This is a genomic window from Klebsiella sp. JB_Kp042, assembly GCF_040065275.1.
Taxonomy (GTDB): domain Bacteria; phylum Pseudomonadota; class Gammaproteobacteria; order Enterobacterales; family Enterobacteriaceae; genus Klebsiella; species Klebsiella quasipneumoniae.
Window position 1 is genome coordinate 1 of sequence record NZ_JBEAJL010000014.1, and the last position, 81,435, is coordinate 81,435.

Below are 81,435 nucleotides of genomic sequence, written 5' to 3' on the forward strand. Positions count from 1 at the left end.
GGTTTCCTTGACGATTTTACCAATCGGCATTTTCCAGAAGTTTGAGGCAGTTTTGCTGTAAAAGTCAGTCGGAGTGCCAAACCATAAATTCATGGCTCCCGTGTTGTAACGCTCCACCGTTAATAAAATAAACTGACCATTAATACGGCGAATAGCCATCGGGCTGTATTGCACGGATTCTGGCGCATCAAACCGGGTAAACCCGGTTAAATCTGGATTCATAAAGTACAGCTGCGAGGGATAAGCATTCGTTTGTGTGCGAATGCCACCATAAACTGTGCCAGTCTGGTTGCGGGAATATTCGACCGCAATTGTTGGCTCACAATAAACCGTGGTTGAATACTCACCGTGAGCGATAACATCCTGCGTTACGATAGTGTTTAACGGGTCGCTGATATCAAACGACATAAATCCGACGCGCGACGAGTTCGCAAAATGGTACCCCGTAATCATCCGCCCGGTGGTCGGCACAAAACACATATCGTGAAACAGTTCCGGCACATATTCGATATCGTTAATGGTCTGGGTAACTGCCGAAATTTCGCCGACTTTTACCCACGACGCCCCGCCGTCCGTCGATTTATACAGGTTGTAAAACGTCACGCCGACCTGATTAGTTGCGCCACGGCTGCGAACAATGCCCCACAGATGATTGTCACTATCCACACCCAGTGACCACCAGTCAGTCCCGCGCGCGTAGTTTTCCCCGGTAACGACATATACCGGCGCTGACCAGCTCACACCATCGTCATCACTGTAGGTAATCACCGGCACGGTACCTTTTCCGCCGTGGGCTGGCGCACTGTTATAGCCACAATAAATCCGCCCGTTACCATCAATGCACAGCTTGCCCTGGGGCCAGGAATTCAGGTTATACCCGGTTTTCTGGCGGCGGGTTACACGCCCGATACGCACCGCCTGGCTGACCAGTTCCCCGTCACGGTTCATTCCGTAAAACAGGCGGTCGATAAGAACCGGCTTCATTGCCTCAAAGGATTTCTGCACAGAACCGATACCCGCAATTCCGGCTTTAATTTCCCCCTCACTGCTCACAGCATAAATATCCTGTAGCGCTTTCGTCATCCCTGGCAAATACACGCCACCATCGGGCGCGACGGACAGAAACGGATTGCCGCTGGCGTCATGAAAAACAGACAGCATTGACGAGTTGTCAGCGCCTACGACTTCTGCGATACCTTCAACGCTTTCAATGCCGCTCCTGACTTTACCGGCGTATTTAATCGCGTACTGGTCCTGTAATGAGCCGCTCATCCCGACAAGGTGGAATGAACCATCGGAAAGAAACACGCCGAAATTATTCCCTGCCGCATCAGACAAAAATGCCAACGGCGTTAACGCGGATTCAGTAAACAATAATTCATTGATAGCGTTGACCTGCGCCTGTCCCGTCGTCTGCGTAATGAGCGTGGCGATGCCATTATCATTGCGATACAGGCACTCTTTTTCATCTTCGCCGCTGAAGGCTACACGGAACGTCTGACCGGTAAAGGTAGCCTCCAGCCCGGCAAGGGTGCCGTCCGGGTCACCCTCTCCTGGAAAAACGGTCACAGAAACCGAACGACCATCAAGGATTTTTTTTCCGGTGGCGACAGGGTTGCCGCCGGTATTAGTGAACTCTTCCACCCACACGCGGGAATCCTGCGAACGAACCGAAAAACGAGCCCCTTCTGGTATTTTCCCGGCGGTAATTGCGGCCTTTGCTTCGTCCTCTGTCGAAAATGGGATTTCACCGGTTTTAATCAGCTGGTTATAGGATTCAAGCTGGTCCTTCAGGTACTGCGTCCTGTTCGCCAACTGCTGCGCTTGTTCGTTGGCTTTCCCCCCGACGCCACCCTCAACCTTATCTGAGCGACGCAGCAAAGAAACGCCGTTTTCCCACTGTTTTTTTTCAATGATGTTTGTCACGCTCAGCCCTCTGCATAATTAAAATTACTGTCGTAGTGCGTTTCACCGTCGTAGTAAATACCGTTGCCCGGGTCATATCCTGGCGGATATACCGTAACCATCTCACCATCCAAAAAAGAGGCGCCCACATTGGCAATCCCCTCAATTCCAACAGATATTGTCAGTTGCGATATTTGACGGCTGACTGGTTTCGCTTCCCCAATCAGACGATTAAGCTCGTCCAGTGTTTTCGGGGTAATGCCGATATCGTTTACATCTACCTCAAGCCGAAACGTTCCTGGTTCGTCGCCGACGTCGAACCATTCCGCAAACGTCGCGGAAAACCCCATATCCTCGATCACTCGACGCACAGCTGCGCGCGTACCCTTCCTGCGATGAAGCCAGTAGGATTGCTGGATTGACGCTATTTTTTTCTCTGCCGGCCAGTTCTTATCCCACCGATCAACCGACAGCGCCCACGCCAGATACGGCAATAAATCAACCGGACATGTCGTCGGCGTCCACAGCGTGCGAATAGCTACCGTGATTCCGGACAGCTTCGCCGTAGCAGCTTCGGCGCAACGCATCCACGCGCTGGCAGAAGGAGGAAGAAGCGTGTTATTCATCCGTTCCGCCGCTTTCCAGGTTGTAGCCGATATTCCTGGCCGCCTGGATATCGCTGATCCTGATATCGTCTGGCGGAGCATTCAGCACGACACGCTGTACGCCCTGGACATGGAGCGCCGCTGAAATGGCAGAGCGCGCCACGTCTCTGCTGATTTTTTTATCGTTCTGTTTCAGGAACTTTTGCAACGATGCATCAGCCGCATTGATGATCGGCTCTGACTCCGGCCCCGGATACAGGTACAGCGTGGCGTCAATCTCGTAATCGACAACCTCAGCGCTGCGCACCGTCACGCGATCACCCAGCGGGCGAACCTCTTCATCATTTACCGCTTCGGCAACTGCGGCGAGCAGTTCTGGCGACGCGGTACCGTCACCCTCCGTGGAGAGCACCGCAACGACCACCACTGCCGGTGCCGGGCTGGAAGCCCTGGCATCGGCAACTTTTCCGCTGGCGCTGCGGGCAAAATATTCATAGGCCGCCGATGGCCCGGCAACGCTCATTCCCTCAAAAGCAGCCTGTGCTCGCAGGCGTAACGCCTCGTCACTTTCCATTTCGGCATCGGTTGTCTCGGTTGCTTCGGTCTTGATCAGGCGTTCGGTATCGAGGTTCGCCGCGATATTATCCAGATCGTCGCCGGTCGAATGACTCAGCATGCAGGCGGCCGCCCCCTCGTTAATGCGCTGGCGCAGTAACATCTCGCGATATGCCAGCGCCTGGGCAAGCACGTTCAATGGTTCGGACTCCAGCGCCAGGGCGGCAATAACAGCGGCCTGCTGATCTGCCGGATAAGCAGCTACCATCACTGCTTTCACCTCGATCAGAATTTCTTCAAAATCCAGTTCCTCGATAATGGTCGGCTGCGGCAGCTGCGAGAGGTCAATTGTCGGCATTTTTAGCACTCCTTAACGTTACCGATCTGGTGCTCTTTTCCATGCTTTCAGTCAGCATTCCGGATAACTCCGCCGTTACTGCGCCCGAAGCAGAATAGTGAATATTGATAGCGTCAAGCGCGAGCCGCGGCTCCCATGCCGCAAGCGCGATAACTGCTGCGCTCATCAGTTGCAGGCGCGTGACGTCGTTCTGCGGGCTGTCGATCAAATCGGGGCATAGCGAGCCGTAATTGCGGCGCATAATGCGCGTATTAACCGGCGTCAGCAGAATATCGCCCACGGACTGCCACACATGATCTTCATCCGTCAGCGTCCCGGTTCCGTTCGCATTCATACCGCGATAGCGCTCACTCATCGGGTGCCCTCCGTCCAGTTATCACCGCGTTCAACTTTGCCGTGATTGTGGTTATCCACCTGCACGCCGTTAGAGATAAACGCCCCGCCGGTATGATTAAAATCACCGCGCATTTCCCCGCCTTCGGTGATATCAAGATTTTTCGCGCGCAACAGGTTGGTGCAGTTCACCTCCGGCGTATCCAGAGTGACAATCACCGACGCCTCGATCGCCGCCGATTTAATACCTGTCACCTGTAAGGCGCCCGCCTCGGCGTCATAACGAAAACGCGCACCATCAGGAGCCGTGACTACCATTTCATTACGCGTCGCGCCCGGTGCCGGATTGTCATTGCTGTACAGGCTACCGCCAATGATGGCGGTATCCGTGTTACCGCCGAGACACAAGAGCCAGACCTGCTCGCCAATGGACGGCGGCACCCAGACCTTAAATGCCCCGGCCCGCTGCGCGTTCCAGCGCAACCAGGTCGTTTCCAGTCCGCCGCTTTGTACCCGTACTCGCCAGTTTTCCTCGTCGATCTCCGTCACCGTACCGGTGCGGCCGATGTTCTCCAGCAGGCGAATCAGTTCGGCAATATCCATCAGCGCACTCCCAGAGAATCAATCACCTGCCGGGCAATCATCATGCGATCCGTCTTACTCAGGCCCAGCAGTTCACGGCGGGGATAGCTCGCCATCGCGCCGCTGTCATTCACCCGGTCACGCAATCCATACTGGTGAACGCGGGCAATACGGGCCGCCACGCCAGTGAATCCCACGCTTGCCCCTTCAGAGGTGGCGCGAGCTTTCAGAAAACGCGAGGTGCGCAGGCGGCGGAACATGGGATCGGCTTTCGTCGTATCGCGGCGAGTCTCGTTGAAGCTGATATCGAGATAACGCTCGATATCAGCACGGTAAAACGACCGCACCGCGCCTCGTCCTTCATCAAATCCGGTCAACATGCGGCCACGACTACCACGCGTCGCCCGCCAGTTACGCAAGCGGCGCTCTTCCCCCTGCCAGATAAACCCGATCCCGGCCTGCGAGCGCAGTACCCGGCGGTGCCGCTTCTGGTACGGTGTGCCGTCCGGCGAAACCTGCTTACCGATCCGCTGGCTCTGAGTACGGCGCAGCGTGGTGGCAATGCCTCTTGCCGTGCGCAGGCGACGTGCTGGCGTCATAGCGGAAAGGATTTCTGCGAAGACCTGATCAAGCTGTTGAAACAGCGCAGCATCGTTGCTCACGTCATCTCTTCCTCAAAGCCCGGATCAAAGACCACTTCCCACTCGCCGCCATTAATGCGGGGTCGGTCTTCCGCCAGGTGCGTAGCAACGGGTTTTCCGTTGACGTTCTCCACCATGACGCGCTCCCAGACCGGCACCTTAAACAGCACATCGGCCATGTCATCGCTGATAATGTCCGCGTCAAACTCAACTTTGCGGTTATTGTCCGGGTTGAGCAGTAAATCAGGCTGGTAATGCCATACCCACGCCATGATCGGCAGCATGAGATCATCCACCTGCCCCGGAAAGTCCACGGCCAGCACCTGGATGGTGTAGCGATACATAAACGAGGGTTCGCCGGTCGCCTGCGTCTCAATGCTCCCCTTATCCACCCAGACGGTGATCAGTTCAGGGTTGGCCTTACACCAGGTGTTTGCGGCGATCAGCGCCTCGCGTAACAATTCGGCTTTTTTCACTTCATCCCCCTGGCTATTCTCCGCAGTTCCAGCTCCCGAATGCCCGCCTTATCCGCGTTGCAGGTATCCAGCGCATCAAGTAGCGCATCAGACCAGATCGCAAGGCTCCCGTAGCGCATTGGTCTGGTCGGTGGCACTGGCGTTTCAGTTTTTGCCGTCAGGCTTTCTGGCAAAGGCTCCTGAATGATCACCGGCGGCGACTTCGGCGGCGCGCTGGTACAGGCTGTCAGCGACAGCGTCAGGCACAAGAGCAGCAGCGCAGGGATCGCCGGCCAGTTCAGTTTTGATATTTTCACGACGTTTCTCCCCGGCTTCGTTACGCTTTTGCCCCAGCGCTTTCACACTGGCTTCAATCTCGCTGACGTCCTGGCGCAGCGCCCGCACTTCGGCCAGCACATCGCCGGTCTGGTTCAGTTTTTGAGTAGCGTCTGCCAGCGCTCTTTCTGCGGCTTCGCGCTTGTTGGTTTCCGTGGTTAACCGGATGCAGGCCACCACCAGGAGGACACAGATCACCGTGATAACGGCAAGCAACCCTTTCATTTCGCCCCCTTAAACACAGGATCTGACAAGCACCACTCCCGGAACTCTTCCCGGCGGTTGACCAGCCCCTGCAAGCGCCTGCCGCCTGAGTTAACAAAATCCGTTACCCGCTCGCAGACGCTGCGCCAGTCAGCCGACTGCGCGTTACGCCAGATTGTCGTTCTGACCTTCTTCCCCTGCCTGTTGGTGTACCAGGCAAGCCCGCTACAGCCGACATTAAATGCGCTATCGGTAAGCGCTTCAAAAACGCGCTGCGGTGCAGCTGCGCCGTTAAACTCGCGGCTAACGCAATGCTCTGCGCGCATTAGATCATTCACCCAGCGCTCTGCGATCTCCTGTTCGGCATACTCCCGGTTCTGCACTTTCCCGGTGGAGCCGATCCCCACGGTTAATACGCCTGCCGGGCAGTAATACGGGGTCTTGCGACAATCCTCATATTTCGCCATCTTCAGTTGCGCTTCCGGGCTGGTACGCAGTGACTGCGGCCAGAGCGCTGCGGCCAGCGAGATAATCGCGGCGACAGAGCAGGCAATAACGCCCTTTTTCATCGTGGCGCCTCCCTGATAGTGCGGATCAGCTCTTTCACGTCCTGCCGGTTTTCGGTGTCGTCGCGAATGGCGTCGATCAAATCGTTCAGCAGCACGTTATTAGTTTCATGGATCCGGGCCATCCGGCGGCGATGCATTTCACCTAACACCGCCACCACAACCCCTGTTACTGCCGCAATAGCCGTCAGCCAGTCCTTTTGCGTCATCATGCCGACGCTGCCGAGGAACACCGACCAGAGGTATGCGGCCCAATTCCAGGCGCGGTTTATTAACTCCATAGCTGCACCGTCTCCTTTGTCGCCGAGGCGCTCACCTCCGGCAGTTCCACCACCTGCCCGGCCTCCATGAAGATCTGATCGGCCAGTGACTTGTTCGCAGCAAGCACAATCTCGGTGACACCCTGGGTGGTGCCGTAATAACGCTGGCAAAGCAAATCCACCGTATCGCCCTGTAAGGCCTTCACTTTCATCAGAATGCCTCCGCAGAATTGCGAACTTCGCCGCGAATATCGGAGATAGCCCAGCGCGCATCACGCCAGTGATCGTTTGCCTGGCTTGCCAGCGCAGCGGCTTTCTTCTCCCCGGCGTCGCCGGTCGTGTCCACATCACGGAACGTTTCGATCAGCAGGGCGCGGGCTATGCTGTAAACCGCGCGGCGCCAGCGGTAAACCTTTGCGCTCTGCCCGTTAATTTCCATTGCTGGCACGGTATCCAGTGATGCAAATCCGGCGTTCTGCTGTTCGATCCGCCAGGTATCGAGCTGGTCAGCGGCATGGCCTACCGCCTCGATAACAACATGCTTCAGCCGCGAAGTTGTCACCGTGCCGTTAATGCGCATCTCCTTACGAGCATCGCTCAACACAATTTCGGGCCAGAACGCACCGGCGGTGACTTTCTCTCCGCCGTCGTCCACATCCGGCACATCCTCTGCTGAGGGGGTTATTGTGCGGGGGGCTACAAGGCTCATGGTGTAGTCTCCAGAAAAGGTGGCGGTGAGCGGACGGAGAAAAGAAAACGCAGTGCGTTGCAGATCTCCGACCGCGCCGCCAGCGCACGGGGCGCAAGTCGGTTATTTTTTGGCGGCAGGCGCTTTTTTCGTTGTGGTTTTGCGCGCCGCTGGTTTTTTGGTTGTGCTTTTACGGGCGGCTTTAGGCGCAGGCTTTCCGGCCGCCACCGCCGGAACCGGTGGTGCTGCAGGGCTATCACTCTGCCCCTCTTCGCCATCGTCGCCAGTAGACTCATCCTCGGAAATAGTCGCAGCAGCGGTTTTCTTCAGCTGACTGGCGAGTTTGTCGATCAGCTTTTTCACGCCTGCGCCAGGATCCATGATCAGCGCAGTGCGCAGCAGCCCTAATGCGGTTTCCTGCTCGGCAGGCGTGCCGTTGCGCAGTGCAAAAGCGCGTGCTTTGTGGAGTTTGGCGCGCACCATGTCTGGCATATCGCTGGCTGCGGTAAACTCGGCTACTTCATCGAGCACCGCCAGATATGGCGATACGTCGGTGCTGTCGTCAGCCTTAACCTGAACCAGGATCGGATCACAAATTTCATCGACCAGAGCTGTCGCCGCCGTGCGGTTAAATCGGTCTGGCATCGCCAGGTTATGCGCGATGACGTAACGCCCGATTCTCGCCGCCAGTGGATAATCACGAACATCTATCGCCCAAATCATCAGGCGCGTGATCACTTCATCCTGGCGGCCGCTATTACCTTCGAGCGTTCCCTCAATCCACCCCTCGTAATTGGGTAGCATCTGGCGCTTAAGCGCGGCTTTCGCCTGCTCGCCCTGAATTTTTTTAAGCGCGGCCATATCCATGCGCATGCGGTGCAGGATCTGCTCATGCGCAGTGCGCGCCGTATCGGACAAATCCTCAGCCTTGCCATGACGTTCAGCCATGACGCGTTGAAAATGTCGTTGTGCCGGTGTCAGCATTGTTTCTTCCCCGATGAACGGCGGGCCGAAGCCCGCCAGTGTGCGGTTACGCGCCGCCTTCCGGCGCCTCGGCAAAGGTGATGCCGTCGATAAATGCGACGTTGCCGTAATCCTCGATCACAAAGTCATCGTTTGAGGACTGGTATGTCGCGATGCGGTTGTACTCCGGCTCTTCCTTGATCGTCCGGCGCAGTCCGCCGCGTTGGTAGTACACCGACAGGTTTTTAAACGGCGTGATCAGTACGCCATTTACCGGGAAGTAAGGCGCGATGAAGGTCGGCATGTTGCCAACGCGTTCCTGCGCAACAATCAGCTGACCGGCCAGCATTTCGGTGTTCGGGTTGGTCTGGCTCATGGCATTAATGGCCGGGAAATTGCCGGTAGTCAGCAGGTCGCCCGCCAGGATCACTACGTTATCCGGATTGCGTTTGTGCCATTCATCCATAAGGCTGTTTTTCGCGTCATAGACCGCGGCGCCGAGGTTGCCGTAGGTACCTTTCGCAATGACTTTGTTATCTTCATCGCGTGAGGTGATGGTGACGCCGGAAATCACGCGGTGTGAGGCTTCAGTGCGGATTTTCTCCAGCCAGCCAATGCCGCAATCCTGCAACAGCGGGTTAGCGGCACGATCTGACGGGTCGCTGTATTTGGTGCCGTTAAAGCCAATCATGATGCGATCCAGCGACATCTGACGCGCCATCGCCTTACTAATCAACGGCTGGAAGTCCGGCATGTGCGCCCAGGCATCAAGCTGTTCGTAGCTGATCCCGTAGTCGTAATTGACCTTACGGCACATATAATCAAACGGCTCCATCGCATGATTTGCGCCCGGGTTACGGCGGGTAGTGATGCTGTTGTTGACGCCAGCCATCGGGCCTTTGCTACCAATCAACACTTTCTGACCGATCTGCTGATTAACGCCAAACACGTTAATTTTGCTCAGGAAAGAATCGCTCTCCTGCGCTGCCTGCTCCAGCTTTTGCTGACGGGTTGGATCAACCGCAAATTTCGCAGCAACTGCCGCAGGCGATACGCCGTTTAACTGCGCCTGGCGCAAAATGTACTGGTCAAACAGCTGGCGGGTATTGTTTTCCATGTTCTCTGCTCTCGTTGTGAATATCAGTAATCAGCCAGCTGCGCGTTCGCGCCGCCGCCCGCCGGTGGTCGCTGGCTAAAGCTGGCATCGGTGGTGCTCAACTTTTGCCGCAGTTCGGCCAGCTCACTGGTGAGTTTCTCAATGGCGACTTTGTCCTGCTGGCGCTCCTGCTCGGCGGTGTTAAAGCGATCAATCTGCTCTGACTGCGATTGCGCCACGGCCTCAACGACCTGGTGCATCTGGCTGAAGCGCTGATCGTCGGTTTTCTGGCCTTTGCCGATGATGCCCATCACCCGGTTAAACCACTTAACCCCTTCATCACTGCGCTGGGCGGCCAGTTCGATCACCTCTGCCTCCAGGGCTTCGGTAAACATTGGCGCTTCGCCCTGCTGGTTGTTAAAGGCCATCACCGAGGCGCGTTGCTGCGCGGCAAACTTCAGGCGATCGGTACCCAGGCTCGCCGGGGTGTCGGTCATCGCCAGCCCCACCACATAGGCTTTTCCGTTGAGGGCAAACTGAGGATGTAGCTCAATGCTTGAGTAGACTTTCTGGCCTTTGTCGGTCATCTGCACCATGCGATCTGATGGCTCGATCTCGGCATAAAGGGCGGTTCGTCCTGCTAACGGGCCGTCGGTAATGTCTTCAGTGCTGAGTGCCACCACATCCCCCATCGCGCCAAAATCGCTGTTCGGGAACATAGAGAGATAGTGCTCAATGTTGACGCGTGCGCCGTACACCTCCGGGTTGTAATTCGCTGCTGCATCGCGAAGGTGCTGCGGTTGAATTTCACGGCCATCAACGGTGTTTCCGGAGACGGCAACGCGGAATTTCTTACGTGGTTTTGCTGTGCCTGCCATGTTCGTTTACTCGCTCGGTTTCTGAGTTCCCGGAGATGATGGCAGGGGGTGGCGTGCGCTCTCAACGCGTTGTTGTTGTGAGGGAATCGCCACAACCAAAAGCGAGCGAAAGGGTACGCGCGCGCGGGTTAATCTCCCCGGCAGGAAGCGAGGAGGACAAATGGCGATTGAAGAAGCATTCATCATGCAGCGGGCGCGGCAGCTTTACTGGCAGGGGTACCCGCCAGCGGAGATTGCACGCCTGATGGGTATTAATCAGAACACGGTTTACTCATGGAAAAAGCGTGATGAATGGGACGCCACGCCACCGATCCAGCGCGTGACGACGTCCATTGATGCACGGTTGATACAACTCACCACCAAAGACAAAAAGACCGGCGGCGACTTCAAAGAAATTGATCTGCTTACGCGCCAGCTGAAAAAGCTGGACAACGGTACAGCAGCCACCCAGCCGAAGAAGAAGATCCGCAAGAAACAAAACTATTTCTCAGAGTCGCAGATTGCAGCACTGCGCGAGAATATTCTCGGCTCTCTGCACTGGCATCAAAGAGGCTGGTACGACAACCACCACTGGCGCAACCGCATGATCCTGAAAAGCCGTCAGGTTGGCGCGACATGGTACTTTGCGCGCGAAGCCCTGGTGCGCGCCCTTTCCGACGATGTGAAGTACAAGCATCAACGTAACCAGATCTTTCTGTCGGCGAGCCGCCGCCAGGCGTATCAGTTCCGCAGTTTTATTCGCTCTGCTGCCGCTGAGGTTGATGTTGAGCTGAAAGGCGGCGACATGATCCAGCTGTTTAACGGCGCCGAGCTGCATTTCCTCGGCACGTCCGCTGCAACGGCGCAGTCGTACACCGGCAATCTGTATTTTGATGAGTTTTTTTGGGTCGGCCAGTTTGCCAACCTGAAGAAAGTGGCCGGTGCGATGGCGACGTTAAAAGGGCTGACGCGTACCTATTTCTCCACCCCGTCAGCAGAAAGCCATGAGGCTTACCCTTTCTGGACAGGTGAAGCATTCAACAAAGGGCGCAGCCACGGAAAGCGGGTTGAGTTCGATACGTCCTGGAAGACGCTAAACAGCGGGCTGATGTGCCCGGACAAAATCTGGCGCCAGATCGTCACATTGCAGGACGCTATCGATCACGGCTGGGATCTGACCGACATTGACGAAATCCGCGACGAAAACAGCCCGGAGGAATACGACAACCTGTACGGGTGCCAGTTCATCAAAAGCGGTGAAAGCGCCTTTGACTATAACCGGTTGCTGGCATGCGGCGCAGACGGCTACGACGACTGGCCCGACTGGCGCCCGTATGCCTCCCGCCCGATGGCCGATCGCCCGGTCTGGATTGGCTACGATCCCAACGGTGCCAGCGGTAAAGGCGACAGCGGCGCCATTTCAGTCAATGCCGTGCCGATGGTCGCCGGTGGCAAGTTCCGCACCGTCGAGACGCTACGCATACGCGGGATGGAGTTCGAAGAGCAGGCCAATCTCATTATCGGCATGCTGAGTCGCTATAACGTGCAACACATCGGGATTGATGGTACCGGCATCGGTGAAGCCGTTTATCAGCTGGTTAAAAAGCCCTTCCCGGCAGCAGTCTGTTACCAGTTCTCACCAGCCAGCAAACGCATGCTTGTGCTGAAGATGCAGCAGCTCGTTCGCGGCGGCCGCTGGGAATATGACCGGGGAGAGCTTGATCTCGTTGGCGCGTTCAACTCTGTTCGCAAGATTGTCACCCCCGGCGGCGTTATCACTTACGACACTGACCGCTCACGCGGCGTCAGTCATGGCGATCTCGCCTGGGCGACGATGCTTGCCACCATTAACGAGCCGCTGGGACAGGAAGGCGGCAGCAGTATGACAGTTACGGAGTATTAACCTTGAGCAAACGAAAATCCATGCGCGGCAGGCAGTATGCCAGGGAGCAGGCCGATCTCGCCGTCTCGCTAAAAGCTGCACCCGAGCTGAACTCGTTCACATTCGACGGCCCCTGGCCGGTGAGTGGCGCGTATGACCTGCTCGATAACATGTACTGCGCCGATAACGGGCGATACTACGAAACGCCGGTTGACTGGTACGGGCTGGCCCGCCAGTTTGGTTATGCCAGCTGGCACCAGTCGGCGCTGTACTTCAAACGCAACGTGCTGGCCGGGTGCTTTATCCCGCACAAACTGCTGTCCCGCCAGGTATTCTCATCCTTCGCGCTTGACTGGTTCGTGTTCGGGAACGGCTATCTTGAAATGAGGAAAAACCGGCTTGGCGGTTCTCTCGGCTTCCGTAACTCACTGGCTAAATATACCCGTCGTGGCTCCGACCTGGACACCTACTGGTTTATTCAATCCGGTCTACAGGATCACCAGTTTACAACTGGCTCGGTCTGCCACGTCCTCAGCCCGGACATTCACCAGGAAATCTACGGTATGCCGGAGTATTTCGCCGGGTTGCTGTCTGCGAACCTGGCACACTCTGCCGACAAGTTCCGCAAACTCTATTACGACAATGGCTCGCATGCCGGGTGTATCGTCTACGTGAACAGCGCAATGGCCGATCAGGAGAGTCTCGATAAGCTGAAGAAGACGCTAACAGATACCCGACGCGGCGGGGCATTCAAAAACATTCTCCTTCATGCCCCTAACGGCGGCAAAGACTCCGTGCAGATCCTGCCGTTCAGCCAGATATCGGCAAAGGATGAATTCGTAGGGGTGAAGTCTTCCACCCGCGATGACATGTTAGCCGCACATCGGGTGCCGCCTCAGTTAATGGGCGCCATTCCGGAAGGCAACGGATCATTTGGCGATATCGAGAAGGCGGCTCGCGTCTTCGCCGTCAACGAGCTGACGCCATACATGGAAGCAATGAAGCATGTTAACGACTGGCTGGGTGAAGAGGTGATCCGCTTCAATCCTTACGCACTGCTCGAAGGCACGAAGTAACACCAGGCCGCATCGTCATTTCTGGCGGTGCGGTACCCGCCAACCCGTACCACCGCCCTGATCACACTGACCGCTCACTCACTTTCGAATCCCTACACCTCACCAGAAGCCGCCAGCGCCATTCTGGCGCATTCACTCGTTCGCTTTCTCCAGATCCGCACCAGAAGTCAGCGCGCGACAGGACGCGATTGGCGAACGATACGACCCCCTCCCTTACCCCCTTTACGCGCGCTTGCTCCCCCGCCTCGCCTGCGCGCTAAACCGACCTCTTTTTGTGCACTTTGTGCAGACCGCCCAGGCCCCGCCAGTGCTGGCGCTGCGTAGCAAAAACATCGTTTCAAAAATTGTGCAAATTTGTGCAATTTCTTGCGTTCACGAAAAGCAAAAAAAAGAGGCCTACCAGGCCTCTTCTTGTGTACCGCTCAACGAAGGGTTAACTCCCGTTTTTTCTGGGAACAAACGCCGGGGATAACATAGTGGAACCGATTTTGTCCGCCTCTTCTTTTGCTTTGAATTGCGAGTAAGTATCGGTATCGAAGAATGATATCCCTTCTATCTCATCTTTAGGAACCAGCGTCCTGAAGTCTGCGAGTGTAATCTGACCATCCCCGGCGCCGCCGAGAATACCGCTATCCATATAGTGCCGCTTGTAGTTCGTTGTTACGTTCACTGTCAGAGTATCTTTATCACGATAACCACTAAGCAGCGGTAACATCTGCAAGTAATCAGTTTTACCATGCTCAAATTGAGGGCAATCAACTATCCCAACATAGAATTTCCGCGAACCTAAGGTGATGATTACTGGCATTTTTCTAACGGCTGCTTCAATGAGAAGGCTTTCCAAAGGGTCGTGATGTACGGCTTTAACCAGCGCATCAATCCTTCTGTCAGCATTACGGCAGACATGCCACCTCATGCCACGCCCTGCCGCCCAAGCTAACAACATTGACGTCACGCCAAAAACTGCAAATTTCAGATCTGCGAATTTAAATTGCTCTGCGGGGGATAGGGGAAAAACACGCTTGATAGTGCTTTCCGCGATGAAGTCATGCGACAGCAGGAAGCCATAAATCCAGCGAAAGATACCTAGCACACTGATAAACGAGCACAAAAGCCAAGCAACGAGGGTAAACAAGACGCCCCACGCTGCAACATAAAAATAAGCGTCCCAACCTTCGGAACGCTTAAATTTATATCGAGCTGAAACAGATCTAGTTACGTAGAGGTAGCCACTAATCAAAACGACGGCGAGAATGATTGTATTCATTCACCTTTCTTTCCAGACTCTTCCTTGATATCGCCGAGCTTCTCAATCTGGCGAGTGATTGCATCTACAACCTCTTTTTTGTTGAGGTCAAGAGATACATAGCCATCACGACTAATGGTGTAACTGTTTTTGTTGTCCTTCAGAGCCTTGGTCAGTCGCTCTTTCGAACTGAACATAGCCCCGGATAATGACAATCCGAATGCAAATGACATATCCGCCTCCTTTGTCCGGTTGCTATCCAGAAATTAGAATAAAATCATAAATATAAAAACAATCGCTATGCGCGACTGCTTAGAGGTATGCGCAGTACGCGCTCATTTGATATTGCTATTGGTTACGTTATGTATAGTAAAGCATGAACCATAGCAACAGTTTTTGCTGTGTGTGCGTACAATATTTCGGATTATCACTACATATTGTGTATCGGTTAGTTTTACGCCACTACTAACCGATTATCTGCCCGCTTTTAGTCCTCGACTTCGCAAAGCGCCTGCATTATCGCCAAACGTTCGGCATGCGGGAGGGCCAAAAACTTCATTTTCCAACGGTTTGCTTTCCGCTTTATACGGTAACGATCATTGTAGTCTTTACCCGCGAAAGTGTGAGAGTACGCGCGCCCCTCTGCAAAGTTCATCCAGATTTTCTCCGTTCGCACGCCGCCTCGCGTCATGGCCTGAAACTCTCGCGAGCGCCAGCCCTGCAAGGCGTTGTCATAAACAGAAGAAGGATACCCGGATACGATTACGCTCACGTTTTCCGGCGTCGAGCAGAGGCACTGAAGCAGGCGGTGATGATCGCTAACGGTGTATTCATGTCGATAACGCGCGGAACTGGAACGTGTTTCATGAAGGTATGGCGGATCGGAATAAATCAATACCCGACCGGCAGAGGAGAAATCGAAACGACGTAAAAACTCAACGGCATCGCCAACATCAATAAACAACGTATCTGCCAGCCTATCCAGAAAATCAGGGTTGCCCTGGTTAAATGCTTCGACGGTTTGCGGGTCGATATCGATCCCCCAATTCACTTTTGCCGGAGGTTTACGCAGCATGATCGCGCCGCCGCCTAAATGCGTTTCAATGTAGGTATCGTGCGGCGGCATTTCAGCGATGATTTTTTGATAAACACCGCTGGCCGCCTTACTTCCCAGATAACTCATCGCTTTCTTATCCTCAAAAAAACCAAGCTGCAGCACCGCCAAAAATGACGGTGCTCGATAGAATGGCCAGCACGGTCAAAAGCGACCATGACCGGCCGCCAAATCACAATTTCATAAGGTTTTTGATAACAATCCGGGAAACAAGATTGTTGGTTTCTCTGGCTTTTTTCAGCAGGAAGGTGCAATGCTGATCTTTAAGCTCTGACGGGTCGATGCATTCACCATCGCTGTGCTCTACGGTTGCAGCGCCGTTCCCGTTGTAGATCAGATTCCCTTTTGCGTCGTACCCTTCGAAATAACTGATATATGCTGATTTCATTTTTTCCCCTTAACTTCAGTTTTGGCCTTTTGTTTGGCCGCCTTCTTCCAGCGCGTGACCAAGTCACACACCGCCATATATTCGGAAGTTGGTTTATCTTTTTCGCCTGCACGCCACACCTTCACCTCACGCAACCGGCCACCGTCCGCCGCCAACATCCCGCCACCGTGGCGAACGCGAGCACCGGCGGCGATTGACCGCACAACGTCATCACTGACGAAAACCCGACAGCTACGCAGCTGCGCGCCGATACAGTCGATCACCTCTTCTGGAATGCCGTTCTTCTGTAATGCTTCTTTTTGCTGCGCCTGGCGCAGTGCGGCTTCGGCCTTTTTCCTCTGGTATTCCGCAACTGCTGCGGCATAGTTATTCGCGCGCCGCTCGGCCTCGATCCGCAACTGCTCCCGCCAGCGCTGCTCTGCCTCTTCCGGCGTCAGGCTCATATCTTTCGCGGCGGTAACTTTTGGCCCCCATGTCAGCGCGGTTTCATCATCAACAGACGTGCGAAGACCTCGCGCAGTGCGCACGAAGGCTTGATCTGAGCTTTCGCTACCGGTTTTTTTCAGCCTGGAAGTGATCTCCTGCCTTTGCTGGCGTGAATATCGCCTTAAGTCTTCGATATTCAGCGGAAGTTCTGTCACTGAACTGTCGTCTGGCGCAGTTTTATCAGCTGTCACCGCCATTTCTGACGGTGGTTTTCCATCCGAAGCAGAGCGCCCCGTACAGTTATTGACAGAACTCCGAGGGGCCGCTGCGCGGCCTTCTAAGGTCAAATTCTCGACCGGCGACGGCTTACGCTTCGGCACAATCTTGTAATCGGTGGTGCGGGTGAAAATGACAGAATCACCGCCCGAATACGGGCAATAGATACCAGTGATTTTGGCGACCGTGTCACCATAATCATTGCCATCCTCGGTGTATTCATAGTTGAGGCGAACGCGCAGGCAATCTCGCGGAACAAATGGGCCGCCCTGGGCGTTGGTGTATCCCGGCCAGTCCGGCGCATCAGCTGCCGCGCGGGCCGCTTCAAGTTCCGGATGCAATACCAGCTCACGGCTACCCAACCGGCGCAGCTCGCGCCAGGTAGTAACGGGAGCGCCACCAATCTGCTGAAACTGGCGAATGCTCCAACGAGAAGCCCACGCCCTAACGCGCTTTGCCATCTCTTTGACTGGCTGGCCGGACTCGTCGTCTAACTCGCCATCCATGCCGTAACCGTCGATATTCTTTGAGATGTATTTCGCGATGTATCCCGTCGCTGAGCCAAATTTTTCATCAATCGGCGTGACGGTAAAACGGTGCTCTTGAGCGCCTGGCTCGCCACCGTCTTCACGCAGCGCATGTTTGCGGAAAATAGCAGTGGCGTACTCAGCCTCTTCTGGTCGCAGGAATAACAACAGGTGCCAGTGTGGGGTTCCATCATGATGCGGTTCGGCAACACGAAAACCAAAGGTGCGAATTTTTTCGCGTCCCCATTTGGCACGGACGCGCGACCATACTTTGCAGAGGTATTTCTGAGTTTTGCGCGGGCTGGCGTCGCGGTATTTATCGTTTCGCTTCCCGGATTGCACATGCGTTGAGTGATAACGCGACGGCGCAGTCAGGGTGTAGAACATGCCGACCAGCCCCATTTCGTTAGCCATATCTTCAAACCCGCGCATGCGTACCATCAGCTCATGGCGCGCAATCTTCGGGTTAGATACGCTACCCATGACCTTATCCAGCAAAGAACTACGCTCGCCGGTGTCCTGGTCTTCCAGCTCCATCGCATTAAGAAATTCAAGGTTTGCTTTCTTCTGGGCTACCCACTCCCTGAAGCAGGGATCGGAGCAATACGGCGATGCCACCTTGCTGACATAACCCGTTGCGATCATGAGGTGTTCGCGCCAGCGATCGTGGATACGGCGGATTTTACTCAGCCACCATTTTTCTTTCTGAAGGCGCGCAATAGCACGCAGTGCATCTTCGGCCTGAAGTGATTCATCGCAATATTTATCCCAACCCGGGATCGCAATATTGAGCGCTGTCGCCTTGCTGGCGATAAAGCCGTATGCGTAAAGTGTGGAAAACTCAACATCGGCGGTTTTCTCATACTGAAAATCAAACTCGCGCATAAACTCGCTTTTCATCAGGTTGGCGAGCTTATAGGCCAGTCGTTTCAGGCGCTTTTTGTCGGCCCACGGCAGCAGAAGGAATTCATCGCGCAGCGGGATAAGAATTGCTGGTAGGTTGCTTTGAGGTAGGTATTGCGCATTCACCGCATCAATACGGCGTAAAACATGACGCTCGAAGGTACCGAACAACCAACGCACCGCATCTTTTGGCTTGTTGCGTTCTAGGTTTTCAAGGTGCTGGGCGAAACGCTTACGGATAAATGCCGGGAGCGTTTGCACCCGGCGGCGGAGGTAGCTGGCGCGGCCTTTAAGGTCAAATGCTTCTCGCGCCTCCCCTTCGCGTGGGCGCATGGGGTAACGGTAAACCGCATCAACGAGATCACCATAGGCGAGCGTCTTCCGCTCGCCTTTTGGGGTGAGATACTCAATTTCAGGATCTGCGGCGTGATTTGGGTTAATGGCCTGCCGTTTAGCATTCCATTCCCAGGCTACAGCGGGGGAGTCAGACATAATCCACCGCCGCCATATATGCCTTTATGAACGCTGTCGCCGCTTCAATGTTGATGGCGTTTCCGTAGGCGCGCAGCCTTCCCACTCTGAGCGGATCAGTAACACCATCGACCGTTGCTTTTACCGCATCCCCGGTTTCTTTCCCGTGAAGGATCCCCGCGTGCATGGCTGTGGCTAACCCAATGGCCTTAACTTCGTTAAGCGCAGCAATGGCGCCCTTTATGTAGTCCTGTGAATGACTCATTTTCGATATTCCTGGTTGTAGGTTTCGTGGGTCATGAGTCGCCACTGCTGGCCGCCGTTCTTACTGAGCAAGCGCCAGCGGCGGCCAATGCGGATCACGAGATAGGCATGCGGTTTAACGCGGGAAAAATTGCGCTGACCGCGGGCGAAGCATTTCAGGGCGGCTAGCGCCCTGGTGCAGACAGGCAGCGGTGCGCTGCATATAACGGAGAGACGCGGATGCATGGCGGCCCTCACAGCGATTCAAGGTGCGGGGAGGTCAGGCGCTGCCAGATCTCACATGCCTGCTCGGTGCGATAAACGGCATCGGTCAACAAGCCGCCAGTGAAAGAGCGGCGCGGGTGCGGGGCGTACCCGGTAACGCCTGCGATATGAATGAGCGTTGAAAGGTTTCTGACTTCAAATGCCGGTAAGAATGGACTCAAATCATACCGGGAAACAGCATGCGCCAGCGCCGCAACACTAAGAGAATCACCCGCAGACCAGCAATAGAGCTTCTCGTGCTTTGAAGCTGTTGAGGCTATAAAACGACAGGCTCCTGCAACAGCATCGATCGCGCTGCACGTTGCGTTGATGACCTCTGCCCGTTGCGCAGAGTCCGCCCTCATGAGCTGCAAAACCGCCTCAGGATAAATACCGCCGACCGTTGTGATATCAACAGCGCGATAGTATCCGGGGCCGATCTTCCCGGTGGACGGCTCAAAGAAAGCACACTCGATGGCAAAAATTGGGGAGTCAGGGGATTTTCCCAGCACGCGAACATCTAACATGAAGTTATTCATTGCTTGTTACCCTCGTTATTGGTTAATTCGCGGTTGACGATCCACCGCTCGACTGATGAATAAATCTCTTCCGGGGTGAGGCTTTCCTTTTTCAGTAAGCCCATGTAGATGCGAAGCAGCCCCAACAATTGGGCGCGCTCACTTATGCGCGCATCGGTGTTTATTTGCATAAACTCCGGATCACTTATTCCGCTTTCCAACTTTATTGACTTGATCGACATGGCGACCTCCTGAAAAAGGCAAAACGAAGCCCCGGCAAAATGAATGCCGTTATTTTTAACGCTGGTTAATTAATGATTGGGGCGTGGTTTTCTTTTAGCCAGTTTGAATAACCTTTCGTGCCAAAAATACAGATAATCAATAAAGGTCATTCGTGCACGCTCATGATTACCGCGAATTGTTTTCTCCAGACCGTAAATAATTAAGTCAATCGACGGGCTGTCAGCGGTGACGTTAACGCGAGCGCCGTTCTTCAGGTGTACAGTGAAGCCCTGCTCTGCGCTTTCCACCGCTTCGCGTATCAGCATTTCACGTTCCCACGATGTTTTCTCTTCGGTAAACATAATGGCCCCTTTGACTACAGGATTTTTTTAATCGCGCTAGCAAGCGCGGCGACAATTCCTTTATTTATTTTCTGCGTATAAATAAAAGGTCTGTTCATTTCTTTAATAAAGCGAACCTTATTAGGTTCCGGCTTAAAGAAACGCCCGTCTGGAGTTTCAATCCAACCGCGTGTATTCCTGAAATGTGTGACCTGGCATCCATGCTTCAGCAGGCTGGCAATTGAAGGGATGTTTTCAGTGCTCATCGCTACACCTTGTAATTAATGAGTAATAAATCGGTTTTTATTAATAATTCGGTCTATCGTTTTGCATGCTTCAGCTAATGCAAAGTCAATCCCGAAGTAATGGCCGCTATGCGTGATCTGATAACGCTGGCGGCTGTATGGTTTTTTGCGTGGGAGCTTAAGAATAGTAAAGCCACGGTAAAGGCTGGTTTTACTATTCAGCTGCGAGACCGCTCCGCTAATTCCACTTTTCATGTACCCACTCCCTGAAGCAGTTCGCATCAAAGCCCCATCCACAGCAACCAGGCATCACGCTGTTCTACCGGGCGGTTGTAATACGCCTCACGCACTGCCCGGTTGAACTCAGGGATATACACCCAGCGTTCACCCGCGCGGGCGTTCGGTTTGGTTGGGTCGCGCAGCTCAATCACCGGCAGCTTTCTTGCCTTGATCATTTCTTCCACGGCGGACTTTGGCTTGCCGATCAGCTCGGCGAACTTCTCCACATGGACAGCATCAAGCGGATATTTGATCGCGTAATCGCTCGCTTCCATCGTTCACGCTCCTGTTAGCTCGTGTTAATCTCGTAAGATCCAGCCCTTTCTAAACCGTTCGAAAACGTTCTAGCGGCTGGTTTTCATGCCTGAAAAGGTCACTAATCACAAACCTTTTGCGAGAATATAGTCACTAACATGCAACCAAGTCAAATGAAAATGGGCCAGAAGCTTAGAGCAATCAGAAAAGCTGAGGGTATAACCCAAGCAAAATTCTGCGAAATCACTGGCATAGCACTAGGCACCGTAAAAAATTATGAAGGGGGGCACTCAGATCCTGGGATTCAAATCGTTTTGCAGGTAACTAACGCACCGCAACTACAGAAATACACGCTATGGCTGATGACTGACAAAACCGCCCCGCAGGCTGGTCAGATCGCACCGGCCCTCGCGCACATTGGTCTAGAATCAACGGAATCAGACCAATCCGGGAAACAGACTGGCTAACACTTTATAAGCATTACATTTTCACTATTTGTTACCAAGATAGTGATAACTGCGCCGGAGGGCTTTCTTATGTCGATTAAGAAGCTCGATGATGGTCGCTATATGGTGGACATTAGACCGCGCGGGGCAGCAGGACGCCGCATCCGCAGGACGTTTGACAGAAAGGCAGAAGCTACCGCGTTTGAGCAATACACGATAGCGAACGCCAGCCAAAAAGAATGGGCTGGTAAGCGCGCCGACCGGCGGCCTTTAAGTGAGTTGCTCGATGCCTGGTGGCGGTACCACGGGCAAAACCATGAAAACGGTAAAAAGGAATTCAATCACCTTTTGAAGACAATAAACGGCCTCGGCGATCCCGCCGTTAGTCGGTTAAGCAAAAGGGATTTAATGGATTACCGCTCAAGCCGTTTGAATGCAGGGATCAAGGCATCAACGATTAATCGTGAGATGTACCGATTATCCGGCATGTTTACGAAGTTAATACAGATAGAGGAATTTAGCGGGCAGCACCCCGTTAACGGGCTTCCACCACTGGCGGAAGAAAACCCGGAAATGACATTTCTGGAGCGGGAAGAGATCAGCAGTTTGTTGAACGTTCTGGAGGGGGATTATCTGTTAGTTGCCCTGTTATGCCTGAGCACTGGCGGGAGATGGTCAGAGGTCGCCACGTTGAAGCGGTCGAATATCGTCAACTGCCGCGTTACTTTCCTGAAGACAAAAAATGGGAAAAAACGGACGGTGCCAATCTCTGAAGAACTGGAAAAAAAGGTGAAAAAAGAGGCCAGCGGAAAGCTGTTCAAAGTGGATTATGAGAGGTTCTGCAAGATACTGCGGGAGGAGAAGCCGGATATCCCGGAAAACCAGGCAACGCATATTCTACGCCACACCTTTGCAAGCCACTTCATGATGAACGGCGGGAATATCATCGCACTGCAACAGATCCTGGGGCATGCGAATATTCAGCAAACGATGGTCTATGCGCACCTGTCGCCTGACTACCTGCAAAACGCGGTGACGTTGAACCCGTTACAGGGGGGAATTGCGGCATAAAGTGCGCCCCGGAGTGTCCATATACTGTCCACACTCCGGGAAATTTGAAAGCGTTCCAAACCTTCACAACTCTTTTTAAGTCGTTGTTTTGATTTGAATACAGAGGTAAGTGATTGATAAAAAAAACCCCCACATCATGTGGGGGAAGACAGGGATGGTGTCTATGGCAAGGAAAACAGGGTTTGTTACTGGGGTTGCAGGGTGTTGCTACTACTCGAAAGCATCATCGCTGAGCCTTTCTGCGTCCTTGCAACCTCACGCAACTGATCCATACGTTGCTGGTGCTTAGCATTTAAAACCGCTTGCTGCTCTGGCGTAAGCAGGTGGTACATCTGGTTGCGGACCTTAGCCATCTCGACCTGGCGAGCAACCTGTTCCTGCGCCATCTTTTCTGCCTGAGCGCGCACAGCGTTTTCATCAAAATTTTCTGCGGTGACAAGGCGATGCATTGTCTCCATTTCGCTAACATTAACGGGGAGCCTGTCGTGGCGTGCCCGTTGCATAAGATCCCGTAACTGCTGACGTTGCTGCTCGGTTAAACTTATGCCGTCAAACATATGGCTCTGGCTACCGCGCTGTCCCCCTTCGTCTCCGGGGAGCCAGTTAACGCTGGTAACGACTTCAGCGGCCTGGCTATATGCACTTAGCGCCAGCGTTGAGGCCATGACGGCAGCGATAACATTGCGCATCACATACTCCCAAAACGTTTGTGTCGCGATTCAACGAGAGACAGTCTACGATTCAGGCTGCAAACATGCGTCAGGGGGTGTAAAACAACGTAAAGTCATGGATTAGCGGGCCTTGATGACGTAATTTCTGCCTCGGAGGTATTTAAACAATGAATAAAATCCTGTTAGTTGATGATGACCGGGAGCTCACCTCCCTGTTAAAAGAGCTGCTCGATATGGAAGGTTTTAACGTGCTGGTGGCCCATGATGGGGAACAGGCGCTGGCCCTTCTGGACGACAGCATTGATTTATTGCTGCTCGACGTAATGATGCCGAAGAAAAACGGTATCGATACGCTTAAAGAGCTGCGTCAGACACACCAGACTCCGGTTATCATGCTAACAGCGCGCGGGAGCGAGCTGGATCGCGTTCTCGGCCTCGAACTGGGCGCAGATGACTATTTGCCTAAGCCGTTCAACGATCGCGAACTGGTGGCGCGTATACGCGCGATTCTGCGCCGTTCCCACTGGAGCGAACAGCAGCAGACGACCGAAGCCGGCTCGCCGACCCTGGAAGTGGATGCCTTAAGCCTCAATCCGGGCCGTCAGGAAGCCAATTTCGATGGCCAGACGCTGGAGCTCACCGGCACCGAGTTCACCCTGCTCTATCTGTTAGCGCAGCATCTCGGCCAGGTGGTGTCACGCGAACATTTAAGCCAGGAAGTGTTAGGCAAGCGCCTGACGCCGTTCGACCGCGCCATCGATATGCATATTTCCAACCTGCGGCGTAAGCTGCCGGAGCGCAAAGATGGCCATCCGTGGTTTAAAACGCTGCGTGGCCGCGGGTATCTGATGGTTTCCGCTTCATGATTGGAAGTTTGACTGCACGCATCTTCGCCATCTTCTGGCTCACGCTGGCGCTGGTGTTGATGCTGGTGCTGATGCTGCCCAAACTGGACTCCCGGCAGATGACCGAGCTGCTGGAAAGCGAGCAGCGTCAAGGCATCATGATCGAGCAGCACGTCGAGGCCGAGCTGGCCAACGATCCGCCAAACGACCTGATGTGGTGGCGTCGTCTGTTTCGCGCCATCGATAAATGGGCGCCTCCGGGTCAGCGCCTGCTGCTGGTCACCAGTGAAGGCCGCGTGATCGGCGCAGAACGCAACGAGATGCAGATCATTCGCAACTTTATCGGCCAGGCCGATAACGCCGATCATCCGCAGAAAAAACGCTATGGCCGCCTGGAAATGGTGGGCCCGTTCTCCGTCAGGGATGGGGAGGATAACTATCAGCTGTATCTGATCCGTCCCGCCAGCACCTCACAATCCGACTTTATCAACCTGCTGTTTGACCGGCCGCTGCTGCTGCTGATCGTCACAATGCTGGTTAGCGCCCCGCTGCTGCTGTGGCTGGCGTGGAGCCTGGCGAAACCGGCGCGTAAGCTGAAAAATGCCGCTGACGAGGTCGCCCAGGGCAACCTGCGGCAGCATCCAGAGCTGGAAGCCGGACCGCAGGAGTTTTTAGCCGCTGGCGCCAGCTTTAACCAGATGGTGACGGCCCTGGAGCGGATGATGACCAGCCAGCAACGGCTGCTGTCCGATATCTCGCACGAGCTGCGCACGCCACTCACGCGCCTGCAGCTGGGCACCGCCCTGCTGCGCCGCCGCAGCGGTGAGAGCAAAGAGCTGGAGCGTATCGAAACTGAAGCGCACCGGCTGGACAGCATGATCAACGACCTGCTGGTGATGTCGCGCAATCAGGCGAAAAACGCCCTGGTGAGCGAGACGGTCAAAGCCAATCAGCTGTGGGGCGAAGTGCTGGACAACGCGGCGTTTGAAGCCGAGCAGATGGGTAAATCGTTCACCGTTGAGTATCCGCCGGGTCCGTGGCCGCTGTACGGTAACCCCAATGCGCTGGAAAGCGCGCTGGAGAATATCGTCCGCAACGCCCTGCGCTACTCGCACACCAAGATTTCCGTCAGCTTCTCAGTGGATAAAGACGGGATTACGGTTAACGTCGATGACGACGGCCCGGGAGTCAGCCCGGAGGATCGCGAGCAGATTTTCCGGCCATTCTACCGGACCGACGAGGCGCGCGACCGCGAGTCCGGCGGCACCGGCCTGGGGCTGGCGATTGTCGAAACCGCTATTCAGCAGCACCGTGGCTGGGTGAAGGCCGACGACAGCCCGCTGGGCGGTCTGCGCTTAACCCTCTGGCTGCCGCTGTATAAGCGGACCTGACGCTGACCCGGCCTGCGCTGCGCCGGGTTACCACCAGGAACGGTCAGGTCGCCCGGGTAAGGCGCTTGCGCCGCTACCCGGGCGACGCTGCGGAAAGCGCCAATATGGGGGAATTATTTCCCCCACAATCGCCGTGAATTATCCTCGATCTTGCCGCTTAAACGGCGCTTCTGCATGGTTCGACTCCAGCTTACCGACAGGCCCGCTGCCGACAATAAGCGGTGGTACTGATCGTCATCAAACGGCATCTGCCAGGCAATCGCCCCGGCCTCATGGACGCTGACATCGCTCAGGCGAGAGACCAGTTCGAGCGGCGCATCGCTGGAGACTTGCCCCCCGGCGATCACCCGGTACAACCAGCCGGTCTTCCCGCTGTTTTGCATCAGCTGCGCCATATCACCGATCGCAAAATGAAAGTTGAGCTTGAAGCAAGGAGAGCGCGGCTGGGTGACCTGGATCAGCGCCTCGCCCCAGCGAAAGATATCGCCAATGTAGACGTTTTGTTCGGTGAGGCCGGTAGTGGAGAGGTTTTCGCCGAACGCCGGGGCGCAGAACCGATCGGCCTGCTGGGGGAATTCACGGATCCAGTCGGCATAGTGTTCGCGCGGATAGTGACACAGCGCGCGGTCCGGCCCGCCGTGTATTTTCTTCTCCGCCTGCTCATCCCCTTCGAGACCGAGATCGCCGAGCTGCAACTCGCCGTCAACCTGGATTTTGCCGATCGCGCTGGGACGACTGCCCGTGTAGTCCCTGATTTTGCCGACAAAGACATTCACCGGATAATGCATGTCTGCTCTCCTTGCTACCGATATAAAAAAAGCGAGCCATCAGACTCGCTTCTCTCTTAGCACATTGCAACCTTATTTTTTGGCGGCAAAACGCGCTGCAGCTTCGTCCCAGTTCACCACGTCCCAGAAGGCTTTGATGTAGTCCGGGCGACGGTTCTGGAATTTCAGGTAGTAAGCGTGTTCCCACACGTCCAGACCCAGGATCGGGAAGCCGGAAGCGCCGGAAATGGCTTCGCCCATCAGCGGGGAATCCTGGTTTGCGGTGGAGACAACGGCCAGTTTGTCACCTTTCAGGACCAGCCACGCCCAGCCGGAACCGAAACGGGTCGCAGCGGCTTTTTCGAATTCCGCTTTGAAGTTGTCCACAGAGCCGAAATCGCGCTCGATAGCCGCTTTCAGGTCGCCCTGCAGGGTGGTACCGGTTTTCAGGCCTTTCCAGAACAGGCTGTGGTTCGCGTGGCCGCCGGCGTTGTTACGCAGTACGGTTTTTTTGTCAGCCGGCAGCTGATCCAGCTTGGTGATCAGCTCTTCAGCGGACAGGTTAGCGAACTCCGGCAGGCTTTCCAGCGCGGCGTTGGCATTGTTCACGTAGGTCTGGTGGTGTTTGGTGTGATGGATCTCCATCGTCTGCTTGTCGAAGTGCGGTTCCAGAGCATCGTAAGCGTACGGCAGGGATGGCAGGGTATAGCTCATAATCATCTCCATTATTGTCGAGCGGCTCAAGTGTTAACGCCGCGTAAGCAGTTTGTCCATTATAGTTAATTAAATGGTATTGAAAATGCTTATCAATGCCGTATTTTTCATATGGATATAACCAGAAGAAATACCCGTCGTTTTGTGATGTAGAACAACTAATTAAGCCCATGGTTGCCAGAGTTCGCCATCCTGTGGCAACGTCCTGAAGGCGGCCAAAGCGGCTAATTTTTACACTCATCGCATCGGAAGCCGCCGTCTCCGATAAAAAAAGATGAGGATAAAATCAATGAACCACGCGATTACGATGGGTATTTTTTGGCATTTGATAGGGGCCGCCAGTGCCGCCTGTTTCTATGCCCCGTTCAAGAAAGTAAAACACTGGTCGTGGGAAACCATGTGGTCGGTCGGGGGGATCGTCTCCTGGCTGATCCTGCCCTGGGCCATCAGCGCCACCCTGTTACCCGATTTCTGGGCCTACTACCGCTCCTTTAACGCCTCCACGCTGCTGCCGGTCTTTCTGTTCGGCGCCATGTGGGGCATCGGTAATATCAACTATGGCCTGACCATGCGCTATCTCGGCATGTCGATGGGGATTGGCATCGCCATTGGCATCACGCTGATTGTCGGTACGCTGATGACGCCGATTATTAACGGTCAGTTTTCGGTGCTGATGCACACCCAGGGCGGTCAAATGACGCTGCTCGGCGTGCTGGTGGCGGTGGTTGGCGTTGGCATCGTCACCCGTGCGGGCCAGCTGAAAGAGCGCAAAATGGGCATCAAAGCCGAAGAGTTCAATCTGAAGAAAGGGCTTCTGCTGGCGGTGATGTGCGGTATCTTCTCGGCAGGGATGTCGTTCGCGATGAACGCCGCCAAACCGATGCATGATGCCGCCGCGGCGCTCGGCGTCGACCCGTTATATGCGGCGCTGCCAAGCTACGTGGTGATTATGGGCGGCGGGGCGCTGGTCAACCTTGGCTTCTGCTTTATTCGTCTGGCGAAAGTGAAGACCCTGTCCGTCAAAGCCGATTTCTCACTGGCCAAACCGCTCATCATCAGCAACCTGCTGCTTTCCGCCCTCGGCGGCCTGATGTGGTATCTCCAGTTCTTCTTCTATGCCTGGGGCCACGCCAGCATTCCGGCGCAGTATGACTATATGAGCTGGATGCTGCACATGAGTTTCTACGTACTGTGCGGCGGTCTGGTGGGTCTGGTGCTGAAAGAGTGGAACAACGCCGGTCGTCGTCCGGTGAGCGTCCTGAGCCTCGGCTGCGTGGTGATCATCATCGCCGCCAACATCGTCGGTCTGGGAATGGCCAGTTAAGCACCGGATCATCTGCCTGACAAAGACGCTCTTCAGGCGGCGGCGCGACTGCGCTGCCGCCACTGCCCCGGCGACATGCCGATTTCCCGGCTGAACACCACCGAAAAGTAGTTGCTGTCCTCAAAGCCGCACTGCATGGCGATATCGCCGATTAAGCGCTCGGTATGCTGCAACAGATACTGCGCATGGCAGATCCGTAGCTGGCGTAAATAGTGATTGATGGTCATGCCGGTTTGCTGGCGAAATTGCTGCCGTAGCGCCCGCTCGCTGCCGCCCTCCTGCTCGCAGAAACGCTCCAGGACAAAGGGTCGGCTCAGGCTGGCCGCCAGCGCGGCCAGCAGTTTGTCCAACAGCGCTTCGCGCTGCGTTGCCGCCAGATTATCCGTTGCGTAGCGATGGCGCTGGAGGGTCAGCGCCAGCTGAGCAAACAGCAGCTCGGCCATCGCATTCCCCTGCGCATCGTGCCGGGAACACTCATGCTCAAGCTGGCTAATTACCTGGCGCGCCTGCGCCATACCGGTGCTGCCCATGCGCCAGTGGGGCTTCCACGGCGTGCCGAAGAGGCCAGGGATCGCCCCCGCCCAGTCGAAATTGAGCTGCAGCCGCTCCGGGCAATAGATGATGTTCTGCAGAACCAGATCGTTAACGGAAGCATAGGAGTGTTTATCTTCGGCGCGAATATAGAACAGATCGCCACGGGTAATGCGCCAGGGACGGTCGTTGAGAACGTGCAGCCCGTTGCCCCGCCACACCAGCACCAGCTCGCAGAACTCATGAGTGTGTTCAGCGAAGACGTTTTGCGGGTAGCGGTCGGCCACCGCCACCGCCTGCGTGGCGGAAGGGAAAAACTCCTCTTTACGTAGAATCAGACCGGCCACGGCTCACACTCCCAACGCGGATAACGGCGCATTATTCGCGTTTTTGGTCCGCAATACGTTGACTCCTCTCGCGTTACTGAAGAATAGCGTCGCGCCCCTGGCGGATATCGCGCGGCGACCAGGAAAACTCGCGGCGAAAAAGCGTCGAAAAGTGGTTACTGTCGCCGAATCCGCAGCGATAGGCGATATCAGTCACGCTTTCATCGCTGTGGCGCAGCAGGTGGCGGGCTTTCATCAGGCGCACCCGGTTGAGATAGCGCTGCGGCGTCAGGCCGGTCTGCTGCTTCAGCTGGCGGTGTAGAGTACGCAGCGACAGCGAAAACTGCGCCGCCACCTCCTCCCAGCAGATCTCCTGCGCAAAATGGTCTTCCAGCCAGGCCAGCAGCTGATTCAGCCGCGCATCGTTGTTGGTGGCCTCTTCCGCAAGGCTGCTTTTCCGCAGCAGCACCAGCAGCTGCATAAACAGGATCTCACGGCTGGCGACGGCATGGGTATCCGTTTCGCTCCCCATGGCCTCCATCTGCGCCACGATATGCCGCACCTGCTGCAGGACCGTCTGGTTCACTCGCCAGTGCGACGGGTAGTTGCCCTCCTGCTCCTGGGGCAGCAGCTGGCTGACCCCGGCGAGAAAACGAAACGCATCCGGCGCGCGATAGAGCACGTTGGTCAGACACAGATTGTCCGTGTGCTCGTAAAGATGCCGGTCGTGATCGCGAATAAAGCAGACCGATCCGCCGCCAATGGTATAGGGCTGGCCATTGAAGACGTGAATGCCCGTGCCCTGCTCCACGATGACAATTTCATGGAAATCATGGTGATGCTCCGGAAAGGCCGACTGAGGGAGGCGGGGTTCAATAGCCACCGTCGAGATCCCGGCCTTAAAGAAATCCGTACTGTGCAATATGGTCATGATGCCACCCTCGTAATGAGAAAAATTATCAGTCACCGGCTGATAGTAATGAAGGGTTGGCTATCCGGCCTTCAATTTTTGACCGCGAAATTCGTAAATCCTGCCGCTTTTTCAAGAATCAGCCGGAAAGATGCGGAACTGCGGACCCCATCACATCCTCCTCACCACCGCCCAAAACCGCAATTTGTGATTTTCCTCACGGTCACCTTTGCTTTCTTGCCAGCGGCCAGTTTCGGCTGTCCGTAGCGAGAAGGTGTTAGTCAGCGCCCTTTTTTAGACTGTGGACAATGATTTTAAGAAGGGTCGTTCCATGAGTATTCGTCATTGTGTCGCCGTCGATTTAGGCGCCTCCAGCGGGCGGGTCATGCTCGCCAGCTATCAGTCCGGGCCGCGCGCCCTGACGCTGCGTGAAATTCATCGCTTCACCAACAGCCTGCAGAAGGTGGATGGCTTCGACTGCTGGGATCTCGATAGCCTCGAAGGCGAGATCCGCCGCGGGCTGGAGAAAGTGTGTGAGCAGGGCATCCTGATCGACAGCATCGGCATCGATACCTGGGGCGTGGATTATGTCCTGCTGGATAAGCAGGGTCAGCGCGTCGGGCTGCCGGTCTCCTATCGTGACGACCGCACCCAGGGCCTGCTACGTCACGCTGAAGAACAGCTGGGCCGGGCGGAGATCTATCGCCGCAGCGGCATTCAGTTTCTGCCGTTTAATACCCTTTATCAGCTGCGCGCCCTGGTGGAGCAGCAGCCGGAGCTGGTCAGTCAGGCCGCCCATGCCCTGCTGATCCCCGACTATTTCAGCTTCCGCCTGACCGGCAATCTGAACTGGGAATATACCAACGCCACCACCACCCAGCTGGTCAACATCCACAGCGATAGCTGGGATGAGACGCTGCTGAACTGGACCGGCGCGCCGCGCGAATGGTTCGGTGCGCCGACGCATCCCGGCAACGTTATCGGCCACTGGATTTGTCCGCAGGGCAATAACATCCCGGTGGTCGCCGTCGCCAGTCACGACACCGCCAGCGCGGTGATCGCCTCCCCGCTGGCCGACCGCCACGCCGCCTATCTCTCCTCCGGGACCTGGTCGCTGATGGGGTTTGAAAGCCTGACCCCGTACACCTGCGACGCGGCGCTGCAGGCCAATATCACCAACGAAGGCGGGGCCGAAGGCCGCTATCGGGTGCTGAAAAATATTATGGGGCTGTGGCTGCTGCAGCGGGTGCTGAAAGAGCAAAACGTCAGCGACCTGCAGGGGCTAATCGCCCGCACCGCCGCGCTGCCGGCGTGCCGCTTCATCATTGACTGCAATGACGACCGCTTTATCAACCCGGCCAGTATGAGCGCCGAGATCCAGGCCGCCTGCCGCGGATCCGGTCAGCCGGTGCCTGACAGCGACGCCGAACTGGCGCGCTGCATTTTCGACAGCCTGGCGCTGCTCTACGCCCGGGTGCTTAACGAGCTGGCGGCGCTGCGCGGCCAGCCCTTCAGCCAGCTGCATATCGTCGGCGGCGGCTGCCAGAACGAACTGCTCAACCAGCTGTGCGCCGACGCCTGCGGGATCGTCGTCGTGGCCGGCCCGACAGAGGCCTCCACCCTCGGCAATATCGGCATCCAGCTAATGACCCTCGACGAGCTGGCCAGCGTCGATGAGTTTCGTCAGGTGGTGCGCGGCAACGCGTCCCTCACCACCTTTACCCCCAATCCTGATAGTGAAATTGCCCGTTTCGTGGCGCAGTTTCAGCCACAACAGACCAAGGAGCTTTGCGCATGACCACTCAACTTGAACAAGCCTGGGAAATTGCTAAGCAGCGCTACGCCGCCGTCGGCGTGGATGTCGAGGAGGCCCTGCGCCAGCTGGACCGTCTGCCCGTATCCATGCACTGCTGGCAGGGTGACGACGTCGCCGGGTTCGAAAATCCGGCGGGAAGCCTGACCGGCGGCATCCAGGCCACCGGCAACTACCCGGGCAAAGCGCGCAATGCTCAGGAGCTGCGCGCCGACCTTGAGCAGGCGCTGAGCCTGATCCCGGGGCCAAAGCGTCTCAACCTGCACGCTATTTATCTGGAATCCGACGCGCCGGTGGCGCGCAATGAGATTAAGCCGGAGCACTTTAAAAACTGGGTTGAGTGGGCGAAAGCCAACAAACTGGGGCTGGATTTCAACCCCTCCTGCTTCTCGCATCCGCTGAGCGCCGACGGCTTTACCCTGTCGCATGCCAATGATGAGATCCGCCAGTTCTGGATCGACCACTGCAAAGCCAGCCGCCGCGTATCCGCTTATTTTGGCGAACAGCTGGGCACCCCGTCGGTGATGAATATCTGGGTGCCGGACGGCATGAAGGATATTACCGTTGACCGCTTCGCGCCGCGCCAGCGGCTGCTGAACGCGCTGGATGAAGTCATCAGCGAAAAATTCGACCCGGCGCATCACATTGACGCTGTGGAGAGCAAGCTGTTCGGTATCGGCGCCGAAAGCTACACCGTCGGCTCCAACGAGTTCTATATGGGCTACGCCACCAGCCGCCAGACGGCGCTGTGCCTGGATGCCGGCCACTTCCACCCGACGGAGGTCATCTCCGACAAGATCTCCGCCGCCATGCTCTACATCCCGCGTCTGCTACTGCACGTCAGCCGCCCGGTGCGCTGGGACAGCGACCACGTGGTGCTGCTGGATGATGAGACCCAGGCCATCGCCAGCGAAATCATTCGCCATAACCTGTTTGACCGCGTGCACATCGGCCTCGACTTCTTCGATGCCTCCATCAACCGCATCGCGGCCTGGGTGATTGGTACCCGCAATATGAAAAAAGCGCTGCTGCGCGCCCTGCTGGAACCGACCGATCAGCTGCGCCAGCTGGAGAACGACGGCGATTACACCGCCCGCCTGGCGCTGCTCGAAGAGCAAAAATCCCTGCCGTGGCAGGCCATCTGGGAGATGTACTGCCAGCGTCACGACACGCCGGCGGGCAGCCAGTGGCTGGACAACGTGCGGGCTTATGAGAATGCGGTTCTGAGCCAGCGCGGGTAATGCACGGGCTTCCCCGGGTCGCGGCTGACGCCTTACCCGGGCGACGAACCGGTAGCCCGGATAAGCCGTTTACGGCGCAATCCGGGGGCACGCACATATTTAGGGTGAGGGGGTCAACCCCTCACCGAATCAACAGGAAAGACAAGACTATGCAGACCATTATCGACGCCTGGTTCGTCCAGGGCATGATCAAAGCCACCTCCGACGCCTGGCTGAAGGGCTGGGACGAGCGCAACGGCGGCAACCTGACGCTGCGTCTGGATGAGGCGGATATCGAACCTTACGTGGCGGATTTCCACGCTAAACCACGCTATATCGCCCTCAGCCAGCCGATGCCAACCCTGGCTAACCAGCCGTTTATCGTCACCGGCTCCGGCAAATTCTTCCGTAATGTCCAGCTCGACCCGGCCGCTAACCTTGGCGTGGTGAAAGTCGACAGCGACGGCGCGGGATACCATATCCTGTGGGGTCTGACGGAGGATGCAGTGCCGACCTCCGAGCTGCCGGCACACTTCCTGTCGCACAGCGAGCGCATCAAACTGACCGACGGCAAGGACCGGGTGATCATGCACTGTCATGCCACCAACCTGATCGCCCTGACCTACGTCCTGGAGAACCACAGCGATCTATTCACCCGCAAGCTGTGGGAAGGCAGCACCGAATGTCTGGTGGTCTTCCCGGACGGCGTCGGCATTCTGCCGTGGATGGTGCCAGGCACCGATGAAATCGGCCAGGCCACTGCGGAAACCATGCAAAAACACTCGCTGGTGCTGTGGCCGTTCCACGGCGTCTTCGGCAGCGGCCCAACCCTGGATGAGACCTTCGGCCTGATCGACACCGCCGAGAAGTCCGCCGAAGTGCTGGTGAAAGTCTTGTCCATGGGCGGTATGAAGCAGACCATCACTCGCGAAGAGCTTATCGCCCTTGGCAAACGCTTCAACGTGCAGCCGCTGCAGTCCGCGTTAGATCTTTATCCATAACAACATCGCGCCCCGCTCACCGAGACGGGGCGAAGCCTCACCTGCAAACCCTACAAAACTGACTCATGTGGAGTAAAAGCAATGAAAACAAAGACAAGCTTGATCCTCACCGTTGCCGCCCTGGCGTTGTCCGGTTCCGCCTTAGCAGAAGTCAAAATCGCCCTCGTGGCGAAATCGCTGGGAAATGGCTTCTTCGAAGCCGCCAACGTTGGCGCCCAACAGGCAGCCAAAGAGTTAGGTGATGTCAAAGTGATCTACACCGGCCCGACCACCACTACCGCCGAAGCGCAGATCGACGTGCTGAACGGGTTGATCGCCCAGGGGGTGGATGCGATCGCCATTTCCGCTAACGATCCGGACGCGGTGGTGCCGGTGCTGAAAAAAGCGATGCAGCGCGGCATCAAGGTGGTCTCGTGGGACTCCGGCGTGGCGCCGGCAGGCCGCCAAATCCATCTTAATCCCTCCAATAACGCCTTAATTGGCGAAACCAACGTCAAGCTCGCCGCCGATGCGCTGAAGGGGCTGAACGTTGAGAAAGGCGAAGTGGCCGTGTTAAGCGCCACCCCAACCTCCACTAACCAGAACATCTGGATTGAGGAGATGAAAAAGGTGCTGCCGCAGTATCCGTCCGTACACCTTGTCACGGTCGCCTACGGTGACGATCTGTCGGATAAAAGCTACCGCGAAGCGGTGGGCCTGCTGAAATCATATCCGGACCTGAAAGTCATTGTTTCGCCTTCGTCGGTGGGGATCGTTGCCGCCGCGCAGGCGGTGAAGGACCAGGGCAAAATCGGCAAAGTGTATGTCACCGGGCTGGGGCTGCCGTCGGAAATGGCCGGCGCGATCAAGTCTGGCGCCAGCAAAAGTTTCGCCATCTGGAACCCGATTGACCTGGGCTACGCCGCCACCTATCTGGCCGACGATTTAGTCAAAGGCACCGCGACCAAAACCGAAGCCAGTATGGGCAAGCTGGGCAAAGTGAAGCTGGATGCCGAGGGGAACGGCGCGATGGCCGAGCCGTTTGTCTACGATGCGAGCAACATCGATAAGTTCTCGAAGATTTTCTAACCCTTGTTCCCTCACCCCGGCCCTCTGCGCGATGCGGCCAGCGGGCGCCGGACCGTTCCCTCTCCCCTTTGGGGAGAGAGTTAGGGTGAGGGGCGATTTTACGGAGAACTATCATGTCAGCATCAACGCCACTGCTGTCGCTGAAGGGCATCACCAAGATTTTTCCCGGTGTGCGTGCCCTTGAGAACGTACAGCTTGATCTCTGGCCCGGCAAAGTGACCGCCCTCATCGGCGAAAACGGCGCGGGGAAATCCACGCTGGTCAAAGTCATGACCGGTATTTATCAGCCCGAAGAGGGGGAGATCCTCTATAAAGCGATCCCCATTCATCTGCCGACGCCGGAATCGGCGCACAAGGTGGGGATCACCGCCATTCACCAGGAAACCGTGCTGTTTGACGAACTCTCGGTCAGCGAAAACATTTTCGTCGGCCAGTATCTGTATAAGGGGCTGCTCAAAACGCTCGACTGGCCTGCGATGCATCGCCGGGCTGGCGAGATCCTCGCCCGGCTTGAAGTTCTGATCGACCCGCGCGCCACGCTGAAAACGCTCAGCATCGCCCAACGGCACATGGTGGCGATTGCCCGGGCGCTGGCTTTCGACGCCCAGGTGGTGATCCTGGATGAGCCGACCGCCGCGCTCTCGCAACATGAAATTCTGGAGTTTTATCAGATCGTTGAGCGTCTGAAGCAGGATGGCAAAGCGATCCTGTTTATCTCGCATAAGTTTGATGAGATTTTCGAGCTGGCGGACTACTACACCATTCTGCGCGACGGCGTGTACGTGAGCTCCGGGGCGATGAGCGATATCACCGAAGAGCGGATGGTGTCGATGATGGTGGGCCGGGCGATCGACCAAACCTACCCGAAAGTCGACTGCACGCCCGGAGAAACTGTGCTGGAGGTAAACGATCTTTGTCATCCTACCGAGTTTGCCCATATCAGCTTCAGCCTGCGCAAGGGAGAAATTCTCGGCTTTTACGGCCTGGTGGGCGCCGGACGCACCGAGCTGATGCAGGCGCTCTCCGGCGTAACGCATCCCTCCTCCGGCGAGATCCGGCTGAACGGCAGCCCCATGCGCTTTCGCCAGCCCGCCGACGCCATCCGCGCGGGCATCGTCTGCGTACCGGAAGAGCGGCAGAAACAGGGGGCGATCATCGCCCTGCCCATCGCCCAAAACATCAGTCTGCCGCAGCTCAGTAAGCTCAACCCTAACGGCGTCCTGAACGACGCCCGGGAATGGCGGCTGGCGGACGAGTACGCCTCGCGCCTGCAGGTTAAAGCCTTCAGCTGGCGGCAGCCGGTGGAGACCCTCTCCGGCGGCAACCAGCAGAAAGTGGTGATCGGCAAATGGCTGGCGACCCATCCCGAGGTGATTATCCTCGACGAGCCGACCAAAGGCATCGATATCGGCTCTAAAGCCGCCGTGCATCAGTTTATGTCCGAGCTGGTCAGCCAGGGGCTGGCGGTGATTATGGTCTCGTCAGAGTTGCCCGAAGTGATGGGCATGGCCGACCGGATTATCGTGATGCACGAAGGGCTGATGGTCGCCGAGTACCGGGCCGGGGAAGCGACGGCGGAAACCATCGTTAGCGCCGCCAGCGGCATTGGCCAGGAGGCAGCATGATGGGACACGCATGGCTGAAGCATCGCGAAGCGCTGCTGGCGGTGGTCATCATTTTGATGATCGGCGCCATTGGCAGCCGGGCGCCATCGTTCGTTTCACCGGGCAATCTGGTGGAGATGTTTAACGATACCGCCATCCTTATCATCCTCGCCCTCGGGCAGATGATGGTGCTGCTCACCAAAGGCATCGATCTGTCGATGGCCGCCAACCTGGCGCTGACCGGGATGATCGTCGCCCTGCTTAACGCCCACTATCCGGGTATTCCGGTGGTGGCGCTGCTGGCGCTGGCAACCCTGCTGGGCCTGCTGATGGGGGTGATTAACGGCCTGCTGGTCTGGCGCCTCGGCATTCCCGCCATCGTGGTGACCCTGGGCACCATGAGCATTTATCGCGGCATTATCTTTCTGCTGACCGACGGCGGCTGGGTTAACTCACATCAGATGAGCGCTGATTTCCTCAGTCTGCCGCGCAGCGCCCTCCTGGGATTGCCGCTGCTGAGCTGGTGCGCCATCGCCGCGCTGCTGCTGGTGGGTTATTTCCTGCGCTACAGCCGCACCGGCCGGGCTTTATACACCGCAGGCGGCAACGCGACGGCGGCGTACTACACCGGTATTAACGCCGGGAAAATGCAGTTCGTCAGCTTCTGTCTCTCCGGCGCGCTGGCCGGCTTCTGCGGCTATCTGTGGATCTCGCGCTTCGCCGTCGCCTATGTCGACGTAGCGAACGGCTTTGAGCTGCAGGTGGTCGCCGCCTGCGTGATCGGCGGTATCAGCACCATGGGCGGAAGCGGACGGGTGCTGGGCTGCCTGTGCGGCGCGCTGTTCCTCGGCGTCATCAATAATGCCCTGCCGGTGATCGGCATCTCACCGTTCTGGCAAATGGCGATTTCCGGGGCGGTGATCGTCATGGCGGTGCTGCTTAACGAGCGCGGCAATCGCGGTCACGGGCGGTTAATCCTGCGTAACGCGGCGCTAGCCCGGCAGAAACAGGGGGTGAAATCATGAGCAAGATGATGGTATCTGAAGAGATGAAAAACGCCCCGGCCGCGCCGTCGCCGCTGCGCCGCCTGCTGTGCTGGGAAGGGTTTTTACTGGCGGTCACCCTGGCGGTATTTATCGGCAACGCCCTGGCTTCCCCTTATTTCCTTAATATCTGGAACCTGTCGGACGCCACCTTCACCTTTACCGAGAAAGCGATCGTCGTCCTGCCGATGGCGATGCTGATTATCGCCCGGGAAATCGATCTGTCGGTAGCCTCGACGATGGCGCTCAGCTCAACGGTGATGGGCTTCTGCGCGGCGGCGGGGATGGATACGCCGCTGCTGGTATTGGTCGGGTTGGGCGTAGGTCTGCTGTGCGGCCTGTTCAACGGTATCCTGGTGACGCGTTTTAACCTGTCGTCGATCGTGATCACCATCGGCACCATGAGCCTGTATCGCGGCATCACCTATATCCTGCTGGGCGATCAGGCGCTCAACCACTACCCGGAGAGCTTTGCCTGGTTCGGCCAGGGGTACGTGTGGGGCGCGCTCTCTTTTGAGTTTGCGCTGTTTATCCTCCTCGCGGCCGCCTTCACCTTCCTGCTGCATAAAACCAACTTTGGTCGCCGGACCTACGCCATCGGCAATAATCCGACCGGCGCCTGGTACTCCGGGATCAACGTGAAGCGCCATAACCTGGCGCTGTTCGCGCTGGTCGGGCTGATGGCCGGACTGGCGGCGGTCCTGCTGACCTCACGGCTCGGCAGTACCCGCCCTACCCTGGCGATGGGCTGGGAGCTGGCGGTTGTCACCATGGCGGTGCTCGGCGGCGTCAATATTCTCGGCGGCTCCGGCAGCATGCCCGGGGTGATCATCGCCACCTTTCTGATGGGGCTGGTGACCTTCGGCCTGAGCCTGCTCAACGTCCCCGGCATCGTGATGTCGGTGATTATCGGCGCGATGCTGATCGTGGTTATCTCCCTGCCGATTATGACCCGGCGGATGCTGCAGCGAAGACGATGTTAATTTCCCCTTCACCCTAAATCCCGGAGGCGGTGCTACGCACCTGTCCTGGCTACCGGCCTGCAGACGCCAGTGAACCTGTAGCCCGGGTAAGGCGCCAGCCGCGACCCGGGAGCGGGTGAAGGGAAACGGATTTCCCAAAATCAACATTAAGGAGAATTATCATGAGTTTTATGTTGGCACTACCTAAAATCAGCCTCCACGGCGCAGGCGCTATCGGCGATATGGTCAAGCTGGTAGCGGGTAAACAGTGGGGCAAGGCGCTGATCGTCACCGACGGGCAGCTGGTGAAGCTGGGCCTGCTGGACAGTCTGTTTTCCGCGCTGGATGAACAGCAGATGGCATATCAGCTGTTTGACGACGTGTTCCCCAACCCTACCGAAGCGTTGGTGCAACAAGGCTATGCGGCGTACCAGGCGGCCCGCTGCGATTACCTGATCGCCTTCGGCGGCGGCAGCCCGATTGATACCGCCAAGGCGATAAAAATCCTCACCGCCAACCCTGGCCCCTCCACAGCCTATTCCGGCGTCGGCAAAGTGAAAAACGCTGGCGTGCCGCTGGTGGCCATCAACACCACTGCCGGCACGGCGGCGGAGATGACCAGCAACGCAGTGATTATCGATAGCGAGCGTCAGGTAAAAGAGGTGATTATCGACCCGAACCTGATCCCGGATATCGCCGTCGACGACGCCAGCGTGATGCTCGACATCCCGCCAGCCGTTACCGCCGCCACCGGCATGGACGCCCTGACCCACGCCATCGAGGCCTTTGTCTCCGTTGGTGCCCATCCCCTGACCGACGCCAACGCCCTCGAGGCCATCCGCCTGATCAACCTGTGGCTGCCGAAAGCGGTAGACGATGGACACGATCTGCAGGCCCGCGAGCAGATGGCGTTTGGCCAGTATCTGGCGGGCATGGCGTTTAACAGCGCCGGCCTCGGGCTGGTACACGCCCTGGCCCATCAGCCTGGCGCCACCCACAACCTGCCGCACGGGGTGTGCAACGCCATCCTGCTGCCGATCATCGAAAACTTTAACCGCCCGAACGCCGTGGCGCGCTTCGCCCGCGTGGCGCAGGCGATGGGTGTCGATACCCGCGGCATGAGCGATGAAGCCGCCAGCATGGAGGCCATCAACGCCATTCGCGCGCTGAGCAAACGCGTGGGGATCCCCCAGGGCTTCAGCCAGCTTGGCGTCAGCAAAGCCGATATCGAAGGCTGGCTGGACAAAGCGCTGGCCGACCCATGCGCGCCATGTAACCCGCGCCCCGCCAGCCGCGATGAGGTCCGCGAGCTCTATCTGGAGGCATTATGATCCGTAAAGCCTTTGTCATGCAGGTGAACCCCGACGCGCACGAGGAGTACCAGCGCCGTCATAACCCCATCTGGCCGGAGCTGGAGGCTACGCTGAAAGCCCACGGCGCGCACCACTACGCCATCTATCTCGATAAAGAACGCCACCTGCTGTTCGCCACGGTGGAGATTGAGTCTGAAGCCCGCTGGGAGGCGGTCGCCAGCACGGAAGTGTGCCAGCGCTGGTGGAAATACATGCGCGAGGTGATGCCCAGCAACCCGGACAACAGCCCGCTGAGCGCGGAGCTCAAAGAAGTGTTTTATCTGGCGTGAACCCCCACGACGCCGGAGAGTACCTTCCCCGGCCTCCCGCCATGCGTGCTGGAGGCCGTTTCAACGGCGGTAATGCAAAACAGGGGACACGACCCTTTGCGCTCCCCTGTTTCTCTCGCCCATCATCCGGGAAAAAGTACGTATTTGTCTTTATCCGCATCGGTAATTTCTCTTAATACCCGGCAAGGTACGCCTGCGGCAACCACATTCGCCGGTATGGAGCGATTGACCACACTGCCCGCGCCTATGACTGAATTCTGGCCAATCGTTACCCCGGGATTAATAATCACCCCCGTGCCTAACCAGACCCCATCTTCAATCACCACCGGTAATGAAAACTGTTGATGCGTATGGCGCAGCGCGGGGTGGATGGGATGCCCGGCGGTGGAGATAGTGACATTTGGCGCAAACATGACGTTATTGCCGATGATAATGTCCGCATCGTCGACCAGCGTGAGGTTAAAATTGGCATAAAAATTATCACCAATCGTCGTATGGATCCCATAGGCAATATTGATCGGCGGCTCTATCCAGCATTGTTCGCCGACTTTCGCGAACATGCGCTGAATAATATCGTTGCGCAATTCCTGATTAAACGGATGCGAATGATTATATTCATAGGCCCGAGCTTTACCCATCAGCCGCTGCTCCGGCAAGCCATATCCTGCATCCAGGTAAAGCTCACCGCTGTTCATACGTTTTTTCATATCCATCATGACCTCTTCCTTCTCTGTCAGGCACCACCCTGTGCCACGGAATGTTGATAATTAAACCGTCATCGCATTATCGCGCAGCGGCTCAGTTTTCGTCTTACCCGCTAACGTAAACGCCGATATTAAAGTGATGGTGAGGGCAATACCGCCGAGGATCATATAGGTCTCCTGGAAACCGATCCGATCATACATATTCCCGGCGAAGGCGGAGAGGAAGATCGCCGCCACCTGCTTGGCGAACTGGAAGCCCACCAGGTAAATGGTCGCCGACAGCCGGACGTCAAACACGCCGGTAATATATTTAAAGGCGCCCACCAGCAGGAACGGCACCTCCAGCGCATGGAGCATTTTCAGCGCCACCACTTCCGCGGCGGTGGTGGCGAAGGAAGAGCCAATCATTCTTGCCGCCATCACCATCCCGGCAATCAGCAAGGTATTCTTCGCCCCGATGCGGTTAATAATCCACGGCGAGCTGAACATAATGATGGCGTTACAAATTTCTCCCGCGGTGGTGGCGAAACCAAAGGCACGGGTGCCTGCTTCCGGGGTCGCGAAGAACGATTTGAAGAAGGTGGCGAACTGCTGATCGAAAACGTCATACACGCAGGCTACGCCGATGACGTACAGAATAAACATCCACATCTTCCGCTGGCGGAACATGCGCACCGCCGTTTTTAAATCGATCGCCGGGCGATTGGCGCCGAGCGAGTCCATTACCTGCGCGGACTGACTGGCCTGCGGTTTGGCGATAGCCACCAGCACCACCAGCAGCAGCGCGGCGGCCGAGCCCATCCAGAACACCCACTCCGGGTTAACGCTGAACAGCATCCCCGCCGTGGTGGCGCACAGCGCCCAGCCCAGGCAACCAAAGGTGCGCGCCTTGCCGTATTCAAACCCGCTGTTGCGGCTTACCCGTTCGATATAGGCCTCCATCGCGCCGGCGCCAGCGGAGAACACAAAGCCAATGTAAGCGCCGCCGCTCAGCGCCCCGAGCCAGATATTGGTTTTCAGCAGCGGAGCGAAAACATAGAGGAAGAAGGGAGCAATCAGCACCAGCAGAACGGTCACGATCCACATCAGGTGTTTTTTCAGCCCCAGCTTGTCAGAGATCACCCCGAGGATCGGCTGGAAACAGATGGCGAACAGCGACAGGCTGGAGAAAACGAGGCCGGTTTCGGTTTTATTCAGGCCGATGACGTCCGACAGCCAGATCGGCAGAAACGGAAAGCAGGTGGCCATGATGAAGAAGTAGAGAAAGAAGAACAGCCCGAAAATCCAGAAGTTGGGGTTGTTTTTGTGGGTACAGACGGTCGGGTTCATTATATTTTCCTCAAGAAGGGCCGCGGCGCGGCCCGGTACCATCACACGCGTTGCAGGCCAATCAGAATGGCGCTTTCCGGGTCGAGGATGGGCAGCGCCAACCCCGCCTGCTGTAGCCACTCACCGCTTACGGTCTGCGGCGTCGTCATCCATGCCGGCAGCTTCCGCATGGTGTGGCCGCCCTCGCCGGTGATCTGTATGTTCGGATGATCGAGGAGCGTCACCTGATAGCGGGCGCTCGCCTCCAGCCCCGCCAGGCGCAGCGGCGCCATCAGGGTGTAGTCCGGCATCGCCAGCTGGCTGACGAGGAAAATCGCCTGCGCTTTATCCGGGCTGACGACGCCATGGGCAAGGGTGGTGGCGTCCGGCATATCCATCCGCCACTGCACGCCGTGATGTATCACGTCGCGCCATTGCTTATGCAGGGCCGCGTATTTCCGGTACCCGGCGCGTTCTTCTTCATCGGCGCTCACCGGATCCAGCTCAAGCCCCATATGACCGAACAGCGCCGTCAGGCCGCGGAAGGCGATACTGTGCTGGCGGAAGGTGGCATGACAGTGGCGATTACCGATGTGCGCGCCCATCACCTCCGGCGGGAAGAAGTAGCTCATGCCGCGCTGGATGGTATTGCGTTCAAGGGCGTCATTGTTGTCAGAAGCCCAGAAGCGATGGCTGCGCTTGAGGACTTCATAATCGATACGACCGCCGCCGGAGGAGCAGGATTCAAATTCAATATGCGGGAAGCGGGCCACCAGCGTATCGAGCAGGCGATAGAACTGGCGGGTTTGCGCATCGGCGGCAGCTTTACCGTTATGCCCGGGCTGTACCAGCTCGCGGTTCATATCCCACTTCACATAATCCACCGCGTGCGAGCCCAGCAACCAGCTCATCCGCTCCAGCAGATAATCAAAGGCTTCCGGAATATTCAGGTTCAGGACAAACTGATGACGCCCGGGAAGCGGCGTATAGCCCGGCAGCGCCAGCACCCAGTCGGGATGGGCGCGGTAGAGATCGGAGTTCGGGTTAATCATCTCAGGCTCCACCCAGATGCCGAACTCCATCCCCAGCGATTTCACGTGGTCGATAACCGGCGTCAGACCGTGGGGATATTTGTCCTCATCGAGATACCAGTCGCCGAGCGCCGCCCAGTCGTCGTTGCGTCCTTTAAACCAGCCGTCGTCAATGATAAAACGCTCCACGCCCAGCGCCGCTGCTTCATCCGCCATGCGCATGATGTAGTCCGGATCGTGGTCGAAATAGATCCCCTCCCAGGTGTTGAGATGCACCGGGCGCGGCTTGTTGCCCGGGAAGCGAATAATCCGTTCGCGCAGATAACGATGGAACTGCTGGCTCATACCGTTCAGCCCGTTCGCCGAGTAGCTGGCATACAGGTACGGCGTCCATAAGGTTTCCCCTTCCGCCAGCGCCATTTCGCCAGGCAGATAGAGCGCCTCGGCCTGCAGATAGCGGCGGCCATCGGTTTTCACCTCCGCCCGCAGGCGATGGTTGCCGCTCCAGCCCAGATGCACACCCCAGACTTCACCCTGCATCTCGCTAAAGGCGTGGCTGCCGGTGATCAAGGCCGGGAAATGTTCGTGAGAGGTGCGCCCGCGGCGGTTCTCCAGCACAAAGCTGTCGTGTTCAAGGAGCAGACGATGGGGCTGAAACTCGCGGATCCAGCGGCCATGGAAAGCCATTACCTCGCGAGCGCGCTCGGCGACCGGCAGCGTGACCGCCAGGCGATCCACCTGCCATGGGCTGGCGCGCAGATTGGTCACGCCATGGCGCACGCTCAGCACGCCGCTGCTATCAAGCTGGATTTCACTGCACAACCGCAGGCCGGCCTGCGGGTCTTTGCTAACCAGGGTCAGCGTCTGGCCCTCGTGCCGCACTTCGCTGGTGGCGAAAATCGGCGAGGCATCCAGCCCCTGGCGATGGCCTTCAATGCCCGGAGCGCCAAACAGACCGTGACCCAGCTCCGCCATTAAGGTGACCGGGGAATCGACGTCGAGGCGGCCATTGGCGACCGGCCGCGTCAGGCTGTCGGCATCCTGCGGCGAAAAGTGGCTTAAATGCGGCCCCCAGTAGATAATTTCGGCGAAAGGGTGGGTTTTGATCACCACGTCAGCCGCTGCGCTTTGCAGGCGTATAATCGAATCAGACATTAGACATCTCCACTTCAAGGAATGCCTTACTGTTGATCCGAAACGTTTCGGACGCCAACCAAAACGTTTTGGATCCGTGATCGAGTTCAGGAAATTAATCTGTGGAGAGCGGTATCAGGCGGTTTCGCCGGGGATGAATTCGGGCTGCCAGAGCACCTGGAGCGAGGCCAGATCCTCGCCGGCGATTAAGCGGCGGACCATCGTGGCTATCTGGCGTCCAACCCCCTGTCGGGTGGACTGAACCACTGCGCCTACCGGGGTGTCGATGATGCTGTCCTGCGGCAAACCGTCGTAGACCACCAGTGAGACGCGCTCGGCGCCGGTAAGACGCCCAAGCTGAGCCAGGGCCATCGCCGCGCCGTCGCCATGGGTGTTGCAGTCGGTGACAATCGCCGTTGGCGGTTCAGGCAAGCGCAGCAGCTCCATCGTTGCCTGAAACCCGCCGCGGCGGGTGGGCGGCACGCTGCGCAGCCAGGTTTCCGCCAGGCCCGCTTCGCGCAGGGCTTCCAGGTATCCGTTGCGCCGTTGGGTAATAAACGCCTGATTATTATTTTCACTCAGCAGCGCGATGCGCCGATGCCCCTGTCTAATCAGATGGCGGGTGGCGCGGTAGGTGCCCGCCTGGTTATCGAAATCAAACCAGGCGTAGGGCTGCGGCAGGCGGCTACGGCCCAGCGCGAGGAAAGGAAAGCCGGAAGAGAGCAGCTGAATCAGGCGCGGGTCGTCGTCCAGGGTATGCGCGACGATCAGCGCATCGACGCGACGGCTCTGCACCATGCGCATATACCCGTGCTTATCGGCCTGTTCATCATCGGCGATCAGCAGTAAATCAATCTCATAGCGCGCCAGTTCGTGGCTGATTTCTCCCACCATTTCGAGAAAGACGTTGTTATTCAGCGGCGCGGGGCGCACGGGGAACACGAGGCCAACGGCGTCGATTTTGCCCATTTTCAGGCGACGCGCGAACGTGTTTGGCCGATATCCGCGACGCTGCGCTTCAGCCTCGACGCGAGCACGGGTCTCCTGCGACACATCATCATAGCCGTTTAACGCGCGGCTGACGGTCGTAACCGAGATCCCAAGTTCTTTAGCAATGGCTTTCAGCGACATAGGTATGCCTGTCTTCGCGGAAGAATGCGGCTAGTGTCCCGCAATACGGCTATGGCGTCCAGCGAGAGCGCGACGCCCGCCGGTGCGATGTCAGTTTTGCTCAGCGATCAGCAGCGCCTGCGTATCCGGCTCCAGGGCCTGAAACACATGCTCCTGATCCGCCGGGTAGCAGATATAGTCGCCCTCGCCGAGCTCTTCCGGCGCCGACGTCAATCCTACCCGCGCGCGCCCCTGAGTGACGATAATATGTTCCACTGACCCTGGCGGATGCGGATGCGAAATGCGGTCGGCGCCGGGCTGGGTGAGCAGCAAATAGATGTCCCTACGCGCGCCGGGCGGGCAGGCGGCCAGCAAAATAGCCTGATAGTTCGCCTGCTCCGCCACCACTTTTGTCCCCTCGCCGCGGCGGATCACCTGCGTTTTGTTCACCTGCGGCTCAAGCAGCCGGGCAAATGGAATATCCAGCGCCACGCAGAGCGACCACAGCGTTTCCAGACTAGGATTACCGTTGCCGGACTCCAGTTGCGATAGCGTGGATTTGGCGATACCCGCCCGACGCGCGACTTCCGCCAGCGAAAGCCCGGTCCGCGCCCGCTCCCGCACCAGACTTTTGGCGATAACGCTGATTGGCTGTGTCATACCCGCCCCTTTGTTTTTTATATCGAACGATTCGTTCGCCTTGAAAAACGATCATTATGTGTTCATTATAATGGAAATTCGTTCGATATGGCTAAGTGATATGAAACAAACTCTCTCCAGTCTCAGCGGAGACACGATAAAAGCGATTGCTTTAGTTTGCCTCGCCGTCGGGGTGGTGGGCATGTCCTATGGGTCGCTGGCGGTGGCTTACGGCTTCCCCTTATGGGTGCCGCTCGTGCTTTCGGTGTCCGTGCTGGCGGGCGCCTCTGAATTTATGTTTATCGGCATTGTCGCCAGCGGCGGTAGCCCACTGGCCGCCGCCGCCGCTGGCCTGTTAGTCAACGCGCGTCATATCCCTTTCGGGGTGACCGTGCGCGAACTGGTGGGTCGGCGCGCCTTAAGCTTTATCGGGTGCCACATTATGAACGACGAGAGCGTGGTCTTTGGCTTGTCGCAGCCCACCCCCGTGCAGCGCAAAGCGGCCTACTGGCTGTGCGGCGCCGGCGTGGCGCTGATCTGGCCTTTGGGTACGCTCACCGGCGCGGCCGTCGGCAAACTGCTGCCGGCGCCGGAGACCATCGGGCTTGATGCGGTCTTCCCGGCAATCCTGCTGGCGCTGGTGATCCCGGCCTTTAAAAACCGTACCACGCTGATCCGCGCCGCCAGCGGCGCCGCGCTGGCGCTTGCCGCCGTGCCGTTTGCGCCTACCGGGCTGCCGGTGCTGCTCTCGCTGTTTGGTTTACTGTCGAGGAAAAAATAATGGGCAATATGACGCTGTTTATCGCCGGTATCGCCATCCTGTCGCTGGGAACCTATCTGATGCGTCTTGGCGGCGCGAAGCTTGGTAATCGGCTGGCCTTTTCCGAGCGCTCGCAGGCGCTGCTTTCCGATGCGGCGACGGTGCTGCTTTTTTCCGTCGCCCTGGCCACCACTTTTTATGAAGGCGCGCATTTCGCCGGCATGGCGCGCGTTCTGGGCGTTGTCGTCGCCGTGTTCCTCGCCTGGCGCAAGGTGCCGCTGATCGGCGTAATTATCGCCGCGGCGGTGGTGACGGCGCTGCTGCGGCTGGCGGGTATGCCCTAGGACGGGTATGCGAAATTCGCCAGACCGGTGCGTTGTCCGCTAATTGTGCCTTCAAGCCAGTGAATAACCGGCGTTATCTCCAGCGGGCGCCGCTGGTCTATCGTCAGAAGGGGCCCTAAAGACATGGGCTGCGCACGCCCGGCCAGCTGGGCCAGCTCCGGCAGATACTCTTCGCCGGGGTGACCCGGCGACCGCGTCGCCAGCCGCGAGGCATAGCGCGCGACCGCCAGCTCGGGGGAGATATGGTTCCAGATCTCAATCACCTGCTCCACGCCCGCCTGCTGCAGCAATTTTTGCAAGGTCTCCCGGGGCTGGAAGCCGAACCAGGCGTCGATCAACCAGACCATGCTGGCAGGCGATGCGCCGACAATCGACCAGATCACCTCATACGCCGCACAGCCCAGTTGGCGATTCATTGGCCGGTCGACCGGGGCCAGACGCGCCATAAACGGCTCTTTGATGCCGTCGATCGTCAATACCGGCAGGCTGAAGGTCTCCGCCAGCAAACGGGTGATGGTACTCTTCCCCGAAGCCGGAATGCCGTTGATTAAAATAGCCGTTTTGCAGACTGGGGTCAGATGTCTGTTCATAGTAATGCGACAACCTCCTCCCGGCTGCGGGCCATCCGCAGTTTGGCCATCGTGTCATTGTTATCCAGCAGCGCGACGATGGAGCGGATCCCCTCCTCGATATGCGCATTGCTATCCCGGGCGCCAAACATAATGACAATGTCGGCCTTTTCACTGTCTGCAAAGGGAATCGGCTTTTCCAACAGCACCAGGCTAAAGCAGTTGCGTCTGACGCCGCACTCGGGTCGGGCATGGGGGATAGCAATACCTTCATCGAAAACGTAATAGGCGCCATGGTTCAGGGTATTGTCGATCACCGCCTGGCTATATTCGGTCGAAATAAAGCCTTTTGCCTCCAGCGGGCGGGCAGCCAGCTTTATTACCCGCTGCCAGTCGGACTCCACAACGCCAACCTGAATAGCATCGGCCTCAATAAGCAGTTCTTTTATGGTCATTCTGTATTCCTAAATATTGCGGCGAATAATATTGCGTAAATTATCAATCTGCAGAAACAGCGTATCAATATCCTGCCGGTGAGTGGTGCTTTTGGCATATATGGATAGCGCCCGGTTGTAAGTCAGCATCAATGTTTTTTGCACCTCGCTATTGCCAGGCTGGCGCTGTAGTGCGCCTTCCAGCCTGGCAATCTCCTCCGCCAACTGACGGGACTGTTGATCATAATCCTGCAGCGGGGTTTGCTCTTTTTTCCACAACGTTTTCAATGATTCAAACATAGCAAGTTCCCTCCCTGGCGGAAGACAGGGCAACGAAATAGAGAGTGACGGAGAAAACGTTATTTAAATAACGCCATTTTTTCCATTAAGACATCAGTGACAGCCTGGTTGGCGGGAATTAAGAATTTCCGTACGCTGTCATTCACTTTCCCTTTCTCAAACGTCGTTTTACAGCGGTCAACCCACTGCACGTTCATTTCCGTCCCGACGTTCACTTTATTAATCCCTTCGGTGACGGCCAGCCGCATATCCTCATCGCTGACGCCGGTACCGCCGTGCAGTACCAGCGGCACGCCGGTCGCCGCGCTAATCTGTTTCAGCCGCTGGTGCTGTATCTGCGCTTTACCGGTGTAGAGGCCATGCACAGTGCCCACCGAGACGGCCAGCATATCGACCTGGGTCTCCTCCACAAAGCGTTTCGCGTCTTCGACGGTGGTAAAGCAGATATCTTCCGCCGCCACCGCTTTTCCATCCTCTGACCCGCCGATCGCCCCCAGTTCGCCTTCTACCGTAATATTGCGCGGGCGGGCCATCTCCACCACTATTCGCGTATTACCGATATTTTCCTCAAGGCTTAAATGTGAGCCGTCGTACATCACCGACGAAAAGCCCGCGTTCATTGCCGTCTCGATGGCCTTAATATCTGAGCAGTGGTCAAGATGCAGACAGGTTGGAATATTTTCACTGTCCGCTAATGAACGCACGGCGTCGACCAGCAAACGATAGCCGAGGTACTCCGCGGTCCCGGTTGAAATTTGGATCATTAACGGGCTGTGGCTGTTTTGCGCGGCTTTGAAAAATGCCGGTAGCATCTCAATACAGTGCAAGTTAAACGAGCCAATCGCTTTAAAATTTCTCTCTTGGGCGATTTTTAAAATCTCATTGAAATTATACAGACTCATGAACATTTTCCCCTTTCGGCTTAGCGGATTTCCCGTTGACAAACCATGCCAGTGCGGCGACAAACACAATAAATAAGGCGACAAAGAGCCAGTTATTCTGGAAGGCGTGGCCTAATACCAGACCCGAGCTGATGACGTCAGAGTCGCTGAAGGTGACGCCCGTAAAGCCGTAACTCTCCAGCATGGGCACCAGAATGGCCGGCAGAAACGTGATAAACAGACCGTGAATAACCCCGCCGATCATCGCCCCGCGGCGTCCGCCCAGCGCGTTGCCAAATACCCCTGCCGTGCCGCCGGCGAAAAAGTTGGTTAACAGCCCGGGGAGGATCATCGCCAGACCGAACATAGGGAAGATCAGCATGCCGATAATCGAGCCGGCGGTCGTCGCCAGAAATCCGACAATCACCGCATTCGGCGCATAAGGAAACAGTACCGGGCAATCGAGAGCCGGCTTCGCATCCGGAACAATACGCATCGCGATACCGCGAAAGGCCGGCACCAGCTCATTGAGCAATAAACGCACGCCGCTATAGAGGACAAAAACCCCGGCGACAAACTGAATGGACTGCATAAAGGCATACATCAGGTAGTTAATCCCGCCGGAGAACTGCGCGATGTACTGCGGGCCCGCCGCGATAGCCGGGATGAGATACATCGGCACCATCACCACCGCCATGGCCAGATAGGTATCCTGCAGAAACTTAAAGTTATCAGGCAGCTCGAGATCTTCCGTGGAGCGGGAACCTTTGCCGACGACCTTCGCGACGGCGGCCTGCACCAGATAACCGATGGTACAGAAGTGCCCCAGGGCTACGTCGTCAGACCCGGTTATGCGCCTGACCACCGGCTGCGCCAGGGCCGGCATTAACACCGCCATCACGCCGCCGAAGATGCCCCCGGTTAAAATCAGCGGTACGCCGGTGAGCCCGGATTTATAGCCAATCACGGCGCCGATCGTCGCCATCCACAGCAGCGCCTGACCGGTCAGGAAAATATATTTTAGCGGCGTCAGACGGGCGATAATTATATTGACGGCAAAGATCACCAGCAGCGTCAGCGCCACTTCCGAACCTAATTCCCGATTCGCTAACCCGGCGATGGCGGCCACATCGGTAATGTAGCCCTTCATGCCAAACCCCTGGGTGAAGATATCGTTGAGGAAGGTTAGCGTGGCGACAATGATGTTGATCCCGGCCATCATAATTAAGAAGCCGAGCAGCGTTTTAAACGTCCCTTCCGCGGTTTTGCCCGGGGATTTCTTTTGCAGGATCAGGCCAAGCATGGCAATAAAAGCAATAAGAATAGATGCCTGACCAAGTAAATCCTTAACGATAAACGTAACGAAGCTATTCATAATCAGCCACCTTCAGATGACGTTCTTTTAAGAATGCGACGATTTTGGTTTCAATTTCCTCTTTATCCGTAAGTTTATTGAGCACCACGACGCGTTTAATTTCCTCTTCAGTGGCATCGGCGGTTAAGATGTCGGCAAAGGTTTTTTGCGTCAAAATCATATCCGATTTAAAGGCTCCGGCTTCGGATACGGTGGTGTGTTCAATATGAGCGGGAATTTCCAGCTTTTTTAAAACTGCCTTCGCCGTCATTTCAATGGCAAAGCTTGAACCGAGGCCGCAGCCACATACGCATAAAATTTTCAGCATGGAGGGTCTCCTCAAATAATATTGAGTTGCTTGGCAAGTTTATAATGATGTCCTTCAGTATCGACCAGACGTTTTTTCATACTGACTAAATCAATCGGAATAGGTTTATTACTGGAATTAATTATTATGGCTTTATTTTTCATACCTGACTGAATACAGCGAACCACCTCACTGGCCATAATGGTGCCCTGATAAATCTCTTCACAGGTCGGTTCACCGCTGCGTAAGCCATAGCCGACAATCGTTTTACGGATACGGACGCCAATTTGCGGTTCCAGCTGTTTGATCATGGTATCAATCGCTCCCTGAAAGCCGGGAGAGTACTCTTTGGTGTAGCCTTCTGAGCAGAGGATAACGACGCTGTTCTGCATGCTCAGCTTCCGGGTAATCCGTTCCGCAAGCATGGCCAGCGGCATCTGCGCCTCCGGGATCAGGGCAATATCCGCATTGCATTTAATGGCGGACTGTAACGTTAGTTCTCCACAATAACCTCCTAATATCTCAACCATAAAAACCCGCCCCGGCAGCGCTCTTCCGGTATTTCTTAAACGGGAGACTTCTTTAATAATCTGCTCGCAGGCCGTGGAAAAACCAATCGTATAATCACTGCCATACACATCATTATCGATAGTCATTCCCACGCCAAAGCAATTAATATCAAATTCACTTAGGGTATTGAGAAACTGCAGGCTGCCATCCCCCCCGGCCATAATAAGCACATCAATACGCAACGATTTAAGTTTTTTAGCAATCATTTCATATTCGCTGCGCTGCAGTTTGCGACTGGTGCGTCCGGAGGTAATGATCGGCACAGCGGTAATAGAGAAATCAACCAGATCGCGCCAGGCGATATCCTGATGATTTTTCTCCAGCAGGCCAGGAATACCGCCATTAAACAGCGTGATCTCGGCATCAGCCTGCCTGGCAATCTGGAATATAAAATTATTCATTCCCGAAACATCCCCGCCGCTAATAACGATGCCAATTTTCATGACGCTTCCTCGCTCATTTGCCTGACAACATTTTTCCCTGACTGCAAGACTTCTATTTGCAATGGAGATCACATAATGCGTATTAAATTAGGTCCGTGAATAGTTGACAGGAGTGATATCACGCTTATTTTTGTGATAAACATCTCATTAAAAGAGAGTGATCTTCATCGCTTTCTGGTTTTAATATCTTTATATTTCATAGCGTTAAAACATCGAGATATTCAGCATTGAAGATGTTTCATTTGCGGTAATAATGGGGATTTAAGAAAAGAACGGAAACGTGAGTACTGCCACATTTTTTTCGCGGCGGTGGGAAATAGTGACTGTTTTTTGCCAAAGCGGAAACAAAAAAAGCGCCCTGAGGCGCTCTTTCGACAGTAGCGTTACGCTTATTTGTTCAGCTCCGCAGTCATATGCACGCGGTTGCCGGTAAACGCTTCGGTAATTTTGTAAGACGAAGCGCCTGCTGCCTGGGCCTGTGCGGCGATTTTCGCTTCCGCGCCGTCCATCGTTGTCGCGGTAGCGGTGACGGTTTCAGCAGCGAAGGAAGCAAAAGAGGCGGCCATAGCGATTACTGCGACAAAAGTTTTGATGCTTTTCATGAGATAAACCCTTTCATTTAGTTGTTTAGATAAGGCGTTGTGCCTTGATGTGTTAAATAGTAGCCCGCACATCACCAAACAAAAAGCGGAAGGATTTGCTGTCATTGTTCAAATTTACTGATCAACTTTTAACCCGCATTCAAACGCTGCGGGTGGGTGTAGATCGTCGCCCTGCCCGGCTTGCAAAAGCCCACCAGCGTCAGGTTGCAGCGCTCGGCGACTTCCACCGCTAAGGTGGTAGCTGCTGATACCGCGAACAGGATCTCGACGCCGCACATCGCGGCTTTCTGCACCATTTCATAGCTGGCGCGGCTGGATACCAGCGCGGCGCCAGGCAGCCAGCCCTCGCCGATTTCCGCCCGCCGGCCGAGCAGTTTATCCAGCGCCACATGCCGGCCGACGTCTTCAAAACCGCCCGCCAGTTCGCCCGTCGACCGGACCCAGGCGGCCGCGTGGGTGCAGCCGGTGAGTCGGCCGATCGGTTGAAAGTCGTTAAGATGCGCCAGAGCCTGGTCGAGGTTGGCGAGATCGAACGTCTGGGTGAACGGCAGCGGCTGGACCGGCTTACCAATATCATTGAGCTGCTCGACGCCGCATACCCCGCAGCCGGTGCGCCCGGCCAGCGCGCGTCGCCGGGCTTTGAGCCCCATAAAACGCCGGCTGGAGAGTTCAATCTGCACCTCAAGGCCGTTGCACATCGACACCACGTCCATGCCGAAAATCTCCCGCCGATGCTCAATAATCCCTTCGGATAAGGAGAAGCCGACGGCGAATTGCTCGAGGTCTTTCGGCGTGGCCATCATCACTACGTGGGAGATACCGTTGTAGACCAGCGCGACGGGGACCTCTTCCGCTAACTCATCTGGCTGAGGGTGTTGCAGATCCTCGCGCTTCCAGAGGGAGACCTGGCGATATCCTGTGATATTCGTCACATTTTCGATTTGTTCGAGAGGCTTCTTGTTCACTTTGCTTTAACCGTATTGGAACAGGCATACACACAATGTGGTATTCTGTTTTTATCCCTTCAGGAATGAGGGAAATATGCCCTAATTCTGAACCTTTGCGGCTTTCACCGCAAAGCAAATAACTACATGTGACAATGTCGAAACAAGGAGCGAACCATGCAGGTCAGCAGAAGGCAGTTCTTTAAGATCTGCGCTGGCGGTATGGCGGGAACCACGGCAGCAGCGCTGGGCTTTGCCCCGGCAACTGCGCTCGCGGAGACACGGCAGTACAAATTGCTGCGCACACGCGAAACCCGTAACACCTGCACATACTGTTCTGTCGGCTGTGGGCTGTTGATGTATAGCCTCGGCGACGGCGCAAAAAACGCCAAAGCATCCATATTCCATATCGAAGGCGATCCGGATCATCCGGTTAACCGTGGTGCGCTCTGTCCGAAAGGGGCCGGTCTGGTGGACTTTATCCATTCTGAAAGCCGCCTGAAATTCCCGGAATATCGCGCGCCAGGCTCCGATAAATGGCAGCAAATCAGCTGGGACGAAGCCTTCGATCGCATCGCGAAGCTGATGAAAGAGGACCGCGACGCCAACTTTATCGCGCAAAACGACGCCGGCACCACCGTCAACCGCTGGTTGACCACCGGGATGCTGTGCGCCTCCGCTTCCAGTAACGAAACCGGCTATTTAACGCAAAAATTCACCCGCGCCCTCGGGATGCTGGCGGTGGATAACCAGGCGCGTGTCTGACACGGACCAACGGTAGCAAGTCTTGCTCCAACATTTGGTCGCGGTGCGATGACCAACCACTGGGTGGATATTAAGAACGCCAACCTGGTCGTGGTGATGGGCGGTAACGCCGCTGAAGCGCATCCGGTGGGATTCCGCTGGGCGATGGAAGCCAAAATCCATAACGGTGCCAAACTCATCGTTATCGATCCGCGCTTCACGCGTACAGCGTCGGTGGCTGATTTCTATACCCCGATTCGTTCCGGTACCGACATTACCTTCCTGTCGGGCGTGATCCTGTACCTGCTGAATAACGAAAAATTCAACCGCGAATACACCGAAGCCTACACCAACGCCAGCCTGATCGTGCGTGAGGACTACAGCTTCGACGACGGGCTGTTCAGCGGCTATAACGCAGAAAAACGCCAGTACGACAAAACCAGCTGGAACTATGAGCTGGACGAAAACGGCTTCGCCAAACGCGATACCACGCTGCAACATCCGCGCTGCGTCTGGAACCTGCTGAAGCAGCACGTTTCCCGTTATACCCCGGATGTGGTCGAAAATATCTGCGGTACGCCGAAGGCCGACTTCCTCAAAGTCTGTGAATACATTGCCGAAACCAGCGCGCCGGATAAAACCGCGTCGTTCCTGTACGCTCTCGGCTGGACCCAGCACTCCATCGGCACGCAGAACATCCGCACCATGGCGATGATCCAGCTGCTGCTCGGCAACATGGGGATGGCAGGCGGCGGCGTCAACGCCCTGCGCGGCCACTCCAATATCCAGGGTCTGACCGACCTCGGCCTGCTCTCTACCAGCCTGCCGGGCTACATGTCGCTGCCTAACGAAAAACAGGCCGACCTGCAGAGCTACCTGACGGCTAACACGCCGAAGCCGCTGCTGAAAGACCAGGTCAACTACTGGGGCAACTATCCGAAGTTCTTCGTCTCCATGATGAAAGCCTTCTTCGGCGATAAAGCGACAGCAGAAAACAGCTGGGGCTTTGACTGGCTGCCGAAGTGGGATAAGAGCTACGACGTTCTGCAGTACTTCGAGATGATGAATCAGGGCAAAGTGAATGGCTATATTTGCCAGGGCTTTAACCCGGTCGCCTCGTTCCCGAACAAAAACAAGGTCGTCGCTTCCCTGTCGAAGCTGAAGTTCCTCGTGACCATCGACCCGCTCAATACCGAAACGTCCACCTTCTGGCAAAACCACGGTGAGTCGAACGATGTTGAACCGTCGAAAATCCAGACCGAAGTGTTCCGTCTGCCGTCCACCTGCTTCGCCGAAGAGAACGGGTCTATCGTCAACTCCGGCCGCTGGCTGCAGTGGCACTGGAAAGGCGCGGACGCCCCGGGGATCGCTGTCACCGATGGCGAAATCCTCGCCGGTATCTTCACTCGCCTGCGTAAGATGTATGCCGAAGAGGGTGGCCCGGCGCCAGAGCCAGTGCTCAACATGACGTGGAATTACTCCACACCGCATGAGCCGGCGTCGGAAGAAGTGGCGATGGAAAGCAACGGTAAAGCGCTGGCGGATATTACCGACCCGGCGACCGGCGCGGTGATCGTCAAGAAAGGGCAGCAGCTGAGCTCCTTCGCACAGCTACGCGACGACGGCACGACCTCCAGCGGCTGCTGGATCTTCGCCGGCAGCTGGACGCCGGAAGGCAACCAGATGGCGCGCCGCGATAACGCCGATCCGTCCGGTCTGGGCAATACGCTGGGCTGGGCCTGGGCATGGCCGCTCAACCGCCGCATCCTGTATAACCGCGCCTCCGCAGACCCGCAGGGTAAACCGTGGGATCCTAAACGTCAGTTGCTGAAGTGGGACGGCGCGAAATGGGGCGGCGTGGATATTCCGGACTACAGCGCCGCCGCGCCTGGCAGCGACGTCGGTCCGTTTATCATGCAGCCGGAAGGGATGGGCCGTCTGTTCGCTATCGATAAGATGGCGGAAGGACCGTTCCCGGAACACTACGAGCCGTTTGAAACGCCGCTCGGGACTAACCCGCTGCACCCGAACGTGGTCTCTAACCCGGCCGCTCGCGTCTTCAAAGGCGATCTCGAGCAGATGGGCAAAGCGGAGAAATTCCCGTACGTCGGCACCACTTACCGCCTGACCGAACACTTCCACTACTGGACCAAGCACGCGCTGCTTAACGCCATCGCGCAGCCGGAGCAGTTTGTGGAGATCGGTGAAAAACTGGCGAATAAGCTTGGCATCAGCCATGGCGATACCGTCAAGGTCTCCTCCAACCGCGGCTACATCAAGGCCAAGGCGGTGGTGACCAAACGTATTCGCACGCTGAAAGTGGACGGTAAGGATATCGATACCATCGGCATTCCTATTCACTGGGGCTATGAGGGCGTGGCGAAAAAAGGCTTTATAGCCAATACCCTGACGCCGTTCGTCGGTGATGCGAACACGCAGACGCCGGAGTTCAAAGCTTTCCTCGTGAACGTGGAAAAGGTGTAACGGAGACGACTTATGGCTTATCAATCGCAAGATATTATTCGTCGTTCCGCGACTAACGGCTTCACTCCCGCGCCTCAGGCGCGGGACCACCAGCAGGAGGTGGCGAAGCTTATCGACGTCACCACCTGTATCGGCTGCAAAGCCTGTCAGGTGGCCTGCTCCGAATGGAACGATATTCGTGATGAAGTCGGTCACAACGTCGGGGTGTATGACAACCCGGCGGACCTGACCGCCAAGTCATGGACGGTAATGCGCTTCTCGGAAGTGGAGCAAAACGACAAGCTGGAATGGCTCATCCGCAAAGATGGCTGCATGCACTGCGCCGATCCGGGCTGCCTGAAGGCCTGCCCGTCAGAAGGCGCGATCATTCAGTACGCCAACGGCATCGTCGATTTCCAGTCCGAGCAGTGCATCGGCTGCGGTTACTGTATCGCCGGCTGTCCTTTCGATGTGCCGCGTCTGAACCCGGAAGACAACCGCGTCTACAAATGTACCCTGTGCGTAGACCGCGTCACCGTCGGCCAGGAACCGGCCTGCGTGAAAACCTGCCCAACCGGCGCCATCCACTTTGGCTCCAAAGAGGATATGAAAACGCTGGCCGGCGAGCGCGTGGCTGAGCTGAAAACCCGCGGTTACGACAATGCGGGCCTGTACGATCCGGCCGGCGTCGGCGGCACCCACGTCATGTACGTGCTGCACCATGCCGACAAGCCGAATCTGTACCACGGCCTGCCGGAAAACCCGGAGATCAGCCAGACCGTCAAGTTCTGGAAAGGCATCTGGAAACCGCTGGCGGCCGTCGGCTTCGCCGCGACCTTCGCAGCCAGTATCTTCCACTACGTCGGCGTCGGTCCGAACCGCGCGGAAGAGGAAGAGGACAACCTGCATGAAGAGAAAGACGAGGTGCGCAAATGAAACGACGTGACACCATCGTGCGCTACACGGCGCCGGAACGCATCAACCACTGGGTCACCGCCTTCTGCTTCATCCTGGCGGCGGTAAGCGGGTTAGGCTTTTTCTTCCCGTCCTTTAACTGGCTGATGCATATCCTCGGCACGCCGCAGCTGGCGCGAATTCTCCACCCATTCGTCGGGGTGGTGATGTTCGCGTCGTTCATCATCATGTTTTTCCGTTACTGGCACCACAACCTAATCAATCGGGATGATATCTTTTGGGCGAAGAATATTCGTAAGATCGTCGTCAACGAGGAGGTGGGCGATACCGGGCGCTATAACTTCGGCCAGAAATGCGTATTCTGGGCGGCGATTATCTTCCTGGTACTGCTGCTGGTGAGCGGTGTGATCATCTGGCGTCCGTATTTTGCGCCGGCTTTCTCAATCCCGGTGATCCGATTTGCGCTGATGCTGCATTCATTTGCCGCAGTGGCGTTAATTGTGGTTATCATGGTGCATATCTACGCCGCCCTCTGGGTGAAAGGCACCATTACCGCGATGGTGGAAGGCTGGGTCACCAGTACGTGGGCGAAGAAACATCACCCGCGCTGGTACCGAGAGGTCCGCCAGAAACAGGAAAAGTCATCTGAATGAGTATTCGCATAATCCCGCAAGACGAGCTGGGTTCGAGCGAGAAACGCACGGCGGAAGCCATTCCGCCGCTACTGTTCCCCAGACTGAAAAATTTGTATAACCGCCGTGCAGAACGCCTGCGCGAGCTGGCCGCCAACAACCCGCTGGGCGATTATCTGCGCTTTGCCGCGCTGATCGCCCATGCCCAGGAAGTGGTGCTGTACGACCATCCGCTGCAGATGGATCTCACCGCCCGCATTAAAGCGGCCAGCGAACAGGGCAAGCCGCCGCTGGATATCCACGTCCTGCCGCGCGACAAACACTGGCATAAGCTGCTGCACTCGCTGATTGCCGAGCTGAAGCCGGAGATGAGCGGCCCGGCGCTGGCGGTGATTGAGAATCTGGAAAAAGCCTCTGAGCAGGAGCTGGAGCAGATGGCCAGCGCGCTGTTTGCTTCCGACTTCGCCTCGGTCAGCAGCGATAAAGCGCCGTTCATCTGGGCCGCGCTGTCGCTCTACTGGGCGCAGATGGCCAGTCTGATCCCCGGGAAAGCGCGCGCCGAATACGGCGAACAGCGCCAGTTCTGCCCGGTGTGCGGCTCGATGCCGGTCTCCAGCATCGTGCAGATCGGTACCACCCAGGGGCTGCGCTATCTGCACTGCAATCTGTGCGAAACCGAGTGGCACGTGGTACGCGTCAAATGTAGCAATTGCGAACAGAGCCGCGATCTGCACTACTGGTCACTGGACAACGAGCAGGCTGCGGTGAAAGCTGAAAGCTGTGGCGACTGCGGAACCTACCTGAAGATTATGTATCAGGAGAAGGATCCAAAAGTCGAAGCCGTCGCCGACGATTTGGCATCCCTGGTACTCGACGCCCGCATGGAGCAGGAAGGCTTCGCCAGAAGCTCAATAAACCCGTTCATGTTCCCCGGCGAAGGGGAGTAAGTTCTCATCAAACCGGGAAGCACTTGCGACCCGGTCTTTCAATGCGTTTCTATAAAGATCATCTTGCTACGCCATTGGCTTACAGTAATCGAATCAGGCTCGTACAGCTACCAGTCACACATTACAAGTGCCAAACCGCAGTATCCAGCACCTCGGCCGGCGTTCACGCATTTTTGCGAGCCGCTTTCCAGAACGTAAAGGCGATCTCATCAAGTCTGTCTTTTCGCCATAATCCAGGCTATAACACTGGATATTAAAACAGTATAAGGAACTTCACATGGCGCTGGAAAAAGGGATTGCTTCGCTGGTTGAGGCGTTTATTGCGGCAGAGCGTCCGTCATCACGCGTTCAACATATTGATGATCGGAGAGCCGGCTATATCGCCAGCGCGGTGCTCGCCGGGGAGATGGAAACCAGAGTGCGGGTGGAGGATATCACGCTGGAGGGGATGAACTTCCGCATCGTTTCACCACCCACCGCTAGCGGCTTGTTGCCGACACTTATCTACTACCACGGCGGCTGTTTTGTCAGCGGCGGCTTTGCCACCCACGACAATCAGCTCCGTCAGCTAGCCTGGTTCAGCGGCTGCCGGGTGATCGCCGTGCAGTACCGCCTGGCGCCGGAGCATACCTTTCCGGCAGCGCACGATGACGCAGAACAAGGTGTCATGATTATCCACCGACACGCGGAGCAGCTTGGCGTTGACGCATCACGCATCACCCTGGCTGGCGACAGCGCCGGCGGGCACCTCGCTCTGGTAACGGCCCTGCGCCTGAAAGCGAATACGGCGTGGCAACCCGCGCAACTGATTCTGATTTATCCCATGCTTGACCCCACCGCCAGCATGGCGAGCTACGTCAGCAACGGCGCTGACTATGTGATTACCCGGGACACACTGCTGAGCGGCTATGAAATGTACCTCGCCTCGACGCCGGCGAACCATCCGGATGCCAGTCCGCTCTGGCGCGACGATTTTCACGGTCTGCCGCCGGTGCATATTCTGACGGCGGAGTTCGATCCTTTACGCGACGAGGGCGAAGCGCTGCATCGAAGGCTGATGGCGCAAGGGGTGGAGAGTTCCTGTCAGCGCTATCTGGGGGTGATCCACGGCTTCTTTCAGCTGGGGGGGATCAGCCGCGCCGCGCGAGAGGCCATGCGGGATATCGCCTGGCGCGTAGCATCGCCAGGACGATAACCGCCCGGGGCTACTCTTCCTCGTTGCCGCCCTCTTCGTAAGAGCCAAAGGGCTTCGCCGGCAGCACGATGTAGATCCCCTCGAATACGGCGCCCTGTTTATCGTCGCCAAAAAGCTCCACCTGCATTTGCACGCGGGCTTTACGCCCACGCGCCAGACGGTCAAGATCGCCGCTCAGAGAACCGAGGTCGGCAATGGCGCTGGGGCGGCCGCTAATGGGCTGACTGTAGCGGATGTGCGCATCCGCCAGAATGATGGTGCCCCCCAGGTGCCGCTCGCGCAGCATCAGCCAGATAAGCCCCCATCCGGTTAAGGTGGCGAGCGAGAACAAGCTGCCGGCAAACAGCGTGTGGTGCGGATTCTGATTCCCCGCTTCCGGCATGGTAGTAATAAATTTCTGCCCGGTGTACTGCTGAATGCGCACGCCCATCTTTTCACTCAGCGGGATATGCTGATACCACGCCTGCTGTAGCTGCGCGCACCAGTCGCCGCGGTGGAGAATATCGTCCAGCGACGCGACCGGTTTAATCATCAGGAAATGACGGATCGGCGTGGTGGTCGGGGTAGTAATCTCCCCCTGATTGACAAAGCCGAGCTTGGCGAAAAACTCCACCGCATCTTCGCGAGCGCTACAGGTGACCCGCTTAACCCCTTCCTGACGCGCGACGGACTCGAGGGTCATCGCCATCAGCGTACCCAGCCCTTTATCCTGCACCGAGGGATGAACGGCCATAAAGCGAATGGAAGCTTCATTCTCCGCATTGATATATAGCCGGCCGACGGCCACCAGGTTGCCCTCTTCATCCACCACCATCTGATGATGCGCCATCGCATCCCAGGCGTCACGTTCCGAACCCTTAGGCTGATGCAGCGGCTTACGCAGCATTTCCCAACGGAACTGATAGTAGCTCTCTAACTCTTCTGCTGTTTGCGGTACACGAAGGTGATACATAGTCGTACTCTCTTTTGTTACCCGCAGCCTGCCCGGAAGCTGGGTCATACCTGCAACCAAAAGGTCACGGGACCATCATTGACCAAAGAAACCTGCATATCCGCAGCGAATCTTCCGGTCTGGGTGTTCATTTCCTGCTGGCGACAGCGGGCGACAAAATACTCATACAGCGCCTCAGCGCGGTCCGGAGCAGCGCCTTTCGAGAAGCTCGGCCGCATCCCCCGCTCGGTATCGGCCGCCAGCGTAAATTGCGAAACCACCAGCACGCTGCCGCCCGCCTGCTGAACATTCAGGTTCATTTTCCCCTCCGCATCGCTGAAGATGCGGTAGCCCAGCACGCGCTCGCAGAGGCGATTCGCTTTTTGTTCATCATCGTCTTTTTCGACCCCCAGCAGCACCAGAAGCCCCGGGCCAATTTCGCCCGTCACTTCGTCCGCCACGGTAACGCTTGCACGGGATACGCGTTGAATTAATGCAATCATGGTTGTTCTGTTTCTTCTGTTTTAAGTTTGCGGTATTCACCGAGAGTGACAGTAATTTCAGCGCCAAGCAAGACGATACACCAGGTCCAGTACACCCAGACGAACAAAATCGGCACCACCGAAATCACGCCATAAATGAGCTGATAGGACGGAAAGGTGGTGATATAGAGGGCAAACGCTTTTTTACCTGCCTCGAACAGCAGCGCCGCCACCAGCGCCCCGATCACCGCGTCGCGGTTACGCACCTGGGTGGTGGGTACAATACTGTAGAGCAGCCAGAATGCTGCCCAGGAGAGGATCAGCGGGAAAAGGCGGAGCAGATTATCAATTACGCCGTCCAGGTCGCTTGCCCAGCGCAGCGACAGCAGATAGGAACTGATCGCCAGGCTGGCGCCCGCCAGCAGCGGGCCAAGGGTCAGGATCATCCAGTAGACGGCAAAGGAGTAAACTTTGGGCCGGCTGCGCGTGCTGCGCCAGATGGTGTTTAGCGCGCTGTCGATCGAGTACATCAGCAGCAGCGAGGTCACGATCAGGCCAAAGGCGCCTACGGCGGTCATGCGGCTGGAATTGGCGACGAACTGCTCGATATATCCCTGGATCACATCCCCGGTCGCCGGAATAAAATTGGCGAAGATAAAATGGCGGATCTGCACGCTGACTTCGGAGAACATGGGGAAGGCCGCAAACAGCGCGAACACGACGGCAATCAGCGGCACCAGGGACAGTAATGACACATAGGCGAGGTTCCCCGCCAGGGTGGTCATATGGTCTTCATCAATACGCCGCCACAGCAGCTTAAGCCACGCCAGCAGCGGCCGGGTATGGTGGAGTAATTTTTGATGAACGGTTCTTAGCATAGCTGTTTCGCGAAATAGTCAGGGATGGTCTTCTTCCCGGTCACCAGAATACTGGTGATCCCCAACCGGTTAGCCCCTGCTATATTATCGACGTTATCATCAAAAAAGACCGTATCTGCGGCGGAAAAACCCTCATCTTCCAGTACTCGCTGATAAATTTGCGCTTCAGGCTTACGCATTCCCATCTCCTGAGACAGATAGATGCGATCGGCGGCAGCGCGCACTTCCGGGTATTCATCCGGCCAGAACGTGGTGTGAAGACGATTGGTATTGGAGAGCACCACCACGCGATGGCCCTGGGCACGCAGTTTTTGCATGATCGCAATCACTTCCGGACGCAGCGCGACAAACACCGCCTGCCAGCCGTGAGCAAACTGCTCATAGCTGAGGGACATATTCATTTCATGGCACATGGCGGCGGCAAAATCTTCATCGCTGAGCTCGCCGCGCTCATGCTGATGGAAAGCCTCTCCCATGGTGAAATGCTGCTTCAGCGTCGCCAGCGGGATGCGGGTTAAATCGCTCCAGGCCCCCAATACCCGGTTGAAGTCAATGTCGACAATCACATTACCTAAATCAAAGATATAGAGCATTTTCGTCTCCTTCCGCGCCGTGGAAAATTAACTTTAGCGGGAAAGGCAGGATTTGACTATTGGCGTGTGATGCAGGAATCAAAAAAAGAAACCCCGCCGGAGAGGCGGGGTTTTACGAACAAAAAGAAGAATAAATTACTCTTCTTTTGCACCGCGCATCGCGCGTTTACGGTCGTTCTCGGTCAGGTGACGTTTACGGATACGGATAGAGGTCGGAGTGACTTCTACCAGTTCGTCGTCATCGATGAACTCCAGAGCCTGCTCCAGGGTCATCTTAACCGGCGGAACCAGAACCGTGGCTTCGTCAGTGCCGGACGCACGCATGTTGGTCAGTTTCTTACCGGTCAGGCAGTTTACCGTCAGGTCGTTAGAACGGCTGTGAATACCGATGATCTGGCCTTCGTAAACTTCCGCACCGTGACCGAGGAACAGCTTACCGCGATCCTGCAGACCGAACAGGGCGAACGCTACCGCTTTACCCTGACCGTTGGAGATCAGCACGCCGTTGTTACGCTGGCCCACTTCGCCCGGACGGACGTCGTCGTAGTGGCTGAAGGTGGAGTACAGCAGACCGGTACCGGAGGTCATGGTCATGAACTCTGAACGGAAGCCGATCAGACCGCGGCTTGGGATCACGTAGTCGAGACGTACGCGGCCTTTTCCGTCCGGATTCATGTTTTTCAGGTCGCCTTTACGCTCGCCCAGCGCCTGCATAACAGAACCCTGGTGCTGCTCTTCGACGTCCAGCGTCACGTTCTCGAACGGCTCTTGTTTACGGCCGTCGATTTCACGGAAGATAACTTTCGGACGGGAAACCGCCATCTCGAAACCTTCACGACGCATGTTTTCAATCAGAACGGACAGGTGCAGTTCACCACGGCCGGAAACGCGGAACGCATCAGCGTCTTCGGTTTCTTCAACGCGCAGCGCCACGTTGTGCACCAGCTCTTTGTTCAGTCGGTCCAGAATCTGGCGAGAGGTAACGAACTTACCTTCTTTACCGCAGAACGGAGAGGTGTTGACGTTGAAGAACATGGAAACGGTCGGTTCATCGACGGACAGGGCCGGCAGCGCTTCGACATTCTGCGGGTCGCAGATGGTGTCGGAGATGTTCAGCTCGCCCAGACCGGTGATCGCGATGATGTCGCCAGCTTCAGCTACGTCGCTCTCGATACGCTCAAGACCCAGGTGGGTCAGCACTTTACCGACTTTACCGTTACGGGTTTTGCCTTCGCTATCGATGATGGTGACCTGCTGGTTCGGCTTCACTTTACCGCGTTTGATGCGGCCGATGCCGATGACGCCAACGTAGTTGTTGTAGTCCAGCTGGGAGATCTGCATCTGCAGCGGACCATCAAGGTCAACGTCCGGCGCCGGCACGCGATCGACAATCGCCTGGTACAGCGGGGTCATGTCTTCAGCCATGTCTTCGTGGTCCAGACCCGCGATACCGTTCAGCGCGGACGCGTAAACGATCGGGAAGTCCAGCTGTTCGTCGGTCGCGTCGAGGTTAACGAACAGGTCGAACACCTGATCGACAACCCAGTCCGGACGCGCGCCCGGGCGGTCAACTTTGTTGATGACCACGATCGGCTTCAGACCGTGGGCAAAAGCTTTTTTGGTCACGAAGCGCGTTTGCGGCATCGGGCCATCAAAGGCATCTACCACCAGCAGCACAGAGTCAACCATGGACATAACACGCTCAACTTCACCTCCGAAGTCGGCGTGCCCTGGGGTATCAACGATGTTGATACGGTAATCATTCCATTTGATTGCGGTGTTTTTCGCGAGGATGGTAATCCCACGCTCTTTCTCCAAATCGTTGGAGTCCATCACACGTTCTTGTGCTTCAGTACGTGCGTCGAACGTACCGGATTGCTGTAGCAGCTTGTCAACCAGGGTAGTTTTACCATGGTCAACGTGCGCGATGATGGCGATATTACGCAGATTTTCGATCACAACTTTGCCTCAGGCATTAGAAATAGCGCGTTATTGTACACGTATTAAGCGAAGGACTGAACAGGATCACAAACATCCTCCGCAAACAAGTATTGCAGAGTTTCTTTGTGACCGCTTTCACGGAGCGATAAAAGGGCACCGTAACAAAAATTGCACCAAAATGGTGCTCAATGTTCACACTGAGGCACTATTTTGGTGCATTATCTCCATCATGGTGCAGTCCTTTTGCACTATGGTGCGCATGATACAGCGTTTTATAGGGCATTTAAAAGTTGGCACAGATTTCGCTTTATATTTTTTAAGGCAACAACGCCACTTTTAAGCAGTATGAAGTTTTCGTTACCACGACGACAATGACCAATCCGGGAGAGTTTAAGTATGTCCGCTGAACACGTTTTGACGATGCTGAACGAGCACGAAGTGAAGTTTGTCGATCTGCGCTTCACCGATACCAAAGGTAAAGAACAGCACGTCACGATTCCGTCTCATCAGGTAAATGCCGAATTCTTCGAAGAAGGCAAAATGTTTGATGGCTCCTCGATTGGTGGCTGGAAAGGTATCAACGAATCTGACATGGTCCTGATGCCGGACGCTTCCACCGCGGTCATTGACCCGTTCTACGAAGAACCGACCCTGATCATCCGCTGCGATATCCTCGAGCCAGGCACCCTGCAGGGCTATGACCGTGACCCGCGCTCCATCGCGAAACGCGCTGAAGAGTACCTGCGCGCCACCGGCATCGCTGACACCGTCCTGTTTGGGCCAGAACCAGAATTCTTCCTGTTCGACGACATCCGTTTCGGCGCCTCTATCTCCGGCTCCCATGTCGCGATCGATGACATCGAAGGTGCGTGGAACTCCTCCACCAAATACGAAGGCGGTAACAAAGGTCACCGTCCGGGCGTGAAAGGGGGTTACTTCCCGGTTCCGCCAGTAGACTCTTCTCAGGATATCCGTTCCACCATGTGTATGATCATGGAAGAGATGGGCCTGGTTGTTGAAGCTCACCACCACGAAGTGGCTACCGCAGGTCAGAACGAAGTGGCAACCCGCTTCAACACCATGACCAAAAAAGCGGACGAAATTCAGATTTACAAATACGTTGTTCACAACGTCGCTCACCGCTTCGGTAAAACCGCGACCTTTATGCCGAAACCGATGTTCGGCGACAACGGTTCCGGTATGCACTGCCATATGTCTCTGGCGAAGAACGGCACCAACCTGTTCTCCGGCGACAAATACGCAGGTCTGTCTGAGCAGGCGCTGTTCTACATCGGCGGCGTAATCAAACACGCTAAAGCCATCAACGCCCTGGCGAACCCGACCACCAACTCCTACAAGCGTCTGGTCCCGGGTTACGAAGCGCCGGTTATGCTGGCTTACTCTGCCCGTAACCGCTCTGCCTCCATCCGTATTCCGGTGGTGACCTCTCCGAAAGCGCGTCGTATCGAAGTGCGCTTCCCGGACCCGGCTGCCAACCCGTACCTGTGCTTTGCGGCGCTGCTGATGGCTGGCCTCGATGGTATCAAGAACAAAATCCATCCGGGCGAAGCAATGGACAAAAACCTGTACGACCTGCCGCCGGAAGAAGCGAAAGAGATCCCGCAGGTTGCCGGTTCTCTGGAAGAAGCCCTGCAGGCCCTGGATGCTGACCGCGAGTTCCTGACAGCTGGCGGCGTCTTCACTAATGACGCTATCGATGCTTACATCGCCCTGCGTCTGGAAGAGAACGACCGCGTACGCATGACTCCGCATCCGGTTGAGTTCGAACTGTACTACAGCGTCTAATTTTGCTGTAAATCCAGGGTATGTCGTGTTGTGGCGCGGGATACCCGGGATATTTTGTTGCCGTGGAAACTTTCAGCCCATCTCAGGATGGGCTTTTTTCTCCACCAACACGCTGATCTCGCGAGCTTTTTACCGATAAAAAGCTATACTGCACTAAATTGGTGCACTCTTTTTCAGGAGACTGTCGAATGGCAACAGGCACACTGCCCGATGCTGGGCAGATCCTTAACTCTCTTATCAACAGTATCTTACTGGTCGATGACGACCTGGCGGTGCACTTTGCCAATCCTGCGGCCCAGCAGCTGCTGGCGCAGAGTTCGCGCAAACTGTTTGGCACCCCGTTACCTGAGCTGTTGAGCTATTTCTCATTGAATATCGGGCTGATGCAGGAGAGTCTGCAGGCGGGCCAGGGTTTTACCGATAACGAAGTGACGCTGGTTATCGATGGCCGCTCGCATATCCTGTCGCTGACCGCCCAGCGGCTGCCGGAAGGCTTTATTCTGCTGGAAATGGCGCCGATGGATAACCAGCGCCGCCTGAGCCAGGAGCAGCTGCAGCACGCGCAGCAGGTCGCCGCCCGCGATCTGGTCCGCGGCCTGGCGCACGAGATTAAAAACCCGTTAGGCGGCCTGCGCGGCGCGGCACAGCTGCTCAGCAAAGCCCTGCCCGACCCGGCGCTAACGGAATATACCAAAGTGATCATCGAGCAGGCCGACCGGCTGAGAAATCTGGTCGATCGCCTGCTCGGGCCACAGCATCCGGGCATGCACGTTACCGAAAGCATCCACAAGGTCGCCGAACGGGTAGTGAAACTGGTCTCGATGGAGTTGCCGGACAACGTGAAGTTGATCCGTGATTACGACCCCAGCCTGCCGGAACTCCCCCACGACCCGGATCAAATTGAACAGGTGTTGCTGAACATCGTCCGTAATGCGCTGCAGGCGCTGGGGCCGGAAGGGGGCGAAATTGTTCTCCGTACCCGGACCGCTTTCCAGCTGACGCTGCACGGGGTGCGTTATCGCCTCGCCGCCCGTATTGACGTCGAAGATAATGGCCCGGGTATTCCGCCCCAGCTCCAGGATACGTTGTTTTATCCGATGGTCAGCGGCCGCGAAGGCGGTACCGGCCTGGGCTTATCTATCGCCCGCAGCCTTATCGATCAGCACTCCGGCAAAATTGAATTCACCAGCTGGCCGGGTCATACCGAATTTTCGGTATACCTGCCTATTCGGAAGTAGAGGTGTTTATGCAACGAGGGATAGCCTGGATCGTTGATGACGATAGCTCCATCCGCTGGGTGCTTGAACGCGCGCTCACCGGAGCCGGCTTGAGCTGCACAACGTTCGAAAGCGGCAATGAGGTGCTAGATGCCCTCACCACCAAAACCCCGGATGTACTGCTGTCAGATATCCGTATGCCGGGAATGGATGGCCTGGCGCTGCTCAAACAGATTAAGCAGCGTCATCCAATGCTTCCGGTCATCATAATGACCGCGCATTCCGATCTGGACGCCGCGGTCAGCGCTTATCAACAAGGCGCGTTTGATTATCTGCCCAAACCTTTTGATATCGATGAAGCCGTCGCCCTCGTCGACCGGGCGATTAGCCACTATCAGGAGCAGCAGCAGCCGCGAAATGCGCCGATAAGCAGCCCCACCGCCGATATCATTGGCGAGGCGCCGGCCATGCAGGATGTCTTTCGCATTATTGGCCGTCTGTCGCGCTCATCCATCAGCGTGCTGATCAATGGCGAATCCGGTACCGGTAAAGAGCTTGTCGCTCATGCCCTGCATCGTCATAGCCCGCGCTCAAAAGCGCCATTTATCGCGCTGAATATGGCGGCGATCCCCAAGGACCTGATCGAATCGGAACTGTTTGGGCATGAAAAAGGGGCCTTTACCGGCGCCAATACCGTCCGTCAGGGTCGCTTTGAACAGGCTGACGGCGGCACGCTGTTCCTGGATGAAATTGGCGATATGCCGCTGGATGTCCAGACTCGCCTGCTGCGCGTTCTGGCGGATGGCCAGTTTTATCGCGTGGGCGGTTACGCGCCGGTGAAGGTCGATGTGCGGATCATCGCCGCCACCCACCAGAATCTGGAGCAGCGGGTGCAGGAGGGGAAATTCCGTGAAGATTTATTCCACCGCCTGAACGTGATCCGGGTGCATTTGCCGCCGCTGCGCGAGCGTCGGGAAGATATTCCTCGTCTGGCCCGCCATTTTCTGCAGATTGCCGCCCGCGAGCTAGGTGTTGAAGCCAAACAGCTGCATCCGGAAACGGAGACAGCGCTGACCCGCCTGGCGTGGCCGGGCAACGTTCGCCAGCTGGAAAACACCTGTCGCTGGCTCACCGTCATGGCCGCCGGCCAGGAGGTGCTGACGCAGGATCTGCCGAGCGAACTGTTTGAGACCACCATTCCTGATAGCCCGACGCAGATGCAGCCAGACAGCTGGGCGACGCTGCTGGGTCAGTGGGCCGATCGGGCGCTGCGCTCCGGTCATCAAAACCTGCTCTCAGAAGCGCAACCCGAAATGGAACGCACGCTGCTGACAACCGCCCTGCGTCATACTCAAGGACATAAACAGGAGGCTGCGCGCCTGCTGGGATGGGGTCGTAATACCCTGACGCGTAAGCTAAAAGAGTTGGGTATGGAGTAGGGTTTAACGGCGTGATGAAAAATAGCCGATCAGCGCAAAGTGCTGCTATTTTGTACTTTACTGTTCCGATGAGTTGAGTATGATCGTGCCCGGCATTAGGGGAGAGCATCATGTTTGAATCACTGGTGAGTATGATATCGAGCGGCGCCGCTGCGAGTCACACGCCGCAAACGGCAGTCGCTGCCGTGCTGTGCGCTGCGCTGGTCGGGCTGTTCAGCTAATTGTTCCCCCTCTCCTGCGGGAGAGGGGGAAAACATTAAATCACCCGTGAGAACTGCTGCATCCGAGCCTTTTGCCGGAGATAGGCATCAAAGCACATGCAGATGTTGCGGATCAGCAGGCGACCTTTCGCCGTTACCTGGATAGCCTTACTCTCCACCACCACCAGCCCGTCATGCGCCAGCGGCGCCAGCAGTTTCAGGTCCTCGGCAAAATAAGTCTGAAAATCCACGGCCCACTGCGCTTCGACGGCATCAATATCCAGACGGAAGTTACAGATCAACGCCTTAATCACGTCGCGACGCAAACAGTCGTCACGGGTTAACGCGATCCCGCGCCACAGGGCGTTCCCTTGCTCTGCCACCTGCTGGTAGTACTGCTTCAGCTCTTTTTGGTTCTGAGCGTAGCTGTCGCCAATCATGCTGATCGCAGACACGCCCATCCCCAGCAAATCGGTATCGCCCTGAGTGGTGTAGCCCTGGAAATTGCGATGCAGTACGCCGTGACGTTGCGCGACCGCTAATTCATCATCAGGACGCGCGAAGTGGTCCATGCCGATAAACTGATAGCCCGCCGCCGTCAGCGAGCCGATGGTCTCCTGGAGGATCTCCAGCTTCTGTTCAGCAGAGGGCAGATCGGCATCTTTAATTTTGCGCTGTGCGGCAAAGAGCGTGGGCAGATGCGCGTAGTTAAACACGCTCAGGCGGTCAGGGTTGAGCTCGGCGACCTTTTGCAGGGTGAAGGCAAAGCTCTCCGGCGTTTGCTTCGGCAGGCCGTAGATGAGGTCGATATTGGTCGAAGTAAATCCAATCTCCCGCGCATGGCGAAGCAAGTCAAAGATGAACGCTTCGTCCTGCTCGCGGTTAACCAGACGCTGAACCTCTTTATTGAAGTCCTGCACGCCCATACTCAGGCGGTTGAAACCCTCAGCGCGTAAATGATCGAGGACATCCAGCTCGATTTCACGCGGATCGACCTCGATAGAGATCTCGGCTTCGGCGCTGAAATGAAAATGGGTACGCAACAGATCCATCAGGCGACTGATTTGCGCCTTATTGAGATAGGTCGGCGTGCCGCCTCCCCAGTGCAGTTGCTTAACCTGACGGTTGGCAAACAGCGGCGCGCGGTGGATGATCTCCTGTTCAAGGAGATCGAGATACTGATCGGCCTTATGCTGCTGGCGGGTGACGATCTTATTGCATCCGCAGAAATAACACAGCTTATGGCAAAACGGGATATGCACATACAGCGACAGGGGGCGCTGTGGGTAACGGGCCACAGCGGCATCGAATTCCGCCGCGCCGAATTGTGGTGAAAACTCCAGCGCGGTGGGATACGAGGTATAACGCGGCCCGGAATAGTTATATTTCTGGATCAGGGCCAGATCCCAGTCGATTATCTGCTCAGACATGCTCACTCCTTCCGATGGTACCGCCGACGGGTACGCCGTCCCGGCCCCACCGCACCGCGGGTCATGAGCCGGTTGCGCAGCCATTTCTGACGCCGCGACAACCGTCGTAGTTTAACGAATAACCACAGCAGATAACATATAACCAGAAGGGTTATAAGCAGTACCGGGGATCCGATGGGATGTAAATGTTAGTTTCCACCCTTCAGCAGACGCATCATATCTTCCTGACGCTCTTCCTCTTCTTCATCTTCGTCATCGTAAGAGAGGCCGAGCTGCTGCATCAGCTCATCAATACGATCCAGTTTGGCATCCACCCAGCTCTGCTCTTCAGCATTCAGGGTACCGCCCTCTTCCAGACGTTCCAGCAGCGCGTCCAGGCGCTCATCATTCTCCAGCAACTCCAGCTCAGCCTGCGGTGAAAGCATAGGTTTCTCGCTCTTTGGTTTATGCTGCTTGGGAGCTGGAGCGCTGCTTTCGCTCACGCCCAGCGGGATTGGTTTTTTGCTGCCCACGCGCGGATCTTGCGCCTGGCGCTGTTTTTTACCCGCTGAAGCCGCATCGCCGCCGTTCGCGCGACTTCCTGCCGCGTGGCCACGATGTTTCTTCTGCCGTTTGCGATCGCGAGCTTCCTGATTTAACTCTTCACGCGACTTGCGGCCGGATTTGCCACGGGTGGCGGATGTCGGTTTTTTCATGGTGTGTAATCTTCAGACAGTATTATTCAGTATAGAATTGAGGCGGAATCTAGCAGAAAGCAAGCAAAGAAAAAAGGCGACAGATTACTCTGTCGCCTTTTTCCTCACTGACCACCCTTAACGGGCTCTTCTTTCCCTGTTCGCTAACGACTTACCCTGTCTTTCCCTTAGCGTCCAACGGTCCCTGTTTCTTCCTTTTCCCTTTGAAACGTTTCCAAAACGCGTGTCATCCTGACAATCCTGTGGTCTTCGCCTCCTGGCGCTTCCTGACCCCTCGTCCTGAGTCCTCATCCTTTTCAGCATCCTCGCCGTTGTGTATTACTTTACCGTGTTGACAAAAATCGACAACCAGTCTGGCCGTTAAAAATCTACTTTCAGATTTCTCTATTTTTATAATTTATTTAGTTTCATATGGTTATGATTTATTGGCCTTATTTTTCTCAGGCATGTCCTATACGAAGAATAGCCAATGTCTCACAAAGTGCAGGGTTTTTACTTACAGAACCGGCGTGCGGTAAAAACAGCCTTTTTCTGCTGTTCAGGTATAATCCCTGCCATAGCCTGTTTTAACGGAGACGACCGTCTTGACCAACTGGAATTATCAACTGACGCACTTTGTCACCAGCGCGCCAGATATCCGCCATCTTCCTGCCGATACTGGTATTGAAGTGGCATTCGCCGGCCGCTCCAATGCGGGAAAATCCAGCGCACTGAATACGCTGACCAACCAGAAAAGCCTGGCGCGGACCTCCAAAACGCCCGGACGTACACAGCTGATTAACCTGTTCGAAGTTGCCGAAGGCAAACGCCTGGTCGACCTGCCCGGCTATGGTTATGCGCAAGTCCCGGAAGAGATGAAGATCAAGTGGCAGCGCGCGCTGGGAGAATACCTGGAAAAACGTCTGTGCCTGAAGGGCCTGGTGGTTCTGATGGACATTCGCCACCCGCTTAAAGATCTCGATCAGCAGATGATCCAATGGGCGGTAGAAAGCGATATTCAGGTGCTGGTGCTGCTGACCAAAGCCGATAAGCTCGCCAGCGGCGCGCGTAAAGCGCAAGTGAATATGGTGCGTGAAGCGGTACTGGCCTTCAATGGCGATGTCCAGGTTGAACCCTTCTCCTCGCTGAAAAAATCTGGCGTGGATAAGCTGCGACAGAAGCTGGATAGCTGGTTTAACGAAATCCCACCGCAGGAAGAAGAGCGCGCCGCAGACGAGTAATCGTCACGAACAGCCGGATAAGAGCGTACCGCGCCTTATCCGGGTTCCTCTCCAGAATCAAGCACAAGCGTGTCCAGTTCCTTTGCCACTTTTCTTTCGCGCAATAAAAAACGCCCCGGTCATAAATGACCGGGGCGGCTAAAATATTCAGCCAAATCCGATTACGTGAAGTAAAAGGTCTGAAAGATAGAACATCTTACCTCTGTACCCTACGCGAATAACTCTACTCTTCTTTCGCTCACGGATAAAGCATTTTTTGTAGTTTTTTTTCACTATTTACATAGCAAATTCAAATGATCCTCACAAAACTCTATAAGTTATGTTGCTTACTTACAGAAAATCGCGTTGCGCTTTGTATACTTAGTGCGCTTGATCCCAGTTTTCTCCGCTGCCCACTTCCACCAGCAACGGTACCGCCAGCGTAGTGCTGTTCTCCATCAGTTCGTGGATCTTTTTCGATACGGCATCAAGCTCATCTTTATGCACTTCAAAGACCAGTTCATCGTGAACCTGCATGATCATCCGCACGCGAGGCTTCTCGCTGCGCAGCCATTCATCAACGGCAATCATCGCCCGCTTGATGATATCCGCAGCCGTCCCCTGCATCGGGGCGTTAATCGCCGCACGTTCCGCACCGGCGCGACGAGCGCCATTGCTGGACTTGATATCCGGTAAATAGAGTCGACGGCCATCCAGCGTTTCAACATAACCTTGCTCCTTCGCCTGTGCGCGGGTGCGCTCCATATACTCCAGCACGCCCGGATAACGCTCGAAATAAAGATCCATGTACTTCTGCGCTTCTTTACGCGGGATGTTCAGCTGGCGGGCCAGGCCAAAGGCGCTCATGCCATAGATCAGACCGAAGTTGATAGCTTTCGCACTGCGCCGCTGTTCGCTGCTGACGCTGTCCAGCGGTAAGCCAAACACTTCAGCCGCCGTCGCCCGGTGAATATCCTTCCCTTCCGCGAAGGCGGTCAGCAGGCCTTTATCCCGCGACAGGTGCGCCATAATGCGCAGCTCGATTTGCGAGTAGTCCGCCGAGACAATGACGTAATCTTCCGGCGCGATAAACGCCTGGCGAATACGGCGCCCTTCTTCGTTACGCACCGGAATATTTTGCAGGTTTGGATCGGTAGACGACAAACGGCCAGTGGCGGTAACCGCCTGATGATAGGAGGTATGCACGCGGCCCGTTTTGGGGTTAATCATCAGCGGCAGCTTATCGGTATAGGTCGACTTCAGCTTCGCCAGCCCACGGTACTCCAGAATCACCTTCGGCAACGGGTAATCGAGCGCCAGCTCTTCCAGTACCTCTTCAGAGGTTGACGGCGCGCCGCCCGGCGTCTTCTTCAGCGGTTTGATACCCTGTTTTTCAAACAGGATCGTTTGCAGCTGTTTGGTGGAGGAGAGATTAAACGCTTCCCCGGCGATCTCATGCGCCCGCTGCTCCAGCTCAACCAGGCGCTGGGCAATTTCCTGCGAGTGCGCATGCAGCACGGCGGGGTCGATTTTAACGCCATTGCGCTCAACGCGAGACAGCACCGGCACCAGCGGCATTTCAATGTGCTGGAAGATATTCAGCGGACCTTCATGCTGCTGCAGCTTCGGCCACATTTTCAGATGCAACTGAAGCGTGACGTCGGCGTCTTCCGCCGCGTAGCGACCAGCCTCTTCCAGCGCAATCTGGTTAAAGGTGAGCTGATTCTTACCCTTGCCAGCGATCTCTTCGAAGGTAATCGTTTTATGCTTCAGCCAGCGGTCGGAAAGACTGTCCATATCGTGGCGGCCCGCCACGCTGTCGAGAATGTAAGATTCCAGCATGGTATCGAACGCAATCCCGCGCAGCTCAATGTCGTAATTAGCCAAAATGCCGCGATCGTATTTGAGATTTTGCCCAACCTTGAGCAGCTTCTCATCCTCCAGCAGCGGTTTAAGCAGCGCCAGCACGCGCTCACGCGGGATCTGGTCCGGCGCATCAAGGTAATCATGCGCTACCGGGACATAGGCGGCCACGCCCGGCTCAACAGCGAATGAAAGGCCGACCATGTTGGCGGAGATGTTATCCAGGCTGTCGGTTTCCGTATCAAAGGCAAAGAGCGGCGCCTGCTTCAGCTTATCGATCCAGGTGAGCAGCGTGGCCTCATCAAGGATAGTGACATAGTGTTCTGCTGAAAGTGCAGTAGCGGCTTCAACCTCTTCTTCGGCTTCTGCTGCTGCTGCGGGCACTGCAGGTTTCGCAGCCGGTTTGCCCCCCTTCGCCTGCAGCCATTTCCCGGCTTCAACGTCGGTGGTCCAGCGCTTAAACTCATACTGTCTGAACAGCGCCAGCAGATCGTCTGCCGCCGGCGGCTGCACCTCAAGCTCTTCACAAGTGAGCTCCAGCTCGACGTCGGTTTTGATGGTCGCCAGCTGATAAGAGAGATAAGCCACCTCCTTGTTCTGCTCCAGCTTCGCCGCCATCGTTTTCGCGCCGCGGAAGCTCAGTTCAGCGATTTTCTCCGGTTCCGCATACAGCGTATCGAGGCCGCCAAGGCCTTGCAGCAGCGCCTGGGCGGTCTTTTCGCCCACACCCGGCACGCCAGGAATGTTATCCGAGGAGTCGCCCATCAGCGCCAGGAAATCAATAATCAGCTCCGGCGGGACGCCGTATTTGGTAACCACCTCATCCGGCCCGAGGATAGTGTTGGTCATGGTATTGATCAGGGTGATCCCCGGCGTCACCAGCTGGGCCATGTCTTTATCGCCGGTACTGATCAGCACCGGACGTCCGGCCCTTTCCGCTTCCCGCGCCAGGGTGCCAATCACATCGTCAGCTTCGACGCCCGGGACCGCCATCAGCGGCAGCCCCATCGCTTTCACCATCTTATGCAACGGCTCAATCTGCGCGCGCAGATCGTCCGGCATCGGCGGGCGATGAGATTTGTAATGTTCGAACAATTCATCACGGAAGGTTTTCCCTTTCGCATCAAAGACCACGACGGCATGAGTCGGTTGATACTGCAGAATCAAACTGCGCAGCATATTCAGTACGCCGTACATAGCCCCGGTGGGCTCCCCTGCGCTGTTAGTCAGCGGCGGAAACGCATGATACGCCCGATAAAGATAGGAGGAGCCGTCAACGAGGATGAGAGGGTTTTCTGGGATCTGAACCATAATTTCCGTGCCTGTTTATCAGATTATGAATAAAGGATGCCACAGACGGGCATGAAATCCTGAATTTTTCCCGCATTTCGCGGAAAAGATTCAACGATCGTCGCGATCGCGCGACAACTTAGCTTGTGGATAACTTTGTGCATAGTTTTACAACGTCAGCTTATCCGCCCCGGGAAATAAATGAATAAATAGTATTAATTACTATTTATCAATCACTTAAAAACAGATCAACGATCCTGGCATTAATTTGATGACCTAATCTTCCATGTGGATAGAAGATCCTTGTTTTTTTCTGTTCTGGTAAGACCCGTCATTTGCCGCGTTTTCTGGTAAAATCAGCCCCTTGCGCAGCTTAAAGGCGCTCTTTGTCAGCCTAACTTTCTGAATAAACTAACTATGTCGAGATTACTCGCTGCGATAACACTTCCGCTGAGTATCGCCTTAACCATCTTAGTCACCGTTATCTGCTCTGTACCGATCATCGTCGCCGGGCTGATTAAACTGCTGGTCCCCATTCCAGCGGTATGGCGCTCTATATCCGTTTTTTGCAATTTTATGATGTACTGCTGGTGCGAAGGGCTGGCGCTGCTGTTGCATCTCAATCCCTGGCTAAAATGGGACGTCCAGGGTCTGGAAGGCCTGAACAAAAAGAACTGGTATCTGCTGATCAGCAACCACCACAGCTGGGCAGATATCGTGGTGCTGTGCGTACTGTTCCGCAAGCATATTCCGATGAATAAGTACTTCCTTAAACAACAGCTGGCGTGGGTACCGTTCATCGGTCTCGCCTGCTGGGCGCTGGATATGCCTTTTATGCGCCGCTATTCGCGTAGCTATCTTATTCGTCACCCGGAACGCCGTGGTAAAGATGTCGAAACCACCCGCCGTTCATGTGAGAAATTCCGCTCACATCCGACGACTATCGTCAATTTCGTGGAAGGCTCGCGTTTTACCGACGCAAAAAAGCGCGAGACGCGCTCCCCTTACCACAATCTTTTACCACCGAAAGCGGCAGGTATTGCCATGGCGCTCAATGTTCTCGGTTCGCAGTTCGATAAACTGCTGAACGTTACGCTGTGCTACCCGGAAAATAATGCAAGGCCGTTTTACGACATGTTAAGCGGCCGACTGACGCGCATTGTGGTTCGTATCAATCTGGTACCGATTGGCGAGGAGCTACACGGCGATTACGTCAACGATAAGAACTTTAAGCGTGGCTTCCAGCGCTGGCTGAATGGGCTGTGGGAAGAGAAAGACCGTCAGTTAACTGACATCATGCGGGACAAAGAAAGGACGCCACGGTAAAACAGATAGAGTAACGCCGGTCAGTGACCGGCGTTTTTTTTATTTCTTCTCAACCAGCTGCTTCACGGTATCCGCATACTGAGCGACGAAGACATCCATATTGCTGGTGTCCATCCCCTGCGGGTTCAGCTGGTACTTACCATTGACGTACATAGCCGGTACCCCCTGCAGCTGCAGATCGGCTGCCGCTTTCTCCTGCTGAGCGACCAGAGATTTCACCACGAAGCTGTTCCATGCGGCATCGTAGTCTTCCCCTTTCACGCCAGCGTCGACGAACACTTTACGAATGTCAGCCAGGCTCTGCACGGTCTGGTTTTTCTGCACCGCTTCGAACATCGGCGCCGTAATTTTATCTTCAACGCCCAGCGCGATGGCAACAGCCCATGCCTGCGTCAGCTCCTTGCCCAGCGGCCCCAGGAACTCGACGTGGTATTTGGTCATTTTGGTGCCTTCTGGCAGTTTCTGGCGCACGCTGTCAGAGACATGCAGCACTTCTTCAAACTGATAGCAGTGCGGGCAGTAGAATGAAAAGAACTCAAGCACCTGTGGCTCGCCAGCAACCGGCTTATCAAGGGTGATGTACTGCTTGCCGTCGGTGATCTGGGCAGCGGATGCACTAAAAGCCAGAATCATACCAGCCAGCGCCAGCCAAACTTTTTTCATGATTTACTCTCTCCTGGATATATCACATTAATACATTGGCGTTAACTGAAGCGGGGGTTCCTGTAGAACCTTCACCTGCTCGAGAAAAGTAGACGTCTGCCCTCGCCAGTAATCCTCCCCGGTTAACCAGGGGAAATTAACCGGGAAAGCCGGATCGTCCCAGCGTCTGAGCAACCACGCCAGATAATAAACCAGTCGCATGGCGCGTAAAGGTTCAATAAGCGCGATTTCATCGCTGTTAAAGGGGCTGAATTCCTCATAGGCCTCGACGATGGTCTCCAGCTGCATACGCTGTTCAGCCTTATCGCCGTTGAGCAGCATCCACAGATCCTGAATCGCCGGGCCGGTTCGCGCATCGTCTAAGTCAACAAACAGCGGCCCATCGCGCCAGAGGATATTGCCTGCATGGCAGTCACCATGCAGGCGCAAAGTAGTCCCGCCGCCGTGCCATTGGGTCATGACGGCAGCGATGAGTTTATCGGTCGCCTTCAGGAAATCGGCCTTCAGGCCTGACGGGATAAGCGTCGACTGTTCAAATACCTGGCGCGGTTCCAGCAGATACTCCTGCACGCCAATCTCCGGACGCGCAGAAAAGCGCTGTTTGCGCCCGGTCTGGTGCAGGCGCCCAAGATAACGGCCAACCCACTCCATCTGATCAAGGTTATCCGCCTCGAACTGTCGGCCGCCAAGGCTTGGGAAAACGGCAAAATAAAATCCCTGATGCTGATGAAGCGTACTGTCGTTAAATAACAGCGGCGCAGCAACGGGCACTTCATCTTCTACAAGCTGAAGCGCAAACTGGTGTTCTTCAAGGATCTGCGCTGCCGACCAGCGCTCAGGACGATAGAACTTCACCACATAGCGATGACGCTCTTCGTCCTGGAACTGATAAACGCGGTTCTCATAGCTGTTCAGCGGGGTAAGACCGGAGTCCACCCGCATACCCAGATCGAATAATCCATCGATAATGGTATCCGGGCGAAGCGTCTGAAAAGTAAAAGCCTTATCGTGCATCCTGACATCCGATAATCGTACGAATAGTTCAGGATATCATCTCATTGCGCTTTACGCGGCAGCGCTTACAACCTTTTACTCTTTTATTACGCCGCGGGCGCGCAACAGCGCGGTTTTAAAGTCCTCTTCATAATCCTTCTGAATACCCGGGATGACAGCATCTTTTGAAGAATCACGCATCTTCAGGTGATAGATCAGAATATCGTCGGAAAGATCGCTCAGTTCGCCATCATAGCCGGCCTCTTTCGCCAGCTTCTGCAAAAATTGCATCAGGTTCAGTTCAGGCTCTTTCTGCCAGGCGGGCTGGAGGAGTTCAATTACTTCATTCAGACGTTTACATTTCATGGTCATGCTCCTTACTCTTGATAGGGACAAGTTAACAGGGTCAATCCCACAATGAAAGAGGCGATATTCATATGCAAAGCGAGGCGATAACCGGCGTCGTGCTGGCGGGCGGCAGGGCCACGCGAATGGGCGGCATTGATAAAGGATTACAGTTGCTCAATGGACGTCCTCTCTGGCGACACGTCGCGGAGGCATTAGCTCCGCAGGTAGATGAGTTAGTGATTAGCGCCAACCGTCACCTTACGCAGTGGCAAGCCAGTGGATATCCGGTGTTTCGTGATACGCAGGCGGGGTACCCGGGTCCTTTAGCCGGTATGCTTGCTGTGATGCAGCAGGTCGCGAGTCCATGGTTTGTTTTTTGCCCCTGCGACACGCCCTTCATTCCGTCATTTTTAGTTGAGCGCTTTATCCAGCAAAAAAGCGCTGCGCCGGTGGTTTGGGCCCATGACGGCGAACGGGATCATCCCGCCGTTGCGCTGGCGCATCGGCAAATTATTCCGCATCTGGAGGCCTATCTTGCCAGCGGCGAACGCCGGGTAATGGTGTTCATGCGCCAGATGGGCGGCCATCCGGTTAGCTTCAGCGAGGTAAAATCGGCTTTTATGAATGTGAATACGCTCGAGGATTTGCAACGTATGCAGGAGCCATCATGATCCCGCTATTAGCGATTGCCGCCTGGAGCGGTACAGGGAAAACGACATTATTAAAGCGTCTCATTCCTGAGCTGTGCGCTCAAGGATTACGCCCTGGTCTGATCAAGCATACCCATCATGATATGGACGTGGATAAGCCGGGCAAAGATAGCTATGAATTGCGCAAGGCGGGCGCTGCGCAAACCATTGTCGCCAGCGAACAGCGGTGGGCGCTGATGACCGAAACACCCGAGAAGCCGGAATTAGATCTCACATGGCTGGTCAGTCGAATGGATGCCAGCAGACTGGACCTTGTTTTGGTCGAGGGTTTCAAGCATGAAGCAGTGCCTAAGATCCTGCTTTTTCGGCAAAACAGCGGCCATCGTGTGGAAGAGTTAACGATGGATGATCATACCATCGCCGTGGCCAGCGATGTATCGATCGCGACCTCACTTCCGCTGTTGGATTTAAATAATATTCCGCAGATTGCGACATTTATTGTCGGCTGGTTAGCGAAGCAGTAGCAGAACTTCAGGCGATATTTTTCCCTGAGTCAGTGCTGCATAGCTTGTCCGCGCCACAGGGGCGTAGCCCCATGTCGAATCCGTAGCCCCGGTAAGCGCAGCGCCACCGGGGGAGGCATACCCCACACAGCAAAAAACCCCGCACCTTTCGGAACGGGGTTCTTTTTAAACGCAAAAACAAAAAGCTCAGTCTTTCGACTGAGCTTTC

The 81,435-nt window shown here is 56.2% G+C and carries 88 protein-coding genes; 31 read left to right on the plus strand and 57 right to left on the minus strand.

The window, feature by feature from the left end; all coding sequences use genetic code 11:
- The 15 genes from ABLV54_RS03835 to ABLV54_RS03905 form a co-directional block, all read right to left on the minus strand.
- On the minus strand, positions 1–1,926 hold a 1,926-nt coding region (locus ABLV54_RS03835; RefSeq protein ID WP_348813644.1), incomplete at its 3' end, for a sialidase family protein.
- Between the two features lie 2 nt (positions 1,927–1,928).
- Positions 1,929–2,531, minus strand: coding sequence for a phage tail protein I (locus ABLV54_RS03840; protein ID WP_348813646.1), 603 nt, complete (start codon positions 2,529–2,531; stop codon positions 1,929–1,931).
- Positions 2,524–3,423, minus strand: a complete 900-nt coding sequence (locus ABLV54_RS03845) for a baseplate J/gp47 family protein (RefSeq protein ID WP_348813648.1) — start codon at positions 3,421–3,423, stop codon at positions 2,524–2,526. Before ABLV54_RS03845 ends, ABLV54_RS03840 begins: the two co-directional genes overlap by 8 nt.
- Entirely contained in the window at positions 3,410–3,778 is a 369-nt protein-coding gene (locus ABLV54_RS03850) for a GPW/gp25 family protein (RefSeq protein ID WP_348813650.1), read from the minus strand. The genes ABLV54_RS03845 and ABLV54_RS03850 overlap by 14 nt, the downstream gene beginning before the upstream one ends.
- On the minus strand, positions 3,775–4,359 hold the full coding sequence (locus tag ABLV54_RS03855) for a phage baseplate assembly protein V (protein WP_221013764.1): 585 nt from the start codon (positions 4,357–4,359) through the stop codon (positions 3,775–3,777). The genes ABLV54_RS03850 and ABLV54_RS03855 overlap by 4 nt, the downstream gene beginning before the upstream one ends.
- Entirely contained in the window at positions 4,359–5,000 is a 642-nt protein-coding gene (locus ABLV54_RS03860; protein WP_348813653.1) for a phage virion morphogenesis protein, read from the minus strand. The genes ABLV54_RS03855 and ABLV54_RS03860 overlap by 1 nt, the downstream gene beginning before the upstream one ends.
- Entirely contained in the window at positions 4,997–5,455 is a 459-nt protein-coding gene (locus ABLV54_RS03865; protein ID WP_348813655.1) for a phage tail protein, read from the minus strand. The genes ABLV54_RS03860 and ABLV54_RS03865 overlap by 4 nt, the downstream gene beginning before the upstream one ends.
- Before the next feature lie 144 nt (positions 5,456–5,599).
- Entirely contained in the window at positions 5,600–5,995 is a 396-nt protein-coding gene (locus ABLV54_RS03870; protein ID WP_348813657.1) for a DUF2570 domain-containing protein, read from the minus strand.
- A complete protein-coding gene (locus ABLV54_RS03875) occupies positions 5,992–6,543 on the minus strand; it encodes a lysozyme (RefSeq protein ID WP_348813659.1) in 552 nt (183 codons plus the stop codon). Before ABLV54_RS03875 ends, ABLV54_RS03870 begins: the two co-directional genes overlap by 4 nt.
- Positions 6,540–6,821, minus strand: a complete 282-nt coding sequence (locus ABLV54_RS03880; RefSeq protein WP_004187237.1) for a hypothetical protein — start codon at positions 6,819–6,821, stop codon at positions 6,540–6,542. Before ABLV54_RS03880 ends, ABLV54_RS03875 begins: the two co-directional genes overlap by 4 nt.
- On the minus strand, positions 6,812–7,012 hold the full coding sequence (locus ABLV54_RS03885) for a tail protein X (protein ID WP_004187236.1): 201 nt from the start codon (positions 7,010–7,012) through the stop codon (positions 6,812–6,814). The genes ABLV54_RS03880 and ABLV54_RS03885 overlap by 10 nt, the downstream gene beginning before the upstream one ends.
- Positions 7,012–7,509 (minus strand): head completion/stabilization protein, encoded by a 498-nt coding sequence (locus ABLV54_RS03890; protein ID WP_348813662.1) that lies wholly within the window; start codon positions 7,507–7,509, stop codon positions 7,012–7,014. Before ABLV54_RS03890 ends, ABLV54_RS03885 begins: the two co-directional genes overlap by 1 nt.
- Before the next feature lie 102 nt (positions 7,510–7,611).
- Positions 7,612–8,472, minus strand: coding sequence for a phage terminase small subunit (gene gpM, locus ABLV54_RS03895; protein ID WP_348813664.1), 861 nt, complete (start codon positions 8,470–8,472; stop codon positions 7,612–7,614).
- Positions 8,473–8,518: 46 nt separating this feature from the next.
- Positions 8,519–9,568 (minus strand): phage major capsid protein, P2 family, encoded by a 1,050-nt coding sequence (locus ABLV54_RS03900; protein ID WP_348813666.1) that lies wholly within the window; start codon positions 9,566–9,568, stop codon positions 8,519–8,521.
- A gap of 23 nt (positions 9,569–9,591) precedes the next feature.
- Complete coding sequence (locus ABLV54_RS03905; protein ID WP_032414440.1) at positions 9,592–10,425, minus strand: GPO family capsid scaffolding protein; 834 nt, start codon at positions 10,423–10,425, stop codon at positions 9,592–9,594.
- Between the two features lie 160 nt (positions 10,426–10,585).
- Between ABLV54_RS03905 and ABLV54_RS03910 the strand changes: the two genes are divergently transcribed.
- Positions 10,586–12,307: a terminase family protein gene (locus ABLV54_RS03910; protein WP_348813668.1), complete on the plus strand. Its 1,722-nt coding sequence runs from the start codon at positions 10,586–10,588 to the stop codon at positions 12,305–12,307.
- A gap of 2 nt (positions 12,308–12,309) precedes the next feature.
- Entirely contained in the window at positions 12,310–13,362 is a 1,053-nt protein-coding gene (locus tag ABLV54_RS03915; RefSeq protein WP_261647933.1) for a phage portal protein, read from the plus strand.
- A 433-nt stretch (positions 13,363–13,795) separates the two neighbouring features.
- Here the strand turns inward: ABLV54_RS03915 and ABLV54_RS03920 are convergent, their stop codons facing one another.
- The 12 genes from ABLV54_RS03920 to ABLV54_RS03975 all read right to left on the minus strand — a co-directional run bounded on the left by ABLV54_RS03920 (position 13,796) and on the right by ABLV54_RS03975 (position 21,100).
- Entirely contained in the window at positions 13,796–14,629 is an 834-nt protein-coding gene (locus tag ABLV54_RS03920; RefSeq protein ID WP_047049910.1) for a hypothetical protein, read from the minus strand.
- On the minus strand, positions 14,626–14,841 hold the full coding sequence (locus ABLV54_RS03925) for a hypothetical protein (protein ID WP_047049912.1): 216 nt from the start codon (positions 14,839–14,841) through the stop codon (positions 14,626–14,628). Before ABLV54_RS03925 ends, ABLV54_RS03920 begins: the two co-directional genes overlap by 4 nt.
- Positions 14,842–15,095: 254 nt before the next feature.
- Positions 15,096–15,791: a DNA adenine methylase gene (locus ABLV54_RS03930; protein WP_348813693.1), complete on the minus strand. Its 696-nt coding sequence runs from the start codon at positions 15,789–15,791 to the stop codon at positions 15,096–15,098.
- 103 nt (positions 15,792–15,894) lie between these two features.
- Positions 15,895–16,110, minus strand: coding sequence for a hypothetical protein (locus tag ABLV54_RS03935; RefSeq protein ID WP_064172677.1), 216 nt, complete (start codon positions 16,108–16,110; stop codon positions 15,895–15,897).
- Positions 16,107–18,734, minus strand: a complete 2,628-nt coding sequence (locus ABLV54_RS03940) for a replication endonuclease (protein ID WP_348813672.1) — start codon at positions 18,732–18,734, stop codon at positions 16,107–16,109. Before ABLV54_RS03940 ends, ABLV54_RS03935 begins: the two co-directional genes overlap by 4 nt.
- Positions 18,727–18,978, minus strand: coding sequence for a hypothetical protein (locus tag ABLV54_RS03945; RefSeq protein WP_348813674.1), 252 nt, complete (start codon positions 18,976–18,978; stop codon positions 18,727–18,729). The genes ABLV54_RS03940 and ABLV54_RS03945 overlap by 8 nt, the downstream gene beginning before the upstream one ends.
- A 232-nt stretch (positions 18,979–19,210) precedes the next feature.
- Positions 19,211–19,759 (minus strand): 3'-5' exoribonuclease, encoded by a 549-nt coding sequence (locus ABLV54_RS03950; protein WP_348813676.1) that lies wholly within the window; start codon positions 19,757–19,759, stop codon positions 19,211–19,213.
- On the minus strand, positions 19,756–19,980 hold the full coding sequence (locus tag ABLV54_RS03955; protein ID WP_019724780.1) for a hypothetical protein: 225 nt from the start codon (positions 19,978–19,980) through the stop codon (positions 19,756–19,758). Before ABLV54_RS03955 ends, ABLV54_RS03950 begins: the two co-directional genes overlap by 4 nt.
- A gap of 69 nt (positions 19,981–20,049) precedes the next feature.
- On the minus strand, positions 20,050–20,322 hold the full coding sequence (locus tag ABLV54_RS03960; protein WP_032705922.1) for a hypothetical protein: 273 nt from the start codon (positions 20,320–20,322) through the stop codon (positions 20,050–20,052).
- 14 nt (positions 20,323–20,336) lie between these two features.
- Positions 20,337–20,567: a phage filamentation protein Fil family protein gene (locus ABLV54_RS03965; protein WP_348813679.1), complete on the minus strand. Its 231-nt coding sequence runs from the start codon at positions 20,565–20,567 to the stop codon at positions 20,337–20,339.
- 15 nt (positions 20,568–20,582) lie between these two features.
- Positions 20,583–20,801, minus strand: a complete 219-nt coding sequence (locus ABLV54_RS03970) for a hypothetical protein (RefSeq protein ID WP_048299726.1) — start codon at positions 20,799–20,801, stop codon at positions 20,583–20,585.
- 26 nt (positions 20,802–20,827) lie between these two features.
- On the minus strand, positions 20,828–21,100 hold the full coding sequence (locus tag ABLV54_RS03975) for a Cox family DNA-binding protein (protein ID WP_032723883.1): 273 nt from the start codon (positions 21,098–21,100) through the stop codon (positions 20,828–20,830).
- A gap of 153 nt (positions 21,101–21,253) precedes the next feature.
- Between ABLV54_RS03975 and ABLV54_RS03980 the strand changes: the two genes are divergently transcribed.
- Both ABLV54_RS03980 and ABLV54_RS03985 read left to right on the plus strand, forming a co-directional pair.
- Complete coding sequence (locus tag ABLV54_RS03980) at positions 21,254–21,547, plus strand: helix-turn-helix transcriptional regulator (protein WP_040228736.1); 294 nt, start codon at positions 21,254–21,256, stop codon at positions 21,545–21,547.
- Positions 21,548–21,616: 69 nt separating this feature from the next.
- The gene (locus ABLV54_RS03985) at positions 21,617–22,597 is read left to right on the plus strand and encodes a tyrosine-type recombinase/integrase (protein WP_348813682.1); all 981 of its coding nucleotides are present in this window, start codon (positions 21,617–21,619) and stop codon (positions 22,595–22,597) included.
- Positions 22,598–22,782: 185 nt separating this feature from the next.
- Here the strand turns inward: ABLV54_RS03985 and cpxP are convergent, their stop codons facing one another.
- A complete protein-coding gene (gene cpxP, locus ABLV54_RS03990) occupies positions 22,783–23,286 on the minus strand; it encodes a cell-envelope stress modulator CpxP (RefSeq protein WP_023291526.1) in 504 nt (167 codons plus the stop codon).
- A 149-nt stretch (positions 23,287–23,435) separates the two neighbouring features.
- Here cpxP and cpxR point away from each other — a divergent pair, with 149 nt between their 5' ends.
- The gene (gene cpxR, locus ABLV54_RS03995; RefSeq protein ID WP_004203671.1) at positions 23,436–24,134 is read left to right on the plus strand and encodes an envelope stress response regulator transcription factor CpxR; all 699 of its coding nucleotides are present in this window, start codon (positions 23,436–23,438) and stop codon (positions 24,132–24,134) included.
- Positions 24,131–25,504, plus strand: a complete 1,374-nt coding sequence (gene cpxA / locus ABLV54_RS04000; protein ID WP_008807874.1) for an envelope stress sensor histidine kinase CpxA — start codon at positions 24,131–24,133, stop codon at positions 25,502–25,504. Before cpxR ends, cpxA begins: the two co-directional genes overlap by 4 nt.
- A 113-nt stretch (positions 25,505–25,617) precedes the next feature.
- Here the strand turns inward: cpxA and yiiM are convergent, their stop codons facing one another.
- Both yiiM and sodA read right to left on the minus strand, forming a co-directional pair.
- Positions 25,618–26,292: a 6-hydroxyaminopurine reductase gene (gene yiiM, locus ABLV54_RS04005; RefSeq protein WP_044520917.1), complete on the minus strand. Its 675-nt coding sequence runs from the start codon at positions 26,290–26,292 to the stop codon at positions 25,618–25,620.
- A gap of 72 nt (positions 26,293–26,364) precedes the next feature.
- Complete coding sequence (gene sodA, locus ABLV54_RS04010) at positions 26,365–26,985, minus strand: superoxide dismutase [Mn] (protein WP_004203668.1); 621 nt, start codon at positions 26,983–26,985, stop codon at positions 26,365–26,367.
- 289 nt (positions 26,986–27,274) lie between these two features.
- Here sodA and rhaT point away from each other — a divergent pair, with 289 nt between their 5' ends.
- Positions 27,275–28,309, plus strand: a complete 1,035-nt coding sequence (gene rhaT / locus ABLV54_RS04015) for an L-rhamnose/proton symporter RhaT (RefSeq protein WP_023291524.1) — start codon at positions 27,275–27,277, stop codon at positions 28,307–28,309.
- Between the two features lie 32 nt (positions 28,310–28,341).
- Here rhaT and rhaR read toward each other — a convergent pair whose 3' ends face one another.
- Both rhaR and rhaS (ABLV54_RS04025) read right to left on the minus strand, forming a co-directional pair.
- Positions 28,342–29,187: an HTH-type transcriptional activator RhaR gene (rhaR, locus tag ABLV54_RS04020; RefSeq protein WP_004203666.1), complete on the minus strand. Its 846-nt coding sequence runs from the start codon at positions 29,185–29,187 to the stop codon at positions 28,342–28,344.
- A 73-nt stretch (positions 29,188–29,260) separates the two neighbouring features.
- Positions 29,261–30,097 (minus strand): HTH-type transcriptional activator RhaS, encoded by an 837-nt coding sequence (gene rhaS / locus ABLV54_RS04025; RefSeq protein WP_004203665.1) that lies wholly within the window; start codon positions 30,095–30,097, stop codon positions 29,261–29,263.
- A gap of 310 nt (positions 30,098–30,407) precedes the next feature.
- On the opposite strand from rhaS (ABLV54_RS04025), the gene rhaB reads away from it, so the two are divergent.
- The 9 genes from rhaB (at position 30,408) to rhaM (ending at position 40,429) form a co-directional block, all read left to right on the plus strand.
- Positions 30,408–31,874, plus strand: coding sequence for a rhamnulokinase (rhaB, locus tag ABLV54_RS04030; RefSeq protein ID WP_050534178.1), 1,467 nt, complete (start codon positions 30,408–30,410; stop codon positions 31,872–31,874).
- The gene (locus ABLV54_RS04035) at positions 31,871–33,130 is read left to right on the plus strand and encodes an L-rhamnose isomerase (RefSeq protein ID WP_032454470.1); all 1,260 of its coding nucleotides are present in this window, start codon (positions 31,871–31,873) and stop codon (positions 33,128–33,130) included. Before rhaB ends, ABLV54_RS04035 begins: the two co-directional genes overlap by 4 nt.
- Positions 33,131–33,279: 149 nt before the next feature.
- Positions 33,280–34,110 carry a rhamnulose-1-phosphate aldolase gene (gene rhaD, locus ABLV54_RS04040; protein ID WP_050534179.1) on the plus strand — a complete coding sequence of 277 codons (831 nt, stop codon included), beginning with the start codon at positions 33,280–33,282 and terminating at the stop codon, positions 34,108–34,110.
- A gap of 81 nt (positions 34,111–34,191) precedes the next feature.
- Positions 34,192–35,178, plus strand: a complete 987-nt coding sequence (gene rhaS / locus ABLV54_RS04045) for a rhamnose ABC transporter substrate-binding protein (protein ID WP_050534180.1) — start codon at positions 34,192–34,194, stop codon at positions 35,176–35,178.
- A gap of 113 nt (positions 35,179–35,291) precedes the next feature.
- Positions 35,292–36,803 carry a sugar ABC transporter ATP-binding protein gene (locus tag ABLV54_RS04050; RefSeq protein ID WP_048336608.1) on the plus strand — a complete coding sequence of 504 codons (1,512 nt, stop codon included), beginning with the start codon at positions 35,292–35,294 and terminating at the stop codon, positions 36,801–36,803.
- Positions 36,800–37,807, plus strand: a complete 1,008-nt coding sequence (locus ABLV54_RS04055; protein ID WP_072096694.1) for an ABC transporter permease — start codon at positions 36,800–36,802, stop codon at positions 37,805–37,807. The genes ABLV54_RS04050 and ABLV54_RS04055 overlap by 4 nt, the downstream gene beginning before the upstream one ends.
- Complete coding sequence (locus ABLV54_RS04060) at positions 37,804–38,808, plus strand: ABC transporter permease (protein WP_050534181.1); 1,005 nt, start codon at positions 37,804–37,806, stop codon at positions 38,806–38,808. Before ABLV54_RS04055 ends, ABLV54_RS04060 begins: the two co-directional genes overlap by 4 nt.
- A 161-nt stretch (positions 38,809–38,969) precedes the next feature.
- Positions 38,970–40,118 (plus strand): lactaldehyde reductase, encoded by a 1,149-nt coding sequence (fucO, locus tag ABLV54_RS04065; protein ID WP_050534182.1) that lies wholly within the window; start codon positions 38,970–38,972, stop codon positions 40,116–40,118.
- Complete coding sequence (rhaM, locus tag ABLV54_RS04070; protein WP_025710935.1) at positions 40,115–40,429, plus strand: L-rhamnose mutarotase; 315 nt, start codon at positions 40,115–40,117, stop codon at positions 40,427–40,429. The genes fucO and rhaM overlap by 4 nt, the downstream gene beginning before the upstream one ends.
- A gap of 122 nt (positions 40,430–40,551) precedes the next feature.
- On the opposite strand, the gene ABLV54_RS04075 is transcribed toward rhaM, so the two are convergent.
- The 5 genes from ABLV54_RS04075 to ABLV54_RS04095 all read right to left on the minus strand — a co-directional run bounded on the left by ABLV54_RS04075 (position 40,552) and on the right by ABLV54_RS04095 (position 46,376).
- The gene (locus ABLV54_RS04075; RefSeq protein WP_072414121.1) at positions 40,552–41,145 is read right to left on the minus strand and encodes a maltose acetyltransferase domain-containing protein; all 594 of its coding nucleotides are present in this window, start codon (positions 41,143–41,145) and stop codon (positions 40,552–40,554) included.
- A 51-nt stretch (positions 41,146–41,196) separates the two neighbouring features.
- Positions 41,197–42,462 carry an MFS transporter gene (locus ABLV54_RS04080; protein WP_050534194.1) on the minus strand — a complete coding sequence of 422 codons (1,266 nt, stop codon included), beginning with the start codon at positions 42,460–42,462 and terminating at the stop codon, positions 41,197–41,199.
- A 41-nt stretch (positions 42,463–42,503) separates the two neighbouring features.
- Positions 42,504–44,627, minus strand: a complete 2,124-nt coding sequence (locus ABLV54_RS04085; RefSeq protein ID WP_050534183.1) for an alpha-galactosidase — start codon at positions 44,625–44,627, stop codon at positions 42,504–42,506.
- A gap of 114 nt (positions 44,628–44,741) precedes the next feature.
- The gene (locus ABLV54_RS04090; RefSeq protein WP_050534184.1) at positions 44,742–45,737 is read right to left on the minus strand and encodes a substrate-binding domain-containing protein; all 996 of its coding nucleotides are present in this window, start codon (positions 45,735–45,737) and stop codon (positions 44,742–44,744) included.
- A gap of 90 nt (positions 45,738–45,827) precedes the next feature.
- Complete coding sequence (locus ABLV54_RS04095; RefSeq protein WP_002882865.1) at positions 45,828–46,376, minus strand: helix-turn-helix domain-containing protein; 549 nt, start codon at positions 46,374–46,376, stop codon at positions 45,828–45,830.
- A 100-nt stretch (positions 46,377–46,476) separates the two neighbouring features.
- On the opposite strand from ABLV54_RS04095, the gene ABLV54_RS04100 reads away from it, so the two are divergent.
- Both ABLV54_RS04100 and ABLV54_RS04105 read left to right on the plus strand, forming a co-directional pair.
- On the plus strand, positions 46,477–47,136 hold the full coding sequence (locus ABLV54_RS04100; protein ID WP_050534185.1) for an AzlC family ABC transporter permease: 660 nt from the start codon (positions 46,477–46,479) through the stop codon (positions 47,134–47,136).
- The gene (locus ABLV54_RS04105; protein ID WP_050534186.1) at positions 47,136–47,459 is read left to right on the plus strand and encodes an AzlD domain-containing protein; all 324 of its coding nucleotides are present in this window, start codon (positions 47,136–47,138) and stop codon (positions 47,457–47,459) included. The genes ABLV54_RS04100 and ABLV54_RS04105 overlap by 1 nt, the downstream gene beginning before the upstream one ends.
- On the opposite strand, the gene ABLV54_RS04110 is transcribed toward ABLV54_RS04105, so the two are convergent.
- The 9 genes from ABLV54_RS04110 to fdhD form a co-directional block, all read right to left on the minus strand.
- Positions 47,456–48,049, minus strand: a complete 594-nt coding sequence (locus tag ABLV54_RS04110; protein ID WP_044520894.1) for an ATPase AAA — start codon at positions 48,047–48,049, stop codon at positions 47,456–47,458. The genes ABLV54_RS04105 and ABLV54_RS04110 overlap by 4 nt on opposite strands.
- The gene (locus ABLV54_RS04115; RefSeq protein ID WP_004203645.1) at positions 48,046–48,483 is read right to left on the minus strand and encodes a PTS sugar transporter subunit IIA; all 438 of its coding nucleotides are present in this window, start codon (positions 48,481–48,483) and stop codon (positions 48,046–48,048) included. The genes ABLV54_RS04110 and ABLV54_RS04115 overlap by 4 nt, the downstream gene beginning before the upstream one ends.
- Positions 48,484–48,492: 9 nt before the next feature.
- Entirely contained in the window at positions 48,493–48,762 is a 270-nt protein-coding gene (locus ABLV54_RS04120; protein ID WP_050534187.1) for a hypothetical protein, read from the minus strand.
- Between the two features lie 59 nt (positions 48,763–48,821).
- Entirely contained in the window at positions 48,822–49,664 is an 843-nt protein-coding gene (locus ABLV54_RS04125; RefSeq protein WP_032429032.1) for a class II fructose-bisphosphate aldolase, read from the minus strand.
- The gene (locus tag ABLV54_RS04130) at positions 49,651–51,018 is read right to left on the minus strand and encodes a PTS sugar transporter subunit IIC (RefSeq protein ID WP_050534188.1); all 1,368 of its coding nucleotides are present in this window, start codon (positions 51,016–51,018) and stop codon (positions 49,651–49,653) included. Before ABLV54_RS04130 ends, ABLV54_RS04125 begins: the two co-directional genes overlap by 14 nt.
- Positions 51,011–51,325, minus strand: coding sequence for a PTS sugar transporter subunit IIB (locus ABLV54_RS04135; protein ID WP_004203640.1), 315 nt, complete (start codon positions 51,323–51,325; stop codon positions 51,011–51,013). Before ABLV54_RS04135 ends, ABLV54_RS04130 begins: the two co-directional genes overlap by 8 nt.
- Positions 51,326–51,336: 11 nt before the next feature.
- Positions 51,337–52,317, minus strand: coding sequence for a 6-phosphofructokinase (locus ABLV54_RS04140; protein WP_032454459.1), 981 nt, complete (start codon positions 52,315–52,317; stop codon positions 51,337–51,339).
- A gap of 389 nt (positions 52,318–52,706) precedes the next feature.
- Positions 52,707–52,919, minus strand: coding sequence for a YdgH/BhsA/McbA-like domain containing protein (locus tag ABLV54_RS04145; protein ID WP_023291501.1), 213 nt, complete (start codon positions 52,917–52,919; stop codon positions 52,707–52,709).
- Between the two features lie 128 nt (positions 52,920–53,047).
- A complete protein-coding gene (fdhD, locus tag ABLV54_RS04150) occupies positions 53,048–53,884 on the minus strand; it encodes a formate dehydrogenase accessory sulfurtransferase FdhD (protein ID WP_023291500.1) in 837 nt (278 codons plus the stop codon).
- 156 nt (positions 53,885–54,040) lie between these two features.
- Here fdhD and fdnG point away from each other — a divergent pair, with 156 nt between their 5' ends.
- From fdnG to ABLV54_RS04175, 5 genes are all read left to right on the plus strand, one after another.
- Positions 54,041–57,091 (plus strand): formate dehydrogenase-N subunit alpha, encoded by a 3,051-nt coding sequence (gene fdnG, locus ABLV54_RS04155; RefSeq protein ID WP_348813689.1) that lies wholly within the window; start codon positions 54,041–54,043, stop codon positions 57,089–57,091.
- A 12-nt stretch (positions 57,092–57,103) separates the two neighbouring features.
- Positions 57,104–58,006 (plus strand): formate dehydrogenase subunit beta, encoded by a 903-nt coding sequence (fdxH, locus tag ABLV54_RS04160; RefSeq protein ID WP_002882822.1) that lies wholly within the window; start codon positions 57,104–57,106, stop codon positions 58,004–58,006.
- A complete protein-coding gene (gene fdoI / locus ABLV54_RS04165) occupies positions 58,003–58,638 on the plus strand; it encodes a formate dehydrogenase cytochrome b556 subunit (protein ID WP_004203632.1) in 636 nt (211 codons plus the stop codon). The genes fdxH and fdoI overlap by 4 nt, the downstream gene beginning before the upstream one ends.
- Positions 58,635–59,564 carry a formate dehydrogenase accessory protein FdhE gene (fdhE, locus tag ABLV54_RS04170; protein ID WP_004203631.1) on the plus strand — a complete coding sequence of 310 codons (930 nt, stop codon included), beginning with the start codon at positions 58,635–58,637 and terminating at the stop codon, positions 59,562–59,564. The genes fdoI and fdhE overlap by 4 nt, the downstream gene beginning before the upstream one ends.
- A gap of 277 nt (positions 59,565–59,841) precedes the next feature.
- Entirely contained in the window at positions 59,842–60,759 is a 918-nt protein-coding gene (locus ABLV54_RS04175; protein WP_048336596.1) for an alpha/beta hydrolase, read from the plus strand.
- Positions 60,760–60,769: 10 nt separating this feature from the next.
- On the opposite strand, the gene fabY is transcribed toward ABLV54_RS04175, so the two are convergent.
- The 5 genes from fabY to typA form a co-directional block, all read right to left on the minus strand.
- On the minus strand, positions 60,770–61,711 hold the full coding sequence (fabY, locus tag ABLV54_RS04180) for a fatty acid biosynthesis protein FabY (RefSeq protein ID WP_004178031.1): 942 nt from the start codon (positions 61,709–61,711) through the stop codon (positions 60,770–60,772).
- Positions 61,712–61,755: 44 nt separating this feature from the next.
- Entirely contained in the window at positions 61,756–62,193 is a 438-nt protein-coding gene (dtd, locus tag ABLV54_RS04185; RefSeq protein ID WP_004203627.1) for a D-aminoacyl-tRNA deacylase, read from the minus strand.
- On the minus strand, positions 62,190–63,050 hold the full coding sequence (locus tag ABLV54_RS04190; RefSeq protein WP_004203625.1) for a virulence factor BrkB family protein: 861 nt from the start codon (positions 63,048–63,050) through the stop codon (positions 62,190–62,192). Before ABLV54_RS04190 ends, dtd begins: the two co-directional genes overlap by 4 nt.
- Positions 63,044–63,643 (minus strand): glucose-1-phosphatase, encoded by a 600-nt coding sequence (yihX, locus tag ABLV54_RS04195; RefSeq protein ID WP_050534190.1) that lies wholly within the window; start codon positions 63,641–63,643, stop codon positions 63,044–63,046. The genes ABLV54_RS04190 and yihX overlap by 7 nt, the downstream gene beginning before the upstream one ends.
- Before the next feature lie 135 nt (positions 63,644–63,778).
- The gene (gene typA / locus ABLV54_RS04200; protein WP_023291496.1) at positions 63,779–65,602 is read right to left on the minus strand and encodes a ribosome-dependent GTPase TypA; all 1,824 of its coding nucleotides are present in this window, start codon (positions 65,600–65,602) and stop codon (positions 63,779–63,781) included.
- 378 nt (positions 65,603–65,980) lie between these two features.
- On the opposite strand from typA, the gene glnA reads away from it, so the two are divergent.
- The 4 genes from glnA (at position 65,981) to ABLV54_RS04220 (ending at position 70,267) form a co-directional block, all read left to right on the plus strand.
- Positions 65,981–67,390: a glutamate--ammonia ligase gene (gene glnA / locus ABLV54_RS04205; RefSeq protein ID WP_004203622.1), complete on the plus strand. Its 1,410-nt coding sequence runs from the start codon at positions 65,981–65,983 to the stop codon at positions 67,388–67,390.
- A 188-nt stretch (positions 67,391–67,578) separates the two neighbouring features.
- Entirely contained in the window at positions 67,579–68,628 is a 1,050-nt protein-coding gene (gene glnL, locus ABLV54_RS04210; RefSeq protein ID WP_004203621.1) for a nitrogen regulation protein NR(II), read from the plus strand.
- An 8-nt stretch (positions 68,629–68,636) separates the two neighbouring features.
- Positions 68,637–70,046, plus strand: a complete 1,410-nt coding sequence (gene glnG / locus ABLV54_RS04215; RefSeq protein ID WP_002882749.1) for a nitrogen regulation protein NR(I) — start codon at positions 68,637–68,639, stop codon at positions 70,044–70,046.
- 110 nt (positions 70,047–70,156) lie between these two features.
- The gene (locus ABLV54_RS04220; RefSeq protein WP_004152951.1) at positions 70,157–70,267 is read left to right on the plus strand and encodes a YshB family small membrane protein; all 111 of its coding nucleotides are present in this window, start codon (positions 70,157–70,159) and stop codon (positions 70,265–70,267) included.
- Between the two features lie 35 nt (positions 70,268–70,302).
- Here the strand turns inward: ABLV54_RS04220 and hemN are convergent, their stop codons facing one another.
- Positions 70,303–71,676 carry an oxygen-independent coproporphyrinogen III oxidase gene (hemN, locus tag ABLV54_RS04225; protein WP_050534191.1) on the minus strand — a complete coding sequence of 458 codons (1,374 nt, stop codon included), beginning with the start codon at positions 71,674–71,676 and terminating at the stop codon, positions 70,303–70,305.
- Between the two features lie 188 nt (positions 71,677–71,864).
- Positions 71,865–72,371, minus strand: a complete 507-nt coding sequence (gene yihI / locus ABLV54_RS04230) for a Der GTPase-activating protein YihI (protein ID WP_002882743.1) — start codon at positions 72,369–72,371, stop codon at positions 71,865–71,867.
- A 584-nt stretch (positions 72,372–72,955) separates the two neighbouring features.
- Between yihI and yihA the strand changes: the two genes are divergently transcribed.
- Positions 72,956–73,591, plus strand: a complete 636-nt coding sequence (gene yihA, locus ABLV54_RS04235) for a ribosome biogenesis GTP-binding protein YihA/YsxC (protein ID WP_023291493.1) — start codon at positions 72,956–72,958, stop codon at positions 73,589–73,591.
- 360 nt (positions 73,592–73,951) lie between these two features.
- Here yihA and polA read toward each other — a convergent pair whose 3' ends face one another.
- Positions 73,952–76,744, minus strand: a complete 2,793-nt coding sequence (gene polA, locus ABLV54_RS04240) for a DNA polymerase I (protein ID WP_048296380.1) — start codon at positions 76,742–76,744, stop codon at positions 73,952–73,954.
- Positions 76,745–77,140: 396 nt separating this feature from the next.
- Here polA and ABLV54_RS04245 point away from each other — a divergent pair, with 396 nt between their 5' ends.
- Positions 77,141–78,049, plus strand: a complete 909-nt coding sequence (locus tag ABLV54_RS04245) for an acyltransferase (RefSeq protein ID WP_023291491.1) — start codon at positions 77,141–77,143, stop codon at positions 78,047–78,049.
- A gap of 39 nt (positions 78,050–78,088) precedes the next feature.
- Here the strand turns inward: ABLV54_RS04245 and dsbA are convergent, their stop codons facing one another.
- From dsbA to ABLV54_RS04260, 3 genes are all read right to left on the minus strand, one after another.
- Positions 78,089–78,712 (minus strand): thiol:disulfide interchange protein DsbA, encoded by a 624-nt coding sequence (gene dsbA / locus ABLV54_RS04250; RefSeq protein WP_004203613.1) that lies wholly within the window; start codon positions 78,710–78,712, stop codon positions 78,089–78,091.
- 27 nt (positions 78,713–78,739) lie between these two features.
- Positions 78,740–79,726, minus strand: a complete 987-nt coding sequence (locus ABLV54_RS04255; RefSeq protein ID WP_004203612.1) for a serine/threonine protein kinase — start codon at positions 79,724–79,726, stop codon at positions 78,740–78,742.
- 75 nt (positions 79,727–79,801) lie between these two features.
- Entirely contained in the window at positions 79,802–80,071 is a 270-nt protein-coding gene (locus ABLV54_RS04260) for a YihD family protein (protein ID WP_002882612.1), read from the minus strand.
- A gap of 71 nt (positions 80,072–80,142) precedes the next feature.
- Here ABLV54_RS04260 and mobA point away from each other — a divergent pair, with 71 nt between their 5' ends.
- Entirely contained in the window at positions 80,143–80,724 is a 582-nt protein-coding gene (gene mobA / locus ABLV54_RS04265; RefSeq protein ID WP_023291489.1) for a molybdenum cofactor guanylyltransferase MobA, read from the plus strand.
- Positions 80,721–81,227, plus strand: coding sequence for a molybdopterin-guanine dinucleotide biosynthesis protein MobB (mobB, locus tag ABLV54_RS04270; protein WP_023291488.1), 507 nt, complete (start codon positions 80,721–80,723; stop codon positions 81,225–81,227). Before mobA ends, mobB begins: the two co-directional genes overlap by 4 nt.
- Positions 81,228–81,435: the final 208 nt, after the last annotated feature.

Bases quoted from the DNA above. Each gene is read 5' to 3' on its own strand.
- ABLV54_RS03840 (WP_348813646.1), bottom strand. From the start codon at position 2,531: ATGAATAACACGCTTCTTCCTCCTTCTGCCAGCGCGTGGATGCGTTGC.
- ABLV54_RS03845 (WP_348813648.1), bottom strand. From the start codon at position 3,423: ATGCCGACAATTGACCTCTCGCAGCTGCCGCAGCCGACCATTATCGAG.
- ABLV54_RS03850 (WP_348813650.1), bottom strand. From the start codon at position 3,778: ATGAGTGAGCGCTATCGCGGTATGAATGCGAACGGAACCGGGACGCTG.
- ABLV54_RS03855 (WP_221013764.1), bottom strand. From the start codon at position 4,359: ATGGATATTGCCGAACTGATTCGCCTGCTGGAGAACATCGGCCGCACC.
- ABLV54_RS03870 (WP_348813657.1), bottom strand. From the start codon at position 5,995: ATGAAAGGGTTGCTTGCCGTTATCACGGTGATCTGTGTCCTCCTGGTG.
- ABLV54_RS03875 (WP_348813659.1), bottom strand. From the start codon at position 6,543: ATGAAAAAGGGCGTTATTGCCTGCTCTGTCGCCGCGATTATCTCGCTG.
- ABLV54_RS03880 (WP_004187237.1), bottom strand. From the start codon at position 6,821: ATGGAGTTAATAAACCGCGCCTGGAATTGGGCCGCATACCTCTGGTCG.
- ABLV54_RS03885 (WP_004187236.1), bottom strand. From the start codon at position 7,012: ATGAAAGTGAAGGCCTTACAGGGCGATACGGTGGATTTGCTTTGCCAG.
- ABLV54_RS03890 (WP_348813662.1), bottom strand. From the start codon at position 7,509: ATGAGCCTTGTAGCCCCCCGCACAATAACCCCCTCAGCAGAGGATGTG.
- gpM (WP_348813664.1), bottom strand. From the start codon at position 8,472: ATGCTGACACCGGCACAACGACATTTTCAACGCGTCATGGCTGAACGT.
- ABLV54_RS03900 (WP_348813666.1), bottom strand. From the start codon at position 9,568: ATGGAAAACAATACCCGCCAGCTGTTTGACCAGTACATTTTGCGCCAG.
- ABLV54_RS03905 (WP_032414440.1), bottom strand. From the start codon at position 10,425: ATGGCAGGCACAGCAAAACCACGTAAGAAATTCCGCGTTGCCGTCTCC.
- ABLV54_RS03910 (WP_348813668.1), top strand. From the start codon at position 10,586: ATGGCGATTGAAGAAGCATTCATCATGCAGCGGGCGCGGCAGCTTTAC.
- ABLV54_RS03920 (WP_047049910.1), bottom strand. From the start codon at position 14,629: ATGAATACAATCATTCTCGCCGTCGTTTTGATTAGTGGCTACCTCTAC.
- ABLV54_RS03925 (WP_047049912.1), bottom strand. From the start codon at position 14,841: ATGTCATTTGCATTCGGATTGTCATTATCCGGGGCTATGTTCAGTTCG.
- ABLV54_RS03930 (WP_348813693.1), bottom strand. From the start codon at position 15,791: ATGAGTTATCTGGGAAGTAAGGCGGCCAGCGGTGTTTATCAAAAAATC.
- ABLV54_RS03935 (WP_064172677.1), bottom strand. From the start codon at position 16,110: ATGAAATCAGCATATATCAGTTATTTCGAAGGGTACGACGCAAAAGGG.
- ABLV54_RS03940 (WP_348813672.1), bottom strand. From the start codon at position 18,734: ATGTCTGACTCCCCCGCTGTAGCCTGGGAATGGAATGCTAAACGGCAG.
- ABLV54_RS03945 (WP_348813674.1), bottom strand. From the start codon at position 18,978: ATGAGTCATTCACAGGACTACATAAAGGGCGCCATTGCTGCGCTTAAC.
- ABLV54_RS03950 (WP_348813676.1), bottom strand. From the start codon at position 19,759: ATGAATAACTTCATGTTAGATGTTCGCGTGCTGGGAAAATCCCCTGAC.
- ABLV54_RS03955 (WP_019724780.1), bottom strand. From the start codon at position 19,980: ATGTCGATCAAGTCAATAAAGTTGGAAAGCGGAATAAGTGATCCGGAG.
- ABLV54_RS03960 (WP_032705922.1), bottom strand. From the start codon at position 20,322: ATGTTTACCGAAGAGAAAACATCGTGGGAACGTGAAATGCTGATACGC.
- ABLV54_RS03965 (WP_348813679.1), bottom strand. From the start codon at position 20,567: ATGAGCACTGAAAACATCCCTTCAATTGCCAGCCTGCTGAAGCATGGA.
- ABLV54_RS03970 (WP_048299726.1), bottom strand. From the start codon at position 20,801: ATGAAAAGTGGAATTAGCGGAGCGGTCTCGCAGCTGAATAGTAAAACC.
- ABLV54_RS03975 (WP_032723883.1), bottom strand. From the start codon at position 21,100: ATGGAAGCGAGCGATTACGCGATCAAATATCCGCTTGATGCTGTCCAT.
- ABLV54_RS03980 (WP_040228736.1), top strand. From the start codon at position 21,254: ATGAAAATGGGCCAGAAGCTTAGAGCAATCAGAAAAGCTGAGGGTATA.
- ABLV54_RS03985 (WP_348813682.1), top strand. From the start codon at position 21,617: ATGTCGATTAAGAAGCTCGATGATGGTCGCTATATGGTGGACATTAGA.
- cpxP (WP_023291526.1), bottom strand. From the start codon at position 23,286: ATGCGCAATGTTATCGCTGCCGTCATGGCCTCAACGCTGGCGCTAAGT.
- cpxR (WP_004203671.1), top strand. From the start codon at position 23,436: ATGAATAAAATCCTGTTAGTTGATGATGACCGGGAGCTCACCTCCCTG.
- cpxA (WP_008807874.1), top strand. From the start codon at position 24,131: ATGATTGGAAGTTTGACTGCACGCATCTTCGCCATCTTCTGGCTCACG.
- yiiM (WP_044520917.1), bottom strand. From the start codon at position 26,292: ATGCATTATCCGGTGAATGTCTTTGTCGGCAAAATCAGGGACTACACG.
- sodA (WP_004203668.1), bottom strand. From the start codon at position 26,985: ATGAGCTATACCCTGCCATCCCTGCCGTACGCTTACGATGCTCTGGAA.
- rhaT (WP_023291524.1), top strand. From the start codon at position 27,275: ATGAACCACGCGATTACGATGGGTATTTTTTGGCATTTGATAGGGGCC.
- rhaS (WP_004203665.1), bottom strand. From the start codon at position 30,097: ATGACCATATTGCACAGTACGGATTTCTTTAAGGCCGGGATCTCGACG.
- rhaB (WP_050534178.1), top strand. From the start codon at position 30,408: ATGAGTATTCGTCATTGTGTCGCCGTCGATTTAGGCGCCTCCAGCGGG.
- ABLV54_RS04035 (WP_032454470.1), top strand. From the start codon at position 31,871: ATGACCACTCAACTTGAACAAGCCTGGGAAATTGCTAAGCAGCGCTAC.
- rhaD (WP_050534179.1), top strand. From the start codon at position 33,280: ATGCAGACCATTATCGACGCCTGGTTCGTCCAGGGCATGATCAAAGCC.
- rhaS (WP_050534180.1), top strand. From the start codon at position 34,192: ATGAAAACAAAGACAAGCTTGATCCTCACCGTTGCCGCCCTGGCGTTG.
- ABLV54_RS04050 (WP_048336608.1), top strand. From the start codon at position 35,292: ATGTCAGCATCAACGCCACTGCTGTCGCTGAAGGGCATCACCAAGATT.
- ABLV54_RS04055 (WP_072096694.1), top strand. From the start codon at position 36,800: ATGATGGGACACGCATGGCTGAAGCATCGCGAAGCGCTGCTGGCGGTG.
- ABLV54_RS04060 (WP_050534181.1), top strand. From the start codon at position 37,804: ATGAGCAAGATGATGGTATCTGAAGAGATGAAAAACGCCCCGGCCGCG.
- fucO (WP_050534182.1), top strand. From the start codon at position 38,970: ATGAGTTTTATGTTGGCACTACCTAAAATCAGCCTCCACGGCGCAGGC.
- rhaM (WP_025710935.1), top strand. From the start codon at position 40,115: ATGATCCGTAAAGCCTTTGTCATGCAGGTGAACCCCGACGCGCACGAG.
- ABLV54_RS04075 (WP_072414121.1), bottom strand. From the start codon at position 41,145: ATGATGGATATGAAAAAACGTATGAACAGCGGTGAGCTTTACCTGGAT.
- ABLV54_RS04080 (WP_050534194.1), bottom strand. From the start codon at position 42,462: ATGAACCCGACCGTCTGTACCCACAAAAACAACCCCAACTTCTGGATT.
- ABLV54_RS04085 (WP_050534183.1), bottom strand. From the start codon at position 44,627: ATGTCTGATTCGATTATACGCCTGCAAAGCGCAGCGGCTGACGTGGTG.
- ABLV54_RS04090 (WP_050534184.1), bottom strand. From the start codon at position 45,737: ATGTCGCTGAAAGCCATTGCTAAAGAACTTGGGATCTCGGTTACGACC.
- ABLV54_RS04095 (WP_002882865.1), bottom strand. From the start codon at position 46,376: ATGACACAGCCAATCAGCGTTATCGCCAAAAGTCTGGTGCGGGAGCGG.
- ABLV54_RS04100 (WP_050534185.1), top strand. From the start codon at position 46,477: ATGAAACAAACTCTCTCCAGTCTCAGCGGAGACACGATAAAAGCGATT.
- ABLV54_RS04105 (WP_050534186.1), top strand. From the start codon at position 47,136: ATGGGCAATATGACGCTGTTTATCGCCGGTATCGCCATCCTGTCGCTG.
- ABLV54_RS04110 (WP_044520894.1), bottom strand. From the start codon at position 48,049: ATGAACAGACATCTGACCCCAGTCTGCAAAACGGCTATTTTAATCAAC.
- ABLV54_RS04115 (WP_004203645.1), bottom strand. From the start codon at position 48,483: ATGACCATAAAAGAACTGCTTATTGAGGCCGATGCTATTCAGGTTGGC.
- ABLV54_RS04120 (WP_050534187.1), bottom strand. From the start codon at position 48,762: ATGTTTGAATCATTGAAAACGTTGTGGAAAAAAGAGCAAACCCCGCTG.
- ABLV54_RS04125 (WP_032429032.1), bottom strand. From the start codon at position 49,664: ATGAGTCTGTATAATTTCAATGAGATTTTAAAAATCGCCCAAGAGAGA.
- ABLV54_RS04130 (WP_050534188.1), bottom strand. From the start codon at position 51,018: ATGAATAGCTTCGTTACGTTTATCGTTAAGGATTTACTTGGTCAGGCA.
- ABLV54_RS04135 (WP_004203640.1), bottom strand. From the start codon at position 51,325: ATGCTGAAAATTTTATGCGTATGTGGCTGCGGCCTCGGTTCAAGCTTT.
- ABLV54_RS04140 (WP_032454459.1), bottom strand. From the start codon at position 52,317: ATGAAAATTGGCATCGTTATTAGCGGCGGGGATGTTTCGGGAATGAAT.
- ABLV54_RS04145 (WP_023291501.1), bottom strand. From the start codon at position 52,919: ATGAAAAGCATCAAAACTTTTGTCGCAGTAATCGCTATGGCCGCCTCT.
- fdxH (WP_002882822.1), top strand. From the start codon at position 57,104: ATGGCTTATCAATCGCAAGATATTATTCGTCGTTCCGCGACTAACGGC.
- fdoI (WP_004203632.1), top strand. From the start codon at position 58,003: ATGAAACGACGTGACACCATCGTGCGCTACACGGCGCCGGAACGCATC.
- fdhE (WP_004203631.1), top strand. From the start codon at position 58,635: ATGAGTATTCGCATAATCCCGCAAGACGAGCTGGGTTCGAGCGAGAAA.
- ABLV54_RS04175 (WP_048336596.1), top strand. From the start codon at position 59,842: ATGGCGCTGGAAAAAGGGATTGCTTCGCTGGTTGAGGCGTTTATTGCG.
- fabY (WP_004178031.1), bottom strand. From the start codon at position 61,711: ATGTATCACCTTCGTGTACCGCAAACAGCAGAAGAGTTAGAGAGCTAC.
- dtd (WP_004203627.1), bottom strand. From the start codon at position 62,193: ATGATTGCATTAATTCAACGCGTATCCCGTGCAAGCGTTACCGTGGCG.
- ABLV54_RS04190 (WP_004203625.1), bottom strand. From the start codon at position 63,050: ATGCTAAGAACCGTTCATCAAAAATTACTCCACCATACCCGGCCGCTG.
- yihX (WP_050534190.1), bottom strand. From the start codon at position 63,643: ATGCTCTATATCTTTGATTTAGGTAATGTGATTGTCGACATTGACTTC.
- glnA (WP_004203622.1), top strand. From the start codon at position 65,981: ATGTCCGCTGAACACGTTTTGACGATGCTGAACGAGCACGAAGTGAAG.
- glnL (WP_004203621.1), top strand. From the start codon at position 67,579: ATGGCAACAGGCACACTGCCCGATGCTGGGCAGATCCTTAACTCTCTT.
- glnG (WP_002882749.1), top strand. From the start codon at position 68,637: ATGCAACGAGGGATAGCCTGGATCGTTGATGACGATAGCTCCATCCGC.
- ABLV54_RS04220 (WP_004152951.1), top strand. From the start codon at position 70,157: ATGTTTGAATCACTGGTGAGTATGATATCGAGCGGCGCCGCTGCGAGT.
- hemN (WP_050534191.1), bottom strand. From the start codon at position 71,676: ATGTCTGAGCAGATAATCGACTGGGATCTGGCCCTGATCCAGAAATAT.
- yihI (WP_002882743.1), bottom strand. From the start codon at position 72,371: ATGAAAAAACCGACATCCGCCACCCGTGGCAAATCCGGCCGCAAGTCG.
- polA (WP_048296380.1), bottom strand. From the start codon at position 76,744: ATGGTTCAGATCCCAGAAAACCCTCTCATCCTCGTTGACGGCTCCTCC.
- ABLV54_RS04245 (WP_023291491.1), top strand. From the start codon at position 77,141: ATGTCGAGATTACTCGCTGCGATAACACTTCCGCTGAGTATCGCCTTA.
- dsbA (WP_004203613.1), bottom strand. From the start codon at position 78,712: ATGAAAAAAGTTTGGCTGGCGCTGGCTGGTATGATTCTGGCTTTTAGT.
- ABLV54_RS04255 (WP_004203612.1), bottom strand. From the start codon at position 79,726: ATGCACGATAAGGCTTTTACTTTTCAGACGCTTCGCCCGGATACCATT.
- ABLV54_RS04260 (WP_002882612.1), bottom strand. From the start codon at position 80,071: ATGAAATGTAAACGTCTGAATGAAGTAATTGAACTCCTCCAGCCCGCC.
- mobA (WP_023291489.1), top strand. From the start codon at position 80,143: ATGCAAAGCGAGGCGATAACCGGCGTCGTGCTGGCGGGCGGCAGGGCC.
- mobB (WP_023291488.1), top strand. From the start codon at position 80,721: ATGATCCCGCTATTAGCGATTGCCGCCTGGAGCGGTACAGGGAAAACG.